We start from the raw sequence: 115,343 nt of genomic DNA on the forward strand, positions 1-115,343 counted from the left end.
GTCGGGCGGCCCCATGTAGGCAAACACCAGACCGTTGCGCTCGAACGCCTTGTACGCCCCCTGACGGATAGAGCAGCGATAGCGCTCGCCCTCCTCCTCCTCGCCCTCGGGAAACGGCACCCGCAGGCAGGTGCCATCCACGTCGAAGACCATGCCGTGATAGCAGCATGAGATTCCGTGCTGCTCGATCTTGCCGTACTCCAGGGAGGCACCGCGATGCACGCAGTGGGCATGCAGCAGACCAATGCTGCCGCTGCCATCGCGAAACGCCACGAGCTCCTCACCCATGATCTTGAGAAAGCGCGGCGTGTCGGTGAGCTCCAGCGACATACAGACCGGATGCCAGAAGCGTCGCAAGTACTCGCCGGCCGGCGTGCCGGGGCCGACCTCGGTCAGTTCCGGATCGTGCCCGGGCACGCTGTTGGTGAAGTAACCGCCGTAAGGGATCAGTTTTTTCACCGTGGTGCCGCCGGTGCTGACCGCGCGTTCGTGCTGATCCTGAATCTTCGAACTCATCTCGTCTCTCTCCAAAAAAAACGGCCAGATTTTGAACTCTGAATTCTGTATACAAAGAATAGCTAAAATCTGGGCCGCTGAATCAAGGGGTTATCCCTAGCCATGTGTTTCCGGATATGTGCCGGGCGCCCGTCAGCCCGTGCCCGGCCCGCGCCCCAGCCCGCCGCACAGCGCGGAACAGGCGCCCAGCACAAACCAGTCATACCAGTGCATGGCGGGCCCAGCCGGCCAGGACTCGCTCTGCACCATGAACATCAGGCAGGCCGCGCCCACCAACCAGAACAACGCCCGCGCCAGCCATTGCCCCCTGCCCGCCACATGGGCCGACACCCAACACAAGCCGCCGTAGGCGGCCGCCAGGCCGTACCAAGGCCCTGCCTGCGCCACCGGCGCCAGCCCGCCGCCATAAGCCCGGATAAGCACCTGCCCGGCATTGGCGCAGACCGCCGCGATGACAAGCAGATCCACCAGCCGCCACCGCCGTTCCGAACGCATGCGATCGATATCCATGTATTCCGAGCTCTGTATCCAAGCTAGAATTTCAGCATGCAACTGCATCCTGAAAAGCTCCCTGTCCGTACCGACTTCGTCGACTCCGTCTACCGCGTCCTGCTGGACGCGATCACCGATGGCTCGCTCGCGCCTGGCGAACGCATCACCCAGGAAGAGATCGCCGAGCAACTGCATGTCTCGCGCTCACCGGTGCTCCAGGCGCTGCGCCTGCTGAAAAAAGATGGCTTCATCGAAGATGCGCCAGGACGCGGCGTGCAGGTCACGCAGCTCGACCCCGCCTGGGTCGCGCATCTGTATGAAGTCCGCGGCGCGCTCGATGCGCTGGCCGCGCGCCTGGCGGCCCAGGCCCGCGCCATTATCGACCCCGCCCTCATCGAGCGCGGCCGCATCGCCGCCCGCAGCGCCGATCTCAAGACCAACATCGAATCCGATCTGGCCTTTCACAACGCCATTTACGACGCCTCCGGCAACCCCCTGATCGGCGAAAGCGCGCGCCATTACTGGGTGCATCTGCGGCGCGTGATGGGCGCGGTCCATCGCAGCGCGGCGCATCGCAGCACCCTCTGGGATGAGCACGCCGCCATCGCCCAAGCCATCGCCAGCGGCGACGCCAAACTCGCCGTGCGCCTGAGCGATCAACATATCGAGCGCGCCCGTTCGAACCTGGTCGGGCAGTTGCAAGACATCCTCGATCGCTAGGCGGCGGCGCATCGCGCGTCTCCTTATCGGCGTGCGGCGTCCTGCCGCGGCACATTGACCAGGCGCGCGGGCACGGTAAACACCAAAATGCTGCCGAGGACCAGACAGCACACCAGCGCGATCACGCCGGCTCCCGTGCTGTTATGCGCCGTCTGGGCCCAACCGATGGCATAGGGGCTGACCACGCCCGAAATACTGCCCACCGAATTGATCAGCGCGATACCGGCCGCGGCCGCGCCGCCGCTCAAAATGGCCGGGGGCAGCACCCAGAATTGCGAGATCGTGGCCATGACGCCAACCGTGCCGATGGTCAGCGCGATCAAGGCGAAGGTGCTGTCCTTGGCATAGATGACGCTGGCGGCCAGGCCCACGGCCCCCAACAGACCGGCAATGCTCAAATGCCAGCGGCGCTCGCCCGTCGCATCCGAACTGCGGCTAAACACAATCATGCCCAGCACCGCGACCAGATAGGGCACCGCCGACAACAGGCCGATGTTCAAGGTGTCCGTCACCCCGCTGGCCTTGACCAGACTGGGCAACCAGAAACTGATGCCATACAGCCCCATCGTGAAGAAGAAGTAGATCCCGCTCAGCAGCAACACCCGGGGATTGGTCAGGCCATCACGGATGGAGTGCAGATGGTTGCCTTGTTGCTCGCCCGCCAGATCGCGCTGAATGCGCGCCTTCTCGGCATCGGACAGCCATGTCGCGTCCTCGACCCGATCATCGAGGTAGAAAAAAGCGACCACGCCAATCAGCACCGTCGGCAAGCCTTCGAGCAGAAACAGCCATTGCCAGCCAGACCAGCCGTTCGCGCCGTGCATGGCGTGCATGATCCAGCCCGACACCGGCCCGCCGATCACGCCGGACATGGGGATGCCGGTCAGAAACAAGGCCGTCGCCTTGCTGCGCCGTTTGTTCGGAAACCAGTAGGTCAAATACAGCAAGATGGCCGGAATGAAGCCCGCCTCGGCCACGCCCAGCAAAAAGCGCAACACATAAAAGCTGACCGGCCCCGACACGAACATCATGCACGCCGATATCAGCCCCCAGGTCACCATGATGCGCGCAATCCAGCGCCGTGCGCCCACCTTCATCAGGATCAGGTTGCTCGGCACTTCGAACATCAGATAGCCGATAAAGAACACCCCGGCGCCCAGACCATAGACCGCATCGCTTAACGCCAGCTCGTTGGCCATCTGCAGCTTGGCGAAACTGACGTTGATGCGATCCAGGTAGGCACAGAGATAACAGAGAAACAGAAACGGTAGTAAGCGCCAGGCCACCTTCGCATAGGTGGCGGATTCTTCATCTGTACTGACGAGTGGCTGCGCAGCGATATCGCCGTTCATGGTTTGTCTCCAGATATTATGAGTGTTGGAATGCCCCGATCCGCTGGACGGCCGGGGCTGCACTACGGGTGTTCGACTACTCGAACATATCCGGCTGCGTGGCAGCCAGATGCTCATAGATCGGCTGGAAATGCAGCCAGCCGATGTACTCCGAACCCACGTGCTCGCGGCTGTAGCGCGACTTGTCCGGCGGCACGAGCGCAGGCTTGTGGCCCGAGGCCTCCACCATCAGCTGCTGCCGGCAGCAACGCTCCAGCGCGATGAACCAGAACGCCGCCGACTCGATGCCGAACCGGCTCGCCGTCAGCAGGCCATGATTCTGATGAATCGCCGCGCGCACGCCCTTGAACCAGTCACACACCGCCAGGCCGGCCCGCTCCTCGACCGCCACCTGTCCGGCTTCGCTCTTGATGACCACATGGTCCTCGAAGAAGGCGGCCGCATCCTGCGAGATGGGCGCCAGGGGAATACCCAGCGCCGAGAAGGCCGTGCCGTACACCGTGTGCGCATGGCACATGGCCACGATGTCCGGGTGGGCCTCATGCACAGCCGCGTGCAGTACGAAGCCCGCACGATTGAGCGCGTGGCGGCCCTCGACCACGCGCCCCTTGTGGTCGGCCAGGATGAGATTCGAGACTTTGACGTCGTTGAAATGCACGCACATCGGGTTGGTCCAGTACAGCTCGGGATGTTCCGGATCGCGTACCGTCAAATGGCCCGCGAATCCGTAGTCAAAACCCTCCTTGCCAAAGGCGCGGCAGGCCGCCACCAGGCGCTGCTTCAGATGCAACCGTTCCTCGGCCACATTGGCGAACTCCGGCAACTGCGGATAGATCAACCCTGGCTGCTGCGGCTCGTAGATCGACACGCGCCCATCGGGCAGTTTTGGCAACACGGTCGAATGACTGCGAGGGCGATCCAGTACGGCGGACATAAGGTCTCCTTGAGTAAGCGATGAGGCCCAACGCTCGGTTGAGCCTTGAGTTGGCTGGCACTATCATCAACGCCACAAGGACCGCAGGACAAACGATAGATGTTCATGTTCAGATGAATACGATTCATCTGAAATCCCCCTATCCGCCACCGGGCGCACCCAGGCACGACGTCACCGATGAGAAAAATCCCCAACTTCGTGCTGTTGCGCGCTTTCGAGGCCGCCGCCCGCCTGCAGAGTTTCACGCTCGCCGCGCAGGAGCTGCACCTGACGCCCTCGGCGATCAGCCATCAGGTGCGCGAACTCGAAGCGCTCTTTGGCAAGCCCCTGTTCTGGCGCAGCCACCGCCAGGTCGAGCCCACGCCCGAAGGCCGCCGCCTGCTCGAGAGCCTGACACGCATCCTCAACGCGCTGGAAGCCTGCTGCGCCGAGGTCGAGCTCGCGCCGGCCGGCCAGGTGCTGTCGGTGTATTGCGCGCCCAGCCTGGCCGTCAAATGGCTGGGCCCGCGCCTGCCGGGCTTCATGACCAAGAACCCGGACATCACCATCCGCTTGTCCAGCGGGTCCGAACCCATGGACCTCACCCAGGCGCGCGAAGTCGACGTCGCCATCTCCTACGGCCTGGCCCTGCGGCCCTCGGGCGTGGACGTCACCGCACTGGGCAAAGAAGACATCATCCCCATGTGCGCGCCGGCCCTGAAAACGCGCCGGCATACCTGGCGGCAGATCATGGAGTCCGCCCCGCTCATCGACTCGGCGCTCAGCCAGGTGCGCTGGAACGACTGGTTCGTCCTCAACGGCCTGACCCTGCCCTCGCGGCCCCGCACCTCCTTTGACCGCGGCGCGCTATCCATCTCGGCCGCCGTCGACGGCATGGGCATCGCGCTGGAAACCACGCGCTTTGCCGAACGCGAACTCGCGCGCGGCGAACTCGTGCAGGCCGGCAAATCCGCCTTTGCCCGCATCACCCGCGAGAACCACTTCTTCTCGCAACGCAGCACCGAGCGCCGCGTCGACAAGATCAAACGCTTCAAGGACTGGCTGATGGAAGAGATCCGGGCGGCGGATCAGGCAGGCGGGGCAGACTCCCGACCGGCGTAGGCGCGTTGACGCTGCCGGCCCCAGCCAAACCGCCGATAGCGTCCCGTGCCCGAACGCGTAGCCCCTCGCCGAACCCGCCCAAAGCAAAAGGCCGCATCGAAATGCAGCCTTGGGGCGAAGTGGCATACGCACTACGCCAAGCAGCCCTTACATACGATAGCCATGCCGAAACGCCTCGAGTTCTTCCAACTGGCCGTTGGCCCGGGCATTCATCGGATAGATGACAATGGCCCTATCAGGCACAACGATGCCAACAAAACCACTGGAAACGCCTTCATATCGTTCGATGAGCTGGTCGAGGAAGCGTGCTCACTGATCCATCTCGTGACCAATCGCCAGAACCGCTGTACTACCAGAGTCGCCTGCCGTGATGCGCTTCCATTTCGCACCTCGCCCCTTGCAAGTCGATTCAATTGAGCCTTCTGATTTCATCGCCCGCAGCACTAGTCGAACCATGTCCCGGCTCACGCCCGGGCAGGCTTCTTCAATCTCGGAAATCGAAAACGGCAGAGTGCGCCCCAGAACTTCCGCGCGCACACGGTCGCCCTTGCTGCCACGGCCACGCTCAATCGTGCCGACACGCTCCTCGAACTCACGATAGGCCCGTAGCAAGGCACCCCAGAAGTAGTCGAGCCAAGGCTTGACGTTGTGCTGCCCCTGGTGCCAGCCCTGAGAGCTTGCTTCAAAAGCGTTTCGTGAGCCTTCCTTGGTGTCCTCGAAGATGCGTTCCAAGCTGATATAGCGACCCACGGCATAGTCGAAGTGGTAAAGCAGCGCCAAGGTCAGCAGGCGGGACATGCGGCCGTTGCCGTCGGAAAACGGGTGGATGCACAGGAAGTCGAGCATCGCCAGCGGCACCAGTACCAACGGGTCGGCCAAGTGCTGGTCCAGCGCGGTGGCGTAGCGCCCTGTCAGATCAGCCATGGCCATCGGCGTGAGATGCGTAGCAACTGGTTGGAAGCGCAACCGCGGCGTGCCATCGGGATGGCGTTCGATGATGTCGTTGTTGGTGGCTTTCCAGCGCCCGCCCGCCTGCGGCATATAGCGGTACAGCAGGGTGTGTAGTTGCAGCACCACTCCCTCGCTGAAGGACATGTGCGCGGCCGATTCGTGGATCAGCGCCAGGGCGTCACGGTAGCCCGCGATCTCCTGTTCGGAACGGCTCTTGGGCGTTGCGTTGCGGATGACCAGAGACTTCAACCGCGAGGGTGAGACGACAACGCCTTCCAGCCGGTTGGATGACTCGGTGGACTCCACCACGGCGATCTGGCGTAGCCCCTTGAGGGCTTCGGGCGACTGCACTGCGTAGAGCTGCTGCTTACCCTGGTACTCGCCAAGTGTGCGCAGCGTGGCGGCCTGGGTGCCATCGAAGCGAAGCGCGGCAAGGTACTCGGGCGTGAGCGAATGCATGAAAATGTAAACTCAGGCTATCTAAATGGGGTAATCTTAGCCTTTAAATGGGGTATTATCTAAGACAATACCCCATTACTTGTGTTTGACTACCCCATTTCCTGAAGAACGTTGGATCGTCCTTCAGCACGGCAATGGCCTGCGCCGACAACGGGCTGACATGCTGACATGGTCACGTCGCGCTTTCATCTTCGCCGCAGGCCGACGCCACAAGGCATCCTCAAAGTCGAACTCGTCCCACTCGGCATCCGCCGCCTCCCCTGGACGGCAGGCGGTCAGCGCAATCAGCCGCAGGCACAACGAGGTTTCCGGATAGCCCCGGTAGCCGCGCAACTCCTGATAGAACTTCTGGATTTGCTCTCGCGTCAACGCGGCCCTGCTCTCGCAGAACGGCACGCGCAGCCGCCCGCGAAGACTGGGAATAGGATTGGCCTCGACCAGACCCCGCACCACCGCGAACTCGAAGATCGCCGACAGATCGCCTTTGACGTGAATCGCCGCCCAGGCTCCGTGGGACTTGCATTCCTCCAGCAGCGGACGAATCTGTTTGACCCCGATGTCGCTCATCGGCATCCCGTCGAACTTGGGCGACAGGTACTTCCTGATGCGGGACTCTTTCCTGCGGTAGGAACTGAGCGCAAAGACTGGCTTGATCTCGGCCAGGTACGCCCGCGCCACCTTGGCGAACGAGCTTTCCTTTGCGCGCTTGCGTTCTTCCAGCGCTTCGAGGTTGCGCCGCTTGACCTGCTGCCGCTCATGCGCAGGATGAATGCCTTGCTTGACCAGGGCACGCGCCTTCTCTCGGGCCGCACGTGCCTCCGCAAGACTTACTTGAGGAAAGCCGCCAATGGCAAAGGGGTTCTCCTTGCCTTGCAGGCGGTACTTCCACCGCCAGAGCTTGCCGCCGGTGGGCTTGACCAGCAGGAACAAGCTCCCGCCGTCTGAAAGTTTCCAGTCTCGATCAGTCGATTTGGCCGACCTGACCTTGAGGTCGGTGAGTAGGTTTTCGGGCATCGTTGGACTCCACTGCGGGGAGATGTACCCCCACGGTTGAACACGAGCCCCCCCGACGCTACCCCCGAATTTTCTGGACCTCGATGAACAATAGGAACACTCAGCAGACCGTATTTTTTACGCAACCCATTGATTTCAAATGGGCCAACCTGTCCACCACGCGCTACTGAGCGCTACTGAGATCCAGCAAATTCGTCAGACGTTACCGAGGCACCCTTAAGTTACAAGAGTATGGACACGACTTAACCAACTGAATTAGAAGAACTTATTCCAACCGAGCGGTGTCCATACCTGGTGGTTGTTGGGCACACATCACAGCATAAAAAGACCCTACTGATTAAAACTCCTCGTCATTGGAATCCAGTGCAGTCGTCTCGCTCGATCCTTCAGGGAGGTCTCGGTAAGGATAAAACCCAATCCGACCATCCCCTCCCAGCCCGACAAACTCCTCCGTGGGGAGGGACTTCGCAACAATTGCGGGAACGTTAGTGTTCTCCATCACGATGATTTGGCCTTTACCTTGGAACGCGGCCAACCACGCGTAGAACTTCTCACCCACAGTCGCGGCAGGAACCTCTCCTTCACCGGCGAACTTGGGATCGCCGTACGCCCTCAGCGGAGAGTCGATCACAACGACACCCAGGTGGGGATGCCCTTCTTGAAGTGCGTGTTCCATAAGAGCAATAGTCAACGCAGAAAGGTAGAGCGCTCGCTTACCCGCACCGTAGCTGAGTCTGGGCCGATCATTTAGCACTAAATCACACGCTGCTGCATCCAGAGCAATATTCTTGATGTCACTGAATCCCCAAGCCTCCAGCATGGCCTTCGACTGATCGGCCACAGCTCTTCCATCTGTTCCTCCGTCCCGAGTCACAGTCACTTTCGGCCTGACCTTTAGCCCCTTCAACCGAGTGATCTCCGCCTCGAGCCGCGCAATTTCATCAAGAGCCCCAAGCTGCGCCGACAACTCGCCTCGGCGTTCCGCGAGGGTTTTGGGATCCGTCGAAAACTCGATACGAACACCGGTCAAAGCAGCCGCCTCCCGTTGCTCCAGCCGATCCAAATCAGTTCGCTTTAGGATCACTTGATCACCAAATCTCTGAAAGCGCTCCCTCTCAGTTTTCAGGGCAGAAACCAACCCTGCCCTCAGATTGGAGATTTTCCCGGCTTCAGCGGCGATGGCTTTGCGATAGCTATCAGGTTTTTCCAGCTGTACAGGTACGTGGTCCTGTGCGAGAGGCGGAGTGCCACATAGCGGACATGGGATCTCTGAGAGCTCCAGAAAAAATTCTACGCCCTCTCCAGCCGCGCCCAATCGCTCTAAGTCATTGTTGTACTTTTGCTCCAGGATCTCAAACCTGGAAATCATCGAGCCAGATTGGTCGCGACGAACGGTCCAACTCCTCACTTCCGATGCGGCCTGCGCGATTTCTTTCCTTACCGACCTGAGCTTTGACGCCCTGGCCTCATACTGAAGATTCAGCTCATTCAGATTCTTGTCGACGCTCGCCAGTGCTTTCTCGACGTCTTCGCGAAGGACGTCGGAGTCGATGTCTGCTTTGACCCGAATCAGTGATTCCTCAGCGGAAGTCAACTGACCTCTGATACGATCAACCTCAGAGTTAGACTTTTTTATCGTTATAGCAGCATCATCTTGTCCCGTGAGGAACAGATTGAACGATGCTACGCGCTGAGGTACTTGAGCATAGTTTGTCCCCGCGGTATGGCCCTCACCCATGATTGAGGTCTGCGACACTAACGTCCAATGACGTAGGTCGTCGCCAGTCACACGGCCTTTCTTGCTTGCCGAATGTAGGATCACACTGCCGCTAGCACCGGATAACTCAACCAGAAATTCCCCCAACTTTTGGTCGATGGGCTCAAGCGAATCATCGCCATCAGTATCTTGATTGCGACGAAATATGGTAGGCAAGCCGCCCTTGATGCCACGGGATATCTCGTAGTCCTGACCATCAGAGGAAAACCTCAAGTGGAGCTCGTCATAGCCTTGCGCAAGCGGGAACCACTTTGGTGGCTTGTCGCCACCCAACATGTACCACAAACACTCACGGATATAAGACTTACCTGTATCGCTCGGACCAAGTATCAGTTGCCGTTTAGAATCAAAATTAACCTCGGCATCCGGCAGATCTGGGCCTGTCGCCCAGAGCTTAAATAACACTATTCCCATAAATGCCCCTGACCGTAGGATTGTGTCTCGACCTCTGCTCCCCATAGATGGCCGCTAGCCGAGAACTCTTCCGTGAGTGTCAACGAATCCATATCTCCGAAGTGGCTTGCAACCCATGCGCATCTCACATCAAGTTTTCGCAGATATGGGGATCCAAGCCCGCCCGTTAAAGCCCGAGAATTTTCGCCGGCAAAGTATGTGATTCCCTCAGCCCCCCAACTAGCCGTAACGAGCGCACGGGTGCTCATTAGATGAAGCCCTTGTTCGATCAGCTCTCGCCGACTCATCAACTCCCCCCCTCTGTAAGGCACTGGCGTATGTAGACTCGTAGGTCCCTCTAGATCGGCGGAGTAGACCACGGCATAGTCCAGCAATACGAGCTTCTGCAAATCTGCTCCGCGGGGGAACAGGGCTTGAAGCAGGTATACCATTCGAAGCCCCAGCTCAAATGGTGTGTTGAAAACAGGGGGGGATTTCCTTTTCATTTGACCCACTTGATCTTTTTATCGTTAGCCAGATGGTGGCAAGAGCCCGGCAAGTCGTTCGGTCGCAGTGTTTTAGCAAGCACGCTATCGCTCAGCTTCAGCGTGTTCACCCCTTGCAACACGTCCTCGAGACGCTCAAGACCGGTCTTGGTTTTCAAGCTGTTTAGCCATGGCCGAATACCTGCCTGAACAAGCGTCAGAAATGCAACGAACTCATCTTCACCATAGATATCTCGGCTGAACTGCTTGAGCCCTTCGGCGCAGTAGAAGTACGAACGTTGATCACTAAAGTGCTCTGCGTACCTAGTAGACGCGAGAACATCCGCAAGGCTCACCGGCGTTCCATGATGCTCTTCGTACACACGCAAGAGCTCGGAAACGTAGATCATCTCCGAACCATCTGGGGTATGGGGAGTCAATGGATCATCACCCCTCTCTGCCTCAATGCCGAACAAAGAGTAATGGCGCTTCTTGTTTTCAGAGTGCCATTCGATTAGGTCTCGCACTAAGCACTCACGGATGCGCGAGAAGTCGAATGCATTGATCAGCCGCTTCAAGTCATCGGTGAGCAAGCCCGTCTTGTTCTTGAAGCCAGTATTACCCTTTTCCCACGCGTCGAGGAAGGTCTCCTTGAACGTAGCTGGGTCAGCAAACAAATTATGTAGATCATTCCCTGCATTCTTAGGTGCGCAGAGATAGTAGTGCCGAGGCGACTTGTACACGCCAGCCAATAGGTTGCGAAAAAATTTACCAAGCTCTGGAAAAAAAACAGAAGGTGTTATTCCACTCGCGTAATGCTTGGCTTGGTACAAATCCCATTGACCCGCCACTTGCTGTTCGACAAGCCGGGCCTCGATATCGCGGCCACCGTCACCAGCGCCACCCAGCTTTTTTACGAAGCTATAGATGTGTTCTCCACCTGGCCTACGCTGGCATGCCTCCTCGATAAATTCTTCCCATTGGTCCTCATTGAAGTGTTGAACCTGAACGGATGGAGGCACCGCTCCGTGCTTCACAGCGAGACGATTTATCTTCTTCGTAGCGGGCTTTTTCTTTGATGTTGTCATCACAGAAGCGGACGGCAGGTTTTGGGTAAGGTCGGAAGTCACGTGGAGGAACGGACGAAAACAATCACTGCTTTACAACCGATTGTAACCACCAAACATTGTCGAGCTGTCAAAGCAACGATCTTCTACAAGGAGCCACTAAAGCGGTTCCCGCTGTCTGAGCACCGTAAGCGCCCGGCAAACCCATATTGAACGCAGCCATTGTCCCCGATAGTGTCCACCACTTTTAGGTGGACACCGTGTCGAAGACAGAATTAGCGCCGATGCCTAAGCGCCGGTCTTATCCGAAGGCGCTGAAGGCCCAGATCGTAGCCCAGTGCAGTCAGCCATGAACCTCCATTGCCGGCGTGGCGCTGTCACACGGCGTGAACGCGAACCTGGTGCATAAGTGGATTCGCCAGGCCGAACGGCAGAACCCTGTAGCGCCGGCGTTCGTGCCGGTCGCGTTGCCCGCGGTGCCCTCGTCAGGCCGTCACATCGAGATCCGCTTGTCGCGCGGTCCCGCGCAAGCGACGGTGCAATGGCCCGTGAGTGAAGCGGGCGCATGCGTGGCGTGGCTACGTAAGTGGCTGCGGTGATCCGTGTCGATGCGATCTGGCTGGCGACCGAGCCGCTGGACATGCGCCCAGGCACTGAGACGGCGCTCTGGCCCGGGTGGTGGCGGTGTTCGGCGTTGCTCGCCCGCACCACGCCTATTGCTTCGCAAACCGGCGCGCCAACCGCATGAAGGTGCTGGTGCACGACGGGATCGGCGTGTGGCTGGCCGCGCGCCGGCTGAACCAAGGCAGGTTCGTGTGGGCCGATGCCCTGCGTGGCCCCCCCCTCGCGGTCGACGGCGAACAATGGCAGGCGCTGGCGCTGGGCTTGCCCTGGCAGCATGTGGGCGCGGCAGGAGCGATCTCGGTGTTGTAGCGCCTGACAATCCGGCAAGACGCCAATACCCCCGCGGCGAGCCCTGCGGCATACTGGCGGCCATGAGTACCGCATCCCAGGACACCCCTCGACGCGCAGCAACTGCGCGCGTTGGCCGAACGCCTGATGGGCGAGGTGGCCACGCGTGACGCCCAGATAGCGGCGCACGATGCGGTGATTGCCGAGCGGGATCGCGTACTGCACTTCAAACAGACGCACATCGACCAGCTCATGCCGGAGCTGGCGCTGTACAAGCGCTGGCGCTACGGCAAGCGCTGCGAGCAACTGAACCCCGCGCAGGCAAGCCTTCTGGAAGGAACGATGGATGCCGACAGGGCGGCCATCGAAGAGGAAGTCAACGCGCTGCGCGAGGCGATAAGCAAAACAGCCTTGTGAAAGTTTGTCCTTGATAAACGATTTTCCTGCGCTTTTTGAAACTCAGGGAGGAAGGTGCCCTGACTCGCGTGCTCAACGTGCTGAAGGCGAACTTCCTCCGCACCGCGGCGGACAGGTTGTCAATGCAGCATAGACTACGACGATATAAGAAGCTCGGTATCGGCCCATAACAAAACGCCAGAACACGAGCCGTCAAGCCATCAGTGCAAAGCGGTGGCAACGGATTCCGTGTATTTGGCCGTGTCTCTAGGCGCGGTCATGGGGGCTTCATGCATCGTCGGGCCTTTCGTTCGCGCTGGTGGCGATTTCGTTCTGGGCCTCTGGGTACCGGGCCCGCACTTGGCCGCGACGTCGTAATTAGCGAAAGCCGCCGTCACAGAACCAATCGCTGGCGATGGCTCCCCGATACATGGCTGCTACCCATGAATTCTTCTGATCTGCCTCGATGCTATCGAGCTCCTCCCTCAAGTGAGCGCGTACAGCATCAGCTCCACCAACGTCGTGCAGTTTCACCAATCGTCCTCGAATCTCGGCAAGTCGGCTACCTGCATTCGAACCAAACAGGCTGCCAAGCTTCAGTTCCTTTAGGTGGGACGCCACTCGTGCCTTTTCATCCAGTGTCCAATTAACAGGAGGAGATGCCCGGTAGCGGAATGCTGCTGGGGAACCAACGACAACCTCAGCGGCAAGCCAAATGTCATGATCGAAGTCGTCGAAATAGGGGTGTAGCAATTGTTCCCCAGCCCTCGTTGGGTAGTACTCCATCTTCTCGCCTTGGCACCACGTACATGCTGGCACCAGGTTATGCGGCGTAACCGAAAGCGCAGGGAAATGCGTCTTTGGAAGATAGTGGTCAAGGGTGTTCACAGTCCCGATGCCGCAAAACGGGCATCGCCCGTTCACCGGTATCGACATGATTTGGTCATAAACTGGCCGCCCTTTGGCTTTTTTGGGGACCATCCGCAACGTGTAAACCTTTACCAACTCTTCCGCAACGACCGTGCGCACCCTGGTGGTAAGGGGAGTCAAGTAGAGGGACTTAGCAGCTGCTGCCAAATCGTAGTCTTCCGACGCTTTCTCGATGTCGCTGCTGATGGCCTCAAGCCTTGCTCTCAGCTCCACGTTCTTGACCATTGCAACACAAGTATCGAATACGTCCCGCGCTACGTATGCATCGGCTTTATCATCTTTCGGAAGGGATAGATACCTCATGCTCTCAGTCTTCGTCATTCACATACATCGCTCGGAGGACAGCCTTGCCCTCGGCACCCAATTGGTGTCCCATAAGGTCCAATGCGTCCTCGTAGGACACCGCCTCGCGTCGGACATCATTTAGAATTTGGTGATACCCCGACTGCGATAGTTCGAGCTGGAAAACCTCCCTGCTGAGTATCCCAATGCTCTCGCCAAACGTCTCAATAGTCGGGCGCTCCGCCTTGGACGCGGTTAGTATGCGATTGATGATCCAAACGCAGGATCGCGGCACTTCCTGGAGGATGATCGGAGAGTGTGTGGCGACGACGGCAACGCCATTCCGCCTCACTAAGAGTTCGGAAATCGCGCGGGTCATGGCGGATAGCAGCGGAGGGTGAAGATGTCCTTCAGGTTCGTCAATGAGGACCAGAGTTCTTTCTTCAACCTTTTCGACAAGTCTCGTCAAGGTGAGAAGCACGATTTTGTGTCCAGAACTCAGTGCTTTAAATGTTTTGAGGACACCCTCCAGCTCTTCCTTATCGGATAGATCTGCCTCAATCACTTCAGCGAGTTGAGCGGCCTTAAATACCGGGTCGGACTGAAGCGTGCCGACTACTTCAGCCCACCTCCTGCGCCGAGCTCCGATACGGCACTCCTTCAGACTATTTACGAATTCCGTGGCGAGCATTTGCGGAGACTTGGGCTTAATCGATGCTGTAGGCGAGTCGCTAGCCCATCCCCGAAGCCCAATGTACGAGAAGCCGAGAGCATCGGAGGAGGAGTCTCGGTCCGGTAGCAGGTCAGCCTCATCAAAGGCGCTGAAGGAAACGGCAACTACGTTTGCGAACGTGCCGCTATTTTTTCCTTGCTCACTGAGTTCGAATTTCCCTGACTGCTTAGCAGACGCATCCTTCGCGACCAGCGCCTTGGTCATAAGGGAAAGCAGACGAGTCTTCCCAACACCATTCCTCCCTATAAGAATATGGACATTGGTAGGGATCCGTGAACTTGGGTCAACGCTAAATTCGAGCTCGAACGGCGGCGCTCCTTCGCCGAGGCGCTTTGGTGGAGAGTAAGAAAACTCGTAACGCGTAACACGGGCATCGCCCCGCGCCATTCTTCGGAACTGACCTTCCACCGTGCTGCGCGTGACGGAGCGGAGCAATGACTCTCCCATGACGTATTCGTCCTTAGCCCACTTCCACAAAGCGGCATCCCACGCGACGTCCTTTAAAGCGACGAGGACTTGCTCCCGAATTAGGTCTCCTAGAGCATCAAGGCTCGAGTAGTAATCTTCATCCTGACCCACCGAAAAGTAATTGCTGCCGAGCAGAGTGAAGTCCTTGTCAAGGGCTGGATAACGATGCCCAGAAGGTATGTCATCGCCACCAGAGTGAGGCTTCAATCCGCGCGAGCCTATTTTTACTTGCCCAATTCCGTGCTTTTTTCCATGCGTATCAACGATGGTTAGGTAGAACTGAGTGCGGTATTTTCCCCAATCATCCCAATAATCGGTCTCCAAGTAAGCCGACCATCCTTTGGCATCCGCAGGAATTTTTTCGCTCCGAGCCAGGACGTGAAACGGTAGGGATTTAGAGTTTTTTTGCATTTCTCAATATGATGAGGCAGTCGCGCTGTACATCCGCACCGAAAGATCTGACGGATATTCTAGGTTGCCACAAGCGAAGTGACAAACGAATACGTTTACTGAAAAGTCGTTGATATCCAATTCTAGAAGCGGCGTGACTCAAACCCCGGATTAGTTTGGACCAGAAATGAAATTCCCGACTCAATGCAATGCCTGTGGGGCACGGAAAGGACTTGCAGGGGAGCGGGCCTAAACGACGGCCTGAGGGATGACGTTTACCGCACGAAGAAGTTTGGTGCCGTCATGGACCCAAACACCTAGGCCATCAGGGAATGTTTCTGTTCCGATAATTACGAAAACTAGGGCGGTGAACTCTTCCCGGGCAGCCACCGCGTGTTTAGCTGCCAAGACTTGGTCTGTATAGGATGGCTGTGGTATGGGCTCGGGATGTGAGTGCCAAAAGCCCAAACAGTGAAGACCGCCCGCGAACATCATTGCTCTCTCTGCATCGACCGCAGCTATGTCGATTTTCACCCCAGTGAACCAAGAGCGTTTGGGCGTCAAAATTGTGGCTGTGTCAATCAAGATACGGTCACTGGCCAAATTTTTGGCATAGAGTTGTCCTGCCATCTCCCTCGATTTCTTGCTTTTCTGTGCATTCCCACGAAGAACTCCGAGAACGTCAGGTGGAAACACCAGTGACCAGATGGCGCCAGGCAGTGCGTAAATTAGTGCTTCTTCATTCATGACCGAGCACTGATTCAAGAGAGCGAGTGATTTGAGAGGACTCGAAGCTGGAGTCGCTTATGGGAATCAGAGAGCTGCGGACTATCGTCACGTTCAGTTTGTCAAAGTATGCAGATGACCGTACCCAACTCCAAACAGTTGAGTCATACACGTTACCGTCGAGACACGAAAGAATCCGTTCCGTAGCGAATCCGGCGGTTTGCCAAGCATCTGCTGCACCGTAAATGTGGAAACCTGAGGAGCATGCCGGCAGTTGCACGCGAACATCAGGAGGCCATGTTGCTGCATTTACCTTTTCCCACGGATCGTCAGGCGGCCACGGGGATTCCTTGGTGGCATACACAGTGTGTGCCGCTGCACCATGGGGTTCTATCCATACATGAACGATGCCGGCGTCGCCGAATGCGCTACTCCTGAACTGAGAAATCATCGTGCGCACTGCGCCATCTCCCGTGCAGTCTATGACAAGATCGTATTCCCCTGGTGAGCAGACTTGAGATATCCAATCTGTAGCTAAGACTCGTAAGGCCTTGGTCTGAATGCCAGGAGTCTGTCGTCGTATCCTGCTGGCTAAAGCGGTTGCCTTCGATTGCCCCACGTGCTCCGCCCCAAGGAGATGGCGGGCACAATTTTCGATACTGAAGTTTTCCTTGTCGGCCAGGTGGAGTTCTCCAATACCGGCCCGGGCTAAGAGGTCGGCAATCGGCGCACCGATCGAGCCGCAGCCAATTAGCAAGACACGTTTCTGACGGCGAAGCTCTAAAACCTCGGTTTGATGGTCTCTGGCCAGAGCCCAATCGGCATCTACGCGGTCAATCTCGACAGGCACCACCCCAGGACCAGTTAGCTGCGGTATCAAATTGGGTGTGATCAAATAGCCGAAACATGTTCGATCTTGCACCAGGATGATCAGTTTTGGATGGTAGTCTTCGGCCGATTTCTCTTGCGCATTTTGTGTAATTTTTTGCCTGAGCCAAGCGATGACCGAATGGCTGTCATTTGTCATCCCAAGCACCAGCTGCTCGAGTTCATCTAGAGACTTCGGCCAATCTGTCGGGGTCCAGGACAAGTCTTTAGGGACGGGAACCCACAGCGCCTCTCCCCTAACAAGGGTTCCTTTCGGCCACCCATGTTGAACTGCTAGCGTATGGGGATCAACCGTTCCAACGGAGGCCAGTAGCATGGTGCTGCGGAGCTCCATGTCGCGGCGTGAAGTTGCGCGACCTGGCCCTCGAGCATGATAGCTGGCGATCTTTCCTTCCGTGACCTGGGAGATGTTTTGTAAGGCAGCGAGCACACTACGGGGTGTTGGTGCACCATACTTCTTGTAAGAGAGGTAGCAAAAGCGGTTCCAATAGGCGAGGCGCTCACGTTGGAATTCGGCTCTGACCCATGCTGGGTTAACAATGTCTCCTAAATACTTGGATAGCTTCTTCAGCACCTCAACAACAACAGCACGAGGATCGTTATAGTCATCAGGGGACGGCTCTACGCCATGGCAAAATTTGCCATCCTCCTCAATGTGCGGGAATTGAAGACATAGCCCCTCAGGGAAATGGAGCTGGGGCGTAGACGCAGGAAAATCATGTGCTATCGAGAGCTGGACTCGAACCTTACCCAATAAGGGGTGGTCAAGGTCTAGGTCCCAACAGGCCACCCTCCGTCGGGCGTTGTTCCGGCTCGAACGACTTACATACGTATTGCCCTCGACATCCAACCACTGCTCGACCGCTTGGGCCGCATGTTGGAAGGGGGAAAGAATATCGCTGGTGTCAGGCAAAAGTGTCACTCGCGCTCGACTTTCTGGGCCCAGAAGGGACTGATACACCGCTCAACAAGCCTGCAAGCGGACCAGCTCCTTGGCTGGCCTTCCATGCTTGAACTCCCTGCTGTCCAAAGATGGCCTGGACGCGATTCTCGGACCGTTTGGAATATTCCTCCGAGAACAGCGCTTCCAAGTCGTTTTCTAAACGTGTGTGCCATGTTTCAAATTCGCGGGCGCGCAAGCCGCCATCGCTATTCCACTTGTCTGCGAAATTTTCGCGGACAGTGCCCGGCAATGCGGGATTGTTGATGCTGTATGCGTGTCCATTGCGATCTATGAAGTCCGGCATCCGTGCTACGACTTCAAGCGCTACCTCGATGGCACTGGTGAATCCATGCAGATCGTTCTCTATCAATTCCTTGTATGCCTTTGCCGCTAGCGTTACAAGAATCACGGAAATGGGTTTGGCTGCCTGACGATAGTCGGCCTGTTGCTTGTAATAGCTGTCACGGTGAAGCTTCATTAGTTGAACTAAGCGCCGGAGAATGTCATCTAGCCCAATCCGCTCTTGCGGTATGGGATCGACCGTAGTTCGGGCGTCGACAGCGAAGGCTTTACGTATCGTCTGGAAAGGAAACCGGCGGTTTGCGATAGCGCAAAACCAGTCCGCAAACTCTTCAGGGTTCGAAGGGCTCCAGACGAGTTCAGGGTCGCGGACCTTGAGGATGGTCCCTTCAATCCATGCCTGCATCGGGATTGCTGGGGTTACATCAAAGTAAAACGGTTCTCCGGGATACTGGAGGCGCCAGCAACGGCTCTTGGCTTTCGGATCGCCGGCATCCCTGATTCCTCGAAGTGCGGCACCGAAATCTTGGAAGAACGGCTCGGAATAAACCAAATTCGAGAACTTCGGGCCGGTCAACTTGACTACAACATCAAGATCAAATTTCTCGCGTCCATCACCTGCGATCGTAGTCTGCGTGCGCATAGATCCCTGAACCACCACGTGCACATCACTAGTCTCAATGTCAAACGCTCTGGCTATGTGGTTAGAGAACTCCTTATATCGCCGGGTAGCTGCATCCCTCTTGTCTTCAGAGAGTTCGAGCTTCTTCAGCATGCGGACGATGAACTCTTCCCATTGCTGGCTTTCGTTACGAAGTGCGATCGCCTTCGCAATTACCCGCGACCGCTTTTGAGGAATTGCCGGATAGCTAGACATTGGAGGCACCAAGGTTATGTTGAGTAATTGGCTGTGAAGTTTGTTCGAATCGTGCAGGCTTGTTCCCGTCTATTTCTATGTTCCAAGGATAGGGAGGAGTCTGATCCCTCTCCCGTTGATAGCATTTCAGCGTAGGCATATTTCTGGGGTCGTAGGCTTGGCCAAACCGGACACAAAGGGTCGCCGGAGCAGCAAGGATCAGGTGAACTCTGCCGACGGATCTGTTCGCCAACTCAGCCATGACATCGGTGAACTGACGCGTCAAGGCTTCTTGCATCGTTCCAGATAGAAGAGTGTTCGGTTTCGGGTCGTGAAGACGTAGCTGCACCACAGGCATGTCAGGAAAAGTCTGCGCGATTCCAGCAAAGTCGGCTAGGTAGCTTGCGGAGACAGCAACGACGATATCCGGGCATTGGAACTCCACTTCGGTCAGGCCTGAAATGGAGAACCTCTCTCCGCTATCTTGTTCATCGAGTTCTTTCCAGTTGCCTGTAGTTCGTTCCCATTCCATCAACTGGACGCGTCCTTCATCGTCCAAAAGCACTCCCGCGTAGAAGAGCAGTGAAACTTGCATCACTCCTCCCGCCACTACGGTGAGGTGTTCACGCGAAGTGCCAGCAGTCATCAGGCGAATCTGTCGCCGCAATTGAACAAGTTCGTTCAATGCGTCGAGGATGTTGGGAGTAGGCCCCATTACCAATCGCCGCACGTCAACCAAACAGGATTCGCGGCGGCCGACAATCTTTGCCGGTATCGCCTTGACCAAAGGTGAGTCCGCGGTGTCGACCAAGCCTCTTAATTCAACAGCCAACACACGACTAACTCGTAATTCGTCGAGCTCAAACTCGGACCGCCGCCGAGCCATGAACAGGCTGACTAGGGTGGCCACTGAGGCTATAGAGAAAAGTCCCCAGAAAGCGACTGCCCCGGGGCCGTCCCCCCAAGATAAAGTGAACTCCTGGCTGGAATCCATATTCTTATAGGCGATAGAGACCCCACCGCCGACCGCTAATGCCCCTAGGAGCGAAATGCTGGCGCGAAAAATCTGGACGGAGATATGACGCGGCCGAACATAAAAATCGACCAGCTTCTCAATAAGACTTTTTGAGTTCATTACGATCCTTTGTAAGCCTTACGCTCCAGAGCAGACACTACATTTAGTGGTTTACATCTTAAGAATATCAATATGATGTGGTTGACGCCAGTTCTATTCAACCAAAATCCCGAGCTTAGTCACAAATAGTTTCGATCATTTCATAAAATTGACTAGATATGAGATTTTTTGATATTTTTCTCTGCTGACCTATTGAAGTAATCGGAACTGTTGCTGATAACGTAGGGGTAAATGTTGAGGGTCAATTGCCGCTAGTAGCGACCAACTCTCCTCAAGGGAAATCAACATGAACAGTACAAGTTGGCCGACCACCTACATACAGGGTCGTCGCTAAATTTCGGTGCGCGGATATAATTCTGGTATCTCTGAATACGACGATAGGCCCAGCCGAGGTGACGTTACGGTTGAGGCAATAGAGCAGAACCGGAGTCACTCGGCTATGTCGTCTGGTTGAACGGGGTGCTTCCGCTTGGAAGCGCAATTTGTAGAATGCAGATTGCGGGCGCCGCCGATCCGACTATCAAGAATCAAGGCCCGCACACGTGTGCGGGCCTTTTTTAATTGTTCGGAAAACGCCTCGACGGAAGCAATGCCGCAATCGGGAGGGTGGAACGGCGTTTAAAGCGCAGTTCATTGAGTAGGCACGACCCACGGACCGATAGTCAAGTCTGCCAATGTCAACGCTGATAGCCGGTTCAATACCAATAATTCTGCTTCTCTGAGGGCGTTTCCCACAACGAGATTGGCCAATTGTTCCGCTTGGCAAGGACATTCATCGTTGCGATAGCTGACGGCAAACAAGGGCGGCGAGCCAAGTGCCTCGTACACTTCGAGAAGTGTTAGCTGAGTAGGATCTGCACACCGTACCTAGTGAACTTAGAAGCTGAGGCAGCCAGTCAACATGTCGTGATCGCGGATCCGAATCGTTCCTCTATTGCCTTCAGAGTGGCGGTTAGCTCAATGTCTGACGCGTCATATGGGTGCGAGAATGACTCGACGCGGATCCATTGAGCAGTTTGTCCGGGATGAACGTAGCCTTCGAAATCGTCCACAAGAAGACACTGAAGAACTTTCGCATCGCTGATCATCTCCAGGTTTTTTGTCGTACCGGTCCAAGTGACATACTCCAGTTGGGCAAACCAAGCTGGGGCAACATCTTCCGCTACTAAAAGGCTTGCGATAGCGCGAAAACGCGACTCACTAACTGTTGTAAACATCACAATCCGCGGAAAGAGCGTTCGGCACCGCTCAAGGAACGGTAAGAGCCCTGGACGTGGAATTTGACTGGCTGCGTTGGAAATTAGCGTGCCCTCGAGATCAAGTGCGAGGATTGAGGGGCTAGATATCACAAGTTTTCCATCTCAGTGTGGGGCGGGGGGCTTGCTGATGTGCTATTGCCAGAAGCGAGGTGCGCGGTGAGCGTGTCGTTCTTAGCTATGAGGAATACGATGCGATCACCGGGCCGCCAGGCGGCACGATTGCGGAGGTCTTTGGGGATCGTCACACGCCCTCTGGAATCGAGCTTATATGTTTGCCTTTTCTGGGACGGCATCGTTACTTCCCGTCGCTCCACTTTTTGTTGCGAATGCTGAGGAGCTCGGCGTGCATTCGGCCCGAATGTGCGAGCAGGTTCAGCACCGAATTCCAGTAGGCTGCGGCCAAATCACCCTCCTGCTTGGCCAGGTCGCTGAGCACGCGGTTGGCTAAGGTGAGATCAACTGGTTCACATGGGAAAGGTCTGTCGGTCAGCGGTTCTGTGCACTTGATCATCTCTTACCTCTTGGTTGCGACGCGTGATGAAACAGCCAAGCTCGGATTGCAGCCTCTCCCCTTGTCCTGCCGAGCGACGTGACTTCGCCAATGGCGCACTCGTACCCTTGTTCAAGCTCGATGAATCTCGCTTCGTGTTCCTCCGCTAGGTCTTTGCCCATTCGCTCGATGACTGTGTAGGCATCCAAAACCCTGACGCTCCGAGGCTGTTCAGCAATTAGGTACGTGTTGGAACCGTCGATGTAGGCCAGTCCTGTCCGGCCTAGCCGGAGCGCGAATACTCCATCGACTGTGAGCATTTCATGGATGAGTCCAGCGCCAGACAGCACCGCGGGATTGGCGGCCTGCTTGCTCCAAGTCAGGCCAGACTCCTCCAATGTTGGTGGCGTTGCGTCTGCTGCCCACATGACTCCGCTGAGAGCCCGGCTTATGCTTTGCCTAGCCACGTCTAGTTCCGTCCAAGGTGGTTTTTAGATATACCAACAAGAATAGTCGATTTTGGACTATTCGAAAACAGACTTCAACCTTTGTGCTGCTAACCACGCCGGCACAACCATGGACAAGTCGATCTACACCTACAACTACGGGCAGATGCTAAGGCTACTGATTGCGGCCAGAGAGCAAGTGGGCCTTACGCAACAGGACTTAGCCAACGAATTGGATGAGACGCAATCTTTCATCAGCAAGTGTGAACGAGGGCAGAGACGCTTAGACGTGGTCGAGTTGAGAATGTGGTGCACAGCCCTAAACGTGTCTTATGCCGAGTTCATGCGGGTATTTGACAGTGTGTCGATTCCCCCAGCCACACGGTAAATCCCGAGGACTTTGATGGGCGTCGCTTGCCAGTCGGAAAAATCGAACGATGGAACCGCGGCTTATTCGCCCCCCCCCCAGACGAGCCTAGTTAGGCCGGCAACCATTTCGCTGAAAAAGTTGCCCGTCATAATTCGGCGAGGCCACCAAGCCTTTACTTTCAGCGCAGCTTTATGACCGGTGGCCTCAACGCTTCCAACTCTTCTTCGAGCCTCTTATTTTCTATCGCTAGCTCTAGAACTTTCATTTGCAACTGAACCAATTGAGATTGCGCATCATCTCGTTGCTGCACCAAGAGTTGTTGAGCTCGTCTCGAATCCAATTTGCGCTTGGCGTGTGTGGCTCGACGTTTGGATTCCAGCGCTTCGCCCGCACCTACAATCTCAACATAAGCCTGAATTTCCAAAATAAGCGCTGGAAATCTGCTCTTGCGGAGTGCTGAGGGATCTGTTCCTGCTTCCCGTGCCACATTATTTTGAGACACCGGCGCGCCCACTGGTAGAACGGTAGGATTACCGCTTTTCAAGCGCAAAAAGGCTTCTCGATACTTACTCTCTGCATTAAGTCTATTGGATAATTTCAAGATAATTCCTTAGACCGCCAATCTCCCGAAGTAGTGCAAGCTGTCGTGGAGAACCTGTGATTTCTAATAAGCTTGCTTGCTCCAATTGCTTTAGCTGCCGCCTAACTACTCCTTCCAATTCGCGATCGAAAACCGCATCCTTGCAGCCTTTGGTACCGCCTTCACCCGCACACCGAGCAATTGATTCAATACCCCCGTAGTCACACGGTGCAACCTGAGTACATGCACCCAACCGCGTCCTACGAAAAGATACATGACCAAGCCGAGCAGACTTTATCAATTTTCTATAATCCCCCTTTGACACCAAGTTTACGATCTCGGTTTTCGCAGTGGCACCTCTAGGTGAAACATAACGATCGGAAGACAACCTCATTAACTCGCAGGCGATAACTTCGTATTTCGCCTCGCGCACCGCGGCGTCGGTTTCCTGCGACAACCTAAGCCTTGTAAAATTTCTTCCATAATAAGCGGTCTGAATTACATTGAGGTGCTGTAACTGAACCTGGATAGAACTGTCGCTCACCCCAGAAGCAAACATATTCACAGCTCCTGTACGGCGAAGTTGGTGATGGGCAAGTGGCCATATCTTCCCAATCTGAAACCTAGGATCCTTATCCAAGAACGGTGAAAACATGCAAGCAAACCGCAGATCCGCTTCTGTAATTCTCAGAAGATCGGGATCGAACAGCTTTTCATATTTGGATATCATCGACAATTAATTAGGGATGACTTTTCTAACTGAATAGTCTGACCTAGTGGCTAGAACCGGCATCCATGGCTCATATGCGGAGGTCCACACCAGTGGATTCATGAAGTCTCCGCAGTTCCCCTCTTCCACACCCGCAGCCTGCGCACATCGCACTCTAAGCCGCGCAATAGAAATTAGTGGATGTAATGCCGTTTCAATTACATCACTGGTCACCCATCGGGCATCACTGTCCGGATTGGTTTTCGTCGTCTCACCATGGATTACTGGAAAAAACCCAAGCTCAGTGTCATGCCATTGGAGACAATCTGCTCTCAAACTCGACACTTCTTCTTTTCGCATAAGAGTAAAAGTGATAATGAAAGCTATACCAGCCAGCTGTACCATGCCAAGGTAGGACGTCAAAGACTTGATCGTCCAGCCATTCCCAGTCGGGTTTGTCGTCACCCACTTGTCGAATAGCTCCATCAGATCAAAGCGGTTTAAAATGTCTTCGAAATTTTCTACGCTATCTCTATTCGCCTTTCCTGGGCCCGAAAAAAGTGGTGACTTAAGCTTTTTTCGACTCCGTCTCAGAACATAGAAATCACTGAGATCACCACTCGAGACACTAGCAGCGTACGCATCTACACAATAATTAAAACATGCCTCTATCCTTTCTCGGTGGACCCAGTAATCCGAAAGACAGTCCGACAACCTTTCAATTTGGTAATTCCAAATTCTGGGGGGAATGTAGGGAGTCTGGTCAGACTCCTTTTTCTCCCCGATGGCCTTTGCCAAAATTGAAATGCCAGCTTCGTCTAGTATTTTGAAGCCTATCTGATCTTGAAACATTATCAAACGGTCGAGATATAGAACATCCGTCGACTTCCAAGATGCCTTCAACTCTTTCCCAAACTTCTCTATTAGCTCGGGAAAGCGAGATAAATCGCTGGCTGAAATATTCTCCCTATCACACATGCACACGAGACGTTTAATACTATTGAATCGCGACCTTATTGTGTTCCAGCTTAATTTATAAACTGGCCACCAAATAAGAAGCGTTGCCACGACCCTTAATATGTATTCGTTACGCGGATGCAGTTTAGGCTTGTCGAAACGAAGTCGCAAACTTTTACCTGCCCAGGCAGAGAAGTCCCAAACGCAGTCACTCCACGATGACGCAGGCGTACCATCCGTCTTTAAACTCACCATCCAGTCATTAGGAGGTGGTAAAGAGGGAGGTCGGTAGCAAGGGTGCTCAGTTGAAATTGGTATAGGACTTGCAGCAATCGAGAGCTCCGAGTGGATCATTGCCATAACCTGTGCTCCACACTCTGCATTGTCGCCTCCCAATCTGGGTGCCAGTATCCCTCTGCGACACGCTCGGACGCTTCTTCTACCCACCCCAATCGTTCTGTTGAAGACTCCTCCAGCCAACGCAGTTTTCCCCGAATTTTCTCAATCACAGACTGAACCGGTGACGGTGCATCGTCAGACCACTCGAGCCCAGATACACTAAATTCGAGTTGTTTGAGTTGCCCAAAGGTTGTCAACGCCCAAACATAATCAAACTCGTCTATATCCCGATGACTTTCACACCATAAGCATCCCGACGGTCTAACACAATCAGGTCTGGGCGCTGTATTAGGAATATGCGCCGCTACGGCGACGTTCTTTAGACAGCCACCAGGAGCAATCGATTTTTCCTGAACAACTGTGGCCTTCTTCCAGAACCTCCCAATCTCAGCCGTCGCCCTATGGAAACTGGGCCGGTGGTAGACCTGGATCAGAGTCCGCTCGCCATGCTGCATCGTCTCCGCTACTGATTCAACATCCATAGCCACCGAAGAGGCCATTAGAAAATTGATGCGCATTCCCCGCAATTTTCTAGGGCACACGTAAGGAACATCCAGCGCCCTGAAGATCCTACGGAATCTATGCAGTGCGCGCAGCTCAGCCTGCGCCCCTGGCTCCTGGCTCAACGGAAAAAGTCTACTTTCGGACGGACAGAAAATTCGCCGCCAGGCCAAGTACCTCTCAAGATGAGCACGATACTCTTTATATATTTCGAACGTCACATCGCCTTGGCGTCTGCCCTTTCTGATGGTGACTCGATACCCATCCGTATAACTCGTGTAACGCAGATTCCCTACATTTAACCGAACCGCCTGACTAACATTCATGCTTGTCTGCGAGATAAAAAGATGGAGCTCTGCTTCGATCCGCAGACTTATAAGGTAGTCCTGGCGCCCGAGTCCATAATCTATTGAGTTCCCCTCTGAAGGCACACCCCATTTGCCAATTCGCAAACAGGCATCGTCACGAATATAGACCTGCGTCGGGGGTAGATCTCTCAAAAACTCGACATCCACTACACGACATATTTCAGCTGAAAAACGGCCTTGCAGTAGAAAGTCTTTTCGGCTTGTTTTTTCCGCAGTCCTTCCAGCCGCTGTGATCTGACGGCGAGGGCTCCTAACTCTCGTAAGGTTCAAAACACTGGCCCTTCTATCCAAAACAACATCTAACAGGTCAGATATTACTTTGGCGTATGCATATATTGAACTAGCTTTAAGCGGGGCCGCCGAAATCGATTTATTATCTCGATATTCTTTTATTTTCTGACTGCGATGAATTAGAAAATCTGTCCATTGTAAAAAGACGTCCAGGGCAGTGTCGACGTCGAGATCTTTTCCGGACTGGTCAGCATATGCGAAGAACATACGCAGTTTAGAAATTCTGTCTCTAAGCGTCTCGGTAGATGAGCCTGACAGCAAATCAGCGTTCATTTCCGCATGCAGGCCTATTACAAAATCCGTCCTCTTAACACATGGCTGCATGGGATATTTTCCATTTTCAATATCCGTCATGGCCTTTTTTATTGTGAATCGTGCCGCTCCTTTGAATAACAATGGAGTTAAGTCCCATGGCGTTTCGCTTCTAGACAGTTTGGCCGATGGGAACGTGAGTTTAGGTAGGCTATTACTTACCAAGCGCGTTCCAATCTTCATTTCTCAGTCCAACTGTCTCTTCGTAGAACCTATTCGCCGCATCAGACTTTTGTGAGGCCTTGTCCACAAACTTTATATACCGCAGCGTGGAACTCTCATCTTTATGAAACATTGCGGTTCGCACCTGATCCACTGCCTCACTTCGAGACAACCCAATATTTAGCAATACGCTCGCTCTTGCCGTGCCGAACGTAGCGCGTGTTTCATGAAAAACAAAATTTTTAAATTCTGTTAGCCCTTCATTGATAGCTCGTTTACGCATTTGGCTTACCAACGAATCTATTGTTGCCACGGAGTAAGGCCTTCCATAGCGATTGAGAAAAAGAGTGTCCCTACTGGCCGAAGCGTTCTTCGCTAAGCGTAATAGTCTCCTTGTTGAGAAAAGGTATTTTTTTAGATCAAGGAGTAGCTGCTTCGGAACCTCAAGATCGCCAGAAACGTTAAATTTCGTGCGCACCGCAGTTCCCGGGCCTACACGGATCAAGTAGAGGTCACTTATCACTGGATGCTCCACTGCACCTTGGATCGCCTGCCCCGTGAGGGTTATTACCGTGCCAACTCTGGCGCCAGTGAACATCCCAATAGCCAGCATTAGATGCAGTTCGATAGTGTTTTTCTGAGAACTAAATTTCATTAGTTCTTTGGCATCTTTCGCGCTGAGTGGCAGGAGGCCGTCCTCGACGCCGTTACCTATACGTGCACGGAGGGGAATTGCGAGGTCTGTGCCGTCTCGGACCATTGCGCGCGCAAATCCCCTTGCATCAATGAAGTGCCTTATTTTTTTTTCAGCGCTCCATAATGGGGCATTTGGGCTGATTAGATTATTATCTTTTGCGAAATTATAAAATCGAATAACGGCGTACATTGTCGAACTGGCGGTCGATGAGGCATATGTGCCGTCCTCAATACTGCTCATCAAGCTTTTTCTAAAAGCCCTCAAAACTTGATCTTCTTTGCGCTGAGGGAAGTGCCGCCAATCATAGTCATTCAACTCAAGAAAATTGGCGTACCGCTGCAAGGCCTTCATGAGACTCTTTACGGTCTCGTAATCTGCTCCGTCTTCAACTTGACGAAGCGCCCAAACATTAACCTCGTCCCAACCTCGTCCGTTTTCCCAGAATATCTGAGGGAGATGCCGCAAGCCCTTATCCAAATTAATAGCCCACTCTAGCCCTCCGTCTTTTAATTCGCGAAGAGCATATCCCGTCAATTCAATAGTTGTTAGCCGCGCCATAGCCGAAGCATTCTGAGAAAAACGGAATGGCAATTGACCGCGCAAAGCCCGTCCCACTTTCCTGCATCAACTATGTATTCCCAGACTCGCGTGCATGGTAGCCACCCATGCTCTGCTATCTCAATGCTCAGATTTAGTTTGCCCATACTTTTCCTATTTATTGTTATCAAATGAGCGGCAGAATAACAATCACGCACGAAGCGTGTCAAATATTACTTTAAAATCAATTACTTACAGTATATCCAGAAGAATGAAAAATGCCTACATTCTGTACCTATAGCGGTGTTGCCGCACGTTTTACTTAAGCATCCAAGCAGGCAAAAAAAGAGCTGCCCTGAGGCAGCTCAACTTTCACAAGAAAACAATGTCAATACCCCCGATCTTAGGGGTAACTGTCCATAACAGCCTACTTAGGGGTAAACAAGAAATTCATCACGTCGCCGTCTTGCACGATGTATTCCTTGCCTTCGGCGCGCATTTTGCCGGCTTCCTTGGCGCCTTGTTCGCCCTTGCAGGCGATGTAGTCGTCATAGGCGATGGTCTGGGCGCGGATGAAGCCGCGTTCGAAGTCGGTGTGGATGACGCCTGCGGCTTGCGGGGCGGTCGCGCCGATGGGCACGGTCCAGGCGCGGACTTCCTTGACGCCGGCGGTGAAGTAGGTCTGCAGACCCAACAGTTTGAACGCCGCGCGGATCAGACGGTTCAGGCCCGGCTCTTCCATGCCCATGTCGGCCAGGAAGGCCTGACGGTCTTCATCGGCCAGGTCGACGATTTCGGATTCGATGGCCGCGCAGATGGCGACGACGGGCGCGTTGCGCTTGTTGGCGAATTCGGTGAGGCGGTCCAGCAGCGGGTTGTTGCTAAAGCCGTCATCGCTGACGTTGCCAACGTACATGGCGCGCTTGGCGGTGATGAAGCACAGGGGCTTGATCAGGGCGAGGTCGTCATCGGACAGGCCCATGGAACGCACCGGTTTGGCTTCGTTCAGGTGGGCGATGCATTTTTCGAGCACGCCGACCAGGCGCTGGGCGTCTTTGTCGCCGGAGCGCGCGGTCTTGGAGTGGCGATGCAGGGCTTTCTCGGCGGTCTGCAGGTCGGCCAGTGCCAGTTCGGTTTCGATGACTTCGATGTCGGCGATGGGGTCCACCTTGCCGGCCACGTGGATGACGTTGGGGTCTTCGAAGCAGCGCACGACGTTGACGATGGCGTCGGTCTCGCGGATGTGCGAGAGGAACTGGTTGCCCAGGCCTTCGCCCTGGCTGGCGCCCGCCACCAGGCCGGCAATGTCGACGAACTCGACGGTGGCCGGCAGTACGCGCTCGGGCTTGACGATCTCAGCCAGCTTGCCGAGGCGGGGATCCGGCACTTCGACCACGCCCACGTTGGGTTCGATGGTGCAGAAGGGGTAATTCTCGGCCGCGATACCGGCACGGGTCAGAGCGTTGAAGAGCGTCGATTTGCCGACGTTGGGCAGGCCGACGATGCCGCATTGCAGAGCCATGGAAATCCTTGAATGATGATGTCCCGGCGCTGCCGGGTGCGCGGCCGATTGCGCCTGCGCCTGTGTTTGCTCATCCGGGCAAGCCCCGCCGCTGTGGCGCGCCGCCCATGATCAATCCGCGAAAACTTGATTTTAACCGGTTGGCCGCCCGCCACCGCGGGACGGCCCTCAAAGCGCCATGTCGGGCGCCAGTTTGAGCAACAGCCAGATCATGACCATGGGCCCGGCGTTGAACACCGCATGCAGGGCCATGGAAGCGGCGATGCCACGCCGCACCCGCATCCAGCCCAGCACCAGCCCGGTCAGCCATTGCGGCAACACCAGCAAGGGCAGCAGCCACCAGGCCATGCTGGTGAAGGAAAAGTTGCTCAGATGCACCGCGGCGAAGGCCAGCGCCACCAGATGAAAGACCAGCCCGAAATGGCGGGCATACAGGCGCCGGGGCGCACGCTTGAAGCCGCCCATGCGGCGCGTGCTGTAAATGGCGAGCAAGACAACCGCGGCGGTGATGCAGGCCGTCCAGAATTGCGCGCCCCAGAACAAGGCGGGCAGGATGGCCGGCACGACCCACAAGGCCTGCAAGGGCCGCCGCAGGCCGTAGCGAAACAGCATTTCCTCGACCAGGGGCGCCCAGACGACCGCGGCCAGCCAGGGGATATTCTCCGGGTTCATGCGGTGTTGCGCGCCGCCCAGGGTGGCGGCGCCCACCGCGATAGGGCCCAGCAGGACGAGGTTGAACAGCCACAAGAGCCCGGCCCAGGCCAACAAACGGCCCGGACGGATATTGAGCCACCAATCGGCCATCGCCCCGCCGTGGCGCGGGCCGATCCGGCCGGCCAGCGTGGGTCGGCGCACGAAACGCCACCAATCGGCCACTTCCTGGCGCAGCGTCAGGCGCGTCATCAGGCGGTATGCAACTGGCGGGTGGCTTGCGCGAAATCCCCGCGCAGCAGGGCCGGAACGATGGCGCGGCAGCGGTCGATGACTTTCTCGATCTCGAGCTGCTCGTCGCGGCGCGGCGGATGCAGCACGAAGTCGGCGACCTGCTGGGCAAGATTGAGCGTGCGCGGGTGGCCGATGCCGATGCGCAGGCGCCAGAAGTTGGGCGTGCCCAGCGCGGCCTGGATGTCCTTCAGGCCATTGTGGCCGGCATGGCCGCCGCCCTGCTTCATCTTGACTTGTCCGGGAAGCAGATCGAGCTCGTCGTGCAACACCAGCACCTGCTCGGGCGCCAGTTTGTAAAAGCGCGCCAGCGCGCCCACGGCCTGGCCGGAGCGGTTCATATAGGTGATGGGCTTGAGCAGCAGGACGTTCTCGCCCTCGAAGCGGGCTTTGGCGACCTGGCCCATAAAGGCCTTTTCGAGCGTAAAAGACGCGCGCAAGTCATCGGCCAGATGGTCGGCTAGCCAGAAGCCGGCGTTGTGCCGGGTGGTTTCGTAATCGGGGCCGGGATTGCCCAGCCCGACGATCAAGCGGATCGGTTCGGACATGATGGCGTGTTTAGAACATAAAAAACCCTGCGCATGCAAATCGCAGGCGCAGGGTTCGGGGCAGCAGCGGGCGCAAGCCCGGCTGACCTATCAGGCAGCCGGAGCGTCTTCTTCAGCTTCGGCGGCGCCGCCCTTGACGACGGCGGCAGCAATCACCTGCTCATCGTTCGGGTGCGTGAAGGTCACGCCCTTGGGCAGGACGATGTCCTTCTGGTGCACCGAGCCACCGCCCAGCAGATCGCCGAGGTTGACTTCGATGAACTGCGGCAGCGCTTGCGGCAGGCAGGTCACTTCCACTTCGGTGATGACGTGGGAAATGATGGCGGCGCTGAGCTTGACGGCCGGCGAGGTCTCGGCGTTGATGAAGTGCAGGGGCACCTTGGTGTGCAGCGCCTGGTTGGCGTCGACGCGCTGGAAGTCAACGTGCATGACTTGCTGCTTGTACGGGTGCCATTGGACCGAGCGCAGCAGAACCTGTTCGCTCTTGCCGCCTTCCACCGCCATGGTCAGGATGGAAGCGTGGAATTGTTCCTTGCGCAGGGCATGGAAAATTTCGTTGTGGTCCAGCTCGATGTTCAGCGGGGTGGCCGTGCCGCCATAAACGATGGCGGGAACGCGACCCGCGCGGCGCAGGCGGCGGCTCGCACTCGAACCCTGGACGCTACGCGCAGTGGCATTGAATTTCATGGAAAAGCTCCAAACAATCTGGCGGAACGACCCGCCTGTGTAAAACACGCCAGGCAACATGCCGGCGTGGCATTGGCCCATCGCCGCGACCAGCGACGGGCAAATTCTTGACTGGGTTCAGTCGGCGAACAGCGAGCTGACCGATTCGGCGTTGGAAATACGCAGAATGGTCTCGCCCAGCAGCGCAGCGCAGGACAGTTGGCGGATCTTGCCGCAGGCCTGGGCTTCTTCGGACAGCGGAATGGTGTCCGTGACGACGAGTTCGTCCAGCGAGGACGAGGCAATACGTTCGACCGCACCGCCAGACAACACGGGGTGGGTGCAATAAGCGTAAACGGCGCCGGCGCCACGGTCTTTGAGGGCCTGGGCAGCCTTGCACAGCGTGCCGGCGGTATCGACCATGTCGTCCATAATGATACAGGTCCGGCCATCCACCTCACCGATGATGTTCATCACTTCGGAGACGTTGGCGCGCGGGCGGCGCTTGTCGATGATGGCCAGGTCGGCTTCGAGCTGCTTGGCCAGCGCGCGGGCGCGCACCACGCCGCCGATGTCGGGCGATACGACGACCAGGTTGGACAGATTGCGGCGCCACAGATCGCCCAGCAGGATCGGACCCGCGTAGATGTTATCCACGGGGATGTCGAAAAAGCCCTGGATCTGGTCGGCGTGCAGGTCCATGGTCAGGACGCGGTCGACGCCGGCGACTTGCAGCATGTTGGCCACGACCTTGGCCGAGATGGCGACGCGGGCCGAACGCGGGCGGCGGTCCTGGCGGGCGTAGCCGAAATACGGGATGGCGGCCGTGATGCGGCCGGCCGAGGCGCGGCGCAGGGCATCGACCATCACCATGATTTCCATCAGGTTGTCGTTGGTCGGCGCGCAGGTCGGCTGGAGCACGAAAACATCCTTGCCGCGAACGTTTTCATTGATCTCGACCATCACCTCGCCATCCGAGAAGCGGCCCACGGTCATTTTGCCGAGGGACATGTCCAGATGGTTGACTACGTCCACGGCGAGGCGGGTGTTTGCCGTGCCCGTGAAAATCATGAAGCTGTCGTTTGCCATGATGCAGATGATGGTCGTTTAACACTGAACGGGGCGCGAAAAACCGCGACAACCCGCAAAACAAAAAAGCTGCTGAACCTGAGCCAGTCTGAAGGCGGAGTTCAACAGCTTTTTTATGTATTGGTTTGGCTGGGGAGGAAGGATTCGAACCTTCGCATGCCGGAATCAAAATCCGGTGCCTTAACCAGCTTGGCGACTCCCCAACTAGCTTGCAATCCAACTTCGCAGCGGATGCTCGTTTAACCCGGCGCATGCCTTGATCAAGCGAAAACCCAACTGAAATTCGGGCTGCGTTTCGCTGACTGTTTTGCCAGCGCCGCGCATTGTAGCGGTATTTTCGAACTTTGCCAAAACGCCTTCAGCTTGACTGGCTGCAGACAGTGTTGGGTACTCGGCAAATAAACATGCACCAGACCCGGACATTCGAACCCGGATACCGAGCTCAGCCAGCCCCCGGACACAAGCCTCAATCTGAGGATAGAGCCGGAAAACCACCGCTTCCATGTCATTTTGACCGAAGCCAAAATTAGGCAAAGCAAGAAAGTCCGTAATTCTGACGCGTTTTGAATTGCGTGTCAAATCAGGGGCGGAAAAAATCTCACCGGTGGGCACGCTGGCGTCGGGCTGCAGCAGCAGATAGGCGGCCTGCGGCAGGCTGACGGCCTGCAGGTCTTCGCCCACGCCCTGCGCGAAGGCCGATTGCCCGAAAACGAACACCGGCACATCGGCGCCCAGCGGCAGGGCCAGCGCCATGAGGTCGCGACGCGACAGGCCGCAGCCCCACAGGCGGTTCAGGGCGATGAGCGTGGTGGCCGCATCGCTCGACCCGCCGCCCAGGCCTCCGCCTTGCGGAATGCGCTTGACCAGCCCGATGCGCGCGCCCTGGCGCACGCCGCAGGCCGCCTGCAAGGCGCGCGCGGCGCGCACGATGAGGTCTTGTTCGGGCGCCACGCCAGGCAGCGTATAGGCCCGCTCGATCACCCCGTCCGGCCGCGCCTCGAAAGACAGGGTGTCACACAGGTCCACGAAGCGGAACACGCTTTGCAGCAGATGGTAGCCATCGGAGCGCCGGCCCACGATGTGCAGAAAGAGATTGAGTTTGGCCGGCGCGGGAACGTCGTAAAGCGTCACGATGTTGCGGTTCAGGCCGGGTTGACGACCAGGCGCACCACGATGCGGCGGCCTGCCTCCTGACGCTCGAGCATGAGCAATTGCGGGCCCGCGCTGTCGTAGCGCGACAACTGCACCGACCAGCCCCCTTGCTCGAAGCGCGCCAGATGGCCGGCTTCGTCGCGGCGCACGGATTGCGCCTCGGGCTGACTGGCCAGCCGGCCGCGCAACCAATCGCGCAAGCCGGATACCGGCACGGGGCTGCCCAGGGCGTCTTCGGCCAGCGTATCGGGATCGTCGGCCTGCAAACTGGAACCGTTGGCCCGCGTCAGTTGCGCCGAGCCGGGCCGGCCCTGCACCCGCGCTTCGGTCGAGCCCAGGGGGTTGGTCAGGTCCAGCACATATTCACGGCCATTGTCCTGCCACTGAAAGCCGCCCTGCACCGCCTGCTGGCGGCCGTCGGCTTCGGTGGCGGTAATGGCGAAACGCCCGGCCCGCGTGAAACTGTCCCCGGCCACGCCCTGCGATTTGGGCAGGCTGGAACAGGCCGCGATCAGGCCCACCGACAACACCAGCCCCAGGCGGGCGGCGCGCGTCAGCCACGCACGGCGCGGACTCACGGCTGCACTCCGAGGCGCTTCATGGTGTCGAGCACCGTGCCGTTCTTGGGATCCTTGCGGTAGGCCTCGCGCAACAGGGTCTCGGCCTCCGGACGCTGGCCTTGCGCCAACAAGACTTCAGCCAGATGGGCCGCGATATCCGGCTCGGGCCGCTTGGCGTACGAGCGCTTGAGATACTCGGCCGCGGCCGGCAGATCGCCGATGCGGAATTTGACCCAACCCATGCTGTCGAGGATGAAGGGGTCGTCGGGGGACAACTCCAGCGCCTGGGTGATCAGATCCAGGGCTTCGGGCAGGCGTTGCTTGCGATCGGCCAGCGTGTAGCCCAGCGCGTTGTAGGCATGCGCATGCTCGGGGTCGAGAGCGATAACCTGGCGCAGCAGCTTCTCGAGCTGGTCGATCTGGCCGCGGCGCTCTTGCAGCATGGCCAGCTCATACTTGATTTCGACCGTATCGGGCATGGCCTGGTCGGCCTTGATCAGCAAGGCGGCGGCCTGATCGATGCGGTCGGCATCGCGCAGAATCTGCGCCTTGGTCAACACACCCAGCGTGCGCTCTTCGTCATCCTGGGGGCCGGCGGCGTCGACCAGCGCCAGCGCCTCGTCGATGCGGCCCTGGCGGGCGCGCAGCGTGGCCTGGCGCATGTGCGCGCCATAACGCATCGAGGGGTCGTCGATGCGCCCCAGCTCGGCGATGGCTTCGTCGTACTGGCCCTGATCTTCGGCAATGCGCGACAGCAGCACATGCGCATCCGCGGCGGCCGCGCCGGCATCGGAGGCGCCGGGCACGGTGGCCTGTTTGCGCTGATCCTGTACGTCCAGGTATTGCTTGAGCAGCGAACGCGCCTGATCCAGATGATTGGCCTTGTAGGCCAGCTGCGCCTGCATGAAAAGGAGATCGAAATCCTCGGGCGAGCGACGCGCCATGGCCGACAGCTCTGCCTGAGCGCCATCGTAATCGCCGCGCTCGGCCATCAGGCCGGCCAGCATCAGATGCAGCTTGCGGGCATTGGGGTTGCGCGCAATGAACGCGCGCGCGGCCTCTTCGGCGCGGGCCGGGTCGACGCGCGCGCCATACTCGAGCACGCGCTGGGCGGCAGCCTCCGAGCGCGGGTCGGCCGCCAGCGCGGCGCGGGCCTCGCTGTCGGCGCGCGGGAAGTCACCCGCGGCCTGCGCCACATCGGCCAGGGCCAGATGCGCGGCAGGCAACTTGCGGACATTGTCGGAGAGCGCTTCGTCGAGAATGCGCAAGGCAAGGCGGCGGTCGTTCAGGCGGCTGAGCACGCCCATGGCCTGGGTGATGCCGGCCACTTTATCGGGCGTGGCGTCGATACGCTGGCGCAAGGCCTGAGCCAGGCCTTTGGTCTGCCCATTGGCCGCAGCCAGCGCCAGCTCGGTGGAGCTGGCTTCGATATCGCCGGGCGACAGCCGGGCCCAGACGCGCGAAGCATCCAGCGCGCCGGGCAGATTGCCGCCGGCCAACTGGAACTCCAGCGCGCGCCGCGCCAGGCGCGGATCGCTGGTCTCGCGCGCCAGATTGAGCAAGGTGGTGGCCGCCGGGCCATACAGACCCCGCTGCGCGGCGATCTCAGAGGCCAGAATGCGGTAAAAAATGTCGCCCGTGAGGCTGACATCGGGCAGACGGCCCGGGTGCAAGCGGATAACCTGGGTTTCCGGTTGCCGCGGCGCCTCGATGAGCCGGGGCCCCGTGGCGTCCCGCGAAGGGCGCGTCTCGGCGGCATGGGCAGTGACCGCCTGCACACTCGTCAGCGCCAATGCCAACGAGGCCAATCCGAAATTAATGTGTTTGAGCGACAACTTCACGCGGCCCGTCCGGTTGATGGCACAATCTTTGTACACGTAATTGTCCATCTTACACTGGCTCATGCCGGAACTGCCTGAAGTCGAAACCACGCGCCGAGGAATCGACGCCATCATCAAGGGCCAGGCCTTGCGCCGCCTGGTGGTCCGGGAGCCGCGCATGCGCTGGCCCATTCCCGCCGACTTGCCCGCCCTGCTGGCCGGCCGCCCCGTCCTGGCCACCGACCGCCGCGGCAAGTATCTGCTGCTGCGTTTCGAGCATGGCGTGCAGATCGTTCACCTGGGCATGTCCGGCTCCTTGCGCCGCGTCGGGCTGGACGAGGCGCCGCGCAAGCACGATCACGTCGATTGGGTCTTCGACCACGCGATCTTCCGGCTGCACGATCCCCGCCGCTTCGGCGCCGTGCTTTGGCACCCGGCCGACACGGGCCCGGTCGAGCGCCACCCGCTGCTCATCGGGCTGGGCATCGAACCCTTCGATCCGCGCTTTGACGGCAAATGGCTGCACGATCAGTTCCGCGGCAAACGCGTGGCCATCAAACAGGCCTTGCTGGCCGGCCACGCCGTGGTCGGCGTGGGCAATATTTATGCCTCCGAAAGCCTGTTTCGCGCCGGCATCGACCCGCGGCTGCCCGCCGGCAAGCTGTCCGGCCCGCGCTGCGAACGGCTGGCGCAGGCCGTGCGCGCCACCCTGACCGACGCCCTGGCCTCCGGCGGCAGCACCTTGCGCGATTACGTCGGCGCCAGCGGCGAGCCCGGCGCCTACTTCACCATCCATGCGGCGGTATACGAGCGCGCGGGCCAGCCCTGCCGCGTCTGCGGCACGCCCATCCGCCGCATCGTGCAGGGGCAGCGGGCCACCTATTTCTGCCCGCATTGCCAAAAACGCTAGCCCCATCAGAATTCGTCTATAACAAACGTATTGCACAAAAACGAACGCCTCGCTATAGTCTCCGCCAGACGCGCCCGCCATACAGAGCGCGCGCACCCTATCAAGAACAGGAGACAACATGAGCAAGCAATTCGCGTCGCATGCCGATCTGCAGGACAAGGTGGTGTCCTTCGAGAAGCTTTCCGATAACGCCTATGCCTATACGGCCGAGGGCGATCCGAATACCGGCGTGATCATTGGCGACGAGGCCGTGATGGTGGTCGATACCCAGGCCACGCCCGTCATGGCCCAGGATGTGATCCGCCGCATCCGCGAGGTCACCGACAAGCCGATCAAATACATCCTGCTGTCGCATTACCACGCCGTGCGCGTGTTCGGCGCGTCGGCCTATCAAGCGCAGGAGCTCCTGGCCAGCCGCGACACCTGGGACCTGATCGCCGAACGCGGCGAACAGGACAAGGCCAGCGAGATCGGCCGTTTTCCGCGTCTGTTCCGCAACGCCGAATCGATTCCCCCCGGCCTGGTATGGCCCACCATGACCTTCAAGGGCGAGATGACGGTCGACCTCGGCAACCTGGAAGTCAAGCTGCTGCAAGTCGGCCGCGGCCATACCAAGGGCGACACCATCGCCTGGCTGCCCGAACAGAAAATCCTGTTCGCCGGCGACCTGGTCGAGTACCAGTCCACTCCGTATTGCGGTGACGCGTACTTCCGCGATTGGCCCACCACGCTGGACACCCTGGCTGGCTTTGCCGCCGAAAAAATGGTCCCCGGCCGCGGCCCGGCACTCAAGGACGCCGAAGAAGTGCGCCGCGGGCTGGCCGGCACGCGCGCCTTCCTGACCGACCTGTACGGCGCGGTCAATCGCGGCGTGGCCGAAGGCAAAGATCTCAAGACTCTCTACCGCGAGGTCTATGACTTCATGAAGCCGCGTTACAGCGACTGGGTGATTTTCGACCACTGCATGCCTTTCGATGTCTCGCGCGCTTACGACGAGGCCCAAGGCATCGTGGATCCGCGCATCTGGACCGACAAGCGCGACATCGAGATGTGGCAGCAGCTCGAAGGCTGAATCCCGCCTGATCCCCCCGGCGCCGGCCCCCGATAGAGCGGGCCGCGCCTCGTTACGCCTCAATACAAGAAAAACCACGCAGGAGACCGTCGTGGGAGACATCGATTACCAGGCGCTGGAGTTCGCCTATCAGGCCTGCGCCGACCAGCAGCCCGGGGCCGCGTGCGCGCATCGCGTCGTGATCGTGGGCGCCGGCCCGGTGGGCCTTTCCACCGCCTTGGACCTGGCCCGGCGCGGTACGCGCGTCATCGTGCTGGATGACGACTGCCGGCTGTCCAGCGGCTCGCGCGCCATCTGCTTTTCCAAACGCACCCTGGAGATCTGGGACCGCCTCGGCGTGGGCCAGCGCATGGTCGACAAGGGCGTGTCCTGGAACGTGGGCAAAGTGTTTTTCCGTGATGGCGAGGTCTGGCGCTTCGACCTGCTGCCCGAAAGCGGCCATCAGCGGCCCGCTTTCATCAACCTGCAGCAGTACTACGCCGAAGGCTATTTGCTGGAGGCCGCGCGCGCCGAGCCCAATATCGAGTTGCGCTGGAAGAACAAGGTCACCGGCGTCAGGCCGCAAGCCGCCGGCGTCACCCTCGACATCGATACGCCCGACGGCGCTTACGCGCTCAAGGCGGAATGGCTGATCGCCTGTGACGGCGCGCGCTCGCCGGTACGCAAAATGCTGGGACATGAAGCGCATGGCCGCATCTTCAAGGACCGGTTTCTGATCGCCGACGTGAAGATGAGCGCGCCGTTTCCCGCCGAGCGCTGGTTCTGGTTCGATCCGCCCTTTCATCCCAATCAGTCCGTGCTGTTGCATAGGCAACCGGATAACGTCTGGCGCATCGACTTCCAGCTCGGCTGGAACGCCGACCCGGTCGAGGCCGTCAAGCCCGCGAATGTGCTGCCGCGCATTCGCGCTCTGCTGGGCGCGGATACGCCGTTCGAGCTGGAGTGGGTCAGTGTCTATACCTTCGCGTGCGAACGCATGGATACGTTCCGCCACGGCCGTGTCTTGTTCGCCGGCGACTCGGCTCACCGCGTCTCGCCCTTCGGCGCCCGGGGGGCCAACAGCGGCGTGCAGGACGCCGAAAACCTCGCCTGGAAGCTGCACCTCGTGCTGGCGGGCCAGGCGCCCGAGGCCCTCGTCGACAGTTACGCCCACGAGCGCGAACATGCCGCCGACGAGAACATCCTCAACTCGTCGCGCTCGACCGACTTCATCACGCCCAAGACCGAAACCAGCCGGCATTTCCGCAACGCCGTGCTCAACCTGGCGCGAGACCACGCCTTCGCGCGCGGACTGGTCAACAGCGGCCGGCTCTCGCTGCCGGCACGCTATGCGGATTCGCCGCTGAACACCGCCGACGTCCATGCGTTTGCCGGCGCCATGCTGCCGGGCAGCGTGGCCGCCGACGCGCCGATCGAAGGTGCGCAAGACAGGCAGTGGTGGTTGCAGATGCTCAATGGCGGCTTCACGCTGGCCTGGTTTGGCGGCGATCACGCGCCGGATGGCCAGACGCGGGCGGCGTTGCACGCCCTGGCCGACCAGGCGCTGGCGCCGCGCATCGTTCTGGTGCGCCCGCCGAACGCCGATTGGCAGGCCGACCCGGCCTTTGCCTGCGTGACCGACACGGCCGGCATGCTCGCGGCCCGCTACGACGCGCAGCCGGGAACGTGCTACCTCATCCGCCCCGACCAGCATATCGCGGCCCGCCGCCGCGACACCGATATCACGGCCTTGCGCGCGGCCCTGGCCCGCGCCGCCGGCCAGCCCTGAAGGACGCCCTCATGCCCTTGAACCTGAATGCCAATTTCAGTGCGCCGGATACCTTCTATCAGGCCCTGATCGACGCCCACCAGGACTTGAGCGACGAGCAAAGCCGCGAGATGAACGCGGCCCTCATCCTCGTGCTGTCCAACCACATCGGCGACATGGCCGTGCTGGACGAGGCGCTGGCCGTGGCCCGGCAGTCGGTCCGCCCCGCGGCGGGCTAAGATCGGTCGGCGAAGGCCTCGATGATGAGCGTGCGCAACCACTGATTGGCGCCGTCGCGCTGAAAGCGGCGGTGCCAATACAGATTGGTTTGCAGCTGGGGCACCTTCAGCGGTGGCGTGAGCAACTGCAGCCCGAAGTGCGGCGCCGCGCTGGCCGCCAGCTTTTGCGGCACGGTGGCCAGCAGATCCGTCGTGCTGACGATATAGGGCACGGCTGCGAAATGCGGCACGCTGAATTGATCGGCCAGTTCCACACCGGCGCGCTCGAGCGCCTGATTGACCTGCCCTTCGGGCGCGGCGCGCGAGACGATCAAATGCCTTTCCGCGCGGAAAGCCCGCACCGGCATGCCGGCGTGGGCCCGCGGGTGCCCGCTGCGAAACAGCGTTGCATAGCCCTGTCTGAACAGCATGCGCTGCACGATCCCGCCGCCCAGCCCATCGAAGGCGCCCAGCGCCAGATCCACGCGGCCGGCATCCAGCTCGCGCTGCAGATCGGCGCCGGCCAGGCGCAGCGAGTCGATACGCACGCCCGGCGCGTGGCGGGCGCAGGCATCCATCAAGCTGGGCATGAAATGGATTTCGCCCACATCCGACATGGCGATGCGCAGGCGCCGCTGGCTGCTGGCCGGCTCGAAGGGCTGCGCGGCGTCCGTCAGGTGAGACAGCAATGCCAGCGCCTCGGCCACTGGCCCGCCCATGCCCTGCGCCAGCGGGGTGGGCAGCATGCCTTGCGCGGTGCGCACGAACAACTCATCGCCAAACGTCTCGCGCAGACGGCGCAAAGCGTTGCTGACCGCGGGTTGCGACAGGTCCAGCCGGCGCGCCACCGCCGAGATATTGCGTTCTTCGAGCAGGTGCTGAAACACCACGAGCAGATTGAGGTCGAGTTGGCGCAGAGGATCCATACCGTCAGCACTATTCATGAAATTTATAGTGTGTATTTATACATTCCCATTTCCACAATGGGCAATTTTGCGCAAAATCGCTGCACTTGCCCGGGCAACGCCCGGCACTCATAACAAACGGGCCTCTGCGCGGCCCCGGAGACACATCATGTCGCTGCAATACCAATCCGGCTTCGGTAACTCCTGCGCCACGGAAGCGCTGCCTGGCGCGCTGCCCGCCGGGCGCAACTCGCCGCAACAGTGCCCTTACGGCCTGTACGCCGAACAGATCTCCGGCACGGCCTTTACCGCCCCGCGCAGCGAGAATCGGCGCTCCTGGCTCTACCGTATCCGTCCGGGCGTGGTGCACCGTCCGTTTCAGCCCTACGAAGGCGCACGCGCCTGGCTCAGTGACTTCGGCCAAGGCCCGGTCACGCCCAACCAACTGCGCTGGAGCCCCCTGCCTCTGCCGGCCGCGCCGACCGATTTCCTCGACGGCATGCATACCTGGGGCGGCAACGGCGGCCCCGACGAACAGAATGGGGTGGGCATCCACCTTTACGCCGCCAACCAGAGCATGCAGGGCCGCTTCTTCTACAACGCCGACGCCGAGATGCTGCTCGTGCCGCAGGAGGGCCGGCTGCGGCTGGCCACGGAAATGGGCCTGATCGATCTCGAGCCCCTGGAGATCGCCGTGATCCCGCGCGGCGTGCGCTTGCGCGTCGAGCTGCTCGATGCCCAGGCGCGCGGCTACATGCTGGAGAACTTCGGCACCGCCTTGCGGCTGCCCGAGCTTGGCCCGATCGGCTCCAATGGCCTGGCCAACGCACGCGACTTCCTCGCGCCGGTGGCCTGGTATGAGGATGTCGAAGGCGATTTCGAACTCATCGCCAAGTTCAGCGGCGGGTTCTGGCGCGCGCCCCTGACGCACTCGCCGCTGAACGTCGTCGCCTGGCACGGTACGCACGCCCCCTACAAGTACGATCTGCGTTGCTTCAATACGGTGGGGTCCATCAGCTTCGACCACCCCGATCCGTCGATTTTCACGGTGCTGACCTCGCCTTCGGACACCCCGGGCACGGCCAATATGGACTTCGCCATTTTCCCGCCGCGCATTCTGACGATGGAAAACACCTTCCGCCCGCCGTGGTTCCATCGCAATATCGCCAGTGAGTTCATGGGCCTGATCCAGGGCGTCTATGACGCCAAGGCCGAAGGCTTCGCGCCCGGCGGAGCCAGCCTGCACAACTGCATGAGCGGCCATGGCCCGGACGCCGACACCTTCGAGAAAGCCAGCGCCGCCGACACCAGCAAGCCGCACTACATCCGCGACACCATGGCCTTCATGTTCGAGACCCGCCGGGTCATCCGCCCGACCGAGCAAGCGCTGCAATCGCCGCAACTGCAGGGCGATTACTATCAGTGCTGGCAGGGTCTGAAGAAGCATTTCAACCCCGAGCGCGCCTGAGCCGCGCCCCAAGAACAACAAACCCGCCGCCACAGGCGGCAGGCAACCGAGACCGAAGCGACATGACCCTTAACGAAACCCACGACCCGGCCCTCAAGAGCTGGGTCGCCAGCGCGAACACCGCTGATACCGACTTCCCCATTCAGAACCTGCCCTTTGCGTCGTTTCGCCGCCGGGGTTCGCAAGCCGCCTTCCGGCCCGGCGTGGCCATCGGCCACCACATCGTGGATCTCGGCGCCTTGCGCGAAGCCACCGTGTTCGACGGCCTGGCCGGTGAGGCGCTGCAAGCCTGCGCCGACACGCATCTGAACACGCTGATGGCGCTGGGCCCCCAAGCCTGGAGCGCGCTGCGGCTGGCGTTGTCGCGTGCGCTGCGCGAAGGCGCGGCCCTGCGCAGGGTGATCGAACCCTTGCTGGTGGCGCAAGCCGACGCCGAGTTCACCACGCCCGCGCGCATCGGCGACTACACCGACTTCTATATCTCGCTGCATCACGCCACCGCGGTGGGCCGCCAGTTCCGTCCGGACAATCCGCTGCTGCCCAACTACAAATGGGTGCCCATCGGCTATCACGGCCGGGCCTCGTCCATCGGGGTCGAGCAGCATTTTGCGCGGCCGCTCGGCCAGCAACGCCCGGCCGCCGAAGGCGATGCGCCAGAATTCGGTCCCTGCAAACGGCTGGACTACGAACTCGAACTGAGCATCTTCGTGGGCCAGGGCAATGCGCAAGGCGAACGAATTCCCCTGGAGTCGGCCGAGCAGCATGTGTTCGGCTTGGGCATCCTGAACGACTGGTCCGCGCGCGACATCCAGGCCTGGGAATACCAGCCTCTGGGACCTTTTCTGGCCAAGAATTTCGCCTCGACCATCTCGCCCTGGATCGTGACCCTCGAAGCGCTGGCGCCCTTTCGCACGCCATGGCTGCGCGCCGCGGGCGAGCCCCAACCCCTGCCCTATCTGGCGTCACAGGCCAACCGCGATGCCGGCGCCTTCGATGTGCAGATGGAAGTCCTCATGACCACCGAGGCCTCGCGTGCGCGGCAAGCGCCGCCGGCACGCCTGTCGCGCAGCAACTTCCGCGACGCCTACTGGAACGTGGCCCAGCTCATCGCTCACCACACCGTCAATGGCTGCAATCTGCAAGCCGGCGACATGCTGGGCACGGGCACACTGTCCGGCCCCGGCGCCAGCGAAGCGGGTTCGCTGCTGGAGTTGAGCCAGGGCGGCAAGGCCCCGATCGAACTGCCCTGGGGTGAGAAACGCACCTTCCTGGAAGACGGCGACCAGATCATCATCCGCGCCGAATGCGTCAAGCCCGGCTATCCGCGCATCGGCTTTGGCCAATGCGTGGGCACGGTGGCGCCGGCCCGTCTATAACGCCGCGGCCAACAGCAAAAGGGCCTTGCATGCCGGCGCATGCAAGGCCCTTGCTCTTGGTTGCTCCCCTTACTGGGGCGGCGTACGGTAACGCTCCTCGCGATAGGCCCAGCTTGGCCACAAGGCGTGGGCGAGCGCCTCTTCGGTCAGCGCGGCATCGTCGGCCACGGCTTCGAAGCGGTCCGGCTGGTCGCGTGGCAGACGCACATAGCGGAAGGACTCGGGCGCCTTGCGCGGTTCGATGACGACCAGCGAATCGCCGCGCAGATAGCCGTAGTTATCGCCGTACTGCATGATGGCGCGGTTCGGGTCGCGTTGCGTCAGATCGCTGCCCAGCATGGGGTTGACGTTGTCCACGCCCATGAGCGAGAGCAGCGTGGGCGCCATGTCGATCTGGCTGACCAGGCGCTCATCCTGGCGTGGGGCGATGCTGCCGCCGAGAATCAGGGCCGGGATCTGGAAATGCCGCACCGGCACGAGATTGGCGCCGAAGACGCGCGAATCATGGTCGGCGATGACGAGAAACACCGTGTTGTCCCAATACGGCGCCTGGCGCGCCTTGGCGAAGAACTGGCCGATGGCCCAGTCGGCATAGCGCACCGTGTTCTCGACCGAAGCGGTTTCGCCCTGCGGCTGGATGCGCCCGGCCGGATACTCCCAGGGCGAATGGTTGCTGACCGAGAAGGCCAGCGTGAACACCGGCTTGTCGCCATCCTGACGCAACAAGCGGTCCACCTGCGCGAACATGTCCTCATCCGACGCGCCCCATGAGCCGACAAAGGCCGGATCGACGAAATCCTTGCGGTCGACGATCTGGTCAAAGCCATTACCCAGGAAGAACCCGCGCATATTGTCGAAGTGCGACTCACCGCCGTAGACAAAGCGCGAATGGTAGCCATGCGCCTTGAGCACCGAGGCCAGCGTGAAGAAGTTGGTCTGCGAGCGCGGCAGTTTCACCACGGCTTCGGCCACGGTGGGAAGATAGCCCGCGGTCACGGCCTCGATGCCCCGCACCGAGCGTGTGCCCGTGGCATAAGCCCGATGGAACATCCATCCCTGCTGGCCCAGCTTGTCGAGCTCCGGCGTCAGGTTGGCGCCGCCCAGGCTGCCGACGTACTGTGCGCCCAGGCTCTCTTGCAGAATGATGACCAGATTCAAGGGCTTGTCGCGCCGCACGGTCGCCGTTTGCGCATGCGCGCTGGGATACTTGGCATCGAGCATGGGGCCCGCGAGGCCCGCGGCCTGCCTTACCACCGCGTTCATCCGGTCGACGGGCATCTGCGGATACAGGGCGGCGGAAGAGCGCTCGTCCTGCAGACGGTACGCGGCATCCAGCACGTTGTAGAGCGAATTGAGCGGCAGCGTGTTGACCATGGCATCGCCGCTGAAGGCCACGACAGAGGGGTTGATGGGCCGGTGCTCCAGCGTGCCGCGGATGGCCAGCACGACGACGGCCAGCGTCACGACGGTGGCCAGCGGCCGTTTCCACCAGGCCATGCGCGGATCGATCTTGCCCGTCGGAAACCAGCGCCGCGCGATCCAGGCGGCCAGCAGCAGCACGACAAAGGCGGCCAGCAGAACCGCCTTATAGCCTTCCCACAGCATGCCGGCCACCTCGCGCGGATGGACCAGATACTCGAAATACAGCCGGTTGGGCCGGGTATCGTATTCGGCGATGAACTGGGGCGTGGAGACTTCCAGCAGCACCAGCAGCATCCACCAGATGCGGAACCACCAGGCCGTGACCCATGCCGCCCAGGGGCGATGCCCCAGCCAATACGACAACACGGCGGGCAAGGCGACCACCATGCCCACCATCACCAGATCGATGCGCCAGCCGCCGAACACCACCGGCCACAGACCGCCCGCCGCCTCCACCCGCGCCCATTGCCAGCACGCCAGGCCCAGACGGCTTGCCGTCAGCAAGAGCAAGGCCGCGATTACGAATCGTAGAGTCAATCTGCGCAAAATCCGCTCCGTGAACGAGCCGGGACGGGCCCGGTTCGGATGATGATGGCGGGCGCGGCCCGCCGTAATGGAAAGGCTGTCAGCGCGCCCCGTCTTCGCCGCGCAGCCGTTCCCGGCTGTTGCTCAGATGGGTGCGCATGGCCGCGCGAGCGGCCTCGGCATCCTGGCGGCGGATCGCCCCGAAGATGGTCTCGTGCTCGAAATGCACCCGCACCAGATAGTGCTCGTCGTCCTCGGCAGCCAGCCGGCCCGAACTGATGCGGGTGTGCGGGATGACGGCCGAACCCAGGTGCGACATCAGGTCGGAGAAGTAGCGGTTGCCCGTGGCCTGGGCGACCAGAAGATGAAACTCGAAATCCGGCGTGACCGTATCGCCCTGGTCGCGCAAGCGCGCCTGAAACGTGTCGAGCACGCGGCGCATGGCCACCAGGTGATCCGGGCTGCGGCGCAGGGCGGCCAGCCCTGCGGCTTCCGTCTCCACCCCGATGCGCAGCTCCAGCAGCACGACGACATCGCGCACCGTGCCGAGGTCGGCCGGATTGACCCGAAAATCCGGCCCGCAACTGGGTTGCAAGGCATACGTGCCGACACCGTGATGAGTAACGACCAGGCCGCTGGCCTGCAGGCGCGAGAGCGCCTCGCGCACCACGGTGCGGCTGACGCCGAACTGGCGCATGATTTCCGACTCGGTCGGCAGTTTGTGGCCCGGCGCGATGGTGCCCGCCCGGATACGCTCGGTAAAGCTCTCTACCAGCCCTTGGGCCAGGTTGCGCGGGCGCCGTAGCACGGCCTGCGAGTCATGGAGCACTGTCATCGAGAGGATCCCGGGGCCGGCAACCGGGAGAGGGGAAAAAAACCGGGCCCATTATACCGATGGGGTCTATCCGGGCAATGCCTCTGAAACAGGTAGAAATTCGGCGCCAGCAAACCCTTGCGCAGGTGCTATCCGGCCCTCATTGAGGCCGGCCGCCCAGCCGTCCAGTACGGCCCGCTCGGCCGCGCTGACCTCCTTGCCCAGCACCAGCCGCAGCGCGTGCGGATGCTCCAGACCGAAAGTCGTCAAGCAACCGGTGGCCAGCCTGGCGGCGGCATGATCCGCGGCCGCACGTTGCACGCACAGGCCGGAATCGGCCAGCGCCGAGGCCAGAAAGACCTGCGGGTCGCGCGCGACCCAATCGATGACGTTGCCGATCTGCCAGACGCCCGCCTGCCGGCAGGCCGCGCTCAGGCCGGGCCTGCCGCCATCGAGCATGGCGAAGATCACACGCGCCCGCTGGGCGATCAGGGCCTGGCCCCAGACCCGCGCCAGATCCGGATCGTGCTGGTTGCCGCAAAAGCCGCTCAAGGGCTCGCGCCCGCTGATGCGGCGCACGCCATCGGCATAGGCGGCGCGCCCTTTCAGCCCGGGCCGTACGCGCTCGCCCGACAGATGGGCGGCCGCGCCATCGCCGGCGCGCAAGGCCGCCAGCACGCCGGCCAGAAACGCCGTGTGCTCCTGCAGGATCTCATAGCTCGCCACATTGGCGGCCACGAAGCTGCCCTGGGTAATGGCGAACTGTGTTTGGGGAAAGTCATGAGCCACGGCCGCCACCGGCGCATCGCCCTGCCCGCCATGGACAATGACCAGATCCGGCGACCTGGCGCATAACTCACGCAGCGCCTGCTCGCGCGCCTGCCCATCGCGAATCCAATGCACCGCCAGCGCCTGCCCGGCGCGCGCGGCCCGGTCGGCTCCCGCCAACGCCGCTTCGTTGAAACCGCCGGCTTGCCCGAACAGCACCAACACCCGGCGCGCGCTCACAGCGCGGCTCCGCTCTGGCGCACGATGGGCGCCCAGGCCAAGGCCTGACGGCTGACGAAGTCGGCGAAATCCGCCGGGCTTTTGCGGTCCAGCACAAATCCCTGGGCCAGCAGTTTGGCGCGGATGTCCGCGTCGGCCAGTACTTGCGACGTGGCCTGATCCAGCCGCTGCACCACGGCCTCGGGCACGCCGGCGGGGCCGGATATTCCCACGAAGTTTTCGGCGATCAACTCCGGCAACCCGAGCTCGCCCACCGCCGGGATCTGCGGCGCCTGCGGCACGCGCTCGGCCGTCGTCACGGCCAGCAGGCGCAATTGGCCCGAGCGCAGAAACGGCAGGTTCTGCGGCAAGGCATCCACTGCGACCCGGATCTGACCGCCCAGCAGATCATTGCGCATCGCCCCCGAGCCCTTGTAAGGAATGTGCTGCAGCCGCAGCCCGGCGCGCTGGGCATAGATTTCGCCCACGATCTGCCCCACCGAGGCCAGGCCGCCGCTGCCGTACTGCACCGCTTCGGGCTGCGCCCGTATCCAGGCCGTCAGTTCGGCCAAACTCCCGACGGGCACGTCGGGACGAACGACAAACGCCGTCGGCACCGCACCGACATAGGCGATATGCCGAAAACTCGTCACGGGATCGTAGCTGCGTCCCGGCATCAGGGCCGGCGAGATCGACAGCGGCGCGGAATTCGACATCAACAAGGTGTAGCCATCGGCTGGCGCCTGCGCCACCAGCGCCGCGCCCAGCGTGGAGCCGGCGCCGGGCTTGTTCTCGATCACGACGCTCTGGCCCAGACGCTCGGCCAGCGCCGGCGCGATCAGTCGCGCGGCGATGTCGCTGGCGCCGCCGGGCGGAAACGTCACGATCACACGCACGGGGCGTTGCGGCCAGGAAGCCGAGGCGCGCGCCAGGCGCGACAGCGGCAGCGCGGCGCTGGCAAGGAGGAGTTGGCGGCGGGAAAACATCATGAAGGCTCGGCGAAAAAGCCCTCACTCTAGGAAACCCGCACACGCGCGACAAAGACTTTATGGCCTTTTGTTTATGGGTGTTTGCTTATGCGCTAGCGCCCAGGAACAGCGTGAAGCGGGTCCCGCGCGCGGGACCCTCGCGCGCGGAGTCCACCGTCAGTTTCCAGCCCTGCATATCGCAGACCTGTTTGGCGATGGCCAGCCCCAGCCCGCGCGGCAGCTCATGGTCATTGGGAGCGTTGCCGGTATCGTGCAGGCGGCTGCTGTAATAGCGCTGAAACACAAAGGGCAGCTCTTCGGGCGCGATACCGCGGCCATCGTCGGCCAGCACCAGATTGCCGGCCCCATCCAGACTGGCGCGCAGCTGCGCGGGCGCGGCGTGTTCGATGGCATTGCGCACCAGGTTGCGCAGCACCGTCAGCAGCGCATAGCGGTCCAGCTGCCTTGCGGCCTCGGCGTCGATATCGTTGGCAAAGCTCAGGCCCGCCAGTTCGGCGCTGCCGGCAAAGCCCTGCCAGGCGGCCTGCATGCAATCGGCCAGCTTGACGCTCTCGGGCGCGCGCGGCTCTTCGCGCGCCATGGCGCGGGCGCTCTCGAGCGAGGAGGAAATGCTGTCGACGTCGCCGACGATGCGGGCCAGCCGGCGTTGCGTATCGGCCGGCAGGCGCAGGTCCATCTGCATCATCTCGCTGTCGGAGCGGATGCTGGCCAGCGGCGTGCGGATTTCATGGCTCAGGTTGGCGGCGAACTCACGCTGGCGCGCGATGGACCGGTCCACCTGGTTCTGCACCCGGTTAAAGGCCTCGACCAGACGGCCGGCCTCGTCATCGCGCGTGACCGCCATGTCCGGCGCGCCGGGCGCCCAGTTGGCGAGATGGTCGGTCACGTCGAGCAAGGGCCCCACCACATACCCCGCCAGGCGGCGCGCCAGGCCATAGGCCACGACGATGCAGACCGCCCCCACGCCCAGCACGAAGAGCCCGAAATTCTGCACCCGCTCTTCGTTGTCGGTCGCGTCGTACATAACATAGACCTTGCCTCGGCCCTGGCTGGCATCGGCCACCATGACATGCCAGGTATCGGAACCGGGCTCGAGCAGATGCAAGCCATTGTCCAGCCCGCGCAGCGGCTCGGGCATATCGTCATCGATCTCGCCGGGCACGTGCAGCCAGGCGTGCATGGCGCCCCCCAGTTCGCGCGAACCGCGATCGGGCACATACGCCGGCTCGGAGGCCAGATGCTGAATCACCCGCTCGGTCTCCGTGGTGAGGATGTCATTGACCAGATCGTCCTCCATCTGGTCGAACGTCAGGTAGGCCAACAGCGCCAGCACCGTCACGAAGACCGATACGATCCCAGTCAGCGCCCAGACCACGCGCTGCGTCAATGTGCCGTTGCCGGTCATGATGTCTGCGGCGCGACGAGCCGCCACCCCGTGCCGTGGACGGTCTCGATGCCGTCGAAACCCGCTTCGGCCAGGGCGCGCCGCAACAGATGGACCTGGCTGCGCAGCGCATCGGAGGCCGGCGGCTCATCGCCCCAGAGCGCGTTCTCGAGCGTTTCGCGAGAGACGACCTTGCCCGGGTCGCGCAACAGCATCTCGACGATGAGCACCGACTTGCGCGCCAGATGCACGGGCTTGCCCTGCACGCTGACCTCGCGGCTGCGGCTGTCCAGCGCCAGGGGACCGTAGCGGTAGACCGCATCGACCACCGATCGGCGCGCACGTTGAATCAGCGCCAGCAGGCGCGCCTTGACTTCGGCCAGCGCAAAAGGCTTGGTCAGGTAGTCGTCCGCGCCATGCGAAAAGCCCGCCAGCTTGTCCTCCAGGCCATCACGGGCCGTGAGCACCAGCACGGGAACGGGTTTGCGCAGCTCCTGGCGCAGCGCATGCAACACCGCATAACCGTCCTTGCCCGGCAGGCCGATATCCAGGACCACGGCGTCGAACTCCTGGCGCTGCAGCATGGCCAGCGCTGCGTGGCCGTCATACGCGATGTCGGGCGTAAACCCCTGCCCCTGCAGATAATCATAAAGATTGCCGGCAATGGTGAGGTTGTCCTCGACAATGAGCACACGCGCGGCCGTCATCGTCAACCCGCCTGCAGGACTTTGCCCGGATTCATTAGCCCCTCGGGGTCCAGCGCGGATTTGATGCGCTTCATCAGGGCCAGTTCCACGGCGCTTTTGTAGCGGGGCAATTCATCGCGCTTGAGCTGGCCCACGCCATGCTCGGCGCTGATGGAGCCGCTATGGGCCTGCACGCTGCGGTGCACGACATCGTAAATGGCGGGCTGCAGCGCCAGCAGGTCGGCTTCGGTCTGGCCGGCGCCGCGCGCCACGTTGTAATGCAGATTGCCGTCACCCAGGTGGCCGAAGATGACATGGCGCACACCGGCGAAATGGGTTTGCAGCTCAGCGTTGGTGACGCGCACGAAATGCGCAATGGAGGAAATCGGGATGGAGACGTCGTGTTTGACGGCCTTGCCCAGCTCGGCTTCGGCCAGGGGAATACTCTCGCGCAGATGCCATAGGGCCTGACTCTGCGCGAGATTCTCCGCGATGGCCGCATCGCCCACCAGGCCGTCCTCGATGGCCGCTCCCAGCACGGCTTCGAATCGCTCGCGGGCATGCGTTTCGCTTTCGCTGTCGGAGAGTTCGAGCAGCGCGAACCACGGCGCCTGCAGCGAGGCGCCTTCGAACGGCAGGCGCTGTTGCGGAAACAACCGCACCACGGCGTGCAGGCAATCCGCCGCCATGAGTTCGAAGCCGGTCAGCGAGGCGCCGAAGCCGGCACGGGCCCGGCCCAGCAACTCGACCGCGTCCTCCACGCTGGCCACGGTCAGCAGCGCCGTGCAACGGGCCACCGGCAAGGGATAGAGCTTGAGCGTTGCCGCGGTGATCACGCCCAACGTGCCTTCGCTGCCGATGTACAAATCGCGCAGATCGTATCCGGTGTTGTCTTTGCGCAGGCCGCGCAAGCCCTCCCAGATCTCGCCTTCGGCGGTCACGACTTCCAGCCCCAGCGCCAGCTCGCGCGCGTTGCCATACCGCAGCACTTGGGTGCCACCGGCATTGGTCGCCAGATTGCCGCCGATGGTGCAACTGCCTTCGGCGGCCAGGCTCAGGGGAAACAGCCGGCCCGCCTGCTCGGCGGCGTCCTGCACGGCCTGCAGCACACAGCCGGCCTCGACGGTGATGGTGTCATTGGCGGTGTCGATGGCACGCACGCGGTTCAGGCGCGCGGTCGACAGGATGATGGCCGTGCCGCTGTCATCGGGGGTCGCGCCGCCGCACAGACCGGTATTGCCGCCCTGCGGCACTACCGGCGCGCCATGCCGGCGGCACAGGCGCACGACGGCGGCGACTTCCTCGGTGGAGCCTGGCCGGGCGACGGCCAGCGCACGGCCGCGGTAGCGGCGGCGCCAGTCCAGCACATAGGGTTCGGCATCTTCGCCGGCCAGCACATGGGCCGGACCCAGCAACGACTGGAGTTCTTGCAGCAGAGTCATGTCAGGCGCACTCGCGGTTACGTCCGGCCCCAAGGCCGGCCGGGGTACAGCGCCTTATTGTAGGAGCATCCCGACTCAACTGGCGGCGCGGTGATCGCTCCAATCAGAGATGCGGGCCAAGCGGGTGCCGGTCAGGCCCGAGCAAAAGGCCGGAGAGGCGATGCGGTTGAGCAGAAAAGCGCGCTCAGGAACGGCCAGGCCCGGCATGTCGCCGATGGCCTGATAGGCGCGCCGCAAGGCTTCGCCGCGGGTGCTGCCCCACACCAGCAGGCTCGCGCCGGGCCGGCCCGAGGCCGCGCAAGCGCCGATACCGACTTCCAGCGCATGGGCGGCCATCGGCTCCATCAGGGCTGCCTTGCCGCTGCGGCCCTGCAAAGTCGCCTCGATCAGGCGGAACTGTCCGCTCTGGTCATCCAGCGCGAACACCACGGTGCCCAGGCCCAGCCAGTCGCGGTCGAGCGCGATGCATGAAGCCACCTCGCGCAGCGTGGCTTCCATGCGCGCAGACAGCCGCGGCGCCGGGCACTCGGCAATCAACACCCGCTGGTCGCGCCAGACGCTGCGCTCCCAGGCGCGCCCTGTATCGACGTGGCCGTCCTCCCGGACCAGCACGTGGATATCCAGCCTGCGTTCGGCACCGCCGACAGGACCGCCTGGCGGCTGACGGCGTTTACCGACGACACCGGCCGAGGGGGTGACGAACGAAACCTTGGCACCCATGAGCCACCTCCCGTTCAAGTTCATACAGATAAGCGTAGCACTTCTGCGAAGACGCAATATTCATGCCGCCTGCGGCCCCCCGGGCAAACCGGCCCGCATTGGCCGTCCGGGCACCGCCGCGAAGCATTGCGCATGCACCACGAGCGCTCCCCGGACAGAAATAGGGGATAATTCCAGCTTGGCTGCCGCTGGCAGCTCAGCTCGCCCGCGCCTGAAGGAAGCCTCGTGAAAAACACATACCCTGCCTCGGTATTCAAAGCTTACGACATCCGTGGCACTGTCCCAGATCTCATCGACACGCAGTTTGCGCGCGCATTGGGATTTTCCCTGGCCAAGCGGGCGCGGCTATCGGGCAATACCGAATTGGTCGTCGGCTATGACGGCCGCCTGAGCAGTCCGGATCTCGCCGTGGCGCTGCAGGAAGGCATCCTGGAAGGCGGCGTCAACACCTTCGACATCGGACGCGTGCCCACCCCCCTGGTCTACTTCGCGGCCTACAGCGGCCAGATCGGCGCGGGGGTGGCCATCACCGGCAGCCACAATCCGCCCAAGTACAACGGCTTCAAGATGATGCTCGGCGGGCGCGCCCTGTACGGCGATGACGTACAGGATCTGCGCGCGGACATGGAAGCGCCCGAAGGCCTGTCGGCCGATCGCGCCGGCACACGCCGCACCGCCAACGTCATCCCCGACTACATCAAGCGCATCGTCTCGGACGTCCAGCTCGCGCGGCCCATGAAGATCGCCATCGATTGCGGCAACGGCGTAGCCGGCGCGGTCGCGCCGCAGTTGTTCCGGGCGCTGGGCTGCGAGGTCACCGAGCTGTTCTGCGAGGTCGACGGCAACTTTCCCAACCACCATCCCGATCCGGCCGATCCGCACAATCTGCAGGATCTCATCCATTGCCTGGCCACCACCGACTGCGAGCTCGGGCTGGCCTTTGACGGCGACGGCGACCGCCTGGGGGTGGTGACCAAATCCGGACAGATCATCTGGCCCGACCGCCAGCTCATCCTCTTCGCGCGCGACGTGCTGCAACGCTGCCCGGGCGAAACCATCATCTATGACGTGAAATGCAGCCGTCATGTGGGCCTGGCCGTGGAGCAGGCCGGCGGCAAGCCGCTCATGTGGCAGACCGGCCATTCGCTGGTCAAGGCCAAGCTGGCCGAGACCGGCGCGCCGCTGGCCGGCGAAATGAGCGGCCATATTTTCTTCAAGGAACGTTGGTACGGTTTCGACGACGGCCTGTATACGGGCGCGCGCCTGCTGGAGATCGTCTCACGCCAGGCGGATCCCTCGGCCCTGCTCGAAGCGCTGCCGACGGCCGAATCCACCCCTGAGCTCAAGCTCGAAATGGAAGAAGGCCAGCCGCACGCCCTGATCCGCGAACTGCAGGCGCACGGCCGCTTCGACGACGCCACGCAGCTCATCACCATCGATGGCGTGCGCGCCGAGTTCAGCGACGGCTTCGGCCTGGCGCGCGCGTCGAACACCACCCCGGTGGTCGTGCTGCGCTTCGAAGCCGAAAACGCCGCCGCGCTGGCTCGCATCCAGGATGTTTTCAAACGGGAACTCCTGCGCCTGGCGCCTCAGGCTCGCCTGCCCTTCTGAGCTTCATCATGACCGCGTCTCTTTCTTCGAGCCCCGCCTGGCAATCCTATGCGGATGCCGTGCACGGGGCGTCGCACCGTGGCGACCATCTGCGCGTGATCGAGGCCGCCGGCCTGTCCGTCGACCTGACCGCCCAGGCTTATTCCCCCGAGCTCGACGCCGCGGCGCTCGACCTGTGCGCCCAACAGGGTCTGACGCAGGCCATCGCCCAGCTGTTTGACGGCGGCCAGGCCAACTGGACCGAACATCGTCCGGCCTGGCACACGGCACTGCGCGCGGCCGAACCGCCGCCCAGCGTGGCGGGCCCCATCCTCACCGAGCGCCAGCGCGTGCGCGACTTCGTCGCCGCGGCCAACGCCAACGGCGATTACAAATACGTACTGCATCTGGGCATCGGCGGCAGCGACTGGGGCCCGCGCATGATTCTGCGCGCGTTACGCCACCAGGGCATCAGCCGGGAAGTCCGCTTCGCCTCCAATGTGGACTCGCATGCGGTGGCCGACTCGATGCATCAGCTCGATCCGCACAGCACGCTGATCATCATCGCCTCGAAATCCTTCACCACGACCGAGCCGCTGGCCAACGCGCAAGTGGCCATCCACTGGCTGGAAGACGCTGGCGTGGCCGATCCGCTCAAGCAAGTGGTGGCCATCACGGCCAATGTGCAGGCCGCGCGCGACTTCGGCATCGCGCCCGAACGCATCTTCCAGTTCTGGGACTGGGTGGGCGGCCGCTACTCCTTGTGGTCGGCCATCGGCGCCCTGCCCGTCTCCCTGGCCCTGGGCTGCGACACCTTCGACCAGCTGCTGGCCGGGGCGGCCGCCATGGATGACCACTTCCAGCATGCGCCGCTGAGCCAGAACGCACCGGTGCAGATGGCGCTGGCCGGCATGGCCAACCGCAGCGTGATGGGATTCGAAACGTTGGCCGTCGCGCCATACGACTCCCGCCTGACGCATCTGGTCCCCTGGGCCCAACAGCTGGAAATGGAGTCCCTGGGCAAAGTGGCCACCCGCGATGGCAGCCCGGCCGGCGTTCCGACCGGCCCGGTGGTCTGGGGCATGACGGGCACGGACTGCCAGCACACCTTCTTTCAGTGGCTGCATCAGGATACGGCGGGCGCACCCGTCGATTTCATCTTCTGTGAGCGTCCCGACCACCGCTATGAAGAGCATCATCGCCTGTTGATCGCCAACTGCCTGGCGCAGCGCGCCGCGCTGCTGCGCGGCAAGTCCTTCGACGAAGCCCTGATCGAATGCAGCGCCCTGACCTCCGATCCGCAAGAGGCGCGCGTGCTGGCGCAGCACCGTATTCATCCCGGCCGCCGTCCCTCCAATCTCATTGTGCTGCCGCGCCTGACCGGACACGCCATGGGCGCGCTGTTGGCGCTGTATGAGCACAAAGTCTTCACGCAGGGCGTGCTCTGGGGCATCAACCCCTTTGATCAATGGGGCGTGGAGTTCGGCAAGGCGCTGGCGCGCCGCATCATCGACGAGCTCGGCCAGCCGGGGCATGCGCCCGAACTGGAAGACCCGTCCACCCGCCATTGGATCGAGGTGCTGTCCCGATCCGCCAAACCCGGCGCTTAAGCCCTGGCGGACACCAGTAAGCTGGCGTAAATCGCCAGATGGCGCGCGCAGACATCCTCGATCGAGAACTCGCGTTCGGCCAAAGCCCGGCCGGCGCGGCCCAGGCGCTGCCGCAATGGGGTGTCCATGACCAGGCGCGCCAGCGCCGCGGCCAGCGCCGTGGCATCGCGCGGCGGCACGAGCAGGCCGGTCTCACCCGGGTCGATCGCATCGCGGCAGCCAGGCACGTCGGTGGTCACCACGGCCCGGCCGCAAGCGGCGGCCTCTATCAGCGATTTGGACAGCCCTTCACGATAGGAAGGCAACACGGCGATATGCGCGGCGGCGTAGAGTTCGGCCACGTCCTTGCGTTCGCCCAAGAGTTCGACCAGATCGTCCTGCCGCCAGGCCTGCACCTCTTCAGCGGTGATGGACGCCGGATTGCCGGCATCGATATCACCCGCCAGACGCATCCGCACGTTCAGCCCCTGTTGGCGCAGCAAGGCGGCCGCCGCGACGAACTCGCGTACGCCCTTGTCGCGCAGCAAGCGCGCCACCATCAATGCCACCACGGGCGGCTCGGGCGGCTCGGGCTCGGCGCGATATTGCGTCAAGTCCACCCCCGAACCGCGGATGAGCTCGATCTGCGCAGGACGCACCACGCCCAGCTTGCTGAGCACGTCGCGGTCATTGGTGTTCTGAAAAATCACGCGGCTGTTGGGATGCCCGAGCGCCAGCCGGTAGAAGGCGCGCACCACGGCGCGCACCAGGCGGGCTCGCAGCCCTTCGGCCACGAAGACATAACCCAGGCCGGAAATGGCGGCCACCATGGCGGGCACGCGAGCCAGCCGCGCGGCGATGCCGCCATACAGCACGGGTTTGATGGTCACCAGATGCACCAGATCCGGACGCACGGCCTTGAACAAGCGCTTCAAGGCCCACAGCGTCTGGAGTTCCTGCACGGGATTCTTGCCGCTGCGGCTCATGGGGATCACATGATGCGTGATGCCCATGGCCTGAATGCGCGGCACCGAAGGGCCGTCCATGGTCGCAACGTGCACCTCATCGCCCTCGGCCAGCGCCGCCTCGGCCAGCGCGGCGCGATGAGAGAGGAAAAAGGCCGGATTGTTCACCACGAACAACAGGCGTCGGGCGCGAGCCTCCATCAGCGATCTCCGGCAATGCGTCGCCACACCGCTTCATAGGCGCGCACCATGCGGCCAAGGTCAAAAAGCGCCAGCACCCGCTCGCGCGCGGCGCCGCCCACCGCGGCACGGCCGCGCCGGGCCACGTCGTCCAGCGCCTGCGCGATGCCGCGCGCCAGCGCTTCGGGCTGCTCGGCGGGCACGACCACGCCGGTCTCGCCCACGATATGCGCCGCATCGCCCACATCGGTCACCACGCAAGGCGTGCCGCAGGCCATCGCCTCGGCCACCACGTTCGGAAAGCCTTCGGCGCAGCTCGACAACACGTGCAGGTCGAGACTGTTCATGATGGTGGCGACATCGTCGCTGGGCCCGGTCAGCAGCACGCGACCTTGCAGGCCTTCGGCTTCGATCAAGGCGACCAGGGCCGAATTGCCAGGCGTCATGCCGCGGCCCACCAGCACGCATTTGAGATCCTGTCCTTGGCGCACCAAGCGGCCCAGGGCCGCCAGCAGATTGCGGTGATCTTTCAGGGGATCCCAGCGCGCCACGCACCCGATCAGCGGCGTATCCGCGCTCACGCCCCACAACGCACGCATGCGGGCGCCGGCTTCGGCCTGCGGGGCGTAACGCGACAGATCGTAGCCATTGGGAATGACGACCATGGCCTTGCCGCGGTAGCCCAGAGCCTGATGCCGCTGGGCGGCATCCTGAGCGGCGCACACAATGGCGCGCGGAATCCAGCCCGACAGCGCGGCGCAGGCGCGCAGCACCAGGCGCGCCGAGCGGCTGCTGCGATTGAGGTGATTGCCGGAGTTGCGTATCCCCCAGGCCACCGCCTTGATGCCGGCCAGCCGTGCGGCCACGCCGCCGATGAGATCCGCGTGGTACATCCAGGTCTGCACCGCATCGGGCGCCTCGGCGCGCAACAGGGAACGCAAAGCCAGCACGCCCGACAGTGTCACGCGGCCGCGCGGCATGCCCAGCGCATGCACGGTGATGCCGGCAGCGCGCAGCCGCGCGCCATACACGCCCTCATCGGTCAGCGAAATGACCACGTGCCGGGTGCTGGTGTCGGTATAGCTGGCCAGGCGGTACAGGACGGACTCGGCGCCGCCCTGCCCCAACCCGGTGATGATGTGAGCAATCCGCATACTGGCCTCAATGGCGCGCAAGCGCGAACAAGTCATCCCACTGCGCCAGCACCACCGGCAGCGCATAACGCTCACGCACCGATTGCGCGGCGCGCTGGCCCAGATCGGCACGCAGCGCGGCGTCGCTCATGAGCCGGCCCAGCGCGTCGCGCATGCCGGCCGGATCGCGCAACAGCAAGGCATCCTGCCCGTCGCGCGTCATCTCGCGCGGCCCGCTGGGGCAATCGAAGGCCGCGCAAGGCAGGCCCTTGGCCATGGCTTCGAGCAGGACATTGGGAAAACCCTCCACGGCCGAACTGAGCACGAAAGCACTGGATTGCGCCAAGGCATCCCAGGGTTCGCTGGTCCGCCCGGGCAGATGGATGCGGTCTTGCAGGCCCAGCCCCGCGATCTGCGCTTCAAGCACCTGGCGCTGCGGCCCCTCCCCCCATATCCACAAATCCCATTCGGGATGCGCGGGCGCCAGACCGGCAAACAGGTCGATCAACAGACCGAACTGCTTATCGGGCACCAGGCGCCCCATGGCCATGAGACGCCGCCGCCCGCGCGCATCGGGCGCCAGCGTGGCCAGCGGCGCATGCAACAAGTCGCCGGGCAGCGGATTCGGGATGACGGCCAGGTGGCGTAGGCCAGGCACCTGCGCGGCAAAGGGTGCGACCGTATCTTCGGCCTGCACGGTGACCACGTCGGCGCGCGGATACAGCCAACGGCGCAGGCGCCGCCAGGTCTTGCCGGTCGTGGTGTCGACGACGGGATTGGTGCGTTCGCAGACGATGAGCGGCGACGGCAGGCCGCGCGTCGCCAGGATGGCGCCCACATTGACGTTGGTCAGAAAAGACACCACCACATCGGGTCGGCGCTCGCGAATCAGGCGCCGCAAGCCCAGCAAGCGCTTGAGCGGCGCCAGCGCGCCGGCGGCGGGCACGGCCCGCGCCAGCCACAACAACTCGACCTCGGGCGCCAGCGGATAGAAACACTCACCGCCGCCCGAGTAGGTCGGCAATAAGGTGACCTCATCGCCCCGCGCCGCCCACGCGTTGGCCAGCGTCGCTGCCACGCGCTCGGCGCCGCCGGCATTCATGGAGCTGACCGCCAGCAGAATTTTCATTGTTCGCCGTCCGCGCCGTTGCGCTGATAGCGGTCCAGCCAGGCCTGCATCATCAACACGCCCCACAAATGGCTGTCCCATTTGCGATGGCCGCTCAGATGCTCGCGCCACTTGCACAAAATGGGCTCCGGCTCGAACCAGCCCTCCTGGCGCAGGCGCGCCGGGTCCAGCAACGATTCGGCCCAGTCGCGCAAGGGCCCGCGCAGCCACGCCGCCAGCGGCACGGCAAAACCGCGCTTGGGCCGCTCGACCAGGTTCTGCGGCACATGGCGATGCAGCACCTGGCGCAGCAGCCATTTGCCGGTTCCGCCCCGCACCTTGTACTCAAAGGGCAGGCTCCAGGCGAACTCATACACCCGATGGTCGATGAGCGGCACCCGGGTCTCCAGGCTCACGGCCATGGCGGCGCGATCCACCTTGACCAGGATATCGTCGGGCAGATAGGTGATGGTGTCGAGCTTCATCATGGCTTCGTACAGCGGCCCTGCCAGCGGCGCCTCGAAGGGCGACGGCGGCTCGGTCGCGCCCTTGACCACTCGCGCGGGATCCGACCAATACGACACGAAGCGGCGATAGAACTCGCCCTCGGATTCGGCGCCCAACAGCTCGCCCATCTTGCCGACTTTGCCGCGCCAGGCGCCTCCGCCCGGCAGGCCCGCCGACGCACGCATCATGCTGCCCGCCAGTTGGCGCAAGGGACCGGGCAGGCGAGCGCACTTTTCCCACCAATTGGCCACGCGCGGATAACGCGAATAGCCGCCAAAGAGTTCGTCGCCGCCGTCGCCCGACAGCGCCACCGTGACATGCTGGCGCGCCATGCGCGTGACCAGCGCTGTCGGGATCTGCGACGAATCGGCAAAGGGCTCGTCATAGATGTCGGCCAGACCCGGCACGACGTCCAGCGCATCCTGGGCACTGACGTAAAGCTCGGAATGATCCGTTCCCAGATGAGCGGCCACGGCCTTGGCGTAGGGCGCCTCGTCGTATTCCTTTTCGTGAAAGCCGATGGCGAAAGTGCGCACCGGCACATTGCTCTGGCTTTGCATGAGCGCGGCGATGGTCGATGAATCGATCCCGCCCGACAGGAAAGCGCCCAGGCTCACGTCCGACAACATCTGCCCGCGCACGGCCTGCGTGAGCACGCCCTGCAGCGCATCGGTGGCCTCGGCGTCGCTGGCATAGCGCAGCGGCCGGCGCTGGCCGGCATCGGCCACCTGCATGGCCGACCAATACGCTTGCGGCGCCGGCATCTCGCGCTGGCGCAACTGCGCTTCGCTGATTTCGACCAGGCTGGCCGCAGGCAGTTTGCGTATGCCCTCGTAGATGGATTGCGGCGCCGGCACGTAGTTGTGCCGCATGAACGAAGCGAGGGCATTGCGGTCTATCTGCCGGCCAAAGCCCGGCACGGGCGACAGGCCCTTGAGCTGCGACGAAAACACGAGGGTGGCGCCGACATAACCGTAATACAGCGGCTTTTCGCCCATGCGGTCTCGGGCCAGCGTCAGGGTGCGCAGCTCGCGATCCCACAGTGCGATCGCCCACATGCCGACCGCCGCGCGCAACATGTCCGGCACGCCGAAGGCGGCGGCATACGCCAAGATGGTTTCGGTATCGGAATGCCCACGCCAGGCCGGCGCATGGCCGGCTTTCTCCAGCTCGGCGCGCATGTCCATGTGGTTGTAGACCTCACCGTTGAAGGTGAGGACGTAACGGCCGCAAGCCGAGACCATGGGCTGATGGCCCGCCTCGGTCAGATCCTGGATGGCCAGCCGCACATGGCCAAACGCCACCGCGGCCTGGCTGTCTTCCCAGAAGCCCTTGCTGTCCGGGCCGCGCTGGCGGATGCGACGGCAGCTTTCCGCCAGTATCTGCGCCTTGCCTTCAAGAGGCCCCCAAAGACCGACGATTCCGCACATGATTTTTCTGTTCTCTAAGTCGAGGAACGCCCGAGGGCGTCGTCAAAAAGTTGTTGCCACAGGCTCAGAACGTGGCGCGCCGAGAAACGCTCGCGCACGGTGACCGCCTCGGCGGCCAGCCCGGCCCGCGCCTGAGGATCGCTCATGAGGGCGGCCAACGCGTCGGCCAGTGCCTCGGCCTGACCGGCCGGGCGCACGAGCACGCCGTCGACGCCTTCGCGAATGATTTCCCGGGGACCAGTATCGCAATCAAAGCTCACGGGCGCCAGCCCGCTGGCCATGGCCTCGAGCAAGGTGTTGGACAGCCCTTCGAAACGCGAACTCAGCACATACACATCCGCCGCTTCATACCAGTCGGCGACGTTGCCGCCGCGCCCGGGCAGATAAACCCGCTCGTCCAGGCTGGCGGCGCTCACCTGCCGAGTCAGGGCGGCGCGCTCCTCGCCCTCGCCCAGGATGAGCAGGTCCCAGTCGCCAAACCGCCCGGCCAGCCTCGCATAGGCCTCGATCAGGACATCAAACCCCTTGTCCGGATGCAGGCGGCCGACAGCCAGCAGATAATGCCGGCCAGGCACGGCCGGCGGCGCCAGACGGGGCTCGCTGCGCGGCAGCGGCCAGTGCACGGGATTGGGAATGACGGCCAGGCGCGAACCCGGCACATGGCGCTCGAGCCACTCGGCCGTGCCCCGCGTCAGCGCCACCACACGCGCAGCGCGCGGATACGTCAGACGCCGCAAACGCTGCCACATGCCCGATAGCTGCTGCGACGGCGGGTGCGTATGTTCGGTGGCGATGACCTTGACGGGCAGGCCCCAGGCGGCCAATACGGCCAGAATGGAAGACGTCGTCATCATGCCCAGCACGATATCGGGCTGGAACTCGCGGATCACCGCGCGCAGCGCGCGCACGCGGCGCAGATTATCCAGAATGCCGCGCAGCCCGCCACCGCCCTGGCCGTCGGTGCCCAGCACGCGGCGCTGCACGCCCGGCCGCACCGGATAGGCATCGCCCTCGGCCTGGGTCAGGATCATGACCTCGCGGCCGGCGGCGGCCCAATGCCCGGCGAGATCCACCGCCACGCGCTCGGCGCCTCCGCCATGCAGGGAATGGATGAAGATCAGCGTGCGGGGGCCGGACATCTAGGCAGTCTCCTCGGGGTCTTCGGCCGGCCGCAAGGCCGCCACCGTATAGCAGACGAAGGACAGGAAATACATCAGGCTGGTGGCCAGCATGATGCCTTCGGTGCCCATACGCGGCGCGAGCACCGCGTTGAGCACGGCTTTGAGCAGAAAGTTGGCCACCGCGATCAGCGACATGATGCGATAGCGGTTCTGGCTGGCCAGCAGTTGCACCAGAATCAGCACGCCGAAATAAAACGGCAGCTGCAACAGTCCCCAGCGCAGCACGCTGGCCACGGCTTCGGTGTTCTGGGCCGTGAAGGCGCCGCGCTCGAACAACAGAGCCACGCCCCAGGGCGCAAGCGCCCAGCCGATGGCCACCGCGAGAATCCCCGCGCCCACCATCATCCAGGACCACTTCAGCGCCATGCTGCGCGCGCGGCGCACATCGCCGCGATGTTGAACGTCGGCCAGCACGGGCAAGGCGGCCCGTCCGACCGACACCGCGCCGATGCCCAGCACCAGCGACAACAGCCGGCTGGCATAGCCCAGCGTGGCGTTGGCGTTGCCGCCCAGATTGGCCGCGGCGTATTGATCCAGGGGATTGACGAAGCTCATCGCCACCTGCCCGATGAGCATCACGCCCGCCGCGCTCATCAGCTCGGGCCAATGGGGCGAATGCAGGCTCAGGCGCGGCGCGCCCCAGAAGCCCTGATCGGCGCGCGCGGCCAGCCACGCCAGCCATACGGCCTGGATCACATAGCCGACCAAGGTGCCCCACAGCAAGGGACCGATCTGATCGGCCCCCGCGGTGGCCAGCATGACCCAACCCAGCGTCGTGACGGCGGGGACGCTGTCGAGCAAGGTATTGACGTGACGCTCATGCGAGCGCAGGCGCGCGGCACTGATGCCGGCAATGAGCAACAGGGCGCTGACGGGCACGAAGGCCCACAGCAGCTCGTGCGTCATCCTGGCCACCGCGCCGGGCAGCCCCGGCCCCAGCCAGGCCAGCACATACGGCCAGGCCAGCCAGGTCAGTCCGGCCAGCACCAGGCCGGCCAGCAGGGTCCAGCCCTGCAGCTCGCTGACGAAGACATTGCGCTCGGCGCCGCCCTCGCGCCGCAGGCGCACCAGCACCGGAATCAGCACCACGGACAGCACGCCCACGATGGTGACCGGCAGCCAGGTGGCCATGGTCATCGTGAACTGATAGGCGTCCACGGCATCGCTGATGCCGTAGCGATAGGCCACCGCCATCTCCTTGATGGCGCCGGCGGCCTTGCCGAGAATAAGAAAGACGGCTACCCGGAACGCGCCCTTGAAGATGCGCTGGTGGTCCGGGTGGATTCTGCCGAGTCTGCTCAGTAGGGCTTTCAAATCAACGCAGGAATTGCGTGTACCAGGGCATGGCCGCATCCAGGCCACGCAGGATGTCGAAGGCGGGCTGATAGCCCAGCAGCTTGCCTGCTTTGCTGATATCCGCCTGCGAATGACGCACGTCGCCGGCGCGGAAGTCCGCGTGTTCGGCCGACTTGTCGTACTGCACGCCCTGGCGGCCCAGCGACTCCTTGAGGAAATCGAAGAGCTGGTTGAGCGTGCTGCGTCCGCCGAACGCGACGTTATAAACCTGGTTGCGGCCTTCGGCCGGCGCCATGGCGCCGAGGATGTTGGCCTGCACCGCGTTGTCGACGTAGCAGAAATCGCGGCTGGTCTCGCCGTCGCCGTTGATCACCACGGTCTGGCCCTGGATCATCGCGGCCGTCCACTTGGGAATCACCGCCGCATAGGCGCCGTTGGGATCCTGGCGGCGGCCAAAGACGTTGAAGTAACGCAGCCCCACCGTCTCGAAGCCGTATGAGCGCGCAAACACGTCCGCGTAGAGCTCATTGACGAATTTGGTCACCGCGTAGGGCGACAGCGGCCGGCCGATGTTGGGTTCCATCTTGGGCAACGCCGGATGGTCGCCGTAGGTGGAGCTGGAAGCCGCGTACACAAAGGCCCCCACGCCCGCGTCGCGCGCGGCCACGAGCATGTTCAGAAAGCCGTCGATATTGACGGCGTTGCTGGTGATCGGGTCTTTGAGCGAGCGGGGCACCGAACCCAGCGCCGCCTGGTGCAGCACTTTGTCCGCGCCTTCCACGGCACGCCGGCAGGTATCCAGGTCGCGGATGTCCCCTTCGATGAAGGTAAAGCGCGCCCATTGCTCCGGGCTCACCAGATCGCGCACCTCGTCGAGGTTGCGCCGGTGGCCGGTGGCAAAGTTGTCCAGGCCCACCACCGTCTGATCCAGTTTGAGCAAGGTTTCCAACAGGTTGGAGCCGATGAATCCGGCGCAACCGGTCACCAGCCACTTGCGTGGCTGGGCTTGCAATTCGGCGCGGACGACTTCGTAGCGGGTGGTCATTATGGCGATTCCTCCAGCGATAAAACTTACAGGCGCAGATCCGACTCTTCGGCCGTCAGCACGTATTTCAGGTCATACAGCACATGGTCGGGCTTGCCCAGCTTGCGGATGGCCGCCGCCCCCATGTCCACGAACTGGTGGTGCGACACCGCCAGGATGATGGCGTCATAGCTGCCCTCGGCAGGCTGGGCCACCGGCGTGATGCCGTACTCGTGGCGGGCTTCGTCGGCATCGACCCAGGGATCGTAGACATCGACGTCGACGCTGTACTCGCCCAGTTCCTTGATGATGTCGACCACGCGGGTGTTGCGCAGATCGGGGCAGTTTTCCTTGAAGGTCAGGCCCATCACCAGCACGCGCGCGCCCTGCACATGCAGGCGCTTCTTGGTCATGCACTTGACCAGCTGCGACACGACATAGCCGCCCATGGAGTCGTTCAGGCGCCGGCCGGCCAGAATGATCTCGGGGTGGTAGCCGATAGACTGCGCTTTGTGCGTCAGGTAGTAGGGATCCACGCCGATGCAGTGCCCGCCCACCAGGCCAGGACGGAAAGGCAGGAAGTTCCACTTCGTGCCGGCGGCTTGCAGCACGGCCTCGGTATCGATGCCCATCTTGTTGAAGATCAGGGCCAGCTCGTTGATGAGCGCGATGTTGACGTCGCGCTGGGTGTTCTCGATCACCTTGGCGGCCTCGGCCACGCGGATGCTCGAGGCCTTGTGGGTGCCGGCGACGATGATCTCTTTGTAGAGCTGGTCCACCAACTCGGCGACCTCGTCGGTCGAGCCCGAGGTCACCTTCTTGATGGTCGAGACGCGATGCGCCTTGTCGCCCGGGTTGATGCGCTCGGGGCTGTAGCCGGCAAAGAAATCCTCGTTGAATTTCAGGCCCGACACGCGCTCGAGCACCGGCACGCAGTCTTCTTCGGTGGCGCCCGGATAAACGGTCGATTCGTAGATGACGATGTCGCCGCGCTTGAGCACCGCGCCGATGGTTTCGCTGGCCTTGATGAGCGGCGTGAGGTCCGGCTGCTTGTACTCGTCGATCGGCGTGGGCACCGTCACGATAAAGACGTTGGCGCGGCCCAGTTCGGCGCGGTCGGTCGTATAGCTCAGGTGCTTGGCCTCGGCCAGCTCCTTGTCGTCGACTTCCAGCGTATGGTCATGACCACGGCGCAGCTCTTCAATGCGGCGCGCGTTGATGTCAAACCCGACGACGGGGCGCTTCTTGCCGAACTCCACCGCCAGCGGCAGACCGACATAGCCCAGGCCCACTATGGCCAGTTTCACATCTTGAATACGCAAGATAAATCTCCCAGTTACCGTACAACGGCTACGGCATCGATAAAAGTTTCAGGAAGTCGTTGGGGAAGTGCCCGCCGCGGCTGCGGCGGGCGCACGCCTTTCAATCGGTGCGCAACACCGAGGGCAGCAACAGCCAGCCCGGGCGGCGCCAGGACACCAGGCGCATATACAACCAGGTGTAGACGAGGGCAAAGACCAACAGGCTGGCGCACAGCGCCCAGGCGTTGTCCCACCAGATCGTGGCCGGCACCAGCCCGATCAGCGCCAACACCCACATATAGGGCGAGGCCAGGGCATTGCACAGCGCCGGCACGGCATGCCGGCTGCGGCGGCTGAAGGTCACGCGCACGAGGCGGCGAAACACCAGCTGATGCAAGTGCAAGGCGTCGGGCTGATCCACCGGCACGCCCCGCTTGAAGCGGCGCCGCCAGATGGAAAAGCCGGTTTCGAACACCGGGTAAAACAACACGGCCAGGGCGTAGAAGGGCGACACCGAAGGATTGCGCACGACCAGCAGCACCGCCAGCTCGGCCAGCATGAAGCCGAGAAAATACGCGCCGCCATCGCCCAGGAACACCCGCCCGAAGGGGAAGTTCCAGACCAGGAAACCCAGTGTGGCCGAGGCCAGCGCGGCGGAAATCATGAAGATCGGCATATCGCCCACCTGCAGGGCCACCAGGCTGATGGAGACGGCCATCAGCGTGGCGATCATGCCGGCCAGGCCGTTCATGCCGTCGACGATATTCAGGGCGTGCGTACACCCGCCCACGGCGAAGACCGTGAACAACAGCGACACAGGCCAGAACGACAGCACCCAGTCCACCGGGGCGATGCCCACGCGCGACACGCCGCCCAGCAGCCACCAGGCAATAGCGGCCGAGGCGAACGCGGCGAACAGGCGCTTGCTCGCGCCGATGTCCTTGGTGATGTCTTCGAGCAAGCCGGCCACGAACACCGGCATGGCGGCCACGAACAGCGCGGGCCACAGCCAGGTCAGGGTCATGTTGCTGGGGCCCAGCACCAAGAGGCCGGCCAGCGTGCCCGCCAGAACGGCCAAGCCGCCGACGCGAGGTGTGGCGCGCGTATGGGATGCCTGGGGTTTGTTGAGGTCGCTGTCGCCAGTGAAGGCGCCATGCCAACGCTCCGACGCGACGATGAGTCCCCCCACCATGAACGCGACCACGCAGATATACAGCCAGGTCACAGGATCACCTTTGGTTGGTCTATCGAAACAGGTCCGCCATTATGTGCGGCAGGTGTAACGCCCATATATGGGAGTGATATTCAAGTGCAAGTCGCAAGTACAGAAAGTAACGCCTGAGTCACAGGCCGCTGCCCTATCGGACGAAGATATGTCCGATACAAAACGATTGTAGAGCTTTCCTAGAGGGAGCGCCGGGAAATTCCAGGGAAAACACCTAGTTGTTTGTCCCAATTTTTAACAAACCGGGGACGCGGAGGTTACATCCAGGGCCGCGCATTTTAGGCGAAAAAAAAGCCCGAGATCTAACGATCTCGGGCTAAATCCACCAAAGGAGGAGGGTGGAGGAGACAACCGTGGCATGCCTGGGTAACCCAGACGATCCAGGGAGCGCGGGAGGGGAAAAACCACTGCCTCTTTGCTTCTACCTTGGACCGCTTCGCTTGGTGCTTGCACCGTCGCGTTTCGGCATCCGTTGAATGAATAGTAGAGGATTCTTTTGTGCGTTGCAAGATTTTTTTCGGAATCTGCTTTCACTATGTGCAATTGTGGGATTCTTGCCGCAATGTCGTGAAAAACCGTGTGTTGGCAAGGGCTTGCGGCCGGGCCGCACGGTGCGTCCCTGATTACTATCCGCTGACTTGAAGGGGGAAACCCTTGGGGACTTACCCCTAGAAATTCCCCCGTGGCCCCATCCCGGCTGCCGGCGCGCCGGGCAATATGCGGCAGCGCACCATAAGCATATGCCGGCTACAGGTGATAGGCCGTCGTGGTCATCACCTTGGACATAGCGCGCATGATGCCGCGCACCGGCGCGGGCAGCGGCACGCCACCGGCGCGTTCGGCGCTTTCGCGGTGCCCGACCTCGTCGTCCTTCATCTGGCGCACGATCTCGCGCGAGCGCTCATCGGCCGGCGGCAAGGTGTGCAGATGCTCGTCCAGATGGGCCTCGACCTGCCGCTCGGTCTCGGCCATGAAGCCGAGATTGCGCGGCACGCCGGCCACGCTGGCGGCGATGCCCAGCACGAAAGACCCCGCATACCAGAACGGATTGAGCAGGCTCGGGCGGCTGCCCAGCTCCTTGAGCCGCAAGTCGCACCACACCAGATGGTCCACCTCCTCGGCGGCGGCCTCGCGCAACAGATGGCGCGTGCCGCCATCGCGGCAGACCACGGCCTGCCCGCGGTAGAGCGCCTGCGCGCAGACCTCGCCGACATGATTGACCCGCATGAGGCCGGCGGCATGGCGCTTTTCCGCCTCGCTGAGCGTTTCGGCCGTTTCGGCGGCGCGGGCAGGATAAGCCCGCCCGGCCACGGCCGAACGCGACAGAACCTGCAAGGCACGGTCTACCTCGACCAGCAAGGCATCCAGAGGACCCTCGCGACGCGCGAGCGGGATGGCGGAAATCATAAGCGGCTCCTTCGGTACGGCCGCCCCTCAAAGCAGCCGGGCGGCACCGGTGTCTATTCTAGCGAACAGGTATGATCGTCCTTTGACCGGGCGCAAAGCGCCCTTTCCCGCACAAGGATTCCCGCGATGGAATGCACGATCGATTGGGGCGGCCCCTCGGGCATGCTCTTCATGGCCAGCACTGGCAGCGGCCACATCACCGCCATGGACGGCGCCGTCGAGGGCGGCGGCCACAATCTCGCCCCCCGCCCGATGGAAATGCTGCTGGCCGGCACCGGCGGCTGCACCGCCTATGATGTCGTGCTCATTCTCAAACGCGGCCGCCATGATGTCACCGGCTGCAGCGTCAAGCTCGAAGCCGACCGCGCCGAGACGGATCCGAAAGTTTTCACGCGGATTCACTTCGCCTTCACCGTGACCGGCAACAAGCTGCCGCAGGCCGCCGTCGAACGGGCTGTCCAGCTGTCGCACGAGAAATACTGCTCGGCCTCGGCCATGCTGGAAAAAACCGCCGAAATGACCTTCTCGGTCCAGATCGTCGACACGGCCGCCGCCTGATTCCCACCCGTTTTGCCCAGGGCGCGCCGCGCCCGACACCGCGATGAAACAGTATCTCGACCTCGTTCAGTCCATCCTCGATCAGGGCGCCTGGCAGGAAAACCGCACCGGCGTGCGGACCCTGTCGATGCCCGGCGCCATGCTGCGCTTTGACCTGCAGCAGGGCTTTCCGGCGGTCACCACCAAGAAACTGGCCTTCAAGTCCGCCATCGGCGAACTGGTGGGCTTCATGCGGGGCGCGCGCAGCGCGGCGGACTTCCGGGCCTTGGGCTGCAAGGTCTGGGACCAGAATGCCAACGAAAACAGCCAATGGCTGGCCAATCCCTATCGCGAAGGCCCCGACGACCTGGGCCCGGTCTATGGCGTGCAATGGCGCCAGTGGCCGGCCTACAAGCTTTTGCCCGCCACGCGCCAGGCCCAGATCGACGACGCCCTCGGCCGGGGCTACGCACGCGTGGCCGAAGTCGTCGAAGACGGCGCGCCGCACGTGCTGCTCTACAAGGCCGTCGATCAGCTGCGGCAGTGTCTGGACACCATCCACCGCAACCCGGCGGACCGGCGCATCCTGTTTCATGGCTGGAATTGGGCGCAAATCGAAGAAATGGCGCTGCCGCCCTGCCATTTGCTTTATCAATTCCTGCCCAACGCCAGCACGGGCGAGATCTCGCTCTGCCTGTATATCCGCTCTAACGATGTCGGGCTGGGCACTCCCTTTAACCTCACCGAAGGCGCAGCCCTGCTGCATCTGGTGGGGCGCCTGACGGGCTACAAGCCGCGCTGGTTCACGTATTTCATTGGCGACGCGCACATCTACGAGAACCATCTGGACATGCTGCGCGAGCAGCTCACGCGCGAGCCGTACGAATCGCCCCGCCTGGTGCTGTCGGATCGCATCCCTGATTTCAGCCAGACCGGGCGCTATGAGCCCGAATGGCTGGAGCGCGTCGAGCCCGGCGACTTCACGCTCGAGGGCTATCGGCACCATGCGCCCCTGACCGCGCCGATGGCGGTGTAATCATGGCGACATTGATTCTCGTCGTCGCCTACGCCCGCAACCGCGTCATCGGGCGCGACAACACCCTGCCCTGGCGCCTGCCGGGCGACCTGGCGCACTTCAAGCGCACCACGCTGGGCCACCCCATCGTGATGGGCCGCAACACCTGGGAATCCCTGGGCCGTCCCTTGCCAGGACGCCAGAACATCGTGATCAGCCGCAATCCGGACTACCGGGCAGAGGGCGCCCTGGTCGTGCCCGACCTGCAGGCCGCGCTGGACGCTGCCCAGGCCGATGATGTCTACGTCATCGGCGGCGCGCAGATCTACACCCAGGCCCTCCCGCTGGCCCGCCGCATCGTCGCCACCGAGATCCAGGCCGATGTCGACGGCGACGCCTGGTTTCCGCTGCTGCCGGGGCATGCCTGGAAGGAAACCTCGCGCGACCCGCAACCCGAGGAAAACGGCTATCGCTATGACTTCGTGGTGTACGACCGGGCCGACTGACCCGGGCGCCTAGCCGCCGGCCCGGCGCATGAAGCGCCACAAGGCCGGTTTGCCGGCATACGCGACATTGAAACGCATCCAGGGTGTATCGGCCTGCCCGGCGTCGAAGTAGCAGCCCGGCGCCAGCCAGATGCCATCGCGCAGCGCCTCCTCGGCCACCGCCAGCGCGCCCTGCTCCCGGCCCGGCAGCCGGGCCCACAGAAACAGCCCGGCCTGCGGACGCGCAGCGATCTCCAGACCGCATTCATCCATCTGCCGCATGACCTGCGCATGCGCCTGGGCCAGGCGGTCACGCGTGCGCAGGATGTGCGCACGCAAACGCCCTTCGCGGATCACCTGGTGCACCACCCGCTCCATGATTTCGGGCGAGGTCAGGCCCACCGCCATTTTGGTGCGGGCGATATCGCGCGCCAGATCGCGGTGCGCAATGACGTAACCCACCCGCACCGAGGGGCTGATGATCTTGGAGTATCCGCCCAGATAGATCACACGCTCGGCGCCATCCAGCGCGGCCAGCAGCGGCGCCAGTTGCGGCTGCAGTTCGCGCGAAATATCGTCTTCGATGATCCAGTAGTCATGCCGGCTGGCCGATTGCAGCAAGCGAAAGGCGTTGGCCATGGGCAGCGACATGCCCGAAGGATTCTGCAGCACCGTATTGACGAACAATGCGCGCGGGCGATGGTCGCGCACGGCGGCATCGAGCGCATCGAGGTCCAGCCCGGCCTCGCCGCGCGGCACCACGACGGCCTTCATGCCGGCCAGGCGCAGCAACTGCAATAGATTGGCGTAACAGGGCTGCTCGACCAGCACGGTGTCGCCCGGGCGCAGTACGGTGCGTATGACCACATCCAAGCCATGCGTCACGCCCTGCGTCAGCACGACCTGATCGGCATCGGCCTGCAGCCCGTGCTGCGCCATGGCGGCCACCACGCTCTCGCGCAGCGGGGCGTAGCCCTGCGGATGCCCATAACCCGAAATACGCAATGCCGGCACCCGCCCCATGTGACGCAACGCCAGATGCAGGCCCTCCTCATTGAGCCATTCGCCGGGCAGCCAGCCGCAGCCGGCCTTGATGGGAATGGAGTGATCCGCATAGATATCCGACAGCAGCCAGTCGGTATTGAGCCGCGGCGGCACCCAGGCCGGTGGCCGGGGCGCGGCCGGGCGCGCGGGGGCCAGCACGCGGTAGCCGGACCCCGGGCGGGCGGCCAGCCAGCCCTGCGCGACCAGGCGGTGATAGGCGCTGGCAACGGTGAAGGTACTCAGCCCGTGCTCGCGCGCGAACTCCCGCACCGATGCTACGGGCATACCCGGACGCAAGACCTGTTGTTCGATGGCACGCGCGAACGCCTGCACGACCTGCTCCACCAGGGTGACGCCCTGTTTGCGCGACCGGTTAGGGGTGAATTCCATACGATTTCTGTACAGCTTTATAAATTTAGCCAATACGGTTTAGGACTTTTGACCTGATTGTATATTTTCATTCGGCCACCCGAGGCAGAGAATTCCCGGCATCCCCTATGAGCATGAGCCCGCAAGCGCCGTGCTGAGTCATTCCCCTGGAGCCCTGCCATGAACGCGCCCGCCGGCCTGCCCGACCTGTCCCATCTTTGGATGCCGTTTACGGCGAACCGCCAATTCAAGGCCGAGCCCCGCCTGCTGGCGCGCGCCAAGGGCATGCACTACACCGCGGTCGACGGCCGCGAGATTCTGGATGGCACGGCCGGACTGTGGTGCGTCAACGCCGGCCATGGCCGCGAGGAAATCGTGGCGGCCATCGCCAGGCAGGCAAGCGAACTCGATTACGCCCCGGGCTTTCAGCTCGGGCACCCGGGCGCCTTCGAGGCGGCCAACGCCGTGGCCGCCTTCATGCCCGAAGGTCTGGACCGGATTTTCTTCACCAACTCCGGCTCGGAGTCCGTGGACACGGCCCTGAAGATCGCGCTGGCCTACCACCGCGCGCGCGGCGAAGGCCAGCGCACGCGCCTGATCGGCCGCGAGCGCGGCTACCACGGTGTGGGCTTCGGCGGCATTTCGGTCGGCGGCATCGCGACCAACCGCAAGACCTTCTCGGGTGCGCTGCTGCCATCGGTCGACCACCTGCCGCATACCCACAATCTGGAGAAAAACGCCTTCACGCAGGGCCAGCCGGAATGGGGCGCGCATCTGGCCGACGATCTGGAGCGCCTGATCGCGCTGCATGACGCCTCGACCATTGCCGCGGTGGTGGTCGAACCCATGGCGGGCTCGACCGGCGTACTGGTTCCGCCCAAAGGATATCTGCAACGCCTGCGCGAGATCACCTCGCGCCACGGCATCTTGCTGATCTTCGACGAAGTCATCACGGCCTATGGCCGGCTGGGCTCGGCCACGGCGGCGGAGCACTTCGGCGTCACGCCCGACCTCATCACCATGGCCAAGGGCATCAGCAATGCCGCCGTACCGGCCGGTGCGGTTGCCGTGCGCCGCGAGGTCCACGACGCCATCATCAATGGCGCGCAAGGCGGTATCGAGTTTTTCCATGGCTATACCTACTCGGCCCACCCGCTGGCCACGGCGGCCATCCTGGCCACGCTGGATATTTACCGGCGCGAGCAATTGTTTGCCCGGGCACGCGAGCTGGCTCCCGCCTTCGAGCGCGCCGCGCATGGCTTGCGCGGCGCCAACCATGTCATCGACGTGCGCAACATCGGCCTGGTCGCCGGCATAGAGTTGGCGCCGCGGACCGGCGCGCCGGGCGCACGCGCCGCGCAGGCCTTCCAGAACTGCTTCGATCGCGGGCTGCTGGTGCGGTACACCGGCGATATTCTCGCCATCTCTCCGCCGCTCATCATCAATGAGGCGCAAATCACCGAAATCTTCGATACGATCGGCCAGGTTCTCAAGGAAATCGCCTGAGCCCGCAGCGCTCCCACCTCCGAACGCCACTATGAACAAGCTCAATCACTACATCAACGGCCAGCGTCACGAAGGCCGTGCCGGCCGCTACACCGAGGGCTACAACCCGGCCACCGGCGAAGTCATCAACTCCGTCGCGCTGGCCTCGGCCGAAGACGTGGGCACGGCCGTGGCCGCGGCCAAGGCCGCCTACCCCGCCTGGTCCGAAACGCCCGCGCTCAAGCGCGCCCGCATCCTGTTCAACTTCAAGGCCCTGCTGGACCAGCATCAGGACGAACTGGCCGCCCTCATCACGCGCGAGCACGGCAAAGTGTTCTCCGACGCCAAGGGGGAAGTCACCCGCGGCATCGAGGTGGTCGAATTTGCTTGCGGCATTCCGCAATTGCTCAAGGGCCAGTACAGCGACCAGATCGGCGGCGGCATCGACAACTGGAGCATGCGCCAGCCGCTGGGCGTGGTGGCCGGGATCACGCCCTTCAATTTCCCCATGATGGTGCCGTGCTGGATGTTCCCCGTGGCACTGGCCTGCGGCAACACCTTCATTCTCAAACCCTCCGAACGCGATCCCTCCGTATCGCTGCGCCTGGCCGAGCTCCTCAAGGAGGCCGGGCTGCCCGATGGCGTGTTCAACGTGGTGCAGGGCGACAAGATCGCCGTGGACGCGCTCATCGCCCACCCGGATGTGGAGGCGCTGTCCTTCGTCGGGTCGACGCCCATCGCCGAGTACATCTACGCCGAAGGCACGCGCCGGGGCAAACGCGTGCAGGCCCTGGGCGGCGCCAAGAATCACCTGGTGGTGATGCCTGACGCCGATCTGGATCAGGTCACCGACGCGCTCATGGGCGCGGCCTATGGCTCGGCCGGCGAACGCTGCATGGCCATCTCGGTCGCGGTGGTGGTCGGCGACGTGGCCGACAAAGTCATCGAGCGCCTCAAGCCCCGCGTGGCCGCCCTCATCGTCAAGGACGGCATGCAGGCCGACGCCGAAATGGGGCCGCTGGTCACCGCGCAGCATCGCAAGAAGGTGCTGGGTTACATCGAAGACGGCATTGCCGCCGGCGCCACGCTGGTGGCCGATGGCCGCGACCTGACGGTGCCCGGCAATGAGCAGGGCTTCTTCCTGGGCGGCACGCTGTTTGACCACGTCACGCCACAGATGAACGTCTACCGCGAAGAGATCTTCGGACCGGTGCTGTGCGTGGTGCGCGTGCCGGATTTCGCCGCGGCGGTCGAGCTCATCAACAGCCATGAATTCGGCAACGGCGTGTCCTGCTTCACGTCGGATGGCGGCATCGCACGCGCCTTCGCGCGCCAGATCAAGGTCGGCATGGTGGGCATCAACGTGCCCATCCCCGTGCCCATGGCGTGGCACTCCTTCGGCGGCTGGAAGCGCTCGCTGTTTGGCGACCACCACGCCTATGGCGAAGAAGGCGTGCGCTTCTATTCGCGCTACAAGAGCGTGATGCAGCGCTGGCCCGACAGCATCGCCAAAGGCGCGGAGTTCACCATGCCGGTCGCCAAGTAAAACCGGCTGGCAAAGGCGGGCCCCGGCCCGCCTTTTTCTATGCGGCGGACGGCGCGCATTCTTATGCTGCGTTCTTCCGCGAAGACGTTTCCCGAAGAGGTCTGGCAATGCGTATTGGCATAGGCGGTTTTCAGCACGAAACGAATACTTTCGCCCCCTCCCGGGCCGCGTGGGAAGATTTCGCGGACAAAGGCGGCGGCTGGCCCAAGCTGGTGAGCGGGCCAGCCCTGTTCGAGGCCGTCGCCGGCGCCAATATCCCCATCGCGGGCTTTATCGACGCGATGCGCGGCCACACCCTGCTGCCGACGACCTGGGCGGCGGCCAGCCCGTCGGGCCCGGTCACCCGCGATGCCTTCGAACGCATCAGCACCCTGATTCTGGAAGGCCTGCGCCAGGCCATGCCCCTGGACGGCGTCTACCTCGACCTGCACGGCGCGATGGTCACCGAGCACCTGGACGATGGCGAAGGCGAGTTGCTGCGCCGCGTGCGGGCGCTGATCGGCCCGGACATCCCGCTGGTGGCCAGCCTGGACCTGCACGCCAACGTGACACGCAACATGCTGCGCCACGCCGATGGCATGGTCTGTTATCGCACCTACCCGCATGTGGACATGGCCGACACGGGTGCCCGCAGCGCACGCTTTCTGCAACAGCGGCTCGACGGCATGCCACGGCCCTATGCCGCCTGGCGCAGCCTGCCCTACCTGATCTCGCTATGTTGGCAATCGACGGATATCGAGCCGGCGCGCAGCCTGTACCGCCTGCTCGATGAACTGGAAGGGCGCGCCGCCTTCAGCCTGTCTTTTGCCACCGGTTTTCCCGCCGCCGACTTCCCTGATTGCGCACCATCGGTCTGGGCCTACGGGCATAGCCAGAGCGACGCCGATGCGGCCGCCGATGAAATGACGCGCGCGGTCCTCAACGCCGAGGACGACTTTGGCGGACACCTCTACACCCCCGACGAAGCGGTGCTGGAAGCCATGCGCGTGGCCGGCTCGGCCACCAAGCCCGTGGTGATCGCCGATGCCCAGGACAACCCGGGCGCAGGCGGCAGTTCGGACACCACCGGCCTGTTGCGCGCCTTGATCCGCAACCGCGCCCGCCAGGCGGCCATCGGCCTGATCGTCGACCCCGAGGCGGCGCTTGCGGCGCATCGCGCGGGCGTGGGCAAGACAGTGCGCATTGCACTGGGTGGACACTCGGGTATTCCCGATGACGAGCCGCTGGTCGCGGACTTTATCGTCGAGAAGATTTCCGATGGCCGCTTCGACACGCATGGTCCTTTCTATCGCGGCTTTCACATGGATCTGGGGCCCAGCGCCTGCCTGCGCATCGACGATGTGCGCATTGTGGTGGCCAGCGTCAAGGTCCAGATGGCCGATCAGGAGATGTTCCGCTTTGCCGGCATAGAGCCGCAGCGCGCCGCCATTCTCGTGCTCAAGAGCACGGCGCATTTCCGCGCCGACTTCACCGGAATCGCCGATCGCATTCTCGTCTGCGCGGCACCGGGTTCCATGCTCATGGATGCGGCCAAACAACCGTGGACACGGCTGCGACACGGCATCAGAATGGCACCTTGCGGTCCGGAGTTCACGCATCCGACCGCGTGAAAACCCTTATCACCGCCGCGCGCGGTTCGTTCACAACAAAGGCGTCCGCAAGGCGCCTGCTTGCAGAATCAGGGGAATATCCATGTTGAAGATCGTTCGAGCGGCTTTCGTTGCAGGCGCAACGTTGATGGCGGCGCACGGCGCATATGCCGACACCACCATCAAGGCCGTCATGCATTCGCCTTTGCGCCTGACCGACCCGCATGCCACGACGGCGTACATCACGACCTGGCATGGCTACATGATCTACGACACCTTGCTGGCGACCGACGCGGACAACAAGATCCAGCCGCAGATGCTGGAGAAGTGGGAAGTCTCGCCCGATGGCAAGACCTACACCATGACCTTGCGCGACGGCCTGAAGTGGCACGACGGCAAGCCGGTCACTTCGGACGACTGTGTGGCTTCGATCAAGCGCTGGGCCGCCGGCGACGGCATGGGACGCACCCTGCTCAAGTTCACCGACAGCATCGAAAAGGTGGATGACAAGCACTTCCGCATTGTCATGAAAGAGCCCACGGATCTGGCGTTGCGCGCCCTGTCCAAGCCCACGGGCACGGCCGCCTTCATGATGCCCAAGCGCGTGGCCGACCAGCCCATCGGCCAGCCGATCACCGACATGACCGGTTCGGGTCCGTTCAAGGTGGCGGAGTTCAAGCCGGGCGTCAAGACGGTCTATGTCAAGAACGCCGATTACGTGCCGCGCAAAGAGCCGGCCAGCGGCCTGGCGGGCGGCAAAGTGGTCAACGTGGACCGCGTCGAATGGGAAGTCATGCCGGATGCGCTGACCACGGCCAACTCGCTGCTCAACGGCGAGATCGATTTCGTGGAGCAATTCCCCTACGACCTGCTGCCCATGGTCGAGGGCCACAAAGAGCTCAAGGAAGAGACCTTGAGCCCGGTGGGTTACTTCACGATGTACCGCTTCAATTTCAAGTATCCCCCGTTCGACAACAAGAAGATCCGCCAGGCCGCCATGTACGCCATCGGCCAGGAGGATGTCATGCGCGCGCTGGTCGGCAACCCCAAGTACTGGCAGACCTGCGCCTCGCTGTGGGGTTGCGGCACGCCGCTGCAAAGCGATATCGGCAAGGAAATGACCGTTCCGTCCAATATCGAGAAAGCCAAGGCGCTGCTCAAGGAGGCCGGCTACGACAACACCCCCATCCTCATCATGCATGCCACCGACGTCGGCACGCTCAGCGCTCAGCCGGTGGTGATGGCCCAGGCCCTGCGCAAGGCGGGCTTTAACGTCAATCTGCAGGCCATGGACTGGCAAAGCGTGGCCACGCGCCGCGCCTCCAAGGCCGCGCCCGCCGAAGGCGGCTGGAACATGCTGAACACCAACTGGTACGCCACCGACATCATGGATCCGGTGCGTTCGGCCCCCGCCGCGGCCAACGGCGACAACGCCTGGTTCGGCTGGCCCGATCTGCCGGAGATCGAAGCGCTGCGCACCAAATTCGCGCTGACCTCCGATCCGGCCGAGCAAAAGAAAATCGCCGACGAGGCGCAACGCGTCGGTATCGACGAAGGCCTCTACGTGCCGCTGGGCCAGATGGCCGTGCCGACGGTCTACTCCGACAAACTCAGCGGTCTGGTGCACGCCCCCGTCTTTGCTTTCTGGAACGTGAAGAAGGCCCCCTGATTCACGTCTTACTCGGCCCGCGCGCGGCGATGCGCGGGCCGGCCGCCGCGGCGGCCCATTCAAGGGGAAAACAATATGCTGGCTTTCGTATTGCGCCGGCTGCTGGCCACCATTCCGGTTCTCATCATGGTGGCGGTAGTCGTCTTTGCTATCTTGCGTTTCAGCCCGGGGGATCCGGCCATCATCATGGCCGGCGACGGCGCCACACCGGACCGTGTCGCGCAGATCCGCCAGACCATGGGGCTGGACCAGCCCCTGATCAAGCAGTTCTTCATCTGGGGCGGCAATCTGCTGCAAGGCGATATGGGCACCTCCCTGATGTCCGGTGTTCCCGTGCGGCAACTCATCGGCCAGCGCCTGGAACCGTCGCTCAGCTTGGCCGTGATCACGCTCATTCTTACGTTGATCATTGCCATTCCGCTGGGCGTGCTGGCGGCCTGGCGGCGCGGCAAGCTGCTCGACCGCATGGTCATGGGCTTTTCCGTACTGGGTTTTTCGGTGCCGGTATTCGTGACGGGCTACCTGCTCATCTGGGCTTTCGCGATCAAGCTGGGGTGGTTCAACGTCCAGGGCTACACACCGCTGGCGCAAGGCTTCTGGCCGTATCTGCACCGTCTGATCCTGCCCTCGCTGGCCCTGTCGACGGTCTACATCGCGCTGATCGCGCGCATCACGCGCACCAGTGTGATCGAAGTCATGGGAGAGGACTATATCCGCACCGCGCGGGCCAAAGGCCTGGGCGAGACCGGCGTTCTGCTGGGCCATGCGCTGCGTAACGCCGCCGTCCCCATCGCCACGGTGGTCGGCGTCGGGGTGGCGCTGCTGATCAGCGGCGTGGTGGTCACCGAGTCGGTCTTCAACATCCCTGGTCTGGGCCGTCTGGTCGTCGAAGCCGTGCTGGCGCGCGACTATCCCGTGATTCAGGGCCTGACTTTGTTCTTCGCCTTCGTTTACGTATTCATCAATCTGCTTGTCGATTGCGCCTATACGGTGTTCGACCCGCGCATCCGGTACTGAACATGCAGACAGACGCCCTGAACGATCACGCGCTGCCCGGCAGCGGCAGCCCGAACGCCGGCGCCTGGCAGCGCCTGCGCGCGGAACTGCGCAGCTGGCCCGTCCTGATTTCTCTGGCCATTCTCGTGCTGGTGGTGGCCGCCGCCGTGTTCGCCCCCTGGATAGGCACCACCGACCCGACCGCCATCAACCCGGGCGCCCGCCTCAAGCCCCCCTTTGGCGAATACTTCTTCGGCACCGACGCTTTCGGCCGCGATGTCTGGTCGCGCGTGGTCTACGGCGCACGCATCTCGCTGGTCGCGGGCCTGGGCGCGGCGCTCATCAGCGTGGGGCTGGGGCTGGTCATCGGCGTCATCGCCGGCTGGTTCCGCAGCCTGGACGGCATCATCATGCGCACCATGGACGCCATCATGGCCATCCCCGGCATTTTGCTGGCCATCGCCCTGGTGTCGGTCGGCGGCGCCAGCCTGACGACGGTGCTCGTGGCCATCACCATCCCGGAGATCCCGCGTGTGGTGCGCCTGGTGCGCGGCCAGATCCTGAGCGTGCGTGAAGAGCCTTATGTCGAGGCCGCGCTGGCGCTGGGCACCCCGCTGCCCTTGCTGCTGTGGCGGCACATGGTGCCCAGCACCATTGCGCCCCTCACCGTGCAGGGCACCTACGTCTTCGCCTCAGCCATGCTGACCGAGGCCATCCTGAGTTTCCTCGGCGCGGGCATCCCGCCCGAGATTCCCTCCTGGGGCAACATCATGTCCGAAGGCCGCATGTACTTCCGCATGCTGCCCGGGCTGATTCTTTTCCCCGGGCTGATGCTGTCGCTGACCGTGCTGTCGGTCAACATGCTGGGCGACGCCCTGCGCGACGCGCTCGACCCCAAGATGGTCCGACGGAGCTGATCATGCACACCTCTTCCAGCGATGCCGTCCTGTCCATCCAGCACCTCACCGTGCAGGTACAGGGCGCTGGCACTTGCGTCGTGAACGACCTCAGCCTGCAAGTCCGGCCCGGTGAAACGGTCTGTGTCGTGGGCGAGTCCGGTTCCGGCAAGTCCGTGACCTCGCTCGCCACGATGGGCCTGTTGCCGCCCGGGGTGCTCAAGGTGCAACGCGGCAGCATCCAGGTCGACGGCGAGGACGTCGTGCAGGCCACGCCGCGCCGCCTGCGCCAGATGCGCGCCACCCACATGGCCATGGTGTTTCAGGAGCCCATGACGGCGCTCAACCCGGTGCACACCGTGGGCCGCCAGGTCGATGAGGTGCTGCGGCTGCACCGCAAGCAGATGAGTCGCGCGCAACGCCACGATAAGGTGCTGGACATGTTCCGGTCGGTGCATCTGCCCGATGTCGAACGCGTCTACGACTCCTATCCGCACCAGCTCTCGGGCGGCCAGCGCCAGCGCATCGTCATCGCCATGGCGCTCATCCTCGAGCCCCGCCTGCTGATCGCCGACGAGCCCACCACGGCCCTCGACGTCACCACGCAAAAGCAAATCCTGGCGCTCATCAAGGAGCTGCAGGACAAGCACGGCACGGCCGTGCTGTTCATCACGCACGACTTCGGCGTAGTGGCCGAGATCGCCGACCATATCGTGGTGATGAACCGCGGCAATCTCGTCGAGGCCGGCACCCGCGACGACATCCTGGCGCGGCCCCGTCAGGAGTACACCCGGCGCCTGGTGTCCTCCGTGCCCAGCCTGGTGCCCACCGAACGCGCCGCCCCCGATGGGCAGCCGGTGCTGCATGTCCAGAAGCTCGGGCGCACCTACTCCAGCAAACGCGGCCTGCTTGGCTCGGCCGGCCACTCGGTCGTGGCGGCCACCGACGTCAATCTCACGCTGCGCCGCGGCGAGATCCTCGGCATCGTGGGCGAATCCGGCTCGGGCAAGTCCACCGTCGCACGCTGCATCATGCGTTTGATCGAGCCGACCGAAGGCTCGCTGTGCCTGGGCGGCGAGGACGTCGCGCGCGTACAAGGCGCGGCACTGCGGCCCTTGCGCCGCCGCATTCAGATCGTGTTTCAGGATCCCTATCGCTCGCTCAATCCCCGGCGGCCGGTGGGCGAATCCATCATCGAGGGCCTGCTCAACTTCGGCACGCCGCGCGCGCAGGCCGAAGCGCGCGCGGCCGAGATGCTGCGCGTGGTCGGCCTGAGCCCGGACGTGATGCAGCGCTACCCCCATCAATTCTCCGGCGGCCAACGCCAGCGCATCTGCATTGCGCGCGCACTGGTCATGGAGCCGGAGGTGCTGGTGGCCGACGAGGCCGTGTCGGCCCTGGACGTCTCCGTGCAGGCCCAAGTCCTCGATTTGCTCGAAGAGGTGCGCCAGCGCACCGGCGTGGGCGTGCTCTTCATCACGCATGACCTGCGGGTGGCGGCCCAGATCTGCGACACCATCATGGTGATGCAAAGCGGGCGCGTCGTGGAAACCGGCAGCGCCGCCACCGTCCTGACCCAGCCTCAACACCCCTATACGCGCGCCTTGATCGACGCGGCGCCAGGCCGGGGTTGGGACTTCCGTCATTTCCGTCCTCTGCAGACGGCCGCCTGAGCCGCCCGCACAGCATGGCCGGCCGCCGGGGCCGGCCCCCATCAGAAAGAAGGAGCAGTAAATGCGTTGGCTGTTGGCAATGATCAAGCACGAGACCAATACTTTCTCTCCCGTGCCTACGCCGCTTGCGCGTTTTTTCCGCGGCAATCCGGAGATCCTGTCGGGCGACAGCGCGATACGCGCCTACGAGAACACCGACAGTGGCCTGGGCGGCTATATCGAGGTGGCGCGGCGCGAGGGCGCGCAGATGGTGGTGCCGGTGGCGGCCGAATCCTGGCCCAGCTCGCCCACCGACGCGGCCACGCACGAAAGGCTGTGCGGCCTGATTCTGGACGAAGTGCGCAAGGGCGGGTATGACGCCATCTTGCTGGATCTGCATGGCGCCATGGTCGCCGAAGGCGTGGAGGATGCCGAAGGCGATCTGCTGCGCCGGCTGCGCGAAATCGACCCCCACACGCCGGTGGGCGTGACGCTGGACATGCACGCCAACCTCTACGAAGACATCGTCAAGAACGCCACGGTGATCACGGGCTTCCACACCTATCCGCACGTCGACATCCGCGAAAGCGGCGTGCGCGCCGCCGATGTCATCGTGCGCACCCTCAAAGGCGAGATCAAACCTGTCATGCGCTGGGGCAATGTCCCCATGCTGCCGCACATCATGTGCCAGGGCACGCACGCCGATCCGAACAAATCGCTGCAGGCGCGCTGTATCGAGCTCGAGCAAGGCGCCGTGCTGGCCGCCTCGGTCTTCGTCGGGTTTCCTCATGCGGACATCAGCGAGGCCGGGCTGTCGGCCGTGGTCTGCACCGATGACAATGCCGCGGCGGCCGAACAGTATCGCGACGAACTGCTCGACACGGCCTGGACGCGCCGTGAGCAATGGGTGTTCCATCCCGAACCGCTGGAGCCCACGATCGCGCATGCCAAGACCCTGACCGAAGGGCCGGTCGTGCTGCTGGATCACTTCGACAACACCGGCTCGGGCGGCACCATGGACACCACGGCCGTTCTGGCCGAAATCCTGCGCCAGGGCCTGGAGAACGTGGCCTTCTATGCGCTTTGCGACCCGCAAGCCGCCGAGGCCGCGGCCGCGGCGGGCGTAGGCCAGACCATCACGCTCGAGGTGGGCGGCAAAGTAGCCATGCCGGCCCTGAAGGTCCAGAGCGCGCCGCTGACGGTCACCGGCCGCGTCAAGCTGGTCTTCGACGGGGTGTATCTGAACCGCGGCCCCATGTACCGGGGCGTGCGCAACGACACCGGGCTGACGGTAGTACTGGACACGGGCAAGGTGGAGATCGTCATCGTCTCGCGCCATCAGGAGCCTTTCGACATCAATTGCCTGCTGTCGGCCGGCATCGATCCCTTGCAGAAGCGCTACGTCGTGCTGAAGTCACGCGTGCATTGGCGGGCCGGTTTCGCCGCGATGGCCAGCGCCATCATCGAATGCACCGGCGTCGGCGTCACGACGTCGGATTACAGCCAGATTGATTTCAAACACGTCAGGCGGCCCATCTACCCGCTCGACGCCATGTGAGCCAAGCACCCCCGCGCTATACTTTCTCGGGTTTACCCTTGCCGCGATGCGGCAAGGGGCCGGCGCAGCAGGCGTCAACAACACCAACGAGGAAGAATATGAAAAAAGGCGTAGCGATAGGCGCTGGCGTAATCGTAGTGGTGGTGGGCGCCTGGCTCGGGGGCACGTGGTACACCGGCGAGCGCCTGGCCGACGAAAGCCAGGCACGGCTGGATGAAGTCAATGCCTACCTGGACGCCACCTACCCCGGCACCGGCCTGAAAGTCGAACAGCTTGCGTTCGAGCGCGGGTTTTTCTCCACCTCGGCGCGCTATGGCCTGGTGGCCACGGCGCTGCCTGGCAGCCCCCTCAAACCCGGCGAGCGCCTGGAATTCGATGCCCGCATCGATCACGGCCCCCTGCCGGCCGGCGCGCTGGCCCAGGGCCATTTGCTGCCGTCGATGGCCTTTGTCCACACCGCCATGGCCGACACCGAGGCCGCGCGCCCCTTCTTTACGGCGGCGCAGGGCAAGAACCCCCTGATCACCGATCTGGTGCTCGCCTACGGCGGCAGTGCCGCGGTCAAGGCCGAGGCGGCCGCGCTGAAATGGGCCGACCCGCAAGTGGATTTCGGCGGTGCGCGCTTCGAAGGCGATATCGGCAAGAATCTCAGCAGCATGAAAGGGCAGTTGCAGGCCCAGCCCATCGCGATCTTCCTGCCGCGCGACGAGCGCATGCCGGCCACCCAGATCATGCTGGGCAACAGCCGCACGGAAGTCGATGGCAAGAAGGGCCAGTATGGTTATCAGATCGGCACCAGCAACCTGCATATCGACCGCGTGGAAATCCGATCGCAGGGCGAGGCAGGCACCTGGCTGAGCGAAGACGTCAACTACAAGGGCGTCGTCAAGGAGGATGACCGCTTCCTCAACGGGCAGGTCGAATTCTCCGCCGACAAACTCGTCTTCAATGGCGCCGCGCTCGGCAGCCAGCACGGCACGATGAAATTCTCCCGGCTCGATGGCGCCAAGCTCAAGGCCGTCAACGAGGTCTATCTGCGGCTGGCCAACGAGGCGGCCGCTCAAGGCCGCAGGCGCGGTGAGTTCAGCCCCGAACAGACGCAGCAGTTGGCCCAGGCGGCCGCGCCCTTGCTGGCTGACAATCCCACGCTGGCCCTGGAACCCTTCGCCTGGAAGAACGACAAAGGCGAGAGCCGGCTCAACCTGACGGTCACGCTGGCCCAACCCGTCAATCCTCAGGCCCAGGGCAGCGAGCTCATGCGCGAGCTGATCAAAAAGCTCGACGCACGGCTGGTGCTGAACAAGCCCATGATGACCGCGCTGGGCACCTCGGTGATCCAGATGCAAGGCAAGAGCGAAGAAGAAGCCGCCACACTGGCCGCGCGCCAGGTCAACAACCTCGCCGGCATCGCCCTGATGCTGAACCTGGGCCGTGCCGAAGGCGAAGACATCGTGGGCACGCTGCAGTACGGCGACGGCAAGCTCAACCTCAACGGTCGCGAGATGCCCACCGACGCCGTGCTGGGCGCCCTGCCCCACTGAACGCGCCGCCCTGCCGTCCGGCTGCGTTTCTGCGCGCCTTGGCCGCACCGGACGGTGTTTTGCAATTTGACATGGCTGGTAACCGGCCACGGTACTGTCGCGCAGCGGCCATGGCTATACTCGCCGCGGACTGAACCCGGGCCGCGTGCGCGCGCCGCGTGATTACTCAGGAACACCAAAATGAAGAAAAGCGTTGCAATCACCTCAGGCGTGATCATCGTGGCAGTGGGCGCCTGGCTCGGCGCCACGTGGTACACCGGCAAGCGCATCGAAGCGCAGACGCATCAGTATCTGGCCCAGGCCAACGACAAACTGGCCGCCGCCGTGCCCGGCGTGGGTATCCGCATCGAGCAGGATCGCTATGAGCGCGGTTTTTTCCACAGCCAGGCGCGCTACACGATTACGTTCACGACGGAAAAAACCGAAGAAGACAACAAACCGCTGACCATCGCCGTCGTCAGCGATATCGAGCATGGCCCCTTCCCCGCGGGGGCCCTCAAGCGCGGCAAGTGGCTGCCTCAGCTGGCCTTCGTCCACTCGCAGCTGGACAACAACGATGTGGTCAAGCCCTTCTTTGATATGGCGCAAGGCAAGCCGCCGCTCTGGAGCGATACCATCCTGAGCTATGACGGCAAGGCCGACGGCACCGGCGGCGTCGCCGCGCTCAGTTTCAAGGATGACCGGGGCGCGTTCCATTTCAGCGGCGCCACGGTCCACTCGGTCTACGACAACCACGACCAGAGCGTCAAAGGCCGTATCGAAGCCGATGAGCTCAAGCTCGACGTGGTCGAGGACGGCGATCAGGTCCATGCCCGCATCAGCGGCGTGGGCATGGATATCGACAGCCACATGGGCAAGTTCGGGCTGTCCGTCGGCACCTCGGCGCTGCTGGTCAAAACGCTCGAAGTCTCCTCGCCCGGGCTGGGCTCGACGCTCACCCTGGACAACCTGGGCTACGCTCTGGACATCAGCGAGGACGACACCTTCGTGGCCGGCAAGGCCGTGTACAAGGTCGGCAAGCTCGCCGTGGGCAAGGACGATTTCGGCGGCGGCGAACTGGCCTTGTCGGTGGCCCATCTGGACGGCCAGACCATGAAGGTTTTCTCCGACACGTACAAGCAGATGGTGCGCGGCCTGATGGCCGGGCGCGGCACGGACGAAGGCCTGCGCGACGAGCAGATCGCCTCCCTGATGGAAAACGGCGGCAAGCTGCTGGCCGCCAAGCCCAGCCTCGCCATCGACCAGCTCGTCTGGCGCAACAGCGCGGGCGAAAGCCGGTTCAGCCTCAAGCTGGACCTGGCCAAGCCGCAAAGCGAGGCCGGCGACGACTTCATCCAGAGCGGCGCGGAGTTCGTGCAGAAAGCGATCAAGCGCATCGACGCCAATCTACTGATCTCCAAGCCCATGGCCATTGCCCTGACCGAACAGTTTCTGCGCCTGCGCGGCGCGGACGCCGAGTCGGCCAAGCAAGAGGCCGAAGAGAATATCCAGGCCGTGGCCGGCATGGCCGAAATGATGAATCTGGGCCGCAATGACGGCGACAACATCGTCAGCAAGTTCAACTATGCCGATGGCCGGGGCGAACTCAATGGCAAGGAAGTGCCCGTCAAGGAATGGCTGGCCGATCTGGCCAACGCGGGCGGCGACACCATGGACGACGACGACGAGTCGCCGGTCGTCGATGAGCTGGACGCGGAAACCGTGGCGGACATCATCGATGCCGCCGGCTATGAGTACGGCTACAACGAAGACAAGAAGATCTTCACCGTGCTGGCAGAGGAACTCTCCCCCACCGATATCACCGTGGCGCTGATCTGCGCGCCGGACTGCGACAAGCTGCGTCTGACCGCCGTCTATGGCGACCAGCCGCCGCCGTCGGCCGCTGTCATCAAGCAATGGAATGCCGAGTACAGCAGCTTCGGCCAGGCCTCGCTGAACAAGCGCGGCAAGGCCATGCTGCAGTACGAGGTCGACGTCTCGGAAGGCATGTCCCTGGACACCATCCAGATGTTCCTGGAAACCTTTCTGGCGGTGGCGGACGACTTCCCCCAGCCGCCTGACGACCAATAAGCCGCACGGCCTGAACGCGCCCACCGGGGCGCGTTTTTTTATGCCTGGATACCGCCGCCTCAAATGACCGGGGCCCCGGCTCTGACGAGCAGGGGCCCCGGTCAGACCGAAACGAAACGATCAGAGATAGGCTTCCATGGGCAGGCAAGCGCACACGAGGTTGCGATCGCCATAGGCATTATCCACCCGCGCCACGGGCGGCCAGTACTTGGCCTCGCGCAGCGTGGCGACCGGATAGGCGGCCTGCTGGCGCGGATAGTCGTGGTCCCACTCATCGGCCAGCAACATCTGCGCAGTATGCGGCGCGTTCTTCAGGACGTTGTCCTCACGATCGCGCTCGCCACGCTCGATCTGGGCGATCTCGGCGCGGATGGCGACCATCGCATCGATGAAACGCTCGAGCTCGGCCAGTCCTTCGGACTCGGTCGGCTCGACCATGAGCGTGCCAGCCACCGGGAAGCTCATGGTCGGCGCGTGGAAGCCATAATCCATCAGGCGCTTGGCAATGTCTTCGGCGCTCACGCCGCTGCTGTCCTTGAGCGGACGCACGTCCAGAATGCATTCGTGCGCCACACGGCCGTGACGGCCCGCGTACAGCACCGGATAGTGCTCACGCAGGCGCGTGGCCACGTAGTTGGCGTTCAGGATGGCCACTTCGGTGGCGCGGCGCAGCCCTTCGGCCCCCATCAGGGCGATATAAACGAAGGGAATGGCCAGGATGCCGGCCGAACCATAGGGCGCAGCCGACACCGGGCCCACCTTGGCCTGGGCGTCCAGCTTGCCTTGCTCATTGACCACGCCCGGCAGATAGGGCGCCAGGTGAGCACGAACCGCCACCGGACCCACGCCGGGGCCGCCGCCGCCATGCGGGATGCAGAACGTCTTGTGCAGGTTCAGGTGCGACACATCGGAGCCGAACTTGCCCGGTTTGGCCACGCCCACCATGGCATTCATGTTGGCGCCGTCGAGATAGACCTGGCCGCCGGCCGCATGCACGCGTTCGCAGATCTCGGTGACCGCTTCTTCGAACACGCCGTGTGTCGAAGGATAGGTGATCATGAGGGCCGCCAGACGGTCGCCGACTTGCTCGATCTTGGCCTGCAGGTCGGCCAGATCGACGTTGCCCTGCGCGTCGGAGGCCACCACGACCACGTCCATGCCGGCCAGTTGCGCCGAGGCCGGGTTGGTGCCGTGCGCCGAAGCCGGAATCAGGCAGACGTTGCGCTGATGCTCGCCACGCGCCTGATGGTAGCCGCGAATGGCCAGCAGGCCGGCGTACTCGCCCTGCGCGCCGGAGTTGGGCTGCAGGCTGATGTTGTCGTAGCCGGTGATCTCGCACAACGCCGCCGACAGGCGATCGATGAGCTCGCGGTAGCCCGTGGTCTGCGCGGCCGGCGCAAACGGGTGGATCAGCGCGAACTCCGGCCAGGTGATGGGGATCATCTCGGCCGTGGCATTGAGCTTCATGGTGCACGAGCCCAGCGGGATCATGCTGCGATCCAGCGCCAGGTCCTTGTCGGCGAGCTTGCGCAGGTAGCGCAGCATGTCGGTTTCGGATTGCACGCTGGAGAAAATCGGGTGCGCCAGGATGGGCGAGGTGCGCACGGTGCCCGGCGGCAGCGCGGCGCCGGCCTCGGCCGCCAGCGACTGGCTGTCCAGGCGCGCGGCCGGCTTGCCCACGGCAGCGGCGAACACATCGACCAGCGCCTGCAGATCCTCGAGCGTGACGGTTTCGTCCAGCGACACCGCCACCTGAGCGTCGTTGACGCGGCGCAGATTGATCTGCGCGCCTTCGGCGGCGGCCACGATGGCCGCGGTCGATGCGCCGGCTTGGATCAGCAAGGTGTCGAAATAGCTGTCGTTCTGCACCGTCAGGCCCAAGGCCAGCAGTTGTTCGCGCAGCGCGCCGGTAAAGCTGTGAACCCGCGTGGCAATGCGGCGGATGCCCGCCGGGCCATGCCAGACGGCGTACAAGCCGGCCATCACCGCCAGCAGCACCTGCGCCGTGCAGATGTTCGAGGTGGCCTTTTCGCGGCGGATGTGCTGCTCGCGCGTTTGCAGCGCCAGGCGCAAGGCCGGATTGCCCTGGGCGTCCTTGGACACGCCCACCAGGCGGCCAGCCATATTGCGCTTGAACGCGTCGCGGCATGCCATGAAGCCGGCGTGCGGGCCGCCGAAGCCGAAAGGCACGCCGAAGCGCTGAGCGGTGCCGATGGCGATGTCGGCGCCCCACTCGCCCGGCGGCGTCAGCAGCGCCAGGGCCAGCAGATCGGTCGCGCACGCGACCACGGCGCCCTGCGCATGCGCGGCCTCGGCCAGATCACGATAATTGACCACGCCGCCCAGGCTGTGCGGGTATTGCAGCAACACGCCAAAACACTCGGGCAAGCCTTGCGCTTCGTCACCGATGACGATCTCGATGCCCAGGCCCTCGGCGCGCGTGCGCACGACTTCGATGGTCTGGGGATGGCAGTGCTGCGAAATGAAGAAGACCTGGCTTTTGGACTTGGCGCCCCGGCGCGCCAGCGTCATGGCTTCGGCCGCGGCCGTGCCCTCATCCAGCAACGAGGCATTGGAGATGTCCAGCCCCGTCAGGTCGGCGACCATGGTCTGGTAGTTGAGCAACGCCTCCAGGCGGCCTTGCGAAATTTCGGGCTGGTAGGGCGTGTAAGCCGTGTACCAGGCGGGATTCTCGAGCACGTTGCGCAGCACCACATTGGGCGTGTGCGTGCCGTAATAACCCTGGCCGATATAGTTGCGGAACACCTTGTTGCGCGCGGCCACCTGTTTGAGTTCGGCCAGCACGTCCGGCTCGCTGCGCGAGGCCGGCAGCGCCAGCGGCGCCTCGTTGCGGATACGGGGCGGAACGACTTCCTCGATCAGGGCATCCAGGCTGGCGCAGCCGATGACGGCCAGCATTTTGGCCTGATCGGCATCGGATGGGCCGATATGGCGGGGGATGAAGTCGGAGTGGGTGTCTAGGGCGCGCGACATGGTGTTCTCGAAAATTCGGGTAAGGCGCGGGCCGCGGCCCGCGCGGCCGGTCAGCCGTTGGCGACCGCTTCGTAGCCGGCTGCGTCCAGCAGCTTGTCGGCGTCGGCGGCATTGGCCGGCTTGATCTTGAAGATCCAGGCCGTGAAGGCCGATTCGTTGATCAGGTTGGGATTGGCTTCGAGCTCGTCATTGAAGGCGACGATTTCGCCGTCGACCGGCGCGTAGATGTCCGAGGCCGCTTTGACGGACTCGACCACGCCAGCGGTTTCGCCCGCATTGAGCGTGGCGCCGACATTGACGTCGCCCACGAAAACCAGGTCGCCCAGTTGATCCTGGGCGTTGTCGGTGATGCCGACGACGAAGACGTCGCCTTCGGCTTTGACCCACTCATGGGACGAGGTGTATTTGCGATCGGTAGGCAGACTCATGGGAGCTCCTGAAGAAATCCGGTGGTATGGGTATAGAAAAAATGCTGCGCGCCTTGCGCGCGGGCAGGCCGCGCGCAAGCCGCCAGTTTACGAGTGTTCGACAGCTTTGCCGTGACGCACGAAAGGCAGTTTGACCACGGTGGCGGGCACCCATTTGCCGCGGATGTCGACCTCGACCGCGTCGCCGGGCTTGACGGCCAGCGGCAGGCGGGCAAAGGCGATGGAGACGCCCAGCGTCGGCGACATGGTGCCGCTGGTGATCTCGCCCGGGCCCTGCGGGGTGCGCACGGCCATGTGCGCGCGCATCACGCCGCGTTCGGCAAGCCGCAGCCCCAGAAAGGCGCGGGGCGTGGCGAATTGCTCGAGCGCATCCCGGCCGATGAAGCGGCGCGCGTCGTCCTTGAGCGACACCGTCCACGTCAGGCCAGCCTGATCGGGATGGATGAGTTCGTCCATGTCCTGGCCGTAGAGATTCATGCCGGCTTCCAGGCGCAGGGTATCGCGCGCGCCCAGCCCGCAAGGGCGTACGCCCTGGGCGGTGAGGTCTTGCCAGAGCGCGACCGCTGCGCTGGCCGGCAGCACGATCTCGAAGCCATCCTCGCCGGTGTAGCCGGTGCGGGCGACGAGCGTGTCCTCGGGCTGGCGCGCCGCGCTAAACGGCGTCAGGGCCTCGGTGGCGGCCTGCCAGCCCGGGCGGGCCGACCACACCTTGGCGCGGGCGTTGGGGCCTTGCACCGCGATCATGGCCAGATCGCGGCGCGGGGTGATGCTGACGGCGAAATCGCCGGCCGCCGCCACGCGTGTCATCCAGGCGATGTCTTTGTCGGCGGTGCCGGCATTGACCACCACGCGCCAGTTATCCGCCGCGAAGTAATAAATGATCAGATCGTCGATCACCCCGCCTTGCGGGTTGAGCATGCAGGAATACAGCGCCTTGCCGGGCGTGCTCAGGCGGGCGACGTCGTTGGCCACCAGACGGCGCAGAAAGGCCGTGGCATCGGCGCCAGTGACATCGACGTTGAGCATGTGCGACACATCGAACATGCCGGCATCCTGGCGCACCGCGTGATGCTCCTCCAGCTGCGAGCCATAGGCCAGCGGCATTTCCCAGCCGCCGAAATCGACCATGCGGGCGCCGGCGCCCAGGTGGGTTTCGGCCAGGGGAGTACGTTTCAAAGAGGCGGACATGCGAGGGCGCTCCAATGGCATAGAGAATGCCGGCCCCAGGGATGCGGAAAACGCCCGGTAGCCGGTCGGGTTTCCGCCCCTCTGTCCTTTTGCCTGAGAGTTGCCCCGCGCGCATGGCGGGTTTGCACCTTCGGCGCCTGGGCTGACCGCTGCGCGGCGCCAGGTCTCTCCAGAGTGCTGTTACGGCCAACCGCCAGGCGGCTGGGCGTGCAATGCGCGGTATGGGTTACCTGAGCGATTCCGGGCGAATTGCGCCTTCGGCGGCGGACCTCAAGGCCCGCTCTCTCCCGCGACATGCATGACAGCGTGCGAAGCATACAACGAAAGCGCGGGGCGGCAAAACCCGGGTTCTCCCGCCGCTCGGACGCGGCATCGCCGAGCGTTCGGCCATGGCCGCGCGCGCCCAGGCCGGGCGGCAGGCCCCAGGGTCAGAGCGCCCGGCCGCAGGCCACCGCCGACGCCCAGGCCCACTGGAAGTTGTAGCCCCCCAGCCAGCCCGTCACGTCCACCGTCTCGCCGATGAAATACAGCCCCGGAACGGCCCGCGCCTGCAGGGATTTCTGATCCAGCGCGCGGGTATCGACGCCGCCGCGCATGACCTCGGCCTTTTTGTAGCCGGCCGTGCCGGTCGGCGCGAGCGACCAGTGATGAATGCGCGCGGCCAGATCGAGCAATTTGCGGTCGGGCACGTCGGCCAGCCGCGCCTGCGCCAGGCCCGCGTCGCCCGATTGCGCCAGCCAGGCGTCGGCCAGGCGCTTGGGCCACAGGCCCGCCAGCACGGTATGCATCTGCTGCCGCGCCCCCGACTTGGCCTGCAGCAATTCCTTAGCCAGATCCCGGCCCGGCGCCAGATCGATCTCGATGGCCGTGCCCGGCTTCCAATAACTGGAGATCTGCAGAATCGCCGGCCCCGACAACCCCCGGTGCGTAAAGAGCAGATCCTCGAGGAACTCCCCGCGCGCCTTGCCCTGCCCGGTGCCCAGGCTGACCTCCAGCGCGACCCCGGACAACTCGGCGAACGGCTGCCACTGTTGCGCGTCGAAGGTCAGCGGCACCAGCGCGGGCCGGGGCTCGACCACCTTTAAGCCGAACTGGCGCGCGACCTTCAAGCCAAAGTCCGTCGCGCCCAGCTGGGGGATGGCCATACCGCCAGTGGCGATGACCAGCCGCGCCGCGCGCAATGGCGCGCCATCGGTGGCCAGGGCCCAGGACTCGCCATCGCGCGTGATCTCCCGCACCGCACAGGGCATGCGCCAGGTCACCCGGCCGCGCTCGCATTCGCGCCGCAGCATCTCGATGATGTCTTCGCTGCTGTGGTCGCAGAACAATTGCCCGCGATGTTTTTCGTGCCAGGCGATGCGGTGCTCGCGCATCAGCCCGAGAAAATCCTGCGGCGTATAGCCCGCCAGCGCCGAGCGGCAGAAATGCAGATTCTCGGAAAGAAACTGCGCGGGGCTGGCGCCCAGGTTGGTGAAATTACAGCGCCCGCCGCCGGAGATGCGGATCTTCTCGGCCAGCCGGCTGGCGTGGTCGATGAGCACCACGGACAGGCCGCGCTGGCCGGCCACGGCCGCGCACATCATGCCGGCCGCCCCGGCGCCAATTATCGCAACGTCAAACATGCCGGCAGACAAGCTCAGGGAGCGTCGCTCTCTTTGAGGCAATCCACGTAATAACGCTTGGCGCCGTCCGGCCCCACATCCTGGGCCAGCCCGTGGATATAGGTTTCGAAGCCCGGGAACCGCTCATTGAACTCGCGCGCGAACTGCAGGTATTGAACGATGGTGCGGTTGAAGCGCTCGCCGGGGATCAGCAAGGGAATGCCCGGCGGGTAAGGCGTGAGCAGCACACCGGTCACTCGGCCTTCGAGCTGATCGATCTCCACGCGCTCGACCTGACGGTGCGCCATGCGGGCAAAGGCGTCCGACGGCTTGAGGGCCGGAACCATGTCGCTCAAATACATTTCGGTGGTCAGGCGTGCCACATCGCGCTGGCGATAGGCTTCGTGGATGACCTGGCACAGATCGCGCAGCCCCAGGCGTTCGTACTGCCGGTGTTCGCGGCAGAAGTCCGGCAGGATGCGCCACAAGGGCTGGTTGCGGTCGTAATCGTCCTTGAACTGCTGCAAGGCGGTCAACAGCGTATTCCAGCGGCCCTTGGTGATGCCGATGGTAAAGAGAATGAAGAAGGAGTAGAGGCCGGTTTTCTCGACCACCACGCCGTGCTCGGTGAGGTATTTGGACACCAGGGCCGCGGGAATACCGGTTTCACCGAAGCTGCCGGACATGTCCAGCCCCGGGGTGATGATGGTGGCCTTGATCGGATCCAGCATGTTGAAGTCTTCGGCCAGTTCGCCAAAGCCATGCCAATGATCGTTGGCTTCCAGGATCCATTCGTCGCGGTTGCCGATCCCCTCGGAAACCAGGCGGTTGGGCCCCCAGACCTTGAACCACCAGTCATTCCTGCCGAACTCCGACTCCACCTTGCGCATGGCGCGGCGGAAATCCAGGGCTTCGCGGATGCTCTCTTCGACCAGCGCGGTGCCGCCCGGCGGCTCCATCATCGCGGCGGCCACATCGCAGGAGGCGATGATGGCGTACTGCGGCGAGGTCGAGGTGTGCATCAGATACGCTTCATTGAACACGTTGCGGTCCAGTTTGCGCGACTCCGACTCCTGCACGATGATTTGCGAGGCCTGCGAAATACCGGCCAGCAGTTTGTGGGTGGAGTGCGTGGCGAAGACCATCGCGTCTTTGTTACGCGGACGGTCCTGGCCTATGGCGTGCATGTCCTGGTAGTACTCGTGAAACGCCGCATGCGGCAGCCAGGCCTCGTCGAAGTGCAGCGTATCCACATAGCTGCCCAGCTTTTCCTTGATCATCTCGACGTTATAGATCACGCCGTCATAGGTGCTCTGGGTGAGCGTGAGGATGCGCGGGTTCTTGTTGACCGCCTCGCGCGCAAACGGGTTGGCTTCGATCTTCTTGCGGATGTTCTCGGGATCGAACTCGGCCAGCGGGATGGGGCCGATGATGCCCAGGTGGTTGCGCGTCGGGCGCAAGAACACCGGGATGGCGCCCGTCATGGTGATGGCGTGCAGGATGGACTTGTGGCAGTTGCGGTCCACCACCACCACATCGCCGGCGGCCACGTTGGCGTGCCAGACGACCTTGTTCGAGGTCGAGGTGCCGTTGGTCACGAAAAAGCAGTGATCGGCGTGGAAAATGCGCGCGGCATTGACTTCCGACTCGGCCACCGGGCCGGTGTGGTCCAGCAACTGGCCCAATTCGTCCACCGCGTTGCAGACGTCGGCGCGCAGCATGTTCTCGCCAAAAAACTGGTGGAACATCTGGCCCACCGGGCTTTTCAGGAAGGCGACGCCGCCCGAGTGGCCCGGGCAGTGCCAGGAGTAGGAACCATCCTGAGCGTACTTGACCAGTTCGCGGAAAAACGGCGGCGGCAGGCTGTCGACGTAGCTGCGCGCCTCGCGGATGATGTGCCGCGCGACGAACTCGGGCGTGTCTTCAAACATATGAATGAAGCCATGCAGTTCGCGCAGGATGTCGTTCGGGATGTGCTCCGACGTGCGCGTCTCGCCATACAGATAGATGGGGATGTCGGCATTGCGAAAGCGCAGCTCACCGATGAAGGTGCGCAGATTCTTGATGGCGCTGGCCACGTCCTCGGGCGAGTCGACGTCGAACTCTTCGTCGTCGATGGACAGGATGAACGCGCTCGCACGGCTTTGCTGCTGGGCAAAGGAGCTCAGGTCACCATAGCTGGTCACGCCGATGACTTCCACGCCCTCGGCCTCGATGGCCGACGCCAGGGCACGTATCCCCAGACCCGAGGCGTTCTCGGAGCGGAAGTCTTCGTCGATGATGAATATGGGGAAGCGAAATTTCATGCGGGCGCTCCTGGGGCGGGCAAGGCAAAACGGACGCGAGTGTACTTCGGGACGCCCGGCTGAAATCCTCAGTCGGGCGCGAGGCCGGCGATTCGGGGGGGATTGTAGGACGGATTCTTAGCCACGCGGATGACAGCCTCGAAATTGCCTCGTCCGGCATCCGTCATGCGCACGGCCAACCCCGCGCAGGTCAGCGCAGGGTCGCCGGCGCGGCGGCCGCCACGGCAGCCTCGTAATGGCGGTAAAAGGCCTGCACCGACTCGTCTTCCTTGCCGCTGAGCGTGCGCTCGATGCGCGAAATGCCGCACAGGCACACGTCGAAATCGGGCTGCCCGGTGACCAGCACGACCGGATCATCGTTATCGCAAACCTCGTACTGCCCGCCGTGGGCGCGCCGCGCGACTTCATACAGATAGGCGGCCATGCCGACCCGTTGCATGGGCGTGAGCGACAGTTCGCCGGCGCGCACCTGCGCGGCCACGCCGTCGAGCAGGCCCACGCTGGCCGGCTGATAGTCGAAACGGGAGGTATCCGGCAACGCTGCGAGAAAATCGGCCGCGGCCGCGTTCACGCGCTCGCTGAACTCGGCCTGAACTTGCGGATCGGCTTCAGGCGCTTGCTTCTTGAAGAAACCAAACATCGGGCGACTCCTGCATTCGGGTATCTTCCATTATAGGAAGCCACAGAGCAGTTCCGCCCGCTCCACAAGCAAAGGATCGTCAATGCAAACCTTCAGCATACGCCCGCTCGGCCCGCAAGATGCTTCAGATTTCAAGGCATTGCGGCTGGCCGCCCTGCGCGAGACGCCCGAGGCTTTTGGATCGAGTTACGAAGAGGAGCAGCTTGTCACGGTGGAGGAATGGGCCCGCAAGCTCGAATCCTGCTCCAGCCGGGCCGTGCTCGGCGCCTGGGAACAGGGGCTGCTGGTGGGCTGCGCCGGCCTGATGCGCCTGGGTACGCTGAAACAAATGCACAAGGCCGTGATCTGGGGCATCTACGTTGCGCCCGCGCAACGGCGGCAAGGGCTGGGGCGCCGTCTGCTGGCCGCCATCGTCGCGCAGGCGGGCCGCTGGGACGGCGTGCGCCAGGTGCTGCTGACCGTGGCCGAGGGCAATCCCGCCGCCTCGCGGCTGTACGAGACCCTCGGTTTTACCGCCTACGGGCGCGAACCGGCCGCGCTGTGCGTGGACGGCCGCTACCTGGAAGAAACGCTGATGATCCTGCGGCTGTGATTACGTGCGCGGCAAGGTCACGCCGCGCTGGCCCTGGTACTTGCCGCCCCGGTCACGGTAGGAGGTCTCGCAGACCTCGTCGCTTTCCAGGAAGAGCATCTGCGCGCACCCCTCGCCGGCGTAGATCTTGGCCGGCAGCGGCGTGGTGTTGGAGAACTCCAGCGTCACGTGGCCCTCCCACTCCGGTTCGAGCGGGGTGACGTTGACGATGATGCCGCAACGCGCGTAGGTGCTCTTGCCCAGGCAGATGGTCAGGATGCTGCGCGGGATGCGGAAGTACTCCACCGTGCGCGCCAGGGCGAACGAGTTGGGCGGAATGATGCAGACATCGCCCTTGAAGTCCACGAACGAGCCCTCGTCGAAGTTCTTGGGATCGACGATGGTGGAATTGATGTTCGTGAAAATTTTGAACTCGTCGGCGCAACGCACATCGTAGCCGTAGCTGCTCGTGCCATAGCTGACGATGCGTCCGCCGTTCGCGGTGCGCACCTGGCCTGCCTCGAACGGTTCGATCATGCCGCCCTCGGCCGCGCGGCGGATCCAGCGGTCGCTTTTGATGCTCATGAATGGGTACCCCTATGCAATGCGCGATATTTTATCGCGTCGCCGCCGCGGCCTGGCGAGGAGCCCCGGTTCATTCGCCCACCACCCAACGGTAGATGAGTTCGATGCCGTTGACCGAGCCGCCCTTGAGGTCCAGCGACAGGCCCTGGGCCAGCCGGTAACTGGCCCGGCCCACGGTCTCGCTGCCGGCCATGGCCTGCTCCACGCTCAACGTGATGCCATTGGCGAAATTCTTGCTCGCCACCAGAAACTGGGTGGCCAGGTCGGCGTCGGCGTCGCGGTTGACCGAACTGGCCACGGTGCGGTCGGGCAACAGGCTGCCGGAGCTGCCGATCGCGCCAGTGCGCATGCTGACGTCATCCAGGCCGAACTGCTTATACAGCGGCTCGCCGCCGCCCAACAGGGCCGTGCCGATGGACAGCAGCAGCGCCGTGTCGCCGCCGCCGGAGTCCGGCCCCCGGCCCAGCACCAGCCAGGAGAGTTTTTCCACATCGCTGACGTCCGGGTAGGAGACCAGATCGATGCGCGGCCGCTGAGCCGTGCCGGTCACCTGCACGCCGGCTTCGACCGTTTCGCCCGTGCGCAGGGCCAGAATATCCAGGATGGGGTTATCCAGCCGGCCCTGGAAGGTCAGCGTGCCGCGCCGCAGGCGCAGCTTCTGGCCATAGGCTTCGATGCCGCCGGCCCGGGTGTGCAAAGCTCCCATGCCGGTGAGGCGTCCGCCCTGCATCAGAATCTGCAGATTGCCGACCAGACCGGCGTCCAGGCCCATGCCGGTAATGTAAAAGCGCGGGCCCATATCGACTTTCAGGTCCATCTCCACCTGGATGGGCGTTGCGGACTTCTGGTCGTCACCGGGCCGGACCACGCGCACGTCGTCGTCCAGCGAGGGCACGCCCTGCAGGATTTCCAGGCTGATCCACCCGGCATCGGCGGTGATATCGCCGTTGATGGAGATGCGCGGCAGGGCAATGTCGATGTCCACGCGGCCGCTGACCATGGCGTAACGATCCGAGCGTTGCAGCGCCGGGAAGCGATACAAGGTCACGCCGATGCGGCCCGCCATGCTGGTGAGATTCCATTCTCCCTTGGCCTCGGCATAACCGCCCTTGGCCTCGGGATTGGTGGTGATCCACTCCTTGGTGCGCCATTCGTCGGGCATGACACGCAGCACCGCCGGAAACCGCAGCGAATCCAGCACCAGCCGGTCGCCGATCAGGCGTGCGCGCAGCGTGCCGTCGACCAGCCGCACGCCGTCGTCGATACGCACGACGCGCAATTTGTCGCCCTCGATGTTGCCCGTGGCATTCCAGCCGCCGGACAGCGTGCCGTCGACCTGCGCCTTGGCGCGCAGCGAGCCGCCGACTTCCAGCGTATCGCCCACGAACAGGCTCAGCCAGGTCAGGTCAGCGACATCGGCGCTGATATCGGCGCGCACGGGCTGGCGCGGGTCCAGCGTCAAGCCCTTGATCTGGGTGTTGGCGGTAGCCGTGACATGCCCCATCTTCTCGGTGCTCAGCTCCAGCGCCGCATTGATGCGGCTGGCATCTCCCTGACCGGCCGTGGCGGTGACATCGAGCTGCAGTGCCTTCAGGCCCAGGGGCACGGGCGGGTCGCCCGGAATGCGCAGGTCGCCGCTGCGCCGCGCCAGCCGGGCGCGGCCCGACAACGCGCCGGCGTATTTCAGATCCCAGGAGAAATCCAGGGCGATCCGCCGCTGCTCATCCGCGATCACGGCGTTGACCCGGTTGGCCTGGGCGTTTTTGTTTTCCTGGCCCAGGGCGGTCATCAGTTGGCGCAGCATGGTGGCGCGCAGCTCGAAATTCTCGGCGCGGCCGGCCGTCTCCCAACGGCCCTGCCCGCCGCGCGAGCCGCCATGGGACAAGGACAGACGTTGCTTGTCGGGGAAGGTGGCCTGCAGCTCGGCGGCGCCCACCTGCCACTGCCAGGCCGGCGCCACCGCATCGGGCTGATACGCCAGCGCCAGCGCGCCCGGGATGGCGAGCGTGAACCCGGCGCTTTGCGCCGACAGGCCCGTGACCCGGCCACGCCACCCGGCCAGACCGTCCTGCGCCGCCCAGCCGCCTTCGAACGCCAGGCGGGCCTCGACCGGCGCGTTGCCCAAGCGCTTGGGCTGCGGTTTGGGGGGGGTGTAGCGCGCTTCGACCTTGCCTTTGTGGCGGGCCAGCTCGCCATCCAGGTCGGCCTTGAGCGCCACGCCGCCGCCCGGCAGATCCGGCCAGAAAGCAGCCAGATCCGGCGCCTGCACGTCGAGCGCCAGTTTGGCCTGCACCTCCTGCAAGGCGCCTTGGGCGCGCACGCGGTTCTTGCCCAACGTGAGATCCACGTCCAGCAAGGGCACCCGCAGACCGGGCGGCAGGCCCGGCGCGAAGGCCGCGCCGCCTTCCTGGCTGCGCAACTGCGCGGCCACGGTGCCGGCCAGCGCTTGCTTGTTCCAGCGGCTGTCCGGCGCGATCCGCAGTTGCAGATCCGCCGACCGCAACACGCTCAGATCCTGGAGTTCGGCCTTGATGTCGGCCTGGGCGCTCAGGACCGCCGGCGGCAGCCAATCTCCCAGCAGGCGCTTGAGATCCAGGCGGTCGGAGACCACATGCGCCTGGATGCGGTCCGGCGCGCCGGCCTCGGCGGCCGACTCCCAGTCGACCACGGCGCTCAGGCCGGAGCCGTCATCGCGCTTGAGTTCCAGGCGCGCGTCGCGCAACGGAAAACTGGCCAGCGGCTTGACCGCGGCCTGCGCGTCGACCACCAGGCCCGCGCCGCTGCCTTGCAGCGTGACCGCGAGCTGTTCCAGCGTGCCCTGCGCCTGGGCGGACAGCGCAATCGGGCACAACTGCCGCACCGCCTCGCGCCAACGCTCGCGCCGCAAGTCGGCCTCGGCCGCGCCCGGCGCCTGGCCACCCAGCGCGCTGGCGGCGCCCTGGACCACCTCCGGGCGCGTCACGAGATAGGCACCCTGTTGGCCAGCGCGGGCGGCCTCGTCCTGCGCTTTCTGGCTGGCCTTCAGGTCGCCCAATTCCATGCAGAAGGTGGCGTCCGGACGCGCGGCCGCGATGCGGGCTTCCAGGCGCGCGGCCACGGGCCAGGGCGCAGCCAGCTTCTGCACATCGAGCAAACCGTTCAGGCGCACCCGCCCTTCGGGATGATCCACGCGCAGGCTCTGGATATCCAGCCGGGCGGCAGCCTCGCGCTGCACATGCAGCCCCAGCGCAATGTCGTGCACACTGACCGGCAACGGTTGGCCGGCCCGGGTCAGCGCGAACTCGCCGACGGCCAGGCGATCCACGTCGATGGAGACCGGCAAAGACAGCGCATCGGGAAGGCCGGCAGACGTTTGCTGAGCCGGGTCTTCCGGCGAGGAGGCCGGCAGGCCGACGGCCAGGCGATCCGCCGTCAGCGCCCGGACATAGGCGCGACGGTGGCCCAGCTCGCTCCAATCCACGTCCAGCCAGAGGTTGCTTGCCTCGATGCGGGTGTCGGCCACCGTGAGGTCGAGCCGCCCGACGCGCAAGCCCTTGAGCACCGAGCCCTCGATGGCTTCCACTTCGCCGCCCAACATCGACACGGCCGAATCCAGCAGCAGGCGGCTGCCGGTTTGCGAGGCCACCAGCCAGAACACAAACGAAGCGGCCAGCGCCGCCAGGATGGCCAGTCCCGGCAGCCACCAGATCAGCAGATGCCGCAATACGGCGCGCAGCTTGGTCAAAACGCGATCCCCAGCGAAAAATGCAAACGCAGGTCATGCTCGCGCTGGCCATAGGCCACGTCCAGGAACAGCGGGCCGGCCGGGGTGCGCACCCGCGCGCCCACGCCATAACCCACCGCGACGTCCATGCCGCCGAACGACTCCGCCGCGTCACCCGCATCGACGAAAAAGCCCACGCCCCAGCGCTCGTTGAAATAGTGGTCGTACTCCACGCTGGCCACCGCCAGTGTGGGCGCGCCGACCGTGGCGTCATCCTGCTTCAGGCCGATGCTCTGATAGCGATAGCCGCGGATGGAGCGTGCTCCGCCGGTACGAAAGCCGAAATCATCCGGCACACGGGTTTTGCTGTTGGACCACACCCGGCCCACTTCGCCGCGTAGCGTGAGCACGTCGCGCTCGCCGATGGGCCACCACTTCTGGCCGCGCAGGCGCAGCCTGAAAAACGGGTCGCCGCTATCGAGCACCGTGCCGACGCCGCCGCCCACGGCGATCAGATTGCCCTCGCGCGGGTCGTATTTGCTGTCCACATCGCGGCGCAGCCAATCCGCCGTCACCGTGGCGGTGGGCAGGTCGTAGGTGTCGCCCCCGTCGATCTGGACGTGGTCGTGCGCCAGCAGCGCCCCCCAGCGGGTCTCGTACTCGACCCGGCTGTCGCCCGCGCCCTTGCGCTCTTGCATGCGCGTAAAGCCCAGGGCGTAGCGGGTCACTTCCAGGCCCTGAATATCGGATCGCTGCGCCAGCACGCCGACGGAATCGCGCCGGCCCCGGCTGTCGGGCGGCAGCGTGAAATCCATGAAGGCGCGCTGCCGCAGCCGGTCCACGCCCAGGCCGGTTTCCATCGTGACCGGCTGGCCGAAGACGATGTTCTGGCGGTAGAGCGTCTCGAAACGGGCGCCGGCCGTGTCATCGACCCCGATGGCCACGGCGGCGCGCTTGGCCGGGGCTTCGACCACGCGGACATCGACGGGCAATGTCACCTCGCCGTCCGGGTCATAGACCGCGGGCGGCGCGGCGCCGGGCGCGCCCGAAACCTTGGCCTCGCCGGCCGGCTGCGCCGCCGCCAGACCACTGGCGCCCGGCGCGCGCGCCTTGACGTCGCCATCCGGCGTGTTGGCCACCGGCGCATCGGCCAGCTGGCCGCCCGAGCGGCGCAAGGATACGAAGGCGCCGCGGAAAAACGCCGTCGATTGCAGCTCCTGCTGCCAATCGTCGAGCTGATCCTGGCTGTAGGACTCGCCCTCGCTATACCGGACATAGCGGGTGATGAGGCTTTCCGGTACGCGCTTGAGTCCCTGGGTCTGCAACTCGCCCAGGCGCACCAACGGCCCGCTGTCGATGCGCACCGAAAGATCCACCATGGCGCTGTCGGCATGGACCTCGGCCTGCGATTCGGTCATGGTGGCCAGCAGAAAGTCGCGCGACGAAACGCTGTCGAGCAGATGCGCCTTGGCTTTGTTCCACTCGCCATTGATGAAGGGCTGGCCAGGCTTGAGGCTCCAGGCCTGGCGCCACTGATCGATGCGCGCGGCGTACTCGGGCCGCAGCACCCTGCCCGTGAAATTCAGGTCGACCGAACGGATGACCGCCCGCGGACCGGCCTGAATCGAAATATCCCAGGTATCGCCGCCGACGTCGGTGCCGGGCGCCAGGGTCACCGTGGGGGTGAAATACCCCTGGGTGGCCAGCGCGGCGACCGTCGCATCGCGGGCGCGGCGCCGCAGGCGGGTGATTTCACCGCCATCCTGATCTTCCGCCAGGCGCGCGATGGCGTCGACGGCCTCGGTGATGACGGTCAGCGCCTGCGGCGTGACACCGCCCGGATCGATGATGATCTCGGGACGGCTTGCATGCGCCTGCACAGACCACGCCAGGACTGCCAGGGCTAGAGCGGCGCGATACCTCCGCATGCCTTACGAAGGCCGCTGCTGCTGGACGACGACGCCCGGCATCTTGCCTGCCATGTCCTTGGGCAAAGCCGCGACCTGGGCGGCCACCTTGCGCGCGATGGCGCGATACAAGCCGGCGGCCTCGCCTTGCGGATCGGCCACGACGGTGGGTGTGCCCGCGTCGGTCTGCTCGCGGATGGCCAGCGTCAGCGGCAGGCTGCCCAGCCAGGGTACGTCGTACTGATCGGCCATGCGCTGGCCCCCGCCTTCGCCAAAGATATGCTCGGCGTGGCCGCACTGCGTGCAAATATGGATGGCCATGTTTTCGACCACGCCCAGGATGGGCACCTCGACCTTCTGGAACATGCGCAAGCCCTTGCGCGCATCCAGCAGCGCGACGTCCTGCGGGGTGGTGACGATGACCGCGCCGACGACCGGCACCTTCTGCGCCAGCGTGAGCGCCACATCGCCCGTGCCCGGCGGCATATCGACGATGAGATAGTCGAGGTCGCGCCAGTTGGTCTGGCGCAGCAACTGCTCCAGCGCCTGCGTGACCATGGGGCCGCGCCAGATGGCCGGAGAATCGGCATCGATCAGAAAGCCGATGGAGTTGGCCTGGATGCCATGGCCGACCAGCGGCTCCATGGATTTGTTGTCCAGGCTCTCGGGCCGGCCCGAGATGCCCAGCATGGTGGGGATGCTGGGGCCATAGATGTCGGCGTCGAGCACGCCCACGCTGGCGCCTTCGGCGGCCAGCGCCAGCGCCAGGTTGACCGACGTGGTGCTTTTGCCCACCCCGCCTTTGCCGGAGGCCACGGCGATGATGTTGCGCACGTTGGGCAGGGGCTTGAGCCCGCGTTGCACCGCGTGCGGCTGCACGCGCACGGCCACCGAGATTTCGGCCTGGCTCACGCCGGCGGCGGCCAGCGCCGAGCGGGCGATCTCCGCCAGCTGGGCCTGCGCCTCGCGCCCGGGATAGCCCTGTTCGATCAGGACGCGGACCAGGCCGCCCTCGACCTGGATGTCACGATCTTTTACAGAAGCCCCCAGGGGCAGGCCGGTATTGGGGTCGGAAACACTGCGCAATACGCCGCGGATTTGGTCTATCGTTATACTCATGTCACTATGATTTCAGAGGCGCTGCGGGAAATACGTCAGCCATTACCCACAAGGATAGCGGATGCGACGGAACCTTTTGCCCTGTTTTTACATCCTAATTTCATGACCAACGCTCTCATTCGCTTTCTTCGCGCCATTCCCGTCATCGTGCTGGGCTTGATCGGCATGCTGATGGCGCTGGTCTTCATGGCCTCCACCGCGATTGCGCTGGGCATTCTGTACGTGGTGGCCAAGGTGCGCGGCAAACCTTTCGGGGTGCGCGCCTACTGGAGCCAACGCCAGGCCGGCCGCCCCTTCCAGGGCCAGCCGCCCTTTGCCACGGCCCCGGCCCGCGGCGGCGACGTCATCGACGTCGAAGCCCGCGAAGTCCGCTAAGCGCCCCCGGCCCGGCCATCCGGGCCCGCGTGGCCCTGCTGCGCGCCTGCTCCAGGCGCGTACCGTTTACTATGTCCCTTTCGGCGGCAGGCCCTCGCAGGCTTGGCCGCCCGCCCGTGCCCGCCGCGCCTGGCTCTAAAATAGCCGGCTTCTGCCCGGCGGACTACCCGCCTTCTTCCCACCGTCAAATCCGTCATGTCACGCACGCTATTTGTCACTACTGCCCTTCCCTACGCCAACGGTTCGTTCCATATCGGCCACATCATGGAGTACATCCAGGCCGACATCTGGGTCCGTTCGATGCGTATGGCGGGTCATACCGTGCATTTCGTGGGTGCTGACGACGCGCACGGCGCGCCCATCATGCTCAAGGCCGAAAAGGAAGGCATCAGCCCGCAGCAGCTGGTGGCCCGCTACGCCGCCGAGCGGCCGCGCTATCTGGATGGCTTTCACGTCCGCTTCGATCACTGGCACACCACCGACTCGGCCGAAAATGTCGCCCTCTCGCATGAGATCTATGGCGCGCTCAAGGCCGCCGGGCTGATCGAGACGCGCTCCATCGAGCAGTTCTTCGACCCGGTCAAGGGCATGTTCCTGGCCGACCGTTATATCAAGGGCGAATGCCCGCGCTGCCACGCCAAGGACCAGTATGGCGACTCCTGCGAGGTCTGCGGCGCGGTCTATGCCCCGACCGAGCTGATCCAGCCCTACTCCGCGCTGACGGGTGCGACCCCCGTGCTCAAGCGCTCGGATCACTTCTTCTTCAAGCTGTCGGATCCGCGTTGCGTGGAGTTTCTGCAGCAATGGACCACCGGCAGCAACCGCAACGGCAACCGGCATCTGCAAAGCGAAGTCCAGGCCAAAACCCGCGAATGGCTGGGCACCGATGACGGCCAGGCCAAGCTGGGCGACTGGGACATTTCGCGCGACGCCCCCTATTTCGGTATTGAAATCCCCGATGCGCCGGGCAAGTATTTTTATGTCTGGCTGGACGCGCCGGTGGGCTACCTCGCCTCACTGAAGTCGTATTGCGCCAAAACCAGCATGGATTTCGATGCATTGCTCGACCCGGCCGGCCCGACCGAGCAGGTCCATTTCATCGGCAAGGACATCATTTACTTCCACGCCCTCTTCTGGCCCGCGATGCTGAAGTTTGCGGGCCGCAAGACGCCCGACGCGCTGAATGTCCACGGCTTTATCACCGTGAGCGGCGAAAAAATGTCCAAGAGCCGCGGCACCGGCATTTCGCCGCTGCGTTACCTGGACGTGGGCATGGATGCCGAGTGGCTGCGCTATTACATGGCCGCCAAGCTGAATGCGCGCGTCGAGGACATGGACTTCAACCCCGACGACTTCATCGCCCGCGTCAACAGCGATCTGGTCGGCAAGTACGTCAATATCGCCAGCCGCGCGGCCAACTTCATCACGCGTTACTTCGACGGCCGGCTCGCCTACCTGGGTGATACGGCAGCCTTGTCGGCCGAGTTCGCGCAACAGGCCGAATCCATCCGCGCCGCGCTGGAAAGCCGTGAGTACAACCGCGCCATCCGCGAGATCATGGCCTATGCCGACGGCATCAATCAGGCCTTCGACGCCGCCCAGCCCTGGGTGCTGGCCAAGAATTTCGCCGAAGCGGACGAGGCGCGCCGCGCCCAGTTGCAGGATGTGTGCTCGCGCGCGCTGGCCGGCTTCAAGGCCTTGTCGGTGATGCTGGCCCCGGTGCTCCCGGCCCTGGCCGCGCGCGTGGCGCGCGAGCTCTTCGGCGCGCAGCGCGACTTCGTCTGGACCGATGCGGCCGAACTGCCCACGCAGGTTGCGCCCTTCAAGCACTTGATGCAGCGCGTGGACCCCAAGATGCTGGATGCGCTGTTCGAAGCGCCCGAGCCGCAAGCCGAACCGGCGGCCACGCCGGGCGGCGAAGCGCTGGCCGATACCATCTCCATCGATGACTTCGCCAAGGTCGATCTGCGCATCGCCAGGATCGTCAATTGCGAAGAGGTGGAGGGCTCGACCAAGCTGCTGCGCCTGACGCTGGATGCCGGCGAGGGCCGCCATCGCAATGTGTTCTCGGGCATCAAGTCGGCCTACGCCCCGCAAGACCTCATCGGCAAGCTCACCGTGCTGGTGGCCAACCTGGCTCCGCGCAAAATGAAGTTCGGCGTCTCCGAAGGCATGGTGCTGGCGGCCAGCCATGCCGACGACAAGGTCGATGCCGGCATCTATGTGCTGGAACCCTGGCCGGGCGCGCAGCCCGGCATGCGCATCCATTGATGCCGACAAGCGCCGCGGAGAGATCCGCGGCGCTTTTTTCAGACCACCGGCTTGAGAGCCGGGTCCAGCGCCACGCGCTCATCGAACACGAAGCAGGCGCCCTCGTAGCCAGGGCCACCGGTTTCCTCGAAGTATTTCAGGATGCCGCCTTCGAGCTGATAGACGTGCTCGATGCCAAGCTCGCCCATGAAGATCGCGGCCTTCTCGCAGCGTATCCCGCCGGTGCAGAAGCTGACCACGGTTTTGCCCTCCAGCTCGGCGCGATGCGCGCGCACCGCGTCGGGAAACTGCGTGAAGCGCTCGATACGCCAATCGATGGCATTGCGAAAGGTGCCCACATCCACCTCGAAGGCGTTGCGGGTGTCGAGCATGACGACGTCGCGCCCGGCGTCGTCGCGCCCTTGCTCCAACCAACGCGCCAGCGTGCGGGCGTCCACGCTGGGCGCGCGCCCGGCCTCCGGCCGGATGGCCGGGTGATCCATGCGGATGATTTCGCGCTTGAGTTTGACGCGCAGCTTGCCGAAGGGCACGTCCTGCGAGAGGCTGAACTTGACCTCCAGATCCGCAAAGCGCGCGTCCTGACGCAGGCTGGCCAGAAAATCGTCGATCGCCGCGCCGGCGCCCGCCAGGAAAAGATTGATGCCTTCGGGCGCGAGCAGGATGGTGCCCTTGAGCGACAGGGCGTGCGCTTGCGCCTGCATCGACTCGCGCAGCTCGGCGGTGTCGGTCAGGCTCACGAATTTATAGGCAGCAATATTGACGATGGACATGGCAACAACAGGAATGACGCGAACGATCGGGAAATGCAGGCAATCAACGGCGGGCGAAGTCCAGCACATCGCCTGACGACAGCGTCAGGCTCATGCGGCTGGGGTTGCCGACATTATCGAACTGCGTCTTGGTGATGCGGGTCAGGCCGGCAAGATAGTCCTGCTCCAGCTGCATGTTGGCGGCCGGGCAAGCCATGCGCGTGGACACGGGGGTGTCTTGCAGCAGCAGCGAGCCATTGGCCACCACATATTGCGCCGCATAGTTGTTGCAGCCGCCGAACCCGGAGACCTGGCCCTTGCCCTGCTGGCGATTGAAGTCCAGCGTGATGGGACGCTCGTTGCTGTGTGCGTGCGGCACGGGCCGCAATGCGCCGCCCGGCTTGGTCCAGCGCGCCAGCTCCCAGCTGGTCTGGGCCAGCACGTCCGATTGCTGTCCGGGCTGCTGCCCCACGATGGGCGGCGCGGCCGGCCGCGAGGCGCAGGCCGCAAGACTGAACACGAACACCAAAGCACCCAGAGGGCGGAGAGAAACGGGCATGGCTGCCTCCATCGATTACTGACCGGTCGAACCGGCTGGAGGCGCTATTTTAGGCCCGCCCGGCCCGCCACCGCCTCAGGGGGTGGGCGGGTCTTTGCGGCGCGTGAAGTCCAGCACGTCGCCGGATGCCACATTGAAGGTCAGGTGCCGCGGCGCGCCGCTGGCGTCCAGCGTGAACGAACGGATATCGGCCAGCGCCCGCAGGTAGTCGGCCTCGAGTTGGGCGCGTTGCGCATCGGTGCAGGCCATGCGCGTAGAGGCCGGCGCGGAGATGCTGAGTTTGCCGGCCTCAAGCTTGTAGGTGCTGCTGTAACGATTGCAGCCCGAGAACCCCTGCGCGATGTAACGCTTGCCATCGGCCAGGAAGGTCAGCGAGATCGGCTCGCCATTGTCGCCATGCGGAATATTGCGCTGATTGCCCAGGGCGTCGACCCAGCTGGTGAGCTCCCACCGGGTTTGCGCCAGCGAATCGGCACTGGTGGCGGCATTGGCGGCGGCCGCCCCCTCGGGACGCGCCTGGCCGGTATGCGTGGCGCAACCGGCCATCGCCACCAGCACGCCTGCGCACACCATTGCCCGAGGGATGGAAATGAAAGACATCGCACTCTCTCCGTGTGTAGCACTTCGGCCTACTGTAACCGCGCGACCGGAATCCGGCCAGCCGGCCCGGCGAGCGTCAGCGGGGCACAGAAAGATACATATAGAAACTAATGTATCTCTGTTATACAAAACTGGCAGAAAAAAGCGATAAGTAACCGGCAAAGCGCATAATCCGGCGGCCTCTATTTCAAAATGGAAACTTATATTCACAAATAAACACATTTGTGCTTAAATTGGCCACAGGCATGCGCTTGACAGGGCAAAGGCCATGCTGCGCCGCCAGGCTCAGGAGACAGCCGCGCCCACGGCCCCAGCCAGCCGCCGGCAGCCGCCCATGCACTCGGATAAACGAATGAACAGTACGCTGGATGTCATCTTTCTCATCAAAGACGATGCCACGCATGAAGAACAACTGGGCAGCCTGAGCCGCCTCGGTTTCCGGGTGCGCGTCTGTCAGGATCTGACCGGGCTGTACGAGCACTACGGCAGGCAAACCTGCCCCCTGCTGGTGTTGTGCGCGCCGCTGGCCGACATCCACATCGCGGCCGTGCGCCTGCGCGCCATGGACCGCGCGATCGGCATCATCGCGCTGGCCCGGTTTGCCGACAGCGAGGCGCGGGTGCGCACGCTGTTGTGCGGCGCCGATGCCTGCCTGGACCGCGACGCCAGCGGACTGGAACTGGCCGCCGTGCTGCAATCCTTGCTGCGCCGCATCGCCGGCCTGGCCGCGCTGGCCGCCGACACCGAAGAACGCCTGGAAAGCCCCGCCGAGATGGCTCCGGAGATCACCGAGCTGCGCGGCTGGCCGGGCGCGGTGGCCAAATGGCGCTTGGCCAACCAGGGCTGGACACTGGTGAACCCGAGCGGACGCAGCATGGGCCTGACCACCGGAGAACGCGCCTTCATGACGCGCCTGATGACCGCCCCCGAGCGCAAGCTCAGCCGCGACGCCCTGCAACCGGAAGAGCTGGGCGCGGAGGCGGGCACCCAGCGCAGCCGCTTTGTGGACGTTATGGTCAGCCGCTTGCGCCGCAAGGCGGCCCTGCAACATATGGCTCTGCCCATCCGGGCGGTCCACGGGTGGGGCTATATGTTCGCGGCCGAGGTTGAGCCCGACACGGCCGAGCCGGCCTGACGCGCCCCGGAAACGACCGGAAAACCTGTCTGATTCGGCTCGACGTTAATCACTATAGTAATAATCAAAACCGGCGTTTTTAGGGCATGTCCGACGAAGCTGCCTCGGCATACTGAAGGCTCTTCCGCAAGACAGGTATAGCCATGAACGACCGCAATACCCCAACCCCGTTTGAATGTGTCAAGGCCGCCACGGCATCGTTGATGGTGGTCACCATGATGGCCGCCCCCGCCGCTCACGCCGTGGACGGCACCATCACCATCAACGGCGAGATCACCGATCAGACGTGCAAGATCAATGGCAATCAGCCGCCGTACAACCTGGTGGTCACGCTGCCCAAGATCGGCACGAAAGCCATCCCTAACGTCAATGACACGGCGGGCGCCACGCCATTTGAAATCAAGCTGAGCGAATGCCCTGACTCGCTCAACACCAAGATGCTGAAAGCGTATTTCGAACCCGGGCTGACCACCGACTATGACTCGGGCAATCTGCTCGCCTACTCGACGACCAGCGCAGCGACCAAGCAGACGTCGATCCCGAATTCCCCTGGAAACGTCTTTAGCAACGTGCAGATCCAGTTGGCCAACCCGAATGGCTCAACCCTCAAGGTGGGCGTCGACGAGACGGCCCAAGCCGCCCAAGGCGCGACAGTCACCGGCAAAGCGGCCACGCTTCGCTATCTGGCCCGGTATGTGAGAACCGGCGCCAGCAACGTGACCCCTGGCAAACTCGTCAGCTACGTGCAGTACTCCATCGTCTACCCCTGACGCCGGATCAACGTCGACTTGCCGAACAGGCTCTCGACCAGTTCGGCAGCCGCGATCGCGGTTTTATTGCGCACATCCAGCGCGGGGTTGAGCTCCACGATGTCCAGCGACGCCATGCGGCCCGTGTCGGCGATCATCTCCATGCAAAGCTGGGCTTCGCGATAGGTGGCGCCGCCCGGCACCGGGGTACCTACGCCCGGCGCGACCTCCGGATCCAGAAAGTCCACATCGAAGCTGACGTGCAGATGCGTGCCCTCATCGAGGCCGGCCAACGCGGCCTGCATGGTGGCGCGCATGCCGGCCTCGTCAATATGACGCATGTCATACACCGCCAGCGCTGCCTGCTCGACCAGGCAGCGCTCGCCCTCGTCCACGCTGCGTATTCCGATCTGCCGCAACCAGGCGGGCTGCAGCGCCGGGCAGACGCCCGACAGATGGGTCAGGGCCTGCGGCCCGCTGCCGCACAAGCAGGCCACCGGCATGCCATGCAGATTGCCGCTGGGCGTGAGCAACTGGGTATTGAAGTCGGTATGCGCATCCAGCCACAGCACGCGCAGGGTTTTGCCGGCGGCCCGGCAATGGCGCGCGACCGCGCTGATCGAGCCGATGGCCAGGCAGTGATCGCCGCCCAGCATGATAGGGAAATGGCCGCGCTGCAATTCCGCATACACGGCGTCGTGCACGCGCTGGTTCCAGGCGATGACTTCGTCCAGATGGCGATAGCCCTGCTCGGCAGGCAGCCAGGGATTGGGCGGGCCGGCAAGATTGCCGCGATCATGCACCCGCTGCCCGCGGCGCTGCAGCCTGGCTGTCAGGCCCGCCACGCGCAAGGCCTCCGGGCCCATGGACGCCCCCCGGGCCCCGGCTCCCACGTCGGTGGGCACCCCGATCAAACTGACATCCCAGGCCTGCATGGCGTCTCCTTGGCGCGGTTTGGCCCATCTTCAGCCAAGACCACGCCCCGCGCAAGCGCGCCCGCTGGCGCACGGCCGGCTACTCCACAGGGGCGAGCCAGATCCGGAAGCGGCAGCCGCGATCCGGCGCCGCATCCAGCTCGATACGCCAGCCCTGATGCTGGCAGATGCGCTGCACCAGCGACAGACCCAGGCCCAGGTTTTCGCTGGTGCCGCCAGGGCCGCTGACAAAGGGCGCGAACAGCGCCTCCTGACGCTCGGCGGCGATGCCCGGGCCATCGTCCTCGACCGCAATGCAGTCGTCCTCGGCGCTCACGCCTATCCAGCCCGCGCCCTGGGCGTGCTGCAGGGCATTGCGGATCAGGTTGGACACCACGACATGCAGCAAGGCGGCCGGCCACAGCAGCGTGCTATCGGCCCCGGCGCGGCACTGCAACTGCAAGCCCAAGGCCTCGGCACGGGGCAACCAGCGCCGGCACTCCTCCTGGACGACGTCCCGCGCGCTTGCCTGGGCGAAACCGCTGGCGGGCGCCGCGCCGCGCGCCAGCATCAAGTGGGCCTGCAGATGCTGCTGCATTTCGGTGGCGGCCTTGCGGATGCGCATGGCCTGCGTACGCACCTCCGCCGGCAGGCCGGGCGCGTCGTCGAGCACTTCGGCGCTGCTGGCGATCACCATGAGCGGCGTGCGTAACTCGTGGCTGACATCGGCGGTGAACAAGCGTTCGCGCTCCAGGGCCTGCTCGAGCTGGTTGTAGGTTTCGTCAAAGGCCTGCGCGAGCTGGCCGATCTCATTGGCCGGATAGGCCTGGGCCAAGCGGGTGCGCGGCGGCAAGCCCGGCCGCGAGCCCACCTGCTCGGCCAGCTTGAGCAAGGGGCGCACAAAGCGCCGGCTGGCCAGCGCGCCCAGGCCGAAGGCGGCCAGCAGGCTGCCGGCCAGCGCGGCCACCGTCACCCAGTGCGAGCGCAACTGGCTGTGCTCGTACTCGGTGTAGTCGCGCAGCAGCACATAGCGCGTGCCGGCATGGTCGTCGGCCATGGCATGCCAGATGCGCCCGCCATGCTCGAGTTTGTGAAACCCGGCGGAAATCCCGCGCAGCCAGTCCGGAAAAGCCGTGCTGCCCGGCTCGCCGTGAAAAAACCGCTCGGCTCGGCCGATGTCTTTGCCCGCCAGAAAATCGCCCCGCACGCGCTCGACCGCCATGCCCATGTCGATGCGCTGCAAGTGTTCCTCCAGTTTGACCACCGTCCACAGCGACAAGGCCGACAGCACCGCGCCCACGGCAATGCTCAGGCACAGATAAGTCAGCACCAGATGGCGCGACAGCCGCGAATCAGGCGCCATCGTCAGCCGCCAGGCGGTAGCCGATGCCATGCACGGTGTGCAGCAAGGCCTGGTCGTAAGGTTTGTCGACGGTCTGGCGTATCTGATGGATATGCGTGCGCAGGCTGTCGCTGTCGGGCGGCGAATCGCGCCACAGCGCCTCCTCCAAACGCGCGCGCGGCACGACCGCCGGACTGGCGCGCATCAGCATGGCCAGCAGTTGCAGCGGCGCGGGGGGCAGCCGCAGCGGCTGGCCCGCGCGCGACAAACGCAACGTATCGGTGTGCAATTGCAGATCGCCCACTTGCAGCACCCGGGCCGCGGTGGCGGGCTGCGCGCGCTGCAGCACCGCCTTGATGCGCGCGGCCAGTTCGCTCAAGGCAAAAGGCTTGACCAGATAGTCGTCGGCGCCAGCATCGAACCCCTGCAGACGCTCGTCGAGGGTGTCGCGGGCAGTGACCATGATGACGGGGGTCACGCGGCCGGCCTCATGGCGCAGGCGGCGGCACAGCTGCAGGCCATCGAGCCGGGGCAGCATCAAATCCAGCACGATCAGATCGAAGTCGTTGGCCGCGGCCAGGGCATAGCCCTGCTGCCCGTCGCTGGCGCAATCCACGATATAGCCCCGCGCGCCCAGGTGATGGGCGATGTTGGCAAGGATGTCCGGATCGTCTTCGATAACGAGAATGCGCATGGCGGGGCCGGTCTCAGGACAGGGGTGGCGCCCATTGTAGGGCGGGCCTGGCGTCTTAACGAATTCTTGAGACCCGCAAGCGCATACTGCCCGCCGATCAGGAATACGTTTCATTCAGAACCGCTCTGCGATGGCCTTCCTGCATGGAGAACACGCGTGAAAAGCCTGCGTATCGCGGCCGTGGCCCTGGCCGCCGCCCTGCTGTCGCCCGCCGTCCTGGCGCGCGAGGTCACGGACCTGGCGGGGCGCCAGGTGCAGATCCCCGATCGACCCCAGCGCATCCTGCTGGGCGAGGGCCGCTTTGTCTTTGCCATGGCGCTGCTGGATCGGGCCAATCCGGTGGCGCGCATCGCCGGCTGGCAGGGCGAACTCAAGGCCCAGGATCCGCAAGCCTGGAAACAGTTGCTCGACCGCTATCCCCAGGCCGCCGACATTCCCTTCATCGGAAAGAACTCCGAGGCCAGTGTCAGCCCCGAGCGCATCGTCTCGCTGCATCCCGATCTGGCCATCTTCGGCTTGAGCGGCCACGGCCCCGGCCCGGCCAACCCCATGATCGCCGCCCTGCAAAGCGCCGGCATCCCGATTCTGTTCATCGATTTCCGCGCCAAGCCGCTGGAGCACACCCTGCCCAGCCTGCGTCTGCTGGGCCAGGCCCTGGGCCGTGAACGCGAGGCCGAGGACTATATCGCCTTTGCCGAACAACGCCGCGCCGCCGTGGACGCCGTGGTGTCGGCCGTGCCCGCCGAGCGGCGCCCGCGCGTGTTCGTGGAAATGCTGGCGGGCGTCTGGCCGGCCTGCTGCCACACCACGGGCGGCGGCGGTCTGGGCGACATGGTGGCCGCCGCCGGCGGCCGCAATATCGCCCGCGACCTGGTGCCGGGGGCCATCGGCGACGTCAGCCTGGAGTTTTTGCTCAAAGCGCAACCCGATGTGTATGTCGCCACCGGCAGCCGCAGCGAGCCGGGCCGTCCGGGCATCATGGCCGGCCCGGGCGTCACGCCGCAGACCGCCCGCGACAGTCTGCAGGCGGTCGTGGCGCGCGCCGGCATCAAGGATCTGGACGCCGTGCGCCAGCACCGCGCCCACGGCCTGTGGCATGCCTTCTATAACTCGCCGTACAACATCGTCGCCATCGAAGCGCTGGCCAAGTGGTTCTACCCCGACAGCAACCTGGACCCGCAAGCGTCGATGGACCGCCTGTATCGGGACTTCGTGCAGCTCGACGGCCAGGGCAGCTACTGGACCCGTTGAGACCGCGATGCA

100 protein-coding genes, 1 tRNA gene and 2 riboswitches (2 of these 103 cut by a window edge) are annotated in these 115,343 nt (G+C 63.4%); of the genes, 33 read left to right on the top strand and 68 right to left on the bottom strand.

Annotation, left to right across the window (positions count from 1 at the left end):
• Both CAL22_RS17885 and CAL22_RS17890 read right to left on the bottom strand, forming a co-directional pair.
• A protein-coding gene (locus CAL22_RS17885; protein WP_094815583.1) for a Rieske 2Fe-2S domain-containing protein crosses the window boundary here: on the bottom strand, positions 1–516 show its beginning. It extends 1,038 nt beyond the left edge of the window; 516 of the gene's 1,554 nt are visible here — the first part of the coding sequence; the start codon lies at positions 514–516; its stop codon lies off the left edge, out of view.
• 132 nt (positions 517–648) lie between these two features.
• Positions 649–1,026, bottom strand: coding sequence for a hypothetical protein (locus CAL22_RS17890; RefSeq protein ID WP_094815584.1), 378 nt, complete (start codon positions 1,024–1,026; stop codon positions 649–651).
• 36 nt (positions 1,027–1,062) lie between these two features.
• On the opposite strand from CAL22_RS17890, the gene CAL22_RS17895 reads away from it, so the two are divergent.
• Entirely contained in the window at positions 1,063–1,728 is a 666-nt protein-coding gene (locus CAL22_RS17895; RefSeq protein WP_094815585.1) for a GntR family transcriptional regulator, read from the top strand.
• A gap of 23 nt (positions 1,729–1,751) precedes the next feature.
• On the opposite strand, the gene CAL22_RS17900 is transcribed toward CAL22_RS17895, so the two are convergent.
• Both CAL22_RS17900 and CAL22_RS17905 read right to left on the bottom strand, forming a co-directional pair.
• Positions 1,752–3,080 (bottom strand): MFS transporter, encoded by a 1,329-nt coding sequence (locus CAL22_RS17900; protein WP_094815586.1) that lies wholly within the window; start codon positions 3,078–3,080, stop codon positions 1,752–1,754.
• Positions 3,081–3,156: 76 nt separating this feature from the next.
• Entirely contained in the window at positions 3,157–4,014 is an 858-nt protein-coding gene (locus CAL22_RS17905; RefSeq protein WP_094815587.1) for a class II aldolase/adducin family protein, read from the bottom strand.
• Positions 4,015–4,191: 177 nt separating this feature from the next.
• Here CAL22_RS17905 and CAL22_RS17910 point away from each other — a divergent pair, with 177 nt between their 5' ends.
• A complete protein-coding gene (locus tag CAL22_RS17910; RefSeq protein WP_094815588.1) occupies positions 4,192–5,115 on the top strand; it encodes a LysR substrate-binding domain-containing protein in 924 nt (307 codons plus the stop codon).
• A 309-nt stretch (positions 5,116–5,424) separates the two neighbouring features.
• Here CAL22_RS17910 and CAL22_RS17915 read toward each other — a convergent pair whose 3' ends face one another.
• From CAL22_RS17915 to CAL22_RS17935, 5 genes are all read right to left on the bottom strand, one after another.
• On the bottom strand, positions 5,425–6,525 hold the full coding sequence (locus tag CAL22_RS17915) for a Fic family protein (RefSeq protein ID WP_094815589.1): 1,101 nt from the start codon (positions 6,523–6,525) through the stop codon (positions 5,425–5,427).
• 123 nt (positions 6,526–6,648) lie between these two features.
• Positions 6,649–7,539, bottom strand: coding sequence for a tyrosine-type recombinase/integrase (locus CAL22_RS17920; protein ID WP_244193935.1), 891 nt, complete (start codon positions 7,537–7,539; stop codon positions 6,649–6,651).
• 337 nt (positions 7,540–7,876) lie between these two features.
• The gene (locus CAL22_RS17925) at positions 7,877–9,730 is read right to left on the bottom strand and encodes a hypothetical protein (protein WP_094815590.1); all 1,854 of its coding nucleotides are present in this window, start codon (positions 9,728–9,730) and stop codon (positions 7,877–7,879) included.
• A complete protein-coding gene (locus CAL22_RS21470) occupies positions 9,721–10,215 on the bottom strand; it encodes an ABC-three component system middle component 2 (protein WP_094815591.1) in 495 nt (164 codons plus the stop codon). The genes CAL22_RS17925 and CAL22_RS21470 overlap by 10 nt, the downstream gene beginning before the upstream one ends.
• Positions 10,212–11,324: an ABC-three component system protein gene (locus CAL22_RS17935; protein WP_244193936.1), complete on the bottom strand. Its 1,113-nt coding sequence runs from the start codon at positions 11,322–11,324 to the stop codon at positions 10,212–10,214. The genes CAL22_RS21470 and CAL22_RS17935 overlap by 4 nt, the downstream gene beginning before the upstream one ends.
• Positions 11,325–11,945: 621 nt before the next feature.
• On the opposite strand from CAL22_RS17935, the gene tnpB reads away from it, so the two are divergent.
• Positions 11,946–12,194, top strand: a complete 249-nt coding sequence (gene tnpB / locus CAL22_RS17940) for an IS66 family insertion sequence element accessory protein TnpB (RefSeq protein WP_167383679.1) — start codon at positions 11,946–11,948, stop codon at positions 12,192–12,194.
• Positions 12,195–12,305: 111 nt separating this feature from the next.
• A complete protein-coding gene (locus CAL22_RS17945; RefSeq protein ID WP_244193938.1) occupies positions 12,306–12,590 on the top strand; it encodes a transposase in 285 nt (94 codons plus the stop codon).
• 357 nt (positions 12,591–12,947) lie between these two features.
• Here the strand turns inward: CAL22_RS17945 and CAL22_RS17950 are convergent, their stop codons facing one another.
• The 9 genes from CAL22_RS17950 to CAL22_RS21045 all read right to left on the bottom strand — a co-directional run bounded on the left by CAL22_RS17950 (position 12,948) and on the right by CAL22_RS21045 (position 21,990).
• Entirely contained in the window at positions 12,948–13,802 is an 855-nt protein-coding gene (locus CAL22_RS17950) for an HNH endonuclease (protein WP_143276988.1), read from the bottom strand.
• A 4-nt stretch (positions 13,803–13,806) separates the two neighbouring features.
• Positions 13,807–15,393 carry an AAA family ATPase gene (locus tag CAL22_RS17955; RefSeq protein WP_094815594.1) on the bottom strand — a complete coding sequence of 529 codons (1,587 nt, stop codon included), beginning with the start codon at positions 15,391–15,393 and terminating at the stop codon, positions 13,807–13,809.
• A gap of 228 nt (positions 15,394–15,621) precedes the next feature.
• Positions 15,622–16,119 (bottom strand): Mov34/MPN/PAD-1 family protein, encoded by a 498-nt coding sequence (locus CAL22_RS17960; RefSeq protein WP_094815595.1) that lies wholly within the window; start codon positions 16,117–16,119, stop codon positions 15,622–15,624.
• Entirely contained in the window at positions 16,112–17,908 is a 1,797-nt protein-coding gene (locus CAL22_RS17965; protein ID WP_143276989.1) for a HesA/MoeB/ThiF family protein, read from the bottom strand. The genes CAL22_RS17960 and CAL22_RS17965 overlap by 8 nt, the downstream gene beginning before the upstream one ends.
• On the bottom strand, positions 17,892–19,106 hold the full coding sequence (locus CAL22_RS17970) for a nucleotidyltransferase domain-containing protein (protein ID WP_167383680.1): 1,215 nt from the start codon (positions 19,104–19,106) through the stop codon (positions 17,892–17,894). The genes CAL22_RS17965 and CAL22_RS17970 overlap by 17 nt, the downstream gene beginning before the upstream one ends.
• Positions 19,099–20,220: an SAVED domain-containing protein gene (locus tag CAL22_RS17975; RefSeq protein ID WP_094815597.1), complete on the bottom strand. Its 1,122-nt coding sequence runs from the start codon at positions 20,218–20,220 to the stop codon at positions 19,099–19,101. The genes CAL22_RS17970 and CAL22_RS17975 overlap by 8 nt, the downstream gene beginning before the upstream one ends.
• Positions 20,221–21,116: 896 nt before the next feature.
• Positions 21,117–21,569, bottom strand: coding sequence for an NIF family HAD-type phosphatase (locus CAL22_RS21490; protein ID WP_094815598.1), 453 nt, complete (start codon positions 21,567–21,569; stop codon positions 21,117–21,119).
• Positions 21,566–21,772 carry an AbrB/MazE/SpoVT family DNA-binding domain-containing protein gene (locus CAL22_RS21495; protein ID WP_143276990.1) on the bottom strand — a complete coding sequence of 69 codons (207 nt, stop codon included), beginning with the start codon at positions 21,770–21,772 and terminating at the stop codon, positions 21,566–21,568. Before CAL22_RS21495 ends, CAL22_RS21490 begins: the two co-directional genes overlap by 4 nt.
• A 2-nt stretch (positions 21,773–21,774) precedes the next feature.
• Entirely contained in the window at positions 21,775–21,990 is a 216-nt protein-coding gene (locus tag CAL22_RS21045; protein ID WP_143276991.1) for a hypothetical protein, read from the bottom strand.
• 591 nt (positions 21,991–22,581) lie between these two features.
• On the opposite strand from CAL22_RS21045, the gene CAL22_RS17990 reads away from it, so the two are divergent.
• Positions 22,582–22,803, top strand: coding sequence for a helix-turn-helix domain-containing protein (locus tag CAL22_RS17990; protein ID WP_244193972.1), 222 nt, complete (start codon positions 22,582–22,584; stop codon positions 22,801–22,803).
• A gap of 160 nt (positions 22,804–22,963) precedes the next feature.
• Here the strand turns inward: CAL22_RS17990 and CAL22_RS21050 are convergent, their stop codons facing one another.
• The 14 genes from CAL22_RS21050 to CAL22_RS18040 all read right to left on the bottom strand — a co-directional run bounded on the left by CAL22_RS21050 (position 22,964) and on the right by CAL22_RS18040 (position 36,681).
• Positions 22,964–23,386, bottom strand: coding sequence for a hypothetical protein (locus tag CAL22_RS21050; RefSeq protein WP_143276992.1), 423 nt, complete (start codon positions 23,384–23,386; stop codon positions 22,964–22,966).
• A complete protein-coding gene (locus CAL22_RS21055; RefSeq protein WP_143276993.1) occupies positions 23,370–24,095 on the bottom strand; it encodes a hypothetical protein in 726 nt (241 codons plus the stop codon). The genes CAL22_RS21050 and CAL22_RS21055 overlap by 17 nt, the downstream gene beginning before the upstream one ends.
• 6 nt (positions 24,096–24,101) lie before the next feature.
• Positions 24,102–25,391 (bottom strand): hypothetical protein, encoded by a 1,290-nt coding sequence (locus tag CAL22_RS21060; protein WP_143276994.1) that lies wholly within the window; start codon positions 25,389–25,391, stop codon positions 24,102–24,104.
• Positions 25,382–26,944: a hypothetical protein gene (locus CAL22_RS21065; RefSeq protein WP_143276995.1), complete on the bottom strand. Its 1,563-nt coding sequence runs from the start codon at positions 26,942–26,944 to the stop codon at positions 25,382–25,384. Before CAL22_RS21065 ends, CAL22_RS21060 begins: the two co-directional genes overlap by 10 nt.
• Before the next feature lie 112 nt (positions 26,945–27,056).
• Entirely contained in the window at positions 27,057–28,364 is a 1,308-nt protein-coding gene (locus CAL22_RS17995) for a site-specific integrase (protein WP_143276996.1), read from the bottom strand.
• Between the two features lie 361 nt (positions 28,365–28,725).
• The gene (ychF, locus tag CAL22_RS18000) at positions 28,726–29,820 is read right to left on the bottom strand and encodes a redox-regulated ATPase YchF (RefSeq protein WP_094815602.1); all 1,095 of its coding nucleotides are present in this window, start codon (positions 29,818–29,820) and stop codon (positions 28,726–28,728) included.
• Positions 29,821–29,988: 168 nt separating this feature from the next.
• The gene (locus tag CAL22_RS18005; RefSeq protein ID WP_094815603.1) at positions 29,989–30,723 is read right to left on the bottom strand and encodes a CPBP family glutamic-type intramembrane protease; all 735 of its coding nucleotides are present in this window, start codon (positions 30,721–30,723) and stop codon (positions 29,989–29,991) included.
• Positions 30,723–31,310 (bottom strand): aminoacyl-tRNA hydrolase, encoded by a 588-nt coding sequence (gene pth, locus CAL22_RS18010; RefSeq protein ID WP_094815604.1) that lies wholly within the window; start codon positions 31,308–31,310, stop codon positions 30,723–30,725. Before pth ends, CAL22_RS18005 begins: the two co-directional genes overlap by 1 nt.
• Positions 31,311–31,400: 90 nt before the next feature.
• The gene (locus CAL22_RS18015; protein ID WP_094815605.1) at positions 31,401–31,997 is read right to left on the bottom strand and encodes a 50S ribosomal protein L25/general stress protein Ctc; all 597 of its coding nucleotides are present in this window, start codon (positions 31,995–31,997) and stop codon (positions 31,401–31,403) included.
• 117 nt (positions 31,998–32,114) lie between these two features.
• Positions 32,115–33,065, bottom strand: coding sequence for a ribose-phosphate pyrophosphokinase (locus tag CAL22_RS18020; RefSeq protein WP_167383682.1), 951 nt, complete (start codon positions 33,063–33,065; stop codon positions 32,115–32,117).
• A gap of 126 nt (positions 33,066–33,191) precedes the next feature.
• Positions 33,192–33,268: transfer RNA gene (locus CAL22_RS18025), tRNA-Gln, on the bottom strand.
• A gap of 1 nt (position 33,269) precedes the next feature.
• A complete protein-coding gene (ispE, locus tag CAL22_RS18030; RefSeq protein WP_094815606.1) occupies positions 33,270–34,196 on the bottom strand; it encodes a 4-(cytidine 5'-diphospho)-2-C-methyl-D-erythritol kinase in 927 nt (308 codons plus the stop codon).
• A gap of 11 nt (positions 34,197–34,207) precedes the next feature.
• Complete coding sequence (lolB, locus tag CAL22_RS18035; protein WP_094815607.1) at positions 34,208–34,795, bottom strand: lipoprotein insertase outer membrane protein LolB; 588 nt, start codon at positions 34,793–34,795, stop codon at positions 34,208–34,210.
• The gene (locus tag CAL22_RS18040; protein ID WP_094815608.1) at positions 34,792–36,681 is read right to left on the bottom strand and encodes a tetratricopeptide repeat protein; all 1,890 of its coding nucleotides are present in this window, start codon (positions 36,679–36,681) and stop codon (positions 34,792–34,794) included. The genes lolB and CAL22_RS18040 overlap by 4 nt, the downstream gene beginning before the upstream one ends.
• Here CAL22_RS18040 and mutM point away from each other — a divergent pair.
• From mutM to CAL22_RS18060, 4 genes are all read left to right on the top strand, one after another.
• A complete protein-coding gene (mutM, locus tag CAL22_RS18045; protein ID WP_094815609.1) occupies positions 36,680–37,507 on the top strand; it encodes a bifunctional DNA-formamidopyrimidine glycosylase/DNA-(apurinic or apyrimidinic site) lyase in 828 nt (275 codons plus the stop codon). The two genes, CAL22_RS18040 and mutM, sit on opposite strands and share 2 nt — an antisense overlap.
• A 118-nt stretch (positions 37,508–37,625) precedes the next feature.
• Positions 37,626–38,579, top strand: coding sequence for an MBL fold metallo-hydrolase (locus CAL22_RS18050; protein ID WP_094815610.1), 954 nt, complete (start codon positions 37,626–37,628; stop codon positions 38,577–38,579).
• A gap of 91 nt (positions 38,580–38,670) precedes the next feature.
• The gene (locus tag CAL22_RS18055; protein WP_094815611.1) at positions 38,671–40,347 is read left to right on the top strand and encodes an FAD-dependent oxidoreductase; all 1,677 of its coding nucleotides are present in this window, start codon (positions 38,671–38,673) and stop codon (positions 40,345–40,347) included.
• A gap of 11 nt (positions 40,348–40,358) precedes the next feature.
• Positions 40,359–40,565, top strand: a complete 207-nt coding sequence (locus tag CAL22_RS18060) for a DUF2783 domain-containing protein (protein WP_094815612.1) — start codon at positions 40,359–40,361, stop codon at positions 40,563–40,565.
• Here the strand turns inward: CAL22_RS18060 and CAL22_RS18065 are convergent.
• Complete coding sequence (locus tag CAL22_RS18065; protein WP_094815613.1) at positions 40,562–41,470, bottom strand: LysR family transcriptional regulator; 909 nt, start codon at positions 41,468–41,470, stop codon at positions 40,562–40,564. The genes CAL22_RS18060 and CAL22_RS18065 overlap by 4 nt on opposite strands.
• Before the next feature lie 148 nt (positions 41,471–41,618).
• On the opposite strand from CAL22_RS18065, the gene hmgA reads away from it, so the two are divergent.
• Positions 41,619–42,917 (top strand): homogentisate 1,2-dioxygenase, encoded by a 1,299-nt coding sequence (hmgA, locus tag CAL22_RS18070; protein WP_094815614.1) that lies wholly within the window; start codon positions 41,619–41,621, stop codon positions 42,915–42,917.
• A gap of 62 nt (positions 42,918–42,979) precedes the next feature.
• Entirely contained in the window at positions 42,980–44,293 is a 1,314-nt protein-coding gene (fahA, locus tag CAL22_RS18075) for a fumarylacetoacetase (RefSeq protein WP_094815615.1), read from the top strand.
• A 69-nt stretch (positions 44,294–44,362) separates the two neighbouring features.
• Here fahA and CAL22_RS18080 read toward each other — a convergent pair whose 3' ends face one another.
• The 8 genes from CAL22_RS18080 to CAL22_RS18115 form a co-directional block, all read right to left on the bottom strand.
• Entirely contained in the window at positions 44,363–46,261 is a 1,899-nt protein-coding gene (locus CAL22_RS18080; RefSeq protein ID WP_094815616.1) for an LTA synthase family protein, read from the bottom strand.
• 79 nt (positions 46,262–46,340) lie between these two features.
• Positions 46,341–47,075, bottom strand: a complete 735-nt coding sequence (locus CAL22_RS18085) for a FadR/GntR family transcriptional regulator (RefSeq protein ID WP_094815617.1) — start codon at positions 47,073–47,075, stop codon at positions 46,341–46,343.
• 66 nt (positions 47,076–47,141) lie between these two features.
• Positions 47,142–48,062: a BMP family ABC transporter substrate-binding protein gene (locus tag CAL22_RS18090; protein ID WP_094815618.1), complete on the bottom strand. Its 921-nt coding sequence runs from the start codon at positions 48,060–48,062 to the stop codon at positions 47,142–47,144.
• The gene (locus CAL22_RS18095; protein WP_094815619.1) at positions 48,059–49,030 is read right to left on the bottom strand and encodes a Bug family tripartite tricarboxylate transporter substrate binding protein; all 972 of its coding nucleotides are present in this window, start codon (positions 49,028–49,030) and stop codon (positions 48,059–48,061) included. Before CAL22_RS18095 ends, CAL22_RS18090 begins: the two co-directional genes overlap by 4 nt.
• A gap of 85 nt (positions 49,031–49,115) precedes the next feature.
• Entirely contained in the window at positions 49,116–50,435 is a 1,320-nt protein-coding gene (locus CAL22_RS18100; RefSeq protein WP_094815620.1) for a sensor histidine kinase, read from the bottom strand.
• Entirely contained in the window at positions 50,432–51,121 is a 690-nt protein-coding gene (locus CAL22_RS18105; RefSeq protein WP_094815621.1) for a response regulator transcription factor, read from the bottom strand. The genes CAL22_RS18100 and CAL22_RS18105 overlap by 4 nt, the downstream gene beginning before the upstream one ends.
• 2 nt (positions 51,122–51,123) lie before the next feature.
• On the bottom strand, positions 51,124–52,542 hold the full coding sequence (locus CAL22_RS18110) for an FAD-binding oxidoreductase (RefSeq protein ID WP_094815622.1): 1,419 nt from the start codon (positions 52,540–52,542) through the stop codon (positions 51,124–51,126).
• A 75-nt stretch (positions 52,543–52,617) separates the two neighbouring features.
• Positions 52,618–53,262, bottom strand: coding sequence for a BPTD_3102 family carboxylase-like protein (locus CAL22_RS18115; RefSeq protein WP_094815623.1), 645 nt, complete (start codon positions 53,260–53,262; stop codon positions 52,618–52,620).
• Between the two features lie 225 nt (positions 53,263–53,487).
• Here CAL22_RS18115 and CAL22_RS18120 point away from each other — a divergent pair, with 225 nt between their 5' ends.
• Both CAL22_RS18120 and pgi read left to right on the top strand, forming a co-directional pair.
• Positions 53,488–54,873 carry a phosphomannomutase/phosphoglucomutase gene (locus CAL22_RS18120; RefSeq protein WP_094815624.1) on the top strand — a complete coding sequence of 462 codons (1,386 nt, stop codon included), beginning with the start codon at positions 53,488–53,490 and terminating at the stop codon, positions 54,871–54,873.
• Positions 54,874–54,881: 8 nt separating this feature from the next.
• Positions 54,882–56,462, top strand: coding sequence for a glucose-6-phosphate isomerase (gene pgi / locus CAL22_RS18125; RefSeq protein WP_094815625.1), 1,581 nt, complete (start codon positions 54,882–54,884; stop codon positions 56,460–56,462).
• Here pgi and CAL22_RS18130 read toward each other — a convergent pair.
• The 10 genes from CAL22_RS18130 to coq7 form a co-directional block, all read right to left on the bottom strand.
• Positions 56,459–57,607 carry a glycosyltransferase family 4 protein gene (locus CAL22_RS18130; RefSeq protein WP_094815626.1) on the bottom strand — a complete coding sequence of 383 codons (1,149 nt, stop codon included), beginning with the start codon at positions 57,605–57,607 and terminating at the stop codon, positions 56,459–56,461. The two genes, pgi and CAL22_RS18130, sit on opposite strands and share 4 nt — an antisense overlap.
• Positions 57,607–58,740 (bottom strand): glycosyltransferase family 4 protein, encoded by a 1,134-nt coding sequence (locus CAL22_RS18135; protein WP_432264313.1) that lies wholly within the window; start codon positions 58,738–58,740, stop codon positions 57,607–57,609. Before CAL22_RS18135 ends, CAL22_RS18130 begins: the two co-directional genes overlap by 1 nt.
• Before the next feature lie 7 nt (positions 58,741–58,747).
• Positions 58,748–59,848 carry a glycosyltransferase family 4 protein gene (locus CAL22_RS18140; RefSeq protein ID WP_167383684.1) on the bottom strand — a complete coding sequence of 367 codons (1,101 nt, stop codon included), beginning with the start codon at positions 59,846–59,848 and terminating at the stop codon, positions 58,748–58,750.
• Entirely contained in the window at positions 59,845–61,764 is a 1,920-nt protein-coding gene (gene asnB / locus CAL22_RS18145) for an asparagine synthase (glutamine-hydrolyzing) (RefSeq protein ID WP_094815627.1), read from the bottom strand. The genes CAL22_RS18140 and asnB overlap by 4 nt, the downstream gene beginning before the upstream one ends.
• Before the next feature lie 14 nt (positions 61,765–61,778).
• Positions 61,779–62,903 (bottom strand): glycosyltransferase family 4 protein, encoded by a 1,125-nt coding sequence (locus CAL22_RS18150; protein ID WP_094815628.1) that lies wholly within the window; start codon positions 62,901–62,903, stop codon positions 61,779–61,781.
• Positions 62,904–64,259, bottom strand: a complete 1,356-nt coding sequence (gene murJ, locus CAL22_RS18155) for a murein biosynthesis integral membrane protein MurJ (protein ID WP_094815629.1) — start codon at positions 64,257–64,259, stop codon at positions 62,904–62,906.
• 1 nt (position 64,260) lies between these two features.
• Positions 64,261–65,286 (bottom strand): SDR family oxidoreductase, encoded by a 1,026-nt coding sequence (locus CAL22_RS18160; protein WP_094815630.1) that lies wholly within the window; start codon positions 65,284–65,286, stop codon positions 64,261–64,263.
• Positions 65,287–65,312: 26 nt separating this feature from the next.
• Complete coding sequence (gene tviB, locus CAL22_RS18165; protein ID WP_094815631.1) at positions 65,313–66,587, bottom strand: Vi polysaccharide biosynthesis UDP-N-acetylglucosamine C-6 dehydrogenase TviB; 1,275 nt, start codon at positions 66,585–66,587, stop codon at positions 65,313–65,315.
• A 100-nt stretch (positions 66,588–66,687) separates the two neighbouring features.
• Positions 66,688–67,791, bottom strand: a complete 1,104-nt coding sequence (locus CAL22_RS18170) for an MraY family glycosyltransferase (protein WP_094815632.1) — start codon at positions 67,789–67,791, stop codon at positions 66,688–66,690.
• Between the two features lie 747 nt (positions 67,792–68,538).
• Complete coding sequence (coq7, locus tag CAL22_RS18175; protein WP_094815633.1) at positions 68,539–69,198, bottom strand: 2-polyprenyl-3-methyl-6-methoxy-1,4-benzoquinone monooxygenase; 660 nt, start codon at positions 69,196–69,198, stop codon at positions 68,539–68,541.
• 126 nt (positions 69,199–69,324) lie between these two features.
• Between coq7 and CAL22_RS18180 the strand changes: the two genes are divergently transcribed.
• The 3 genes from CAL22_RS18180 to CAL22_RS18190 are packed head-to-tail and all read left to right on the top strand — an operon-like array spanning position 69,325 to position 71,256.
• Positions 69,325–69,756 carry an OsmC family protein gene (locus CAL22_RS18180; protein WP_094815634.1) on the top strand — a complete coding sequence of 144 codons (432 nt, stop codon included), beginning with the start codon at positions 69,325–69,327 and terminating at the stop codon, positions 69,754–69,756.
• 43 nt (positions 69,757–69,799) lie between these two features.
• On the top strand, positions 69,800–70,771 hold the full coding sequence (locus CAL22_RS18185; protein ID WP_094815635.1) for a thymidylate synthase: 972 nt from the start codon (positions 69,800–69,802) through the stop codon (positions 70,769–70,771).
• A gap of 2 nt (positions 70,772–70,773) precedes the next feature.
• Positions 70,774–71,256: a dihydrofolate reductase gene (locus CAL22_RS18190; protein WP_094815636.1), complete on the top strand. Its 483-nt coding sequence runs from the start codon at positions 70,774–70,776 to the stop codon at positions 71,254–71,256.
• A 9-nt stretch (positions 71,257–71,265) separates the two neighbouring features.
• Here CAL22_RS18190 and CAL22_RS18195 read toward each other — a convergent pair whose 3' ends face one another.
• Entirely contained in the window at positions 71,266–72,669 is a 1,404-nt protein-coding gene (locus CAL22_RS18195; protein ID WP_094815637.1) for a PLP-dependent aminotransferase family protein, read from the bottom strand.
• Positions 72,670–72,828: 159 nt separating this feature from the next.
• Between CAL22_RS18195 and CAL22_RS18200 the strand changes: the two genes are divergently transcribed.
• The 10 genes from CAL22_RS18200 (at position 72,829) to CAL22_RS18245 (ending at position 87,650) form a co-directional block, all read left to right on the top strand.
• Complete coding sequence (locus CAL22_RS18200) at positions 72,829–74,154, top strand: aspartate aminotransferase family protein (RefSeq protein ID WP_167383685.1); 1,326 nt, start codon at positions 72,829–72,831, stop codon at positions 74,152–74,154.
• 31 nt (positions 74,155–74,185) lie between these two features.
• Complete coding sequence (locus CAL22_RS18205; RefSeq protein WP_094815638.1) at positions 74,186–75,679, top strand: CoA-acylating methylmalonate-semialdehyde dehydrogenase; 1,494 nt, start codon at positions 74,186–74,188, stop codon at positions 75,677–75,679.
• Positions 75,680–75,786: 107 nt separating this feature from the next.
• Complete coding sequence (locus CAL22_RS18210; RefSeq protein WP_094815639.1) at positions 75,787–77,289, top strand: M81 family metallopeptidase; 1,503 nt, start codon at positions 75,787–75,789, stop codon at positions 77,287–77,289.
• A gap of 82 nt (positions 77,290–77,371) precedes the next feature.
• Positions 77,372–78,937 (top strand): ABC transporter substrate-binding protein, encoded by a 1,566-nt coding sequence (locus CAL22_RS18215; RefSeq protein WP_094815640.1) that lies wholly within the window; start codon positions 77,372–77,374, stop codon positions 78,935–78,937.
• 75 nt (positions 78,938–79,012) lie between these two features.
• Complete coding sequence (locus CAL22_RS18220; RefSeq protein WP_094815641.1) at positions 79,013–79,954, top strand: ABC transporter permease; 942 nt, start codon at positions 79,013–79,015, stop codon at positions 79,952–79,954.
• A gap of 2 nt (positions 79,955–79,956) precedes the next feature.
• Positions 79,957–80,850, top strand: a complete 894-nt coding sequence (locus CAL22_RS18225; protein ID WP_167383686.1) for an ABC transporter permease — start codon at positions 79,957–79,959, stop codon at positions 80,848–80,850.
• 2 nt (positions 80,851–80,852) lie between these two features.
• Positions 80,853–82,502, top strand: a complete 1,650-nt coding sequence (locus tag CAL22_RS18230) for an ABC transporter ATP-binding protein (protein ID WP_094815642.1) — start codon at positions 80,853–80,855, stop codon at positions 82,500–82,502.
• A 61-nt stretch (positions 82,503–82,563) separates the two neighbouring features.
• Positions 82,564–84,039: a M81 family metallopeptidase gene (locus CAL22_RS18235; RefSeq protein WP_094815643.1), complete on the top strand. Its 1,476-nt coding sequence runs from the start codon at positions 82,564–82,566 to the stop codon at positions 84,037–84,039.
• 98 nt (positions 84,040–84,137) lie between these two features.
• Positions 84,138–85,580, top strand: coding sequence for a YdgA family protein (locus CAL22_RS18240; protein ID WP_094815644.1), 1,443 nt, complete (start codon positions 84,138–84,140; stop codon positions 85,578–85,580).
• A gap of 180 nt (positions 85,581–85,760) precedes the next feature.
• Positions 85,761–87,650, top strand: coding sequence for a DUF945 family protein (locus CAL22_RS18245; protein WP_094815645.1), 1,890 nt, complete (start codon positions 85,761–85,763; stop codon positions 87,648–87,650).
• Between the two features lie 120 nt (positions 87,651–87,770).
• On the opposite strand, the gene gcvP is transcribed toward CAL22_RS18245, so the two are convergent.
• From gcvP to CAL22_RS18275, 6 genes are all read right to left on the bottom strand, one after another.
• Entirely contained in the window at positions 87,771–90,644 is a 2,874-nt protein-coding gene (gene gcvP / locus CAL22_RS18250; protein ID WP_094815646.1) for an aminomethyl-transferring glycine dehydrogenase, read from the bottom strand.
• Positions 90,645–90,694: 50 nt separating this feature from the next.
• Positions 90,695–91,072, bottom strand: a complete 378-nt coding sequence (gene gcvH, locus CAL22_RS18255) for a glycine cleavage system protein GcvH (protein ID WP_094815647.1) — start codon at positions 91,070–91,072, stop codon at positions 90,695–90,697.
• Positions 91,073–91,159: 87 nt separating this feature from the next.
• Positions 91,160–92,260: a glycine cleavage system aminomethyltransferase GcvT gene (gene gcvT / locus CAL22_RS18260; protein WP_094815648.1), complete on the bottom strand. Its 1,101-nt coding sequence runs from the start codon at positions 92,258–92,260 to the stop codon at positions 91,160–91,162.
• A gap of 71 nt (positions 92,261–92,331) precedes the next feature.
• Positions 92,332–92,443, bottom strand: a riboswitch (glycine riboswitch).
• Between the two features lie 24 nt (positions 92,444–92,467).
• A riboswitch (glycine riboswitch) is annotated at positions 92,468–92,560 on the bottom strand.
• 128 nt (positions 92,561–92,688) lie between these two features.
• Complete coding sequence (locus CAL22_RS18265) at positions 92,689–93,882, bottom strand: NAD(P)/FAD-dependent oxidoreductase (protein WP_094816787.1); 1,194 nt, start codon at positions 93,880–93,882, stop codon at positions 92,689–92,691.
• Positions 93,883–93,896: 14 nt separating this feature from the next.
• On the bottom strand, positions 93,897–96,167 hold the full coding sequence (locus CAL22_RS18270; RefSeq protein WP_094815649.1) for an arginine/lysine/ornithine decarboxylase: 2,271 nt from the start codon (positions 96,165–96,167) through the stop codon (positions 93,897–93,899).
• Between the two features lie 190 nt (positions 96,168–96,357).
• Positions 96,358–96,807 (bottom strand): hypothetical protein, encoded by a 450-nt coding sequence (locus tag CAL22_RS18275; RefSeq protein WP_094815650.1) that lies wholly within the window; start codon positions 96,805–96,807, stop codon positions 96,358–96,360.
• 82 nt (positions 96,808–96,889) lie between these two features.
• Between CAL22_RS18275 and CAL22_RS18280 the strand changes: the two genes are divergently transcribed.
• Positions 96,890–97,399, top strand: a complete 510-nt coding sequence (locus CAL22_RS18280) for a GNAT family N-acetyltransferase (protein WP_094815651.1) — start codon at positions 96,890–96,892, stop codon at positions 97,397–97,399.
• Here the strand turns inward: CAL22_RS18280 and dcd are convergent, their stop codons facing one another.
• From dcd to apbC, 4 genes are all read right to left on the bottom strand, one after another.
• The gene (gene dcd, locus CAL22_RS18285) at positions 97,400–97,963 is read right to left on the bottom strand and encodes a dCTP deaminase (protein ID WP_005015532.1); all 564 of its coding nucleotides are present in this window, start codon (positions 97,961–97,963) and stop codon (positions 97,400–97,402) included.
• Positions 97,964–98,033: 70 nt separating this feature from the next.
• Entirely contained in the window at positions 98,034–101,687 is a 3,654-nt protein-coding gene (locus tag CAL22_RS18290; protein ID WP_094815652.1) for a translocation/assembly module TamB domain-containing protein, read from the bottom strand.
• Positions 101,684–103,594 carry an autotransporter assembly complex protein TamA gene (locus CAL22_RS18295; protein WP_094815653.1) on the bottom strand — a complete coding sequence of 637 codons (1,911 nt, stop codon included), beginning with the start codon at positions 103,592–103,594 and terminating at the stop codon, positions 101,684–101,686. The genes CAL22_RS18290 and CAL22_RS18295 overlap by 4 nt, the downstream gene beginning before the upstream one ends.
• Positions 103,595–103,597: 3 nt before the next feature.
• Positions 103,598–104,692: an iron-sulfur cluster carrier protein ApbC gene (gene apbC / locus CAL22_RS18300; protein WP_094815654.1), complete on the bottom strand. Its 1,095-nt coding sequence runs from the start codon at positions 104,690–104,692 to the stop codon at positions 103,598–103,600.
• A 102-nt stretch (positions 104,693–104,794) separates the two neighbouring features.
• Between apbC and CAL22_RS18305 the strand changes: the two genes are divergently transcribed.
• Together CAL22_RS18305 and metG are read left to right on the top strand one after the other, a co-directional pair.
• Positions 104,795–105,067, top strand: a complete 273-nt coding sequence (locus CAL22_RS18305; RefSeq protein WP_094815655.1) for a hypothetical protein — start codon at positions 104,795–104,797, stop codon at positions 105,065–105,067.
• A 195-nt stretch (positions 105,068–105,262) separates the two neighbouring features.
• Positions 105,263–107,338: a methionine--tRNA ligase gene (metG, locus tag CAL22_RS18310; protein WP_094815656.1), complete on the top strand. Its 2,076-nt coding sequence runs from the start codon at positions 105,263–105,265 to the stop codon at positions 107,336–107,338.
• Positions 107,339–107,376: 38 nt separating this feature from the next.
• On the opposite strand, the gene CAL22_RS18315 is transcribed toward metG, so the two are convergent.
• From CAL22_RS18315 to CAL22_RS18325, 3 genes are all read right to left on the bottom strand, one after another.
• Positions 107,377–108,108 carry a sulfurtransferase gene (locus CAL22_RS18315; protein ID WP_094815657.1) on the bottom strand — a complete coding sequence of 244 codons (732 nt, stop codon included), beginning with the start codon at positions 108,106–108,108 and terminating at the stop codon, positions 107,377–107,379.
• Between the two features lie 43 nt (positions 108,109–108,151).
• Positions 108,152–108,646: an META domain-containing protein gene (locus tag CAL22_RS18320; RefSeq protein WP_094815658.1), complete on the bottom strand. Its 495-nt coding sequence runs from the start codon at positions 108,644–108,646 to the stop codon at positions 108,152–108,154.
• Between the two features lie 75 nt (positions 108,647–108,721).
• Entirely contained in the window at positions 108,722–109,246 is a 525-nt protein-coding gene (locus CAL22_RS18325) for an META domain-containing protein (RefSeq protein WP_094815659.1), read from the bottom strand.
• Between the two features lie 352 nt (positions 109,247–109,598).
• Here CAL22_RS18325 and CAL22_RS18330 point away from each other — a divergent pair, with 352 nt between their 5' ends.
• The gene (locus CAL22_RS18330) at positions 109,599–110,381 is read left to right on the top strand and encodes a winged helix-turn-helix domain-containing protein (RefSeq protein WP_094815660.1); all 783 of its coding nucleotides are present in this window, start codon (positions 109,599–109,601) and stop codon (positions 110,379–110,381) included.
• A 143-nt stretch (positions 110,382–110,524) separates the two neighbouring features.
• Positions 110,525–111,151 (top strand): fimbrial protein, encoded by a 627-nt coding sequence (locus CAL22_RS18335; protein ID WP_143276997.1) that lies wholly within the window; start codon positions 110,525–110,527, stop codon positions 111,149–111,151.
• Here CAL22_RS18335 and rocF read toward each other — a convergent pair.
• The 3 genes from rocF to CAL22_RS18350 all read right to left on the bottom strand — a co-directional run bounded on the left by rocF (position 111,142) and on the right by CAL22_RS18350 (position 114,080).
• Entirely contained in the window at positions 111,142–112,065 is a 924-nt protein-coding gene (gene rocF / locus CAL22_RS18340; protein WP_094815661.1) for an arginase, read from the bottom strand. The genes CAL22_RS18335 and rocF overlap by 10 nt on opposite strands.
• 79 nt (positions 112,066–112,144) lie before the next feature.
• Positions 112,145–113,437: a sensor histidine kinase gene (locus CAL22_RS18345; RefSeq protein WP_244193939.1), complete on the bottom strand. Its 1,293-nt coding sequence runs from the start codon at positions 113,435–113,437 to the stop codon at positions 112,145–112,147.
• A complete protein-coding gene (locus CAL22_RS18350; protein ID WP_094815663.1) occupies positions 113,397–114,080 on the bottom strand; it encodes a response regulator transcription factor in 684 nt (227 codons plus the stop codon). Before CAL22_RS18350 ends, CAL22_RS18345 begins: the two co-directional genes overlap by 41 nt.
• Before the next feature lie 156 nt (positions 114,081–114,236).
• Here CAL22_RS18350 and CAL22_RS18355 point away from each other — a divergent pair, with 156 nt between their 5' ends.
• Positions 114,237–115,331: an ABC transporter substrate-binding protein gene (locus CAL22_RS18355; protein ID WP_094815664.1), complete on the top strand. Its 1,095-nt coding sequence runs from the start codon at positions 114,237–114,239 to the stop codon at positions 115,329–115,331.
• Between the two features lie 7 nt (positions 115,332–115,338).
• Positions 115,339–115,343, top strand: the beginning of a protein-coding gene (locus tag CAL22_RS18360) for a FecCD family ABC transporter permease (RefSeq protein WP_094815665.1). The gene runs 1,027 nt beyond the window's last position; only the first 5 of its 1,032 coding nucleotides appear in the window; the start codon lies at positions 115,339–115,341; its stop codon lies beyond the right edge, outside the window.

The sequence above is a fragment of the Bordetella genomosp. 12 genome (assembly GCF_002261355.1).
Taxonomy (GTDB): Bacteria; Pseudomonadota; Gammaproteobacteria; order Burkholderiales; family Burkholderiaceae_B; genus Bordetella.

What these genes read in the sequence shown, in the direction of transcription:
- CAL22_RS17890 (WP_094815584.1), bottom strand. Translation starts at nt 1,026, where the DNA reads ATGGATATCGATCGCATGCGTTCGGAACGGCGGTGGCGGCTGGTGGAT.
- CAL22_RS17895 (WP_094815585.1), top strand. Translation starts at nt 1,063, where the DNA reads ATGCAACTGCATCCTGAAAAGCTCCCTGTCCGTACCGACTTCGTCGAC.
- CAL22_RS17900 (WP_094815586.1), bottom strand. Translation starts at nt 3,080, where the DNA reads ATGAACGGCGATATCGCTGCGCAGCCACTCGTCAGTACAGATGAAGAA.
- CAL22_RS17905 (WP_094815587.1), bottom strand. Translation starts at nt 4,014, where the DNA reads ATGTCCGCCGTACTGGATCGCCCTCGCAGTCATTCGACCGTGTTGCCA.
- CAL22_RS17910 (WP_094815588.1), top strand. Translation starts at nt 4,192, where the DNA reads ATGAGAAAAATCCCCAACTTCGTGCTGTTGCGCGCTTTCGAGGCCGCC.
- CAL22_RS17915 (WP_094815589.1), bottom strand. Translation starts at nt 6,525, where the DNA reads ATGCATTCGCTCACGCCCGAGTACCTTGCCGCGCTTCGCTTCGATGGC.
- CAL22_RS17920 (WP_244193935.1), bottom strand. Translation starts at nt 7,539, where the DNA reads ATGCCCGAAAACCTACTCACCGACCTCAAGGTCAGGTCGGCCAAATCG.
- CAL22_RS17925 (WP_094815590.1), bottom strand. Translation starts at nt 9,730, where the DNA reads ATGGGAATAGTGTTATTTAAGCTCTGGGCGACAGGCCCAGATCTGCCG.
- CAL22_RS21470 (WP_094815591.1), bottom strand. Translation starts at nt 10,215, where the DNA reads ATGAAAAGGAAATCCCCCCCTGTTTTCAACACACCATTTGAGCTGGGG.
- CAL22_RS17950 (WP_143276988.1), bottom strand. Translation starts at nt 13,802, where the DNA reads ATGAGGTATCTATCCCTTCCGAAAGATGATAAAGCCGATGCATACGTA.
- CAL22_RS17955 (WP_094815594.1), bottom strand. Translation starts at nt 15,393, where the DNA reads ATGCAAAAAAACTCTAAATCCCTACCGTTTCACGTCCTGGCTCGGAGC.
- CAL22_RS17960 (WP_094815595.1), bottom strand. Translation starts at nt 16,119, where the DNA reads ATGAATGAAGAAGCACTAATTTACGCACTGCCTGGCGCCATCTGGTCA.
- CAL22_RS17970 (WP_167383680.1), bottom strand. Translation starts at nt 19,106, where the DNA reads ATGTCTAGCTATCCGGCAATTCCTCAAAAGCGGTCGCGGGTAATTGCG.
- CAL22_RS17975 (WP_094815597.1), bottom strand. Translation starts at nt 20,220, where the DNA reads ATGAACTCAAAAAGTCTTATTGAGAAGCTGGTCGATTTTTATGTTCGG.
- CAL22_RS21495 (WP_143276990.1), bottom strand. Translation starts at nt 21,772, where the DNA reads ATGCCGTCCCAGAAAAGGCAAACATATAAGCTCGATTCCAGAGGGCGT.
- CAL22_RS21045 (WP_143276991.1), bottom strand. Translation starts at nt 21,990, where the DNA reads ATGATCAAGTGCACAGAACCGCTGACCGACAGACCTTTCCCATGTGAA.
- CAL22_RS17990 (WP_244193972.1), top strand. Translation starts at nt 22,582, where the DNA reads ATGCTAAGGCTACTGATTGCGGCCAGAGAGCAAGTGGGCCTTACGCAA.
- CAL22_RS21055 (WP_143276993.1), bottom strand. Translation starts at nt 24,095, where the DNA reads ATGATATCCAAATATGAAAAGCTGTTCGATCCCGATCTTCTGAGAATT.
- CAL22_RS21060 (WP_143276994.1), bottom strand. Translation starts at nt 25,391, where the DNA reads ATGGCAATGATCCACTCGGAGCTCTCGATTGCTGCAAGTCCTATACCA.
- CAL22_RS21065 (WP_143276995.1), bottom strand. Translation starts at nt 26,944, where the DNA reads ATGACGGATATTGAAAATGGAAAATATCCCATGCAGCCATGTGTTAAG.
- ychF (WP_094815602.1), bottom strand. Translation starts at nt 29,820, where the DNA reads ATGGCTCTGCAATGCGGCATCGTCGGCCTGCCCAACGTCGGCAAATCG.
- CAL22_RS18005 (WP_094815603.1), bottom strand. Translation starts at nt 30,723, where the DNA reads ATGACGCGCCTGACGCTGCGCCAGGAAGTGGCCGATTGGTGGCGTTTC.
- pth (WP_094815604.1), bottom strand. Translation starts at nt 31,310, where the DNA reads ATGTCCGAACCGATCCGCTTGATCGTCGGGCTGGGCAATCCCGGCCCC.
- CAL22_RS18015 (WP_094815605.1), bottom strand. Translation starts at nt 31,997, where the DNA reads ATGAAATTCAATGCCACTGCGCGTAGCGTCCAGGGTTCGAGTGCGAGC.
- CAL22_RS18020 (WP_167383682.1), bottom strand. Translation starts at nt 33,065, where the DNA reads ATGGCAAACGACAGCTTCATGATTTTCACGGGCACGGCAAACACCCGC.
- mutM (WP_094815609.1), top strand. Translation starts at nt 36,680, where the DNA reads ATGCCGGAACTGCCTGAAGTCGAAACCACGCGCCGAGGAATCGACGCC.
- CAL22_RS18040 (WP_094815608.1), bottom strand. Translation starts at nt 36,681, where the DNA reads ATGAGCCAGTGTAAGATGGACAATTACGTGTACAAAGATTGTGCCATC.
- CAL22_RS18050 (WP_094815610.1), top strand. Translation starts at nt 37,626, where the DNA reads ATGAGCAAGCAATTCGCGTCGCATGCCGATCTGCAGGACAAGGTGGTG.
- CAL22_RS18060 (WP_094815612.1), top strand. Translation starts at nt 40,359, where the DNA reads ATGCCCTTGAACCTGAATGCCAATTTCAGTGCGCCGGATACCTTCTAT.
- CAL22_RS18065 (WP_094815613.1), bottom strand. Translation starts at nt 41,470, where the DNA reads ATGGATCCTCTGCGCCAACTCGACCTCAATCTGCTCGTGGTGTTTCAG.
- hmgA (WP_094815614.1), top strand. Translation starts at nt 41,619, where the DNA reads ATGTCGCTGCAATACCAATCCGGCTTCGGTAACTCCTGCGCCACGGAA.
- fahA (WP_094815615.1), top strand. Translation starts at nt 42,980, where the DNA reads ATGACCCTTAACGAAACCCACGACCCGGCCCTCAAGAGCTGGGTCGCC.
- CAL22_RS18085 (WP_094815617.1), bottom strand. Translation starts at nt 47,075, where the DNA reads ATGACAGTGCTCCATGACTCGCAGGCCGTGCTACGGCGCCCGCGCAAC.
- CAL22_RS18095 (WP_094815619.1), bottom strand. Translation starts at nt 49,030, where the DNA reads ATGATGTTTTCCCGCCGCCAACTCCTCCTTGCCAGCGCCGCGCTGCCG.
- CAL22_RS18100 (WP_094815620.1), bottom strand. Translation starts at nt 50,435, where the DNA reads ATGACCGGCAACGGCACATTGACGCAGCGCGTGGTCTGGGCGCTGACT.
- CAL22_RS18105 (WP_094815621.1), bottom strand. Translation starts at nt 51,121, where the DNA reads ATGACGGCCGCGCGTGTGCTCATTGTCGAGGACAACCTCACCATTGCC.
- CAL22_RS18110 (WP_094815622.1), bottom strand. Translation starts at nt 52,542, where the DNA reads ATGACTCTGCTGCAAGAACTCCAGTCGTTGCTGGGTCCGGCCCATGTG.
- CAL22_RS18115 (WP_094815623.1), bottom strand. Translation starts at nt 53,262, where the DNA reads ATGGGTGCCAAGGTTTCGTTCGTCACCCCCTCGGCCGGTGTCGTCGGT.
- pgi (WP_094815625.1), top strand. Translation starts at nt 54,882, where the DNA reads ATGACCGCGTCTCTTTCTTCGAGCCCCGCCTGGCAATCCTATGCGGAT.
- CAL22_RS18130 (WP_094815626.1), bottom strand. Translation starts at nt 57,607, where the DNA reads ATGGAGGCTCGCGCCCGACGCCTGTTGTTCGTGGTGAACAATCCGGCC.
- CAL22_RS18135 (WP_432264313.1), bottom strand. Translation starts at nt 58,740, where the DNA reads ATGCGGATTGCTCACATCATCACCGGGTTGGGGCAGGGCGGCGCCGAG.
- CAL22_RS18140 (WP_167383684.1), bottom strand. Translation starts at nt 59,848, where the DNA reads ATGAAAATTCTGCTGGCGGTCAGCTCCATGAATGCCGGCGGCGCCGAG.
- asnB (WP_094815627.1), bottom strand. Translation starts at nt 61,764, where the DNA reads ATGTGCGGAATCGTCGGTCTTTGGGGGCCTCTTGAAGGCAAGGCGCAG.
- CAL22_RS18150 (WP_094815628.1), bottom strand. Translation starts at nt 62,903, where the DNA reads ATGTCCGGCCCCCGCACGCTGATCTTCATCCATTCCCTGCATGGCGGA.
- CAL22_RS18160 (WP_094815630.1), bottom strand. Translation starts at nt 65,286, where the DNA reads ATGACCACCCGCTACGAAGTCGTCCGCGCCGAATTGCAAGCCCAGCCA.
- coq7 (WP_094815633.1), bottom strand. Translation starts at nt 69,198, where the DNA reads ATGATTTCCGCCATCCCGCTCGCGCGTCGCGAGGGTCCTCTGGATGCC.
- CAL22_RS18180 (WP_094815634.1), top strand. Translation starts at nt 69,325, where the DNA reads ATGGAATGCACGATCGATTGGGGCGGCCCCTCGGGCATGCTCTTCATG.
- CAL22_RS18185 (WP_094815635.1), top strand. Translation starts at nt 69,800, where the DNA reads ATGAAACAGTATCTCGACCTCGTTCAGTCCATCCTCGATCAGGGCGCC.
- CAL22_RS18190 (WP_094815636.1), top strand. Translation starts at nt 70,774, where the DNA reads ATGGCGACATTGATTCTCGTCGTCGCCTACGCCCGCAACCGCGTCATC.
- CAL22_RS18195 (WP_094815637.1), bottom strand. Translation starts at nt 72,669, where the DNA reads ATGGAATTCACCCCTAACCGGTCGCGCAAACAGGGCGTCACCCTGGTG.
- CAL22_RS18200 (WP_167383685.1), top strand. Translation starts at nt 72,829, where the DNA reads ATGAACGCGCCCGCCGGCCTGCCCGACCTGTCCCATCTTTGGATGCCG.
- CAL22_RS18205 (WP_094815638.1), top strand. Translation starts at nt 74,186, where the DNA reads ATGAACAAGCTCAATCACTACATCAACGGCCAGCGTCACGAAGGCCGT.
- CAL22_RS18210 (WP_094815639.1), top strand. Translation starts at nt 75,787, where the DNA reads ATGCGTATTGGCATAGGCGGTTTTCAGCACGAAACGAATACTTTCGCC.
- CAL22_RS18215 (WP_094815640.1), top strand. Translation starts at nt 77,372, where the DNA reads ATGTTGAAGATCGTTCGAGCGGCTTTCGTTGCAGGCGCAACGTTGATG.
- CAL22_RS18220 (WP_094815641.1), top strand. Translation starts at nt 79,013, where the DNA reads ATGCTGGCTTTCGTATTGCGCCGGCTGCTGGCCACCATTCCGGTTCTC.
- CAL22_RS18225 (WP_167383686.1), top strand. Translation starts at nt 79,957, where the DNA reads ATGCAGACAGACGCCCTGAACGATCACGCGCTGCCCGGCAGCGGCAGC.
- CAL22_RS18230 (WP_094815642.1), top strand. Translation starts at nt 80,853, where the DNA reads ATGCACACCTCTTCCAGCGATGCCGTCCTGTCCATCCAGCACCTCACC.
- CAL22_RS18235 (WP_094815643.1), top strand. Translation starts at nt 82,564, where the DNA reads ATGCGTTGGCTGTTGGCAATGATCAAGCACGAGACCAATACTTTCTCT.
- CAL22_RS18240 (WP_094815644.1), top strand. Translation starts at nt 84,138, where the DNA reads ATGAAAAAAGGCGTAGCGATAGGCGCTGGCGTAATCGTAGTGGTGGTG.
- CAL22_RS18245 (WP_094815645.1), top strand. Translation starts at nt 85,761, where the DNA reads ATGAAGAAAAGCGTTGCAATCACCTCAGGCGTGATCATCGTGGCAGTG.
- gcvP (WP_094815646.1), bottom strand. Translation starts at nt 90,644, where the DNA reads ATGTCGCGCGCCCTAGACACCCACTCCGACTTCATCCCCCGCCATATC.
- gcvH (WP_094815647.1), bottom strand. Translation starts at nt 91,072, where the DNA reads ATGAGTCTGCCTACCGATCGCAAATACACCTCGTCCCATGAGTGGGTC.
- gcvT (WP_094815648.1), bottom strand. Translation starts at nt 92,260, where the DNA reads ATGTCCGCCTCTTTGAAACGTACTCCCCTGGCCGAAACCCACCTGGGC.
- CAL22_RS18265 (WP_094816787.1), bottom strand. Translation starts at nt 93,882, where the DNA reads ATGTTTGACGTTGCGATAATTGGCGCCGGGGCGGCCGGCATGATGTGC.
- CAL22_RS18270 (WP_094815649.1), bottom strand. Translation starts at nt 96,167, where the DNA reads ATGAAATTTCGCTTCCCCATATTCATCATCGACGAAGACTTCCGCTCC.
- CAL22_RS18275 (WP_094815650.1), bottom strand. Translation starts at nt 96,807, where the DNA reads ATGTTTGGTTTCTTCAAGAAGCAAGCGCCTGAAGCCGATCCGCAAGTT.
- CAL22_RS18280 (WP_094815651.1), top strand. Translation starts at nt 96,890, where the DNA reads ATGCAAACCTTCAGCATACGCCCGCTCGGCCCGCAAGATGCTTCAGAT.
- dcd (WP_005015532.1), bottom strand. Translation starts at nt 97,963, where the DNA reads ATGAGCATCAAAAGCGACCGCTGGATCCGCCGCGCGGCCGAGGGCGGC.
- CAL22_RS18295 (WP_094815653.1), bottom strand. Translation starts at nt 103,594, where the DNA reads ATGCGGAGGTATCGCGCCGCTCTAGCCCTGGCAGTCCTGGCGTGGTCT.
- apbC (WP_094815654.1), bottom strand. Translation starts at nt 104,692, where the DNA reads ATGAGTATAACGATAGACCAAATCCGCGGCGTATTGCGCAGTGTTTCC.
- CAL22_RS18305 (WP_094815655.1), top strand. Translation starts at nt 104,795, where the DNA reads ATGACCAACGCTCTCATTCGCTTTCTTCGCGCCATTCCCGTCATCGTG.
- metG (WP_094815656.1), top strand. Translation starts at nt 105,263, where the DNA reads ATGTCACGCACGCTATTTGTCACTACTGCCCTTCCCTACGCCAACGGT.
- CAL22_RS18315 (WP_094815657.1), bottom strand. Translation starts at nt 108,108, where the DNA reads ATGTCCATCGTCAATATTGCTGCCTATAAATTCGTGAGCCTGACCGAC.
- CAL22_RS18320 (WP_094815658.1), bottom strand. Translation starts at nt 108,646, where the DNA reads ATGCCCGTTTCTCTCCGCCCTCTGGGTGCTTTGGTGTTCGTGTTCAGT.
- CAL22_RS18325 (WP_094815659.1), bottom strand. Translation starts at nt 109,246, where the DNA reads ATGTCTTTCATTTCCATCCCTCGGGCAATGGTGTGCGCAGGCGTGCTG.
- CAL22_RS18330 (WP_094815660.1), top strand. Translation starts at nt 109,599, where the DNA reads ATGAACAGTACGCTGGATGTCATCTTTCTCATCAAAGACGATGCCACG.
- CAL22_RS18335 (WP_143276997.1), top strand. Translation starts at nt 110,525, where the DNA reads ATGAACGACCGCAATACCCCAACCCCGTTTGAATGTGTCAAGGCCGCC.
- rocF (WP_094815661.1), bottom strand. Translation starts at nt 112,065, where the DNA reads ATGCAGGCCTGGGATGTCAGTTTGATCGGGGTGCCCACCGACGTGGGA.
- CAL22_RS18345 (WP_244193939.1), bottom strand. Translation starts at nt 113,437, where the DNA reads ATGGCATCGGCTACCGCCTGGCGGCTGACGATGGCGCCTGATTCGCGG.
- CAL22_RS18350 (WP_094815663.1), bottom strand. Translation starts at nt 114,080, where the DNA reads ATGCGCATTCTCGTTATCGAAGACGATCCGGACATCCTTGCCAACATC.